The organism is Pseudomonas sp. KBW05, assembly GCF_003852405.1.
In the GTDB taxonomy this organism is placed as follows: Bacteria; Pseudomonadota; Gammaproteobacteria; order Pseudomonadales; family Pseudomonadaceae; genus Aquipseudomonas.
Map to the genome: position 1 here is coordinate 102567 of NZ_QAJM01000008.1, position 83374 is coordinate 185940.

The following is an 83374-nucleotide window of genomic DNA, read 5'->3' on the forward strand; positions in this document are numbered from 1 at the left end:
TCGGTGAGGACGGGGCGAATCTTAATGGCGCTTTGGAAGTGTGTCAAATTTATTTTCAACATTTTCCAAAGTTTTTTGCCGGGATAACAATCACTTACCGGCGAAACCCCGGAAAACCGGGGTTTCGCCGTTGCAGCAGGCTTATTAGGCGATAGCGCCCAACAGCTTTTCCCACTCTTTGTTTTCTTTCTTCGAGACACCACCAAGCAAATCAAGGGCTTGGCGCAGACGGAAACGGGTGAGGTCCGGGCCGAGAATTTCCATCGCATCGAGCACCGACACCGAACTGGCCTGCCCGGTGATCGCGGCAAACATCAGCGGCATGGCATCGCGCAGCTTCAACTCCAGGGATTCCACCACCGCCTGGATCGTCGCGGTGATCGCATCCTTCTCCCACTGGCGCAGGCTTTCCAGCTTCCACAGGATCAACTGCATCAACTGGCGCACCTGGTCGCCCGAGAGTTTCTTGGATTCGAACAGCTTGGCATCCGGGTTCACCCCCCCGGCAAAGAAGAAGCTGGCCAACGGCGCGACCTGGCTGAACGTCTCCACCCTGCCCTGCACCAGCGGCGCGATCTTCATCATGTACTCAGGGTTCAGCGCCCACTGCTGCACACGGCTGGCGAACTCTTCCACCGGCAGGTCACGCAGCCACTGGCCGTTGAGCCACGACAGTTTCTCGATGTCGAAGATCGGCCCACCCAGGGAAACGCGAGACAGGTCGAAGTTGTCGACCATTTCCTGCAACGAGAACTTCTCGCGCTCGTCCGGCATCGACCAACCCATGCGGCCCAGGTAGTTGAGCATCGCTTCCGGCATAAAGCCCATGCGCTCGTAGAACGTCACCGAGGTCGGGTTCTTGCGCTTGGACAGCTTGCTCTTGTCCGGATTACGCAACAGCGGCATGTAGCACAGCTGCGGTTGTTCCCAGCCGAAGTATTCGTAGAGCAGGATCAGCTTCGGCGCCGATGGCAGCCATTCTTCGCCGCGCAGCACGTGGGTGATGCCCATCAGGTGATCGTCGACCACGTTGGCCAGGAAGTACGTCGGCAGGCCGTCGGTCTTCATCAGCACTTGCATGTCCATACGATCCCACGGGATCTCGACGTCACCGCGCAGCATGTCCGGCACCACGCACACGCCTTCGCTCGGCACTTTCATGCGGATCACGTGGGGCTCGCCGGCCGCCAGGCGCTGCGCCACTTCTTCCTTGGACAGCAGCAGCGCGCGGCCATCGTAACGCGGGGTTTCGCCGCGGGCCTGTTGCTCGGCGCGCATCTGGTCCAGTTCTTCAGCAGTGCAGAAGCACGGGAACGCATGGCCCATGTCGACCAGTTGCTGGGTGTACTGCTTGTAGATGTCGCTGCGCTCGCTCTGGCGATACGGGCCGTGTGGGCCGCCGACGTCCGGGCCTTCGGCCCAGGTAATGCCCAACCAGCGCAGGGCATCGAAAATCTGCTGCTCCGACTCGCGGGTCGAGCGCACCTGGTCGGTGTCTTCGATCCGCAAGATGAATTCACCACCGTGCTGCTTGGCAAAGCAGTAGTTGAACAAGGCGATGTAGGCAGTGCCGACGTGGGGATCCCCAGTAGGCGATGGCGCGATGCGCGTGCGGACGGTGGTCATGGCGGGTCTCGAATGGGCGATAAAACTAGAATTGAAACAAGGGGCGAATGGTAACAGCCCTCGGCACTTGGGCTCCAGCACCCACCTTATCGAGCATGGCATTTAGGCCAAGCTTCGGTCTCAACGTCAGTCATGGCTATTGGACAGATGCTTGGGTGGCTATATTCCATTACCTCTTGTTACAGACACTGCCCCCATGCCAGCCCCACTCAAGCGCCGCCTGTTTATCTTCGTGTTTATCGTGATCCTGATCGGCCTGGGTTTCTTCGCCCACTGGTTCTTCAAGGGCCGCTTTTATGAAAGCACCGACAATGCCTACGTGCAGGGCGAAATCACCCGCGTCTCCAGCCAGCTCGGCGCACGCATCGTCGACGTGAAGGTGGGCGACAACGAACACGTACAAAAAGGCCAGCTCCTGGTGCAGCTCGAAGGCGACGACTTCCACCTCGCCGTCGACCGCGCCAACGCCGCCCTGGCCATGCGCGAAGCCGAACGCACCCAGGCCCAGAGCAAGCTCACCCAACAAGCCAGCCTGATCGCCGCCGGCGCGGCCAAAGTGGCGTCGAGCCAGGCCAGCCTGGGCCGCTCGCAGATCGACTTGTCCCGCGCACAAACCCTGCGCAAACCGGGCTATGTCTCGGAAGAACGCGTGACCACCCTGTCCGCCGACAACCACATCGCCCGCTCCCAGGTGACCATGGCCGAGGCCGATTTGCAGGGCCAGCGCCAGCAGGTCAACGCCCTCAACGCCGAAATCAAGCGCCTCGACGCGCTGATTTCCAACGCCAGGACCGACCTGGCCCAGGCCGAACTCAACCTCACCCGCAGCGAAATCCACGCACCCATCAGCGGCCTCGTCGGCCAGCGCGCCGCGCGCAACGGCCAGTACGTGCAGGCCGGCGCCTACCTTCTGTCCATCGTTCCCGACCAGGACATCTGGATCCAGGCCAACTTCAAGGAGACCCAGATCGGCCACATGCAGCCCGGGCAAAAAGCCCAACTGACCTTCGACGCCTACGCCGACACGCCCATCGACGCGCGGGTAGACAGCCTTTTCGCCGCTTCCGGCGCACAGTTCAGCCTGCTGCCACCAGACAATGCCACGGGCAACTTCACCAAAGTCGTACAACGGATTCCGGTAAAACTCACTTTCGCGGCGGATAACCCCCTTCACGGCAAGATCCGTCCCGGCATGTCCGTGACCGTCAAAGTGAACATCCAAGACCAGCCTGATGGCCGGTGATCAACTGCTGCGCCCGGTCGGCGAACCGACCCGGCGCGACTGGATCGCGGTGATGAGCGTGATGCTCGGCGCGTTCATGGCGGTGCTCGACATCCAGATCACCAACTCGTCGCTCAAGGACATCCAGGGCGCGCTGTCAGCCACCCTGGAAGAAGGCTCGTGGATTTCCACCTCCTACCTTGTCGCCGAAATCATCATGATCCCCCTCACCGCCTGGCTGGTGCAGCTGCTCTCGGCGCGGCGGCTGGCGGTGTGGGTGTCGGTGGGGTTCCTGATCGCCTCGCTGATGTGCTCCATGGCCTGGAGCCTGGAAAGCATGATCGTGTTCCGCGCCCTGCAAGGCTTCACCGGCGGCGCGCTGATCCCGCTGGCGTTCACCCTCACCCTGATCAAGCTGCCCGAACACCACCGTGCCAAAGGCATGGCTATGTTCGCCATGACCGCCACCTTCGCCCCGTCCATCGGCCCGACCATCGGCGGTTGGCTCACCGAGAACTGGGGCTGGGAGTACATCTTCTACATCAACGTGCCACCGGGCCTCCTGATGATCGCCGGGCTGCTTTACGGCCTGGAGAAAAAGGCGTCGAACTGGGACCTGCTGAAAAGCACCGACTACCTGGGCATCGTCACCCTCGCGGTGGGCCTTGGCTGCTTGCAGGTGTTTCTCGAAGAAGGCCACCGCAAGGACTGGCTCGAATCCAGCCTGATCGTCAGCCTCGGCAGCATCGCCCTGCTCAGCCTGATCACCTTTGTCATCGTGCAGCTCTCCAAGCCCAACCCGCTGATCAACCTGGGCATCCTGGCCAACCGCAATTTCGGCCTGTCGAGCATCGCCAGCCTGGGCATGGGCGTGGGCCTGTACGGCTCGATCTACCTGTTGCCGCTGTACCTGGCGCAGATCCAGAACTACAACGCGCTGCAGATCGGCGAAGTGATCATGTGGATGGGCGTGCCCCAGCTGTTTCTGATCCCGCTGGTGCCGAAGCTGATGAAGTACGTGTCGCCGAAATGGCTATGCACCGTGGGATTCGGCCTGTTCGGCCTGGCGAGTTTTTCCTCGGGGGTGCTCAACCCGGACTTCGCCGGCAGCCAGTTCAACCAGATCCAGATCATCCGCGCCCTTGGCCAGCCGCTGATCATGGTCACCATCTCGTTGATCGCCACCGCGTACATCCTGCCCCAGGACGCGGGTTCGGCGTCGAGCCTGTTCAACATCCTGCGCAACCTCGGCGGCGCCATCGGCATTGCGCTGCTGGCGACCTTGCTGGATGCGCGCACCAAGACCTACTTCGATTATTTACGCGAGGCGCTGGTACCGACCAACCCGCAGGTGGCGGAACGCTTGGCGACGCTGGCGCAGACGTTCGGCAGCGACACGGCGGCGCTGGGCAAGCTCAGTGAGATCACGCACCAGCAGGCGCAGATCATGGCCTACAACGATGCGTTTCACTTTGTCGGGTTGGCGCTGGGGATCAGTATGGTTGCGGTGTTGCTGACCAAGGCCTTGCCGGCGGGATTGAAGGCTGGGGAGAGTCATTGAGACCGTGGAGCCCCATTCGCGAGCAAGCCCGCTCCCACATTTGACTGCATTTCAAAGTTGGAACACGGTCAAGAGTGGGAGCGGGCTTGCTCGCGAAGAGGCCCGCCCAGTCACTACAAATCAAACAGCCAGCAATCGCTCGCGCAACTTGCCAATCTCATCCCGCGTCTGCGCCGCCGCCTCAAACTCCAGATCCCGCGCCAACTGGTACATCTTCTCTTCCAACTGACGAATCCGCTTGGTGATCTCACTCGGCGAGCGCAGTTCGTTCTCGTACTTGGCGCTTTCCTCGGCGGCCTTGGCCATGCCTTTGCGCTTCTTGCTACGCGAGCCCGGCACGACGGCGCCTTCCATGATGTCAGCGACATCCTTGAACACGCCCTTGGGCGTAATGCCGTTGGCCAGGTTAAAGGCAATCTGCTTGTCGCGACGACGCTCAGTCTCGCCAATCGCGCGCTCCATGGAGCCGGTGATGCGGTCGGCGTAGAGAATCGCCCGGCCATTGAGGTTACGCGCGGCGCGGCCGATGGTCTGGATCAGCGAGCGCTCGGAGCGCAAGAAGCCCTCCTTGTCGGCATCGAGGATCGCCACCAGCGACACTTCCGGCATGTCCAGGCCTTCACGCAGCAGGTTGATCCCCACCAGCACATCAAAGGTGCCCAGGCGCAGGTCGCGGATGATTTCCACACGCTCCACGGTGTCGATGTCCGAGTGCAGGTAGCGCACGCGCACGCCGTGGTCGGCCAGGTAGTCGGTCAAGTCTTCGGACATGCGCTTGGTCAGCGTGGTGACCAGCACCCGCTCTTCCAGGGCCACGCGCTTGTTGATTTCGGAGAGCAAATCGTCGACTTGGGTCAGCGCCGGGCGGATTTCGATCTGCGGGTCCACCAGACCGGTCGGGCGCACCAGCTGCTCGATCACCCGGCCGGCATGCTCGGCCTCGTAGTTGCCCGGCGTGGCGGACACGAAGATGGTCTGCGGGCTGATGCTTTCCCATTCGTCAAAACGCATCGGCCGGTTATCCAGCGCCGAGGGCAGGCGGAAACCGTATTCCACCAGCGTCTCTTTACGCGAACGGTCGCCCTTATACATCGCGCCGACCTGCGGCACGCTGACGTGGGATTCGTCGATCACCAGCAACGCGTCGGCGGGCAGGTAGTCATACAAGGTCGGCGGCGGCGCGCCGGATTCGCGGCCCGAGAGGTAGCGCGAGTAGTTTTCGATGCCGTTGCAGTAACCCAGCTCCAGGATCATCTCCAGGTCGAAACGGGTGCGCTGCTCCAGGCGCTGGGCTTCCACCAGCTTATTGTTGGCGCGCAGGTATTCGAGACGCTCGGCCAGTTCGACCTTGATGTGCTCGATGGCATCCAACAGGGTTTCACGCGGGGTGACGTAGTGGCTTTTCGGATAGAACGTGAAGCGCGGCAACTTGCGGATCACCTCGCCGGTCAACGGGTCGAAGGCCGACAGGCTCTCGACTTCATCGTCGAACAGTTCGATGCGGATCGCTTCCAGGTCGGATTCGGCCGGGTACACATCGATCACATCGCCGCGCACGCGGAAGGTGGCGCGGGCAAAGTCCATGTCATTGCGGGTGTATTGCAAATCCGCCAGGCGGCGCAGCACTTCACGCTGGTCGAGTTTGTCGCCGCGATCAACGTGCAGCACCATCTTCAGATAGCTTTCCGGGCTGCCCAGGCCGTAGATGCACGACACCGTGGTGACGATGATCGCGTCCTTGCGCTCCAGCAGCGCCTTGGTCGCCGACAGCCGCATCTGCTCGATGTGGTCGTTGATCGACGCATCCTTCTCGATAAAGGTATCGGAGGACGGCACATAGGCTTCGGGCTGGTAGTAGTCGTAGTAGGAAACGAAGTACTCGACGGCGTTGTTCGGGAAGAACGACTTGAACTCGCCGTACAACTGCGCGGCCAGGGTCTTGTTCGGCGCCAACACCAGGGTGGGCCGGTTGACCTGGGCGATCACGTTGGCAATGCTGAAGGTCTTGCCCGAACCGGTCACCCCGAGCAGCGTCTGGTGGGCCAGGCCGGCCTCGATGCCTTCGACCATCAGGCGAATCGCCTCGGGTTGGTCGCCGGCGGGTTCAAAGCGGGTGACGAGTTGGAAATCCGACATAACGTACCTCTTGAAGTCACCCCAGACTGTAAACCCGTCGGGAACGAAAAAGACCGCCACCCACGAAAAATCAGAGCGGGCAGCAGGAAAAAACCATGATAGCCGTAGAAGTGGTGGCGAATGTGACGGGTTTCAAGGCAATCGTCTTACACGCCTTGCCCGGCCAATGTTGCAATAAGACTAACGGTCAGCAAATAAACCGAAAAACTTGGCCGAAAAGCCGTTTCGGTTGTCGCCTCAGGCGGTGATGGCCTCTATACTAGCTCCCCGTTTGTGCACCGCTCTAGTGCATTCGGCTGGAGCGCGACACGTCCCTCCATTCCCCCATAGAGCTGCCGCAAAAATGAGCCTGTTCTCCGCTGTCGAAATGGCACCACGCGATCCTATCCTGGGCCTCAACGAAGCATTCAACGCCGATACACGAACCACCAAGGTCAACCTTGGCGTAGGCGTTTACTGCAACGAGGAGGGGAAGATTCCACTCTTGCGTGCCGTTGCCGAAGCGGAAGCCATTCGCGTGGCGCAACATGCCGCCCGTGGCTACTTGCCAATCGACGGCATCGCGGCCTACGACAAGGCCGTACAAACCCTGCTGTTTGGCGCTGAATCGCCGCTGCTGGCCGCTGGCCGCGTCACCACCGTGCAAGCGGTTGGCGGCACCGGCGCGCTGAAAATCGGCGCTGACTTCCTCAAGCAACTGCTGCCAGACGCCGTCGTCGCCATCAGCGACCCAAGCTGGGAAAACCACCGCGCGCTGTTCGAAACCGCCGGTTTCCCGGTGCAGAACTACCGCTACTACGACGCCGCCACCCACGACGTCAACCGTGCCGGCCTGCTCGAAGACCTCAACGCCCTGCCGCCACAGTCCATCGTGGTGCTGCACGCTTGCTGCCACAACCCGACCGGCGTCGACCTGAGCCCGGCCGACTGGCAGAACGTGCTGGACGTGGTCAAGGCCAAGAACCTCGTGCCGTTCCTCGACATGGCCTACCAGGGCTTTGGCGACGGCATCGACGAAGACGCCGCCGCTGTGCGCCTGTTCGCTGAGTCGGGCCTGACCTTCTTTGTGTCCAGCTCGTTCTCCAAGTCGTTCTCGCTGTACGGCGAACGCGTCGGCGCACTGTCCATCGTCGGCGAGTCCAAGGAAGAAAGCGCGCGCATCCTGTCCCAGGTCAAACGCGTGATCCGCACCAACTACTCCAACCCACCGACCCATGGCGCGGCGATTGTAGCCGCTGTGCTGAACAGCCCTGAGCTGCGCGCCCAGTGGGAAGCCGAACTGGCAGAAATGCGCCTGCGCATTCGTGGCATGCGTGAGCAAATGGTGTCGGAATTGGCCAAGGCCGCTCCGGGCCACGACTTCAGCTTCGTCGGGCGCCAGCGTGGGATGTTCTCCTACTCCGGCCTGAGCGTTGAGCAAGTCACCCGCCTGCGCACCGAGTTCGGCATCTACGCCCTCGACACTGGCCGTATCTGTGTGGCGGCGTTGAACCAGTCGAACATCAACGCGGTCACAAAGGCAATCGTTCAGGTGCTGTAAGCCTGTAGCTGTTGCACAGGAGGGGAAGCCAATGGCTTCCCCTTTTTTGTCGCCAGCCCCTAGACTGAACCTTGCCCGCCCCTTTGCTGTGAGATCCTTATGAGAAACGACGACCTGGACCTGCGTGCCGACCGTGACGAGCTGGATGATTACGCGCCGCGTGCGCCGCAGGTCAAGCGGCAGAAAAGCCTGGTGTTGCAGGTGGCGCTGGGTGTGTTCCTCGGTGGACTGGCGTTGTGGCTGGTGCAACTGGGTGCGACGGCGCTGATGACCAAACTTGCGATGGGCACCCTGCAGTTCGGCGGCTGATGAAGATCAAAAATGTGGGAGCGGGCTTGCTCGCGAATGCAGTGTGTCAGACGATACATGTGTAACTGAAACACCGCATTCGCGAGCAAGCCCGCTCCCACATTGGATCTAGGTCGCTACTAGATTGCGTTCCTCCAGCAGCTTTACGAAGCTATTCAAACTCTGCGACACCGTGCCCCGCCGCCAGATCAGCCACGTGTGCAACACCCGAAAGCTGTCCATCAGCGGCCACACGCTCACCGCCGCAAACCCCGGCATGCTTTCCAGCATGCTGCGCGGCATCAGGGCCAGGCCCGCGCCGGCGCTGACGCAGGCGAGCATGCCGTGGTACGACTCGATCTCGAAAATCTTGCCCGGCACCGCGCCGTCCTGGGAGAACCAGCGTTCAAAGTGGTGCCGGTAGGAGCAGTTCGAGCGAAAGGTGTAGATGTTCTCGCCGTTAACATCCTGCCCCCGGGTGATCGGCGCGTGATGCAACGGCGCGATCACCACCATCTCTTCTTCAAACACCGCCACGCCTTCCAGCGTGGCGTGCAACACCGGCCCATCGACAAACGCCGCCGCCAGGCGCCCCGACAGTACGCCTTCGATCATCGTGCCCGACGGCCCGGTGCTCAGGTCCAGTTCGACTTTGGTGTGTTTCTGGTTATACGCCGCCAGCAGCGCCGGGATGCGCACCGCCGCCGTGCTTTCCAGTGACCCGAGGGCAAACGCGCCCTGGGGCTCCTCCCCCGCCACCGTCGCGCGGGCTTCCTGCACCAGGTCGAGGATGCGCCGCGCATAGCCGAGGAAGTTCCAGCCCGCCGGCGACAGGCGCAGGCGGCTCTTCTCGCGGATAAACAATTCCACGCCCAGGTCCTGCTCCAGTTGCTTGATGCGGGTGGTCAAGTTCGACGGCACCCGATGAATCAACTGCGCGGCGGCGCTGATGCTGCCTTGTTCGGCAACGGCCTTGAAAATTTCCAGCTGCACCAAGTCCAAGTCATTCTCCAATCGTGAATGTATTGCTTAATATTATTCAGTTTCCAGAAAACAACCAGCCCCGTAACCTGAACTCAACTTACCCATTCAGCAGGACGGTGCCATGAACGCGACCACTCACGCCCTCTCGATCAACCCGGCCAACGGCGAAACAGTCGGCAGCTACCCGTACGAATCCGAAGCGCAGCTGGACGCCGCCCTCGACCGCGCCACCGCCGCCTTCGGCACCTGGCGCCGCCAGCCGGTCAGCCAGCGCGCCGAGCTGTTGCTGGCCCTGGCCGCCGCCCTGCGTGAGCAAGCCGAAGACATGGCACAGATGATCACCCGGGAAATGGGCAAACCCATCGCCCAGGCCCGTGCCGAAATCGAAAAATGCGCCCTGCTCAGCGAATGGTATGCGGCCCAAGGCCCGGCCATGCTTGCACCGGAACCGACCCTGGTGGACAACGGCAGCGCCCGTATCGAATACCGCCCACTGGGCCCGATCCTCGCCGTGATGCCGTGGAACTTCCCGGTCTGGCAAGTGCTGCGCGGCGCCGTGCCGACTATGCTCGCCGGCAACACCTACGTGCTCAAACACGCACCGAACGTGATGGGCAGCGCCTACCTGATCCAGCAAGCGTTCAAAAAGGCCGGCTTCGCTGACGGCCTGTTCGAAGTGCTCAACGTGACCCCGGACGGCGTGTCCAAAGCCATCGCCGACCCACGTATCGCCGCCGTCACCCTCACCGGCAGCGTACGCGCCGGTATCGCCATCGGCTCCCAGGCCGGGGCCGCGCTGAAAAAATGCGTGCTGGAACTGGGCGGCTCCGACCCGTTCATCGTGCTCAACGACGCCGACCTCGACGCCGCTGTGCAAGCTGCGTTGATCGGTCGCTTCCAGAACAGCGGCCAAGTCTGCGCCGCCGCCAAGCGCCTGATCATCGAAGCCGGCGTGGTAGAGGCGTTTACCGCCAAGTTCCTCGAGGCCAGCCGTGCCTTGGTGATGGGCGACCCGACTTCGACCGCTACCTACATCGGCCCGATGGCCCGCTTCGACCTGCGCGACGAGCTGCACGGCCAAGTCCAGGCCACCCTGGAAGAAGGCGCGACCCTGCTGTTGGGCGGCCATAAAGTCGCAGGCACAGGCAACTACTATGAGCCGACCGTACTGGCCAACGTTACCGACCAGATGACCTCGTTCAAACAGGAACTGTTCGGCCCTGTCGCCTCGATCATTACCGCCCGTGACGCCGACCACGCCGTGGCACTGGCGAATGATAGCGAGTTCGGCCTCACGGCCAGCATCTTCACCACCGATGCGGCGAAAGCGCGCGATATCGCCAACAGGCTGGAAACTGGTGGGATCTTCGTCAACTCGTTCAGTGTTTCCGACCCTCGGGTGGCGTTTGGCGGGATCAAGAAGAGTGGCTTTGGCCGTGAGCTGTCGCACTTTGGCGTGCGGGAATTCTGCAATGCGCAGACCGTGTGGCTGGATCGCAAATAACCCACTGACAGGACGAACGCTGTACCGGTGGCGAGGGAGCTTGCTCCCGTTGGACTGCGCAGCAGTCCCAGCCCTTAAAAGCTGGGGCCGCTTCGCGGCCCAACGGGAGCAAGCTCCCTCGCCACAGGTTGCTTTTTACGCTTGCCAATTCCTGGCTGACTAGCCCCCTTGCACAGTTGATTTCCGGTGTTTTCACGGGCCCGATCGACTACCATGGCGCGCCGGTTCCCGAAGGGGACTAACAGGGAATCCGAAGCGCGGCCCGTCGCGCCAATCGGAACTGCCCCCGCAACTGTAGGTGCCGAGCCTGCTCCCCACTGCCACTGGACACTGTCCGGGAAGGCCGGAGCGAGGCGATGACGCACGAGTCAGGAGACCTGCCGGCCCAGCGTTATCACCAACCGGCGGGGTGTCCGGGAAGGACATCCTTGCGCGGCCCCGGCGGCCGTATCCGTGGGTGTATTTCCACTACCGTACCTCCCCAGTCCACTGTACGGTCCAAACGGAGATTGCCCCATGCTGCCACGCGTTACCGCCCTGCTCACCGGCCTGGGTTTCTGTGCCCTGGCCCACGCCGCGCCGACCCACTACCCGCTGACGCTGGAAAACTGCGGCAGCACCCTCACCTTCCAACAAGCCCCGGCGCGCAGCGTGACCATCGGCCAGGCCGCCACCGAGATGCTCTACGCCTTGGGCGTGGGCGATAAAGTGGTCGGCACGTCGCTGTGGTTCAACAACGTATTGCCGCAGTTCAAGACATTGAACGACGGCATCGAGCGCCTGGCCAATAACGAGCCGAGCTTCGAAGCAGTGATCGCCAAGCGCCCGCAACTGGTGGCCGCCGAACTGGAATGGGTGGTCGGTGCGCAAGGCGTGGTGGGCACCCGCGAGCAGTTTCACGAGCTGAAAATCCCCACCTACCTGCTGCCCTCCGACTGCGAAGGCAAAGACAACCTGGTGGGCGCCGACGGCACGCGGCTGGAGCCGTTCCGCATCGACACCATCTATAAAAGCATCAGCCAGTTGGCGGCGATTTTCGACGTACAGGATCGAGGCCAACAGCTGAACGACGAGCTCAAGGCACGCCTGGCCAAGTCCGTCGCCACCGTGCAGAGCAAAGGCCTCAAGCAGGCCAGCGCGCTGGTGTGGTTCTCCAGCGCCGAGATGGCCAGCGATCCGTACGTGGCCGGGCACAAGGGTATCCCCGAATTCATGCTGCAAACCCTCGGCTTGCACAACGTGGTGCAGTCCGATGAAGAATGGCCCGCCGTTGGCTGGGAAACCATCGCCAAGGCCAACCCGACCTTCCTCGTCATCGCCCGCATGGACCGCCGCCGCTACCCCGCCGACGACCATGAAAAGAAACTCGCCTTCCTGCGCAGCGACCCGGTCACGCGCAATATGGACGCGGTGAAAAACAACCGCATCATCATCCTCGATGCCCTGGCGTTGCAGGCCAGCATCCGCATGTTCGATGGCCTTGAACAACTGGCGACGGCCATCGACGGCTACGATCTGCCGCGATGATGCGTGCCCTCCTCGCCCTGGCCCTGCTCCTGGCCGCCGTGCTCGCCGGCGTGGCCATCGGTGAAACCGCCATCTCGCCGCAGGTCGTGCTTCAGGTGCTGGCCAATAAACTGTGGGGCGCCGGCTACGTGCTGGACCCCATCGACGAAGGCGTGGTGTGGAACTACCGCCTGACCCGCGCCCTGGTCGCCGCCGCGTGCGGTGCCGGGCTGGCGACCTGTGGGGTGATCTTGCAGTCGCTGCTGCGCAACCCATTGGCCGACCCGTACCTGCTGGGCATCAGCGCCGGTGCCTCGACCGGTGCGGTGTTGGTGGCGTTGATCGGCGTGGGTGGTGGTTTGATTTCGTTGTCGGCAGGCGCATTTGTCGGCGCCATGGCCGCGTTCGCCCTGGTGATTTTGCTCGCGCGGGCCAGCGGTTCGTCCAGCGGCACCGGGCAGATCATCCTCGCCGGCATTGCCGGTTCACAGCTATTCAATGCGCTGACCGCGTTCCTCATCACCAAATCCGCCAGCTCCGAACAGGCGCGCGGCATCATGTTCTGGCTGCTGGGTAACCTAAGCGGCGTGCGCTGGCCGTCGGTATGGCTGGCCGTGCCGGTGGCGCTCGTGGGCTTGGCGGTGTGCCTGTGGCACCGTCGCGCGCTGGATGCGTTCACCTTTGGCAGCGACTCGGCGGCGTCCCTCGGCATCCCGGTGCGGCGCGTGCAGTTTGTGCTGGTAGGCTGCGCGGCGCTGGTGACGGCGGTGATGGTGTCGATTGTCGGCTCCATCGGCTTTGTCGGGCTGGTGATTCCCCACGCGGTGCGCCTGTTGCTGGGCACTGGGCATTCGCGCTTGCTGCCAGCCAGTGCGCTGGGCGGTGCGCTGTTTTTGATTGCGGCGGATGTGCTGTCGCGCAGCTTGATCAAGGGCCAGGTGATTCCGGTCGGTGTTGTCACCGCATTGGTCGGCGCGCCGGTGTTTGCGCTGATTCTGATCGGGCGGAGGAACGCACGATGAGCATGCTCAGTTGCCGCGGCCTGGGCTTCAAGGTGCGTGACGCCGAGTTGCTGCGCGATATTCATCTGGACGTCGCGCAGGGAGAAACCCTCGGCATTGTCGGGCCGAACGGCTCCGGCAAATCCACCTTGCTCAAGTTGCTGGCCGGGTTGCGCACACCTGCGACTGGTGAGGTGTGGCTGGGCGGCCAACGCCTGGGGCAGTTATCTCGCCGCGTGATTGCGCAGCAACTGGCGGTGGTGGAGCAACAAGCCGACACCGACGACGCCATCCGCGTGTTCGACGCCGTGGCCTTGGGCCGCACGCCGTGGCTGTCGGCGCTGAGCCCGTGGTCCGTCGACGACGACAGCATCGTGCGCCAGGCCTTGCATGACGTGGACGCCACCCACCTGAGCCAACGCGCGTGGCGCAGCCTCTCCGGCGGCGAGCGCCAACGCGTACACATCGCCCGCGCCTTGGCGCAGCGGCCGCAGATCTTGTTGCTGGATGAACCGACCAACCACCTGGATATCCAGCATCAGCTTGGCATTTTGAAGGGCGTGCAAGCGCTGCCGGTGACGACGTTGATTGCGCTGCATGACCTGAACCAGGCGCTGACCTGTGACCGCTTGGCCGTGCTGGATCGCGGGCGGTTGGTGGCGCTGGGCAAGCCGTTGGACGTGCTGACGCCGCAGCGGTTGCAGGAGACGTTCGGGGTGCAGGCGCATTACCTGACGGACCCGTTTGATGGGGCGCAGATCTTGCGACTGCGCTCGAACTAGAGGCTTAAGCGCGGACGCCCAAACAACACAATTCAACTGTGGGAGCTGGCTTGCCTGCGATAGCGGTCTGTCAGTTGAAGAGATGCAAGCTGACCCGCCGCCATCGCAGGCAAGCCAGCTCCCACATGATCATTTCCACATTAGATCTGCGGTGTTCGCTGCATATGCGTTGTCTGCCACACCGGGTCCGCCTCGACATCAATCACTTCAAACCCCTGCCGAAGCCAAAAATCAATCGCCCCCGGCAAAAACGGATGGGTATGCAGGTACATCACCTCCACCCCATCCGCCTGCGCCGTTGCCTCCAGCGCGCGATACAACGCCCCCGCCAAACCAAAGCGCCGAAACGCCGGCAGCACAAACAAGCGCACCACTTCCACCGTCTTGCGGCCCTGATAACTCAGCTGGGGGAACCGGTTGTCATACGGCAGGTAGCCAATGGCAGCGACGATTTGACCGGCATTGCAGGCGATCAGAAAGCGCCCGTCACCTTGAAGGTAGGTCGCCTCAAATTGCGCCAGATCATTCGGCACACCGGCATCGCTGAGCTTGGGAAACATCTCGGCGCGGGCCTGTTGTACAAAGGCCAGCACCTGTGAAATATCATCCGCAGCAACCAGGCGGATACTGAAAGGGTCTTCAAGGGCCGTCTTGCCCACTATCCACTGGCGGCCATAGGCCAACACCTTACCCGCCATCCCCACCGAAAAATGAATAAACCCATGGGCCGCCCCCGGCACCAAATGCACCTGCGCATCCGGCCATCGCTCTGCGATCAACAGCGTGTCGTCCTTGAGCGGGTCCAGTTCCCCTACAAACATCAACGCCGGCGGCAAGCCGGTGAAGTCGCCATACAGCGGTGACAACGGCGGCTGCCGGCGCTCGTCGTCACTCAGCCCCGGCGTGAGCATTTGTAGCGCTTCAACCATGCCGGGCCCGTCCAGCAGCAACGTGCCTGGGCCTGCGGCGCGTACGCTAGGAGTGCCCGTAAGGTCGTAGACGCCGTAATACAGCAGCGCGCCGCTGACCCGCTTGAGCAGTTCCGGCCATTGCTTCAACGCCAGCAACGTCGCCGCCGCCAAGTGCCCGCCGGCCGATTCGCCAACGATGATCACCGGCAGGCCCGCAAACTCATCGGCGGTCAGCAACCAACGCGCAGCCGTGAGGCAATCGTCCATCAGGCCTTGCACCGGCGTATCGACCGCCAGCCGATAATCCACCGACACCACCGCCACATCGCAGGCATTGACCATGCCCAGGTTGAGGTCGTCATCCATCTGCGCATTACCGATCACCCAGCCGCCGCCGTGGATATCCAGCACCACGCCCTTGGGTTTGCCGCTGGGACGCAGGATGCGCACGGGCACCGAACCGGCGTACCGGGTTTCAGCCGCAGGGGCGCGTTTCAACCGTTGACCGGCACGCAGCAACGCCTGGATCACACGCGGCGTGACGCGATTGCGGATCTTGAAGCGCGGCAACCAGGCGAGCTTCTTGTTGAAGCGGCGCATTTCGGCCAGTTCGGTGTCGCTGGCGGGCCAGAGGTGGTGTGTCATGCGCGGTTATTGCGCAAAATGGAAAAATTCAACGCCGCAGCCACACACAGCCACGCCAGGTACGGGAACAGGATCAACCCGGTGATCAAGTCCAGGCGCACCGCCAACACCACCATCGTCGCCACGGTCAGCCACAGCACCGCCAGAATCACCATCCCCGCGAGGATGCGGTGCGCGCCGAAAAACACCGGCGTCCATAACGTGTTCAAGGCAATCTGCGCCGCCCACAGCGCCAGCACCACTTGGCTGCCCGGGATCAGGCTGAGGCGGTAACCGGCCCAGGCCAGCAGCAGGTAGATCAGCGTCCACGCCACCGGGAACAACCAGTTGGGCGGGGTGAAGCTTGGCTTGACGAGGGATTCATACCAGGCGCCGGGTTTGAAGAGCATACCGGTGCTGGCGGCGGCGGCGCAGGCGAGCAGGAAGATGAAGAAGGTCATGGTCGGTCCTTGGCTGGGCGTTTCAACTTGGACGGGGGGTGGGCGGGTAAAAGTTCACTGCCGATTGGGTCTGGGGCGGGTTGTGATGTTGCCTGGGCTGGCGTCATCGCAGGCAAGCCAGCTCCCACATTTAATGGTGTTCACAAATCAACATGTGGGAGTTGTCGAGCTTTAGCGAGGCTACGAAGGGATCGCCGCGCACTGCCTGCCGCCCCGCCCCATCCGCATCGCCCTCGGTGCTAAGTGGCCCCCACAATCCTGAGCCAAGGCCACCGCTCCTGATAACTCCTGGCCTTGCGCGCAAACAATTCCGGCTCCGGGTGCAGCGGGTTGATGCGCAGCACACCCTGCTCCACATCCGCCAAACCATACGGCGCATACACCTCGCCCGTCGCCACTTCCAGGCCAATACAGGTGCCCGCCACCAGGTAGCGATCAATCCCCTGCCGAGCCGTGTGCAATTGCGGATACGGCCGGCCGAACCGCTGGCCATACCAAAGATGCACCCGCGCTTGGTTCTTCACTTCAACGTTGACGCCCAGGTCCTCGAACAATCCCTCAGCCGCGCGAATCACGGCGTCCTCGGCTTCGTAGGACAGGTCTGTGTCGAAGTAGAAAACGTCGTAGTCCTTTACGCCCTGGGCAGCAGGCAGGTTCGACTGATGATTCCACACCGCCTGGAACAGGCAGCCTGCGGTGAGAAAACACTGGTCCAGGCCGAGGGCCGGCAGACGCGCAGTGATCTCGGCGTTGATCGGGTTGGCCATGGCCAGGTCGAGCAGGGTTTTGACGGTCAATGTCATGTGTACTCCTTGGACACTTTATGTGTTGGAGCCTGCGACGCTACACCACCGTGTGGTGGTTTTCGTTACGGTAGAACGCCGCAGCTTCCCCTGTGGCGAGGGAGCTTGCTCCCGCTGGGGTGCGAAGCGCCCCCATCGGCCACTGAGTTTTACCTGATTCTGCGCGCTGGCAGGTTTTGGGGCTGCTGCGCAGCCCAGCGGGAGCAAGCTCCCTCGCCACAGGTGTTGGTGTATCAGCCCTTCAACTCACTGGCCCGATGCGCCGCCGCATCGTCATACGCCACATACAACGCCTCTGCGATCTGGCTTTTGATGGCCTTGGTCGATTCCAGGCCGAGCACAAACCCTTCGGCCTTGCCGCCCGCGCGGTTGAGTTCTTCATGGGTGGAAGCGCCGGTAATGGCGTCCAGCAGCTTGCTGGCGTGCGGGCCAACACCTTTGGGAAGACTGATTTGCTCGATGGACATGGGCAGTACCTGTAAAAGAAGAATCGGTAGCGCGTGGAACCACTGCCGGGGTGGCATGGTAGACCGATATAGGCCTCAAGGGGCTGTTTTCATGAGATCCCGGCCAAACGCGCCTTTCACAAAATCGACAAAACTGCGCACCTTCGGCGTCAGCCGCCGATCCGCCGCATACAGCAGGTTCATCGGTGAGGCCGGCACGGTGTACTCCGGCAACAACGCCAGCAGCGTGCCTTTGCGCAGCGCGTCATGCACCAGTTCCTGGGGCAACAACACCACACCCAACCCGGCCACCGCCGCCGACAGCAGCGGGTCACCCTGATTAATCGTCAAACGGCTTGTAATCGGCACCTCCACCCGCCCCTGCGGGCCTTCGAAGTGCAGGTGCGAGCGCCCGTCCGAATAGGCAAACGCCAGGCATTCATGCTCCTGCAAATCCCAAGGGCTGCTGATCACTGGGCGACGGGCCAGGTAGGCCGGCGCCGCGCAGAGCACCATCTGATAGGGCTTGAGGGGCAAGGCCTTCAAGCCGCTGTCAGCCAATTCGCCGATGCGGAACACCACGTCATAGCCATCCTCCACCAGGTCGACCAGCTCATTGGACAAGGTCAGGTCCACCGCCACTTGGGGGAACTTGACCATATACTCCAGCAAACGCGGGGCCAACGAACTCACGCCAAATGTCACCGGCGCGTTGATGCGCAAGCGCCCGCTGGGTACGCCACGGGTGACGGCGGCCATTTCTTCGGCGGCGTCCATGTCTGCCAGGATCAGCTTGGCGCGTTGGTAGAACGTGCGGCCAAAGTCGGTCAGGCTCTGCTTGCGCGTGGTGCGGTGCAGCAGCGACACACCCAAGTGCTGCTCCAGCATCTTCACCTGCTTGCCGATCAGTTGCGGCGACAGGTTCAGCTCATCCGCCACCGCACTGAACGAGCCCAGCTCCACGGCTTTGACGAACGTGGCCATCAAGGTAAGACGATCCATTGGAAACCCATTGTTTCTAGTGTTGCGCCATCCTAGGCCTTTATCCCGCGCCGTCCCACGCCTAAATTGAACGCCACATTGATAAACATCGAGGATCAACCCCATGGCCCGTATTGTCAGGATTCACGCCTACGGCGACGCAAGCGTCTTGCAACTGGAAAACATCGACGTCCCGGCACCGGCGGCCGATGAAGTGCAAATCCAGGTCAAGGCCTTCGGCCTCAACCGCGCCGAAGTGATGTTCCGCAACCACGCCTACCTGCAAGAAGCCGAGTTCCCCAGCCGCCTGGGCTATGAAGCGGCTGGCGTGGTGAGCGCCGTCGGCGCCGACGTCCGCGACTTCCTGGTGGGCGATGCCGTCAGCGTCATCCCACCGCTCGATATCGCCCGCTGGGGCACCTACGGCGAAGTGGCCAACGTGCCCGCCTACCTCACCGTCAAACACCCGCAAAACCTCAGCTTCGTCCAGGCCGCCGCATCGTGGATGCAATACGTCACCGCCTGGGGCGCCTTGGTGGAACAAGCCAAACTGACCCAAGGCGACTTCGTGTTGGTCACCGCCGCCTCCAGCAGCGTCGGCCTCGCCGCCTTCCAGATCGCCCGCAGCGTCGGCGCCACCGCCATCGCCGTGACCCGCACCCGCGCGAAAAAACAGGCATTGCTGGAAGCCGGCGCCGCGCACGTGATCGTCAGCGATGAAGAAGACCTGGTGGAACGCGTGATGGCACTCACCAACGGCCAAGGCGCCCGCGTGGTGTTCGACCCCATTGGCGGGCCGGGCTTTGAGGCACTCACCCAGAGCATGGCCCAGGGCGGGATATTGCTGGAGTACGGCGCGTTGAGTTCGGAGCCGACGCCGTTTCCGTTGTTTACGGTGCTAGGCAAATGTTTGACGCTGAAGGGGTATTTGTACGCGGAGATTGTGGCCGACCCGGCTGCGTTGGTGCGGGCCAAGGCGTTTATCTTGGATGGGCTGGCTTCGGGGGCGTTGGCGCCGGTGATTGCCAAGACGTTTGGGTTGGATGAGGTGCAGGAGGCGCATCGGTTTTTGGAGGCGAATCAGCAGATCGGCAAGATTGTGGTGACGGTGTGAGGGCGATGTCCTAGGACGATTCCCAAACTTGGGTAGCGGCTTGCCCGATTGCCTACGCATGCTCCAGAATCCGCCGGCTTGTGTGCTTGGGGTGGTGGAATCTAAGGTTGCGCGGTCGCTGAATTTCTCGGTGATCGGGTTTAGTAGCCCACGGTTTAACCTAACAATTGCACGAGCTTCACCTGTCAGACGTTCCCGTTTGAGCTTGATGGTGGCTGTGCGCAGGGCGCCCTCGGGCGCGCCGGTTTTGTTAGGTTCCACCGGTCTACTAACCTGCGTACAGCTACCGCCCTTTGGTTTAGTAGCGACGGGGTGGTGGCATCAGGTAAGGAACTTAACGATGGTTAACGATTCAACCACGCTCTTCACCGTCTCTACCGACGCCAGCAACGAAACTCTCATCACCAACAGCTATGAGACATTCACGTCAGTCAGCACACTGCTGCTTGATCTATCCGAAGATTTGAACGGAAAACATCGCGACATCGCGCTGGCAATTCACCAATTGAGTGAGTTGGGAGTGCTACTGACAGCCAAGCTCCTAGACCGTGAAGCACCTTGCACTAGCTGATCACTAGCCAGCCAGAACGCGACCCGGCCTGATCGCTGGGTCGTAGTATGGGAAAAGAGGACGGACTGATTTTTATAAAATAAATCCGTCACCTTTTTTCCGCCGCACGAGCTATTGCAGCATGGTCGTGTCGCACACGGTGATAACCTAACAAAATCAGCTAACAATCAAAAATACGGACAATAGATGAACTCAGTTCAGATGTATCACAATCTCATGCAACGGATACGCGCTCGGTTTGACGTAATAGAGCTACTTCATATCTCGGAAGGCGAGTCTTTCACCCGCGCAGAGTCAGCCGCGTTCCAGGGGCGAAAAATAGTCGAAGGGATAGCGTATGCCTGCCTTATCGCAATCGAACATGGCGCTCAGCAGATACCTCGCGATGCAAAAAAGCAGTGGAACGCTGAAAAGATACTCAAGAATCTGAAATCCAAGGGTTTTGAAACTCTTCCAAGTCCAAGCACTATCCGTTCGGCAACCGAACAAGAGCGGGCAGACGGGTACGCCATTGTCGTCGAAGGCATACCTAAAAACCGCCTCACTCATGATCAAATTTCTGAAATTTACCAACGGCTACATGCTTGGCTTCATGAGGCGAATCCGTATGTATACGGCAGCTCTGACGCTTTCGGCACTGATAAGGCCGCAGTATTGTGGAAAGACCTGAGCGATTTAAAAACATTTTTGAAGCAACACTTAATCTCAGTACAAGGCGAAGCCATGTACTGCACATTATGGGACGTAAACGATGATCAAACGAAAATACTACCTCTGAGCAAATTTAATCTTGGTCCCTAACTAGGTATCAGCTCTGGCTCGGGAACGGACAATCATCCATGACAGCTTGTGCCCCCTTCGTGGCAAACAACTAGCCCCCTACCTCCCCAACAACTCCCTAACCCTCCCCCCCAACACCTCCACCGCAAACGGCTTCGTCAACACCCCCATCCCCGCCCCCAACTGCCCATACCCCATCACCGCATTCTCCGCATACCCCGTAATAAACAACGTCTTCAACCCCGGCCGCAGCGCCATCCCCGCCTCCGCCATCTGCCGCCCATTCATCCCGCCCGGCAAGCCCACGTCCGTCACCAGCAAATCAATATGCACATCCGAGCGCAGCAGTTTCAGCCCCGCCGCGCTGTCAGCCGCTTCGATGACGGTGTAGCCCAGTTCCCCGAGCACATCCGCGAGGAGCATGCGCACGGTGGATTCGTCGTCCACCAGCAACACGGTTTCGCCGTGTTGGGCGACTTCAATCGGGGTCTGCCCTGGCGTCAGTTCATCCCCCGGCGCCGCGCCGTGGTGGCGTGGGAGGTAGAGGGACACGCAGGTGCCCTCGCCCACGGCGGACTGGATGTGCACCTGCCCGCCCGATTGTTGGGCAAACCCGTAGATCATGGACAGGCCCAAGCCCGTGCCTTGGCCGATGGGTTTGGTGGTGAAGAAGGGTTCGAACACGTGGGCCATGACGTCTGGCGACATGCCAGTGCCGGTGTCGGTCACGCTCAGGCGCAGGTAGGGGCCTTCGGTGAGGTCGTGGGCGCGGGCGGTGTTTGGGTCGAGCCAGAGGTTGGCGGTTTCCAGTTGGATGCGGCCGCCTTCGGGCATGGCGTCGCGGGCGTTGATGCACAGGTTGAGCAGGGCATTTTCCAGTTGGCTGACGTCGACGAAGGCGGTCCAGGCGTCAACGGCGCCCAGGGTTTCGATCTGGATGCCGGGGCCGGCGGTGCGTTGGATGAGTTCGGCCATGCCGTACATCAGGGTGTTGACGTTGGTGGCGCGCGGTTCCAGGGTTTGCCGGCGGGAGAAGGCCAGCAGGCGTTGGGTGAGGACGGCGGCGCGCTTGGCCGAGCCTTGGGCGGCGACCATGTATTTGTCGACGTCGCTGAGGCGGCCCTGGTGAATACGCCGGTTCATCAGTTCGAGGGCGCCGGAGATGCCGGCGAGCAGGTTGTTGAAGTCGTGGGCCAGGCCGCCGGTGAGTTGGCCGACGGCTTCCATTTTCTGCGATTGGCGCAGTTTTTCTTCGGCCTGCATCAGCATGGCGGTGCGTTCGGCCACGCGCTGCTCAAGGGTTTCGTTGAGGGCGCGCAGTTGGGCTTCGGCGTCGCGCAGGGCCTCGTCGGCGATGGTGCGTTCGAGCAGGTCGGCGGCTTGGCGGGCGAGGATGTCGAGCAGGCGCAGGTCGCGTTCGGACGGTTGGTGCGGCGTGCTCCAGTGGGTGGAGATCATGCCGAGCAGGCGCCCGTCGCGCGAGCGCAAGGGCGTGGTCTGGGCCGAACGGATGCCCGCGCGGCGGAAGGCGATCAGGTCTTCGGTGCCGGCGATGTCGGCCCATTCTTCGAAGTCGGGGATGATGGCGCGCTGGCCCAACTGCAGGGCCATGGTGCAGCTGCTGTAGGCCATTGGACTCACCCATTGCCAGAATCCTACGGCCTCGGGCGGCAAGCCCCGTGAGCACAGCAGTTGCAGTTCGCCGCCATGGCCGGACGGATGGCCTTGAGGGCAGAGCAGCTGCATAGTGCCGAATTGCGAGCCGGTGATGGACACGGCGGCATCGACGATCTTGCCGTAGAGGGCTTCGAGGTCTTGCTCGCCGATCAGGTCCAGGCTGATGCGGTGCAGGAACTCGATGTCCGACAGCGCGGTTTCCGAGTCGCGGGAAGATCCACGGGGGAAGGCGGCCGGGAAGGCGGTGCGTAGGGTTTTCATGGGGGCTCCGGGGAGCTGGCATTGAGCTATTAGCAGGTTATCAGCAAAGCTGTGACCACGCGAAACAGGGAGACGTTCGGTGGTGAAAGCTTTCTTTTACCCCCTGCTCAACTGTGGATCGGCAACGCCAACCCGAACACCACAAAAAACCCACCACACACCTTATTGAACCGCCGCCCAGTCCGCGCCAACCACGGCCGCACCCGATGCGCAGCGCTGGCCACCATGTATTCAACGCAAAACTCCACCACGGCGTAGGTCAGCGCAATCGCCGCCGTCTGCGCGATAAGGTTCCTGTGGGGGTCGAGAAAAGGCGGAATAAACGCCGTAAACAACAGCAGCGCCTTGGGATTTGAAAGGGCCGACACCAACCCTTGGCGGAACAACGACCAGCGCCGCAGGCTTGGCACCCCGGCCATCTCCAGGCTAACGGGCGCAGACCGCCACAGCCCGAACCCCAACCACACCAGATACAGCCCGCCCCCAATCTTCAAGGCCGTGAACCAGCCGGCCGAAGCCTGGATCAGCGCCCCCAACCCCAACGCGCACAGCGACAGCACCAGGGCAAAGCCGAGCACGCCGCCGCTGATGGTGAACAGCGTCCGGCGGCGCCCGTGAATCGCGCCGTGGGTCAGCGCCAACAAGGCATTGGGCCCCGGCACGACCGCGATGCCGCAGCAGGTAATCAGGTACAGCAACCAGGTTTCGAAGGGCATGTTCAGGTCCGGCAGAGGTTGATTGATGGCTGCATCTTGCGAGGGAACAACTATCCTGAAAAGCGCATAATTCACAGCATAGTCATTCGATTAACGAATAGAGGTCAGTGCGATGCCTTCCAGCGATTTGCAGATTGATTGGCTCAAGTGTTTTGTCGCGGTGGTGGACGCCGGTTCGCTGTCGGGCGCGGCTCATGAGGTCAACCGATCGCAGTCGGCCGTGAGCATGCAGATGAAAAAACTCGAAACGGCGCTGGGGCGGCCCTTGTTGAACCGTGGCCCACGCCACCTGCAACTGACCGATGACGGCCAGACGCTGCTGGGCTACGCACGGCGCATGCTGGCGCTGCACGCCGAGACCCAGGCGGCGTTTCACGGGGAGGCGTTGACGGGACGCATACGCCTGGGCGTCGCCGAGGACTACGCCGCCAAATACCTCACGCCGCTGCTCAAACGCTTTGCGCCACGCCACGCAGGGGTGGACATCGAACTGACCTGCGAACAATCGACCGCACTAATCCCTCGGCTACGCAGCGGTGACCTTGACCTGGCGCTGGTATCCAGGGACTCGCCGCAAAGTGGCACGTTTCTGTTTCATGAGCCGATGGTCTGGGTCGGCTCGCCGCAGTTCGAACTGTGGCGGCGCGACCCGCTGCCGATCGCCGTGTACGAAAGCGCCAGCCTGGCGCGGCGTTATGCGGTGAACTCACTGGCCCAGCAGGGCCGCCAGTTCAAGGTGGTGTACAACAGCTCCAGCCTGGCGGGCCAAGTGGCGGCCGTTGAAGGCGGACTGGCGATCGCCGCAATCACGCAGTGCACGGTGCAGCCATCGCTGCAGGTCTTGGGCAGTGAGCACGGCTTGGGAAATATCGAGCCTATGGAGGTATCGATTCTACGCAGCCGGGCCTCGCGGGGGTCCAAGGCGGTCAACAGCCTGCACGCGTTTATCATTAGTGCGCTGAGGCATCAGGCGTGATGTGCAGGCAAATGCGTCAACTCCCCGACGGCTATTCCAAATCCATCTATAGAACTGTCAAACATGACAGTGCCCGCCTTGGCCATTGGCGTTCAGAGTGAATACACGCCAACCGAGGACCTCATCATGTCCAACTCCCAATCACATACGCTGCTTTGCACAGCCCTCATGACGGTGCTGACCAGCCTGGTAGCCTGCACGCCAAGCGTTATTGCTCCAACTGCCGCCAACATGTGCCCAGCCATTGGGAGTATTGAGCAGAGAAAGGAGGCACAAGGTTATAGCTATTTCGCCATTGCACCGGGCAACGGATGGAAAGGTGAAAATCCACTGGCAGAGGAACACTACCTCAAGGGGATGAAGTTCGAGTCAGCTGCAATCCGAACAGGTCAGGCAGGCCCGGGTGAGCGCGAGTATTACTTCGTGGCCTGTGATTATGAGGGGCCGGAGCAATTTGCATTTTTGAGAATGTCTCAGCGGTTTCCTGTGCGCCCTAAAGCACAGGGCTCGAACTGGACCCCGGAAGACTTCTGCCGGGCAAGCTCGGTGGGCGACTGCCCGTTCACCGTGTTCAGCGCGACGCGGTGACAATCAGGCCGCAAGCCCCACACTGGATTTTCGCCACGGCTGAAACTGTGCCCGCACCCTGCTAACCTGCGGCCCTTGCCTTTTACTGGAGCCTCCCGTGGCCCTATCAAAACGCGACAGCGCCCGTATCGAACGCGGCTTGGTCGCCGCGCTCACTGAGGCCTGCGAAACCGCCAAGGCGGAAATCCCGGGCTTCGATTGGCTGACCCACACCGTCAACTACGCCGACTTCCCCCAGAGCCTTGTCATCACCTGGGTGTTCGACACGCGGGCCAATAAGAATCACGCCCTGGCCACAGGTTTGGACGCACGCATCCACGAACTCACCGCCATCGCCCTGCACGCCGCCGATATCCCGCCCGTGCCGTTGAAGCGTTGCGTGCACCTTGACAGTGAAGAAGCGTGCCAAACCCGGCACGGCGGCAACTGGCGCTTGCGCCTGACCCGCGCAGCCAACTAGAGCCCGCCGCCCAACTGCTGGATAATGCCCTGCCCTGTCTCTCGCCTTTTTGATACGGAAATCCCGCCCCATGAAGTTGCCGTTTTCCGCCGCCGCTCTAACCACCGCTCTGCTGCTGCCCACCCTCGCCCACGCCGATGATGCCGCGCTGACCGACACGCTCAAGGCCTTCACCCGCTGCGATGCGAGTTTCTTCAGCAGCCTGAACACCCACCGTGACGCCTGGCAGGCCTACGCGCCGCTCAAGCAGGAAAAAAACTTCACCTGGATCGCGGTTAAAAATCGCATCGACCACAATGCCAACCAGGTACCGGTCAGCGCGCCGCCCATCGCCGGTTTGAAGCTGTTGTCTTACAGCGACGAAGTCACCGACCTCGGGCCGCTGGGGCTGTTTTATTACTGGGGCTTTATTGTCGACGGCGGCGTGGACGAGGTGGCCAAGCGCCTCGCGCCGCTGCTGGAACAACCGGGGGCGCTGCAAAAAGGCGACGGCGAATACACCCGCAGCGAGCTCAAGGTGGGCGACGGCTGGCAGTTCATCAAACCGCAACCGGGCAAGGCGCCGGGCATACGCCAGGTGGAACGTGTGCTGATCGTCGAGCCGGAGGGCAAGCAAGGCACGCAGTCACGGGTGAGTTGTTCGGTACAGGGTGGGGTCAACGCCGGGCTGCTGGCGCGGTTGCGGCCAGACATCGCGCCGGTGGACTACCCGCGCACGCAGGCCGAAATGAACATCAGCGATGTCGAGGTGCCGGCCAACGTGCTCCAGCAGCTTGGCGCACCGCTGTTGCAGCCGAAATTCAAAACGCTGAGCTACACCTACCTGTCGAAGAAAGGCGACGGCAGCAAGGACCTGCCGACGTCGGTCACGTTCAAGGCCGAGGGTGGTTTGCTGGTGAAGAACGAGGTCTACGGCCAGACCTTCAACGTGGACCGCCTGACTCAAGCGGACCTGATCCAGTTGAAATCGAAAATGAACGGCGTCGGCGATGGCCGGGTGCTGCAAACCCGTGAAGCCGAACTGAAGGTGCCGGCCAGCTGGGCGCCGGGCCAGACGCTGACCGCTCGACTGCGCATGGTCAACGTGCCCGCCCGCTCCACCGACAAATCCATCGAGACGTCGTTGACCTGCACCGTCGGCGCGCGCATTCCCGCACGCCAGGTGTTTGCCGCGCTAACGGGCGACGCGATCAAACTGGCCTGCGACCAGGGTGACTACACGACCTCACGCGTGTTCATCGAAGACCTGGGCGTTGCCCTGACCCTGGAATCGACGTCGAGCCAGACGCACTATGTGAACGAATACACGGCGTTTGATGTGGTTCGCTGACGCGCAGCGAATGGGGGCAAATCCTGCCCCCATGAGTCGCCCTATTTGGCGAACGCGTACTCGCCGCCCTGCTCCACCGCCTTGCGGTACGCTGGTCGGGCCTGGAACTTCTGCACCCAGGCGGCCAGGTTCGGATAGGCCGGCAACTTGCCCTGGGCCCCGGCGACTTCGCCGATAAAGCTCATCTGGATATCCGCACCGCTCAACTCATCTCCCACCAGATACGGCGTGCGCCCCAGCACGTCGTTGAGGTAGCCCAGGTAATTGGCCACTTCCGACTCGATCCGCGGATGCAACGGCGCACCCGCCTCGCCCAGGCGGCCGACGTAGAGGTTGAGCATCAACGGCAGCATGGCCGAGCCTTCGGCGAAGTGCAGCCATTGCACGTACTGATCGTACGTGGCAGTGGCCGGATCGGGTTGCAGGCGACCTGCGCCATGGCGGCGGATCAGGTAGTCGATGATCGCGGCGGACTCGATCAGTACCTGGCCACCGTCTTCAATCACCGGGGACTTGCCCAGCGGGTGGATGGCTTTGAGTTCCGGTGGGGCGAGGTTGGTTTTCGGGTCGCGTTGGTAGCGCTTGATCTGGTACGGCAGGCCGAGCTCCTCGAGCAGCCAGAGGATGCGTTGCGAGCGGGAGTTGTTGAGATGATGGACGGTGATCATGGCAGGGCTCCGCAGGGCGAGAGAAATGGAGTGCAGCAGGAGACTACGCTATCTACTGGACATTGAAGATCTAAATGTGGGAGCACGCTTGTGTGGGAGCGGGCTTGCTCGCGAAGGCGGTGGTTCAGTCACCCGATGTATTGACTGACACACCGCATTCGCGAGCAAGCCCGCTCCCACAGGAGATCTCAGCCCAGCCGGAATTTCGCGGTGTGGTCACTCAACGCCCAGCGGCCCTTACTCAAGGTATCCGAACAACGAAGATCAACTGTGGGAGCTGGCTTGCCTGCGATAGCGCCGGGTCAGGCGACATTTTTATCAGCAATGCCGCCGCCATCGCAGGCAAGCCAGCTCCCACAAGGAATCACACCAGCCGGAATCGTGCGGTGTTGTCACTCAAGGCCTGGCTGCCCTTGCTCAGGGTATCCGCCGCACGGTTCACCGCCCGTGCACCATCAAGCAAGCGCCCCGCCGCCTGGTCCACTTGCTGGATATTGCCGCTCACTTCGTCCGCAGTCGCGGCCTGTTCTTCGACCGCCGTGGCGATCTGCGCCAGGGTGTCGGTGACGTTCTGCACCGCGCCGGCGATTTCGCCCAGGCGGGTGCCGAGCCCGGTGACCGACGCCGCATCGGTCAACGCTTGCTCACATGCGACGCCCATCAGGTTGACCGCCTGGCTCACCGTGGCACGCAGGCTGTCCACCGTGCTGGCGATCTGTGCGGTGGAGGCCTGGGTGCGTTGCGACAGGCTGCGCACTTCATCCGCCACCACCGCGAAGCCACGCCCCTGCTCGCCGGCGCGGGCGGCTTCGATGGCCGCGTTGAGCGCCAGCAGGTTGGTCTGCTCGGCGATGCCCCGAATGGTGTCCACCACCGATTGAATCTGCTGGCCCTGGTGGCTGACTTGCTCCAGGGCGTTGGCGGTGTCCGTCAGGCGCTGGTTGAGTTGCTGGATGCTGGCCGTGGTGCGTTGGCTATCACGGCTGCTGTCTTCGGCGATGCGCCGGGTCTGCTGGGCGCTGCCCGACGCTTGTTCGCAGCTACGGGCGACGCCCAGGGAGGTCGCGGCCAGTTGGGTGGCAGCGGCGGCGATCTGGCTGATTTGTTGTTGCTGGTCTTCGACTTCGTTGAGGGTGCTGCCCGATTGCGCATTGAGGGTGACCACCGCCGAGCCCAACTGCTGCGTCTCGTGGTTGACCCCCAGCAAGCTGGTGCGCAACTGCACCACCGCGACGTTCAGCGCAATGCTGATGGCCGCCAGTTCGTCACGCCCCTGCACCGCCACTTCCACGCAGAGGTTGCCGTCACGCAGCGACTCCGCCAGCGTGGTGATGCCACTGGCGCTGCGGCGGATCGAGGCTTGCAGGCACATGAACAGGTACAGCGCCGCCAACGCCAGCAGGCTGAACGTCGCCGCCACCGGCACGATCTGCTGGAGGGAACGATCGTGGTAGTGGCCGAGGCGCGCGTCCAGGGACGTCAGCGACTGGTTGCGCAGGGCGCCCAGGCTGCCGAGCATGACATCGACACTGCCTTCGAAGGCGGAGGTGTCGAGTTTGATGGTGCCACCGAACACGCCATCGTCGAGAATCTTGAGCTGGTTATCGAGGGTTTGCAGGCTGTTGTCATACTGCGCGGTCCACGCCTCCATGCCTGCGTACTGCTTGGCCTTGAGCGACGCGGCGGCCTTGACCAACTGGTCGCGCGCGTCGCCGATGCGGCCGCGCAGGTCGCGCATCTGCAAGCGGCTTTGCAAGGTGAACTGCCCGGACGCGATAGACGATTGCCCCACACTGGCCATGCGCCCGACACGCTCGATCAGGTCAGGGGTGTGCTGGGTGGAAATCTGCATCAGCAGGTAGGTTTCCAGCCAGGGATCGAGGATCAGGCCAGTGTCCAGCGTCACCTGCTCGCGCAGGGTTTGCATGGCGGTCAGGGCCGAGGTGAAGCGGTCATAGCCGTCCGGCCACCAACCTACGGTGCGCAGGGATTGGGAGTCCATGCCTTTGACGGTGGCCTGCAACGCCTCGAAGCGCGCGAGGGTGTCGGCGCTGGCGTGCTGGGCTTTCAGCGACTCGCCCAGGGTTTGCAGGTTTTGCAACAGCAGCGGGTAATTGGCATCGACCTTGTCCATCGCCGCCTTCGCCGCCGGGGTGGGTGCGTGCAGGATGTCGGCGGCTTTCCAGCGCGCGGCCAGGTTGCGCTGGGCGGTCAATTGGCCGTCCAGTGCATCCAGGGCCAGCAGTTGGCGAACGCCGGACTGCTCGCTGGAGATCACCGCCAATTTGGCGCGATAGTCCTGCCCGATCATCCACAGGCTGCCGGCCAAAGGCAGCATGAACAGGAGGAACAGGATCTGGAACTTGCGTGCAAAACCAAAACGGCCGAGCAGGCGGATACCGGGTGATAAAAAGCTGTGCATGTCGGACCACTCCCCAAAAACGACCCATGCGGTGCACCGCTGGGCAAAGCCTTGAAATGACTAACGGCAAAACGCCATGTCATTGATTAGCTTGGCTCTAGCAAGATACGGGCCGATGGCAGGACGCTGGAATCAGGCGGGGTGGCACGCTAAAAGTGCACGCGTCGTGCGCGAAAATGGGGCAAAAGCACTCAGTATCGAGGGCGCATCTGTAACTAATGGCGCAACGCGTACCTGCAGTGGAATCACTTCCTGCTGATCACGCCTTTTGCACCCGCTCAGACTGAAATCTCCTAACACCACTGGAGATTCATCATGCCTCGTCAACTGACCAGCTCCGAAGCAAGAACCTATCGTGCAGCACGCTGGGCTGCACTGCGCTCCCTCAACTACACCATCGGCCAACTGAATGCGGGCAATGCCGCCGTCGCTCAGGTCTGGATGGGTGTCAACCACCCTATGGACCTGCGCGAGCTGGCACGGCGCCTAGGCATTATCCATGCGGCGCTGGCCGGTATTCATCAAGCTCAGATCGTTTTTGACGACAGCACAAACTCACACACCAATTGGTACGCCGAGGTCAATGTGAACCTGCGCGGCGCCGCACACTCCATCACACTGGCACAGCCCTTCTTCGACGCTTCAACGTACGGTAATGACTCGCGCGCCAGCACCTTGATTCATGAAGTCAGTCATTTCCGCGATGTGCTGGACACCGACGACAACGCTGACGGGCGCGCCGCCTGCCTGCGATTGGTGCAGCAGGCGCAGCAACATGACGGTGATCTCAACAGCGTCATCACCAATGCCGATAGCTGGGCGTACCTAGTAGAAGACAGCTATTGAGCTATTACTGATGCTGCAAGGCAAAAAGCCTGTTTTCGAACAGGCTTTTTCATCACCCAGGAAAAGGAGTTGATCATGGACCGTCGTTTTTTGACCGCCGCTTCACTGGCCGCACTTTATTTGTTAGCCACCCCCGCGCACGCATTGAACACTGAAGAAGTTGAACCCCAAACGCTGAAAGACTATGCCATCACATTGAATGCCAGTGCTGGTAACTTTCAGTGGCAGCAATTATGGAAAACCACGCGCACGGCTGGATACTTTAGCGAGCAATCGTCCACTCACTTCACCGCGCCGATGAAGCAAGTTCCCGATCTCGTATCCACCGTACTTAGCAGCGCAACCAGTGTTAAGCCCTTCGCCTCCACTCGCGCAACCTACCGCTATGACTTCGCGGAAAAAGTGGGCCAGGTCAACAAGGTCACCGTCACCGCACTATGCGTCGATGTGGACTGGCGTTCCCTCCCCAACGGAACCGCCGTTGATGATACAGAGAAGATGAAGACGGTCAGTTTATTGCTGGCCAAACCCTGCCCATGATGCAAACAGCCACCCGAGGCAATCTCGGGTGGCTGTATCTTTACCGTTACAACGCACTCGCCAACAAATCCGCTTCCTTGCAACGGCGGGTGGAATAGCGGTCACCAAAATTGCGCAAATTACTTTCTGCGGCCTTCCAGTCCCCCGCCACCACTTGCGCCCAGAACTTTGGAGTGCGAATGGCGAGGTTGCCATATTGGAAGGCAACTGAAGCGATCACCGTCTGCATCGGTGCCGGCAATGCATCAAACGGGCGCCCGGCAGCTTTGCTGTAGTCGCTGCTCAAGCGTGCGATAAAGGGCGCCTTGTAAGCCTCGTCAATCCTGCATGCATCGTCTGCGCTGACGTTCAGCGGCAGCGTTTGCAAGCGCGCTACGGCCTTCGCACCGATCAGGCCAAGGTAAGGTGCAAGTCGCTCAGCAAGGTCTTTGGGCAGCATATCCAGATTTTTCTGCTGCCCCAGATCAAAGCCTGTGCCTATGGTGACCCCGCTCCTGCTGTGTTCCGGGTCCGGCACATAACCGCGTGTGGCCGGCCCACCTTCGAGCCTGGCAATAAATGCCATATCAATCGAATGACTGGACATGGGTAGTTCCCTCTTGGTTTAGGAAACTCAAGTCCATCACTCAGGCGGGATCATCTTCAGAAGGTAAAACTTCCCTACTTTCATAGGTAAAGTTTCCTACTTATTGTCGGCGTTCATTACTTCCTAAGCTCTGACCAGCTCTCACGCCAAGGAGGTAAGACCGATGGAACCGATCGACCTGGGACACATTGATGTCCACCAACTCCCCCACTCCCTTCAGGTGTTGGTTGCCTGTATCGGTTTGGAAGATGCTTTCCGCCTGACGTGCGTGTATGGCGGCCGCCCTAAATACATTCCAAAACAGGTTCAACGCACTTCGTTGGCGCTGATCTTGTCAACGGAATCACTACAAGCGCTGATCAATGATTTCGCGGGTATTGCTTTGGAAATACCGAAGTCCGACCATTTTTTTCGGCAGATCCGTAATCAACATATTCAAATGGGTATTTCCAACGGTGTATCGCGAAGTGTATTGGCCGAAAAGTATGGGTTGAGCCTGCGGCAGATCGCCAATATCCGGCGCCAGGAAACTTGTCTTCATCGGTAATTACTTCCTACTGAATCAGAAAGTTCAGCATGGATAGATTGAAGTTGCGCACTTTCGCGCACTCACGATAAGGAAATTAGACATGGCAGATATTGATAAAGGTCTCATTGGAGGCGTGATAGCCGCCCTTCCTCTGGACAAGATGATCACTGGCCCGCTGATGGCAATGATTCAGGCACAAGTCGCTGCGAGCAAAGCCTATGCGGACTTCCTCATGGGCGTGTGCATCCAGGACGGCAAGGCCGTTTCGGTGCAGTTCGACTACGACGAAACCCTGGTTGATGAACAAGGTGTCTACAAGGGCACAGTCAGCAAGTCCATGCGCATTCCGCTGCTGGCCGCCATCAGCCACCCCAACATCACCATCCAAGAAGGCAGCATCGAGTTCGAGCTGACCATCACCCAGATGGCCGAGGACAAAAGCTCCACTGATGTTTCCGGTGGCTTTGACGCCAAAATGGGCTGGGGCCCGTTCAGCGTGACCGTGAAAGGCTCCGCCAGCCACAAGTCCAGCCAGACCCGCAAGACCGACACCCGCGCACGCTACGAAATCAAGACCAAAATCGTGCGTCAGGACCCACCGGAAGCGCTGATGCGCGTCATCGACTTCCTCACCGATGCAGCGACCAAACCGGTCATGCTGCCAAACGCCACTGCAACCAGCCCGACGGAACTGCCAAAAGCAGGGGTACTGCCTTTGCCTGACGCCAAGCCTGCGGAAAAAACCAAGTAACGCCAACCGCCCCGCCTCACGGCGGGGCAACCCACTCGACCTGAAAGGAATCCACCATGGCATTTTTCTCACGCCCCAAGGAACCCATGTCGGCCAGTGACTTGAGCCACATCACCCGCGGGTTGCACCAGGCAGCAGCGGCCACGCACAACCTGATCGCCCAGCAATACATCGCCTTGTTCGACCAATTCTTCGATTACAACGTTGAAGACCTGGGCACGCCGATGAAGGCCAAGATGGTCGATATCGCCCTGACCGAGGGCCATACCATCACCGTACCGCTGATCGCACTGGTGGCCCCCAAGGGTTTGGCGCTGCACAAAATGGATGTAGACCTGTCGGTAAAGATGCACAGCACCGAAGTGCAGAAGGCCAGCCACGACTTGGAAAATGGCGACCTGCAGAGTGAGAAGTTTTTTGTGACCTTCGGCACCACCAAGCGCGAAGGCCAGGAGCGTGATCCCGACGAAGTGCAGATCCGCATCGAATTCAAGGCCTGCGAACCACCGGAGGCGATCAACCGCATCATCGAGGAATACACCAACCTGATCAGCCCACTGGCTCACGCCCCCGCCAAACCGCCCACTGCCGAACAGGAGCCTTCAGACTTCGCGCCCTGACGGCAATCCTGAGGGCTTATTTGCCCATCTTGTACCGGTCAAAATTGTTGATGTGATCATCCAGATTATCCTCAAGCATCATCCGGTACTGATCGCAGAAATACTTCAACATCGCCTCCCGCGCCTCGGCCATTTCCGCGCCGGACTTGAAGTTGCGCGCACTGGCCCAGGCATTGAAGCGGGTGGTGCCAAACATCATCGAGGCGCTGACCTGGCCGAGGTTTTCCTCAGCCTTGAGCTGCTCGTTGGACAGTTCGATGTGCGCATCTGCGCGGTCGTAAAAAGCTTGGTCGGTGGCATCTGCCATTGCGGGAATCCTTATTGAATAACGGTCTGTCAGGCCAGCAGCGCGGTGATCCAGCGGGCCTGTTGGGCGATCTCTTGTAGCGTCGCCTCGGGCACCGCCTGGCGCGCCTGTTCAAGGCTGGCAAGGGTCTTCTGTTTCTGGCGCAGCATGCGTTGCCACTTGGCCAAAAATGCCGGGCTGCGCGCCTGCATTTGCAGTGGGCCAAAGTACAGTTGCTCGGCACTGTACTGCACCGGCTCGCTGCGCTCAGCGACGATGATTTCGTAGTAGAAACGGTTTTCGTGCAGCAACTCTTCAGTGAGGATGGCGTAGCCGTTGTCCATCAACCATTGGCGCAACGGTTGCTCGCCGCCGTTGGGTTGCAGGATCAGGCGCTCCTGGCCACTGAGGTACGCCTTGCCGCTGTCGAGGATATCGCGGATGGTCTCGCCGCCCATGCCGCAGATGCTGATTGCACTGATGCGGTCTTGCGCTTCGATGGCCGCCAAGCCGTTGGCCAGGCGCACCGTGACGTGCTGCTCCAGGCCGTTGTCACGCACCGTGCGTAGGGCCGCATGAAACGGCGTGGTCGCCACCTCACCGGCCACCGCCGCGCTGATCGCGCCCCGGCGCAGCAAGGCCACCGGCAAGTAGCCGTGATCGGAGCCAATATCGGCCAGGCGCGCGCCCAGAGGCACGTTTGCCGCCACGCGCTCCAGGCGCGCGGATAAAGTGTGTTCGTTCAACTGCCCTACTCTCCCGAAAAACGATCGCGGCTATTGGTCAAGTGCAGCACCATCGCGGCGCGTGCAGCGTCCGGGTCCTGGCGCTTGATCGCGTTGAAGATCGCCTCATGCTCCAGGTGCGCCAGTTGCCCCAATTGGGCGAAGTCCGCGCCACCCCGTTCGGCGGCCTTGACCTGAGTGCGCGGAATCATCGCAGTTCCCAGGTGCAGCATGATTTCGCTGAAGAAAGTATTGCCGGTGGCTTCGGCGATCAATTGGTGGAAGCGTTTGTCTGCTTCCACGCAACTGTCGTTGTTGGCCAGGGAGGCCTGGTAGTCGCTCAGCACTTCGCGCATTCGCGCCAATTGCGCGTCGCTGCGGCGTTGGGCGGCCAGCGCCACGGCCTGCACCTCCAGGCCCAGGCGCAACTCCAGCATGCTGCGCACGCTGGCGAGCGTGTCCACATGCAGGCGCAGCCCGGACTGCGCTTGCGGCGCCAGCACAAAGGTGCCGATGCCGTGGCGCGTCTCCACCAACCCCGACGCCTGCAACTTGGACAGTGCCTCGCGCACCACGGTGCGGCTGACACCATGCTCGGCCACGATGGTGGATTCGGACGGCAATTTTTCACCGGGCTGCAACTGCCCGAGCAGGATGCGCTGGGTCAGCACTTCAACCACACCTTGGGCGAGGTTGCTGGAGCGTTTACGCACAGGAGGCGCGCTTTCAATGGGCATCGTGACGGGTCCACGGGGTTGGGCTGGGAGGGAGCTTAACACCCTGCCCGGAGGTGACGCTGGGTTGATTGAAAAAGCGACCTACTTGTATGACAACCAACCTTAAAACCTGTCATGCCGATTTTCAGACCCATCACTTACTCGCGAATCGCCAACCTGCTGAAAATCAAAAAAACCCAGTAAAAACAACGTAAATAACCAAAACAAGCAATCATCTTCTGGCCTTATAAGAACAAATCGCCTACCACCGCATTGCAGACCGCAGAAAACCACTTGTATGATGTCTATCAACAAGGCACCCAAACCCGCATAAAAATAATCAGGGGGAGTTTTGAATTGTGAACAATTCAAACCATGCATCTGCCGCACCAGACAATGATTCCACCCTCACGCGTGCCGTGAGCAAAGTGAAGAGCCATGTGCTCCCACTGTTCGTGATCATGTTCATCCTCAACTACATCGACCGGGTCAATATCGGCTTTGTGCGCACGCACATGGAACACGACCTGGGCATCGGCGCGGCGGCGTACGGTTTCGGCGCCGGGCTATTCTTCATTGGCTACGCGCTCTTCGAAGTGCCTTCCAATATGCTGCTGCAAAAGGTCGGTGCACGGATCTGGCTGACCCGCATCATGTTCACCTGGGGCATCGTCGCCACGCTGATGGCGTTCATCCAGAACGAAACCCACTTCTACATCCTGCGCTTCCTGCTGGGCGTGGCCGAGGCGGGTTTCTTCCCCGGCGTGATCTATTACTTCACCCGCTGGCTGCCCGCTGCCGAGCGCGGCAAGGCCATCGCGATTTTCCTCAGCGGCTCGGCGGTTGCGTCGCTGATTTCCGGGCCGTTGTCGGGGGCGCTGTTGCAGATCGAGGGCTTCGGCTTTCACGGCTGGCAGTGGATGTTTGCCATCGAAGGTTTGGCCTCTGTGGCGCTGGGGTTCTTTGTGTGGTTCTGGCTGGACTCCAAGCCCCACGACGCCAAATGGATGACCCGCGAGGAACAGGACGCGCTGGTCAACGCCATCGACCGCGAACAACGCGAGCGTGAGGCGCTGATCACGGTCAAACCGACCATCGGCAAGCTGCTCAAGGATCGCCAGATCCTGCTGTTCTGCGCCCTGTACTTCTGCATCCAACTGACGATCTACGCCGCCACGTTCTGGCTGCCGAGCATCATCAAGAAGATGGGCGACTTGAGTGATGTGCAGGTGGGGTTCTTCAACTCGATCCCGTGGCTGATCTCGATCATCGCCATGTACGCCTTCGCATCGCTGTCGGGCAAGTTCAAGTTCCAGCAGGCCTGGGTTGCGGCGGCGTTGTTGATTGCGGCGGCAGGCATGTTCATGTCCACCACTGGCGGGCCGGTGTTTGCCTTTGTGGCGATCTGCTTTGCGGCCATCGGTTTCAAGTCGGCGTCGTCGCTGTTCTGGCCGATCCCCCAGGGCTACCTGGATGTGCGCATCGCGGCGGCGGTGATCGCGCTGATCAATTCCATCGGCAACCTCGGCGGTTTTGTCGCGCCGACCACCTTTGGTTTCCTGGAACAAACCACCGGCTCGATCCAGGGCGGCCTCTACGGCCTGGCCGGCACTTCGGTGCTTGCCGCGATCCTGGTGTTTTTTGCCAAGACTTCGCCCTCTGCCGTGCTGGCGGCGCCAAGCGCCGTGCCCACCGGCGCTGCCATCAGCAAACCTCTCTGAGCCCAATTAGGAACCTGCCATGAACACGCCAGTAGTCACACACTTTCAAGTCATTCCCGTCGCCGGCCACGACAGCATGCTGCTCAATCTCAGCGGCGCCCACGGCCCGTATTTCACGCGCAATATCGTCATTCTCAAGGACAGCAGCGGCCACACCGGCGTCGGCGAAGTGCCCGGCGGCGAACGTATCCGCGAAACCCTGGAAGACGCGCGCAGCCTGGTGATCGGCCAACCCATCGGCCAGTACCAGCGCATCCTCAACCAGATGCGCAGCACCTTTGCCTCGCGGGACTCGGCCGGGCGCGGCCTGCAGACCTTTGACCTGCGCATCACCATTCATGCCGTCACCGCCATGGAGGCGGCGTTGCTCGACCTGCTGGGGCAGTTCCTCGAAGTGCCCGTGGCCGCTTTGCTCGGCGAAGGGCAGCAGCGCGATGCGGTCAAAATGCTCGGCTACCTGTTCTACGTCGGCGACCGCAACGCCACCGACCTGGCCTACCGCAACGAAGCGGATGCCGATGACGACTGGTTCCGCCTGCGCCACGAACAGGCGCTGACCAGCGACGCCGTGGTGCGCCTGGCCGAAGCCGCCAAGGCCAAGTACGGCTTCAACGACTTCAAACTCAAAGGGGGTGTATTGAGCGGCGACGCCGAAATCGAAGCCGTCACCGCCCTGGCCGAACGCTTCCCCGATGCGCGCATCACCCTCGACCCGAACGGTGCCTGGTCATTGAAAGAAGCCATCCGCCTGTGCCGCGATCAGCACCATGTACTCGCTTACGCCGAAGACCCATGCGGTGCGGAGAACGGTTATTCCGGCCGCGAAGTCATGGCCGAATTCCGCCGTGCCACCGGCCTGAAAACCGCCACCAACATGATCGCCACCGACTGGCGCGAGATGGGCCACGCGATCCAACTGCAATCGGTGGACATCCCACTGGCTGACCCACACTTTTGGACGATGCAGGGCTCGGTACGCGTCGCGCAGATGTGCCATGAGTGGGGCCTGACCTGGGGCTCGCACTCCAACAACCATTTCGATATTTCCCTGGCGATGTTCACCCAGGTCGCCGCCGCCGCGCCGGGCGACATCACCGCCATCGACACCCACTGGATCTGGCAGGACGGCCAGCGCCTGACCCGCGAACCGTTGAAAATCGAAGGGGGTTACGTGCAGATGCCGAGCAAGCCCGGGCTGGGGGTCGACATCGACATGGACGCCGTGGCCAAGGCGCACGAGCTGTACAAAGGCATGGGCCTCGGTGCGCGAGATGACAGCGTGGCGATGCAGTTTCTGATTCCGGGGTGGACGTTCAACAACAAGCAGCCGTGCCTGGTGCGATGAGCTAGAGAACAGAGATCAAAAATGTGGGAGCGGGCTTGCTCGCGAATGCGGTGGGCCAGTCACCTGATGAGTTGGCTGATCCAGCGCCTTCGCGAGCAAGCCCGCTCCCACATTTCGATCGCGTCGCTCTGAAGTCAGGGCTTGCGGGTGACGACGGGCGCTTTCTTGATCGCAATCGGCTGCACGGTAAGCTCAACGCCCAACGCCAACATCAGCTTCTGGATCGTCTCATAGCGCGTTTTCGAGCCGCCTTTGAGCGTCTTGTACAGGCTCTCCCGATTAACTCCCGCCGCCTCGGCCACCTTGTTCACCCCCTGGGCCTTGGCGACTTCGGCGAGTGCCTTCATCAGTATCTGCGGGTCCTGGGACTTCATGCTTTGTGCCAGATAAGCACTGATCACTTCCGGGCTGTCCAGGAAGCGCGAGGCTTCGTAGACGCTGGTGCCGGAGGTATCCAGATCGAGGATCGGCATGTCCTCGGGTTTGAATGTCGATTCGCTCATTTCATTGACCTCTCAGGGCATCGAGGATCTCTTTTGCCCGTTTGATTCCTCGTTTTTGGTCGGTTTTATCGCTGCCCCACACCATCAGGTAGGCCGTGATTCCCGTGCGCACAAAGTAGATTCTGTAGCCGGGCCCGACAAACACGCGCATCTCACTCAGCCCTTCGCCTGCCGGCTCGCAATCGCCGAAGTTGTTTTCTTCGGCGCGGTCCAGCCGGGTGAGCACCGCCGTTTTTCCGCAAACATCCCGCATACCGTCGAGCCATGTATCAAACTCCGGCGTCCTGCCGATCAGGTTAGTCACACAATCACCTGTAGCCTACTGGCTACTCCTTGCCAATGCTAGTGGATTTTTAAGTCTGGTGCGCTCCAGATAAAAAACCCTAGTCCAGCGCCCGCAGGAGCGGCCTGGCAATTCTATGAGCGCGTGTTTCTCTGGTGAATCAGGTGACATCTCCCACCATTGATCTTCACACCCGCGCGCCCCTCGCTTTGCGTAGAATGCGACGCCTCGTCATCAGGACCGTCTCAACCCAGGAGGGGTAACGCATGCAACCCGACACCACGATCAAAAAACTCCAGCTCAAGGACCAACTGCGCAGCGAGCCTTCCAAGGCCTGGGCGCCGGTAGAACAAGCCCTCGCTTATCTTGCGCTGATGACCCCCATACTGCTGCTTGCCGAGTACTTTGGTATCACCGACACGTTCAAGATGAACTTGCTCGTTGGCGGGGCCATAGGTGCAGTCATAGGCTCGACTTTCAACTTCTTCAGCAGCATGGCACTGTCCCAATGGACCGTGCCCGGCCAGGTCGATCCAGAGGCCGTACGCAGCGCCATGCTCGCCCTGAAATACGTCGAACCACAGCCCGGCGTGTACCAGCCGAAAAGGCCGCTGTTCAGCCTGTTTCATCGCTACCAGTCCGAGCGCATCACCCTGCAAGCCATGGGCGGTAATACGCTCATCAGCGGCCCTTACAAACAGCTGAAACTGCTCTCGGCCTTCATGCTCCCCGACGCGCAATCCCCAGCATCCGATCACACGCCGCCCACAGTGCAAGGCTGATAGGTTGTCGGAGATCAACAGCGCTCAGGACATGAAATTTCGCATCAACTTGAACAAGTTGCCGGGCATGAGCCAGCGCGTGCCTGGCTGGTCAGGGCGGTCCGCGCTGTAGTCCATGACGGTATGATTGGGCGACTCGCGACCAAAGGTCGCCGGCGCCTGATCGTCAGGACGAGCGGCTGGCTCGATCAGCCGGCCGGTTGCTTTGTCCAGCACATAGCCCGCGGCTTTGCCTTCTTCGGTAAGCGTCCAAACGCCATCGACGTTCGTGACATGCGCTTTGAAAGGGGGAAGTTTCACGTTCTTGTGGGTGGTAACCACAACATTGTCGTTGATGCTGATTGACTTGTAGGACGCGAACTTGCGGTCAAGTGAGGTTTGCGTAGTGCCTTCGGCTGAGAACTTGATCACCATCTGCTCAAGAAAAGCCAGATCACTGGTGTTTTGCAGCGCACCGTAACCAGGATCGAGAAAGTGGCGTAGAAAGCCCCGGTCGATAAGCGTGCTGTTGATCGCCGTGCCGTTCAAGATGCGTGAAGCGGTGGCTGCATCCTCTGCCTGGAAGTCTACCGTAACCATGTACCCCTCCAGGTCGTAACCCTTGCCGTTGTTGGCATTCAGGAGCTGGCGGCCATCGTTGTGATGGCGATAGTCAGCCAGTAAACCGGCCACGTTATCGACATTGCGCAAATCTGCACCTTGCTCCTGCGCATACGCGTACATTTGCGACAGTAATTCACGATCATCTCGGGTGAGAAAGTCATAAGCACTTTGACTCATGTTGAGCATGGTCATTGGAGCTTTGGCAACTGGGGGCTCGATGCCGAGAAACAAGCGGGAGACCATGATCTCCCGCCCACTGGCAGATACATCGGCAGTATTTGCAGTGCCAGACGCGGCGGAAGCCTGCAACTCCTTCCACGCGGCGCACCGCTCGTTGATGGTAAAGGAGCCCCCCTCATCGTGGGCAATCAGATTCAACTGGTCGCGCGCGAGGCCTTTGAACGGATTGCTATCAGCGCCGTCGATGAAGCAGGTAGCTTGCCGAGCCCGAGCTAGAAGCTCCGCCCCCTCGGAATCAGATTGTGCTTTGTTGGCGAGATAGGCTTCTGCGGCAAGTGTGTCGCGCCCGTCCTTATGAGTGTCGCGGGCTTTAGCCCGTTCTGCCGCCTCGCTAAGTTGGCGGGCCAGCGTTGACAACGTGCTGATCGTACCAGTGTCGCCCTCGGTGTTTGAGGTATTGCTTTCACCGTCCACAGGCATAACCGATGGCGCGTGGACAGCGCTAGAGGGAACGCTTGCCAAGCGACTGTCCGCTAAAGAAAACCGCGTCACAATAGTATTCATGACCATCCTCCATACCCCACACACACGAGAATTTAAAGCAACTAACTAATAGCTATAGTGATAAGTCACCGAGTCAGTACCGGCGGGATAAGCAAGTCGTGCACCACCATCTTTTACATGATGTTTTATTGTGACCGATGCGCCCCTGCCGAATGGCAGATCATCAAAATCATGCAACGTACCCGACATACTCGGCCAGATTGGCCTGCAATTGTTTTCCAACCCCTGGAAGGGCCGGAAATAGCAAAGTTCTACTTTTTCGTCGAGCGTTTGAGGGTACGACGTTGTTCGCCACTCAATACCCCGCAACTTCATCGATCGCCCGACTGTCGCATCCGGAAAATCCGTATTGCTCAGACCAAAAAAAGATAAACCCGTACCACCAATTGATATCACGGTAATAACATCCGGCGCATCGGTCTTAGTGATCGTCGCGTCCACCGCGTAAACGGCACCGCTGAAGGATAGCAACGCAGCAACCAGAAAACCGACCCGATAGTTACATGGAAAAAACATTAGCCTCTTCATAATTATCACCCTAGCGTCAGGAGTTAATACAAAAGAATCAAACCAATCAACCTGTAAGAACCACGCCACCACTCTTGCACGAATTAACAATCACCAACATCCACCCACTTCCTAAAATAATGAACGACAACTCCGTCATACTTAAAAGTAGGATCACGCCAGAAACTTCCTAGTCCCCTGCCCCCTCTACCAAAACCGCCGATTTCCAGTCATGATCCGCGCCTCACTTTCAAGGACGATAACAACAGTGAAAAACGCCCTCCGCGCCTTGCTCTTGATTGGCCTCACCACACCCGCATTCGCCGACAACGCCCCTATCGGTTTCCAGAACACCACCCTCCCCGACGCGCAGAACAACCGCCCGTTGCAGATGGTCGTCTGGTACCCCGCCAACACCAAAGCCAAACCGGAATTGATCCGCGACGATGCCGTGTTCTACGGCGCCCTCGCCGTACCCGACGCGCCGCCTGCCAGTGGTAAACATCCGCTGGTGGTGATGTCCCATGGCAACGGCGGCAATTGGGGCAACCAGCTGTGGCTGGCCAGTGCGCTGGCCCACAAGGGCTACATCGTTGCGGCGGTCAACCACCCCGGCACCACCAGCAAAGACCGCAGCCCGGAAGCCGCCGCGCAATTGTGGCAGCGGCCCAAGGACCTGAGCCGGGCCATCGATGCGGTGCTCGCGCAGCCGCAGCAGTTTGGCGCAGTCGCCCCGCAGCGGATTGCCGCCATCGGGCACTCCCTCGGTGGCTGGACCGTGCTGGAGCTCGCCGGCGCGCGCTTCGACCCCGCGCTGTTCGCCAAGGATTGCGCGGCCCACGTGCAGCTGTCCGGCTGCATCGCCTATCAGAAGACGAACCCCGACAGCACCCAGATGGCGGCCGACTTGCGCGACAAGCGCGTCACCGCCGTGGTGTCCCTGGACCTGGGCCTGTCACGCGGCATGACCGACGCCAGCCTCGCCGCACTGCCGGTGCCGGTATTGGTGCTGGCGGCAGCGGCGAACGGGCCGGATCTGCCCGCTGAATTGGAGTCTACGGACCTGGCCAAGCGTCTGCCCAAGGCAACGGCACAGTATTTGAAGATCGACGACGCCACCCACTTCAGCTTTATGGCGATCTGCAAACCCACGGGCGAGGCGCTGATCGAAGAAAGCTCGCCCGGTGACGGGATGATTTGTCACGATGCCAAGGGCGCGCGGCCACGGGAAGTGATCCAGCAGCAGGTGGTAGGATTGATCACCGATTTCCTGGCGCGGCCTGCAGCCAAGTAGCAGCGGTTCGGCTTGATCGGCAGGAGGATCCATGGACAAGACCACCACCACGCCCTTCGCCTACCAAGCCGTCTACCGTTACCTCGTCGAGTTGATCGAGACCGCCCCGGCGCAAGGCGTGCACAAGCTGCCATCTCTGCGCCAACTGGCCCAGCGCCTGGGGGTGTCGGTCTCGACCACCAAGTACGCCTATGCATTGCTCGAAGATGAAGGACGCATCTGCGCCAGACCCAAGCAGGGTTATTTCACTCGGTTGATGCCAGTTGTTGCAGTGAATGAACGCTTACCCAACCTGCTTGACCAGGTTTTCGCCAGCGCCCGCCAACCGGGCATGCTGGCCCTGAGCAGCGACGCACCGGCCATGTTGCTGTCGCTGGAAAACCCATTGCTGATGATCGAGCGCGAACTGGCTCGCCACTACCCACGCTCGCCCACCCCGCTCTTCCTGCCGTTCGGTGAAGCCGAATTACGCGCGGCACTGGCCGAACGCTACACCCGTTCCACTGACGACTATTGGCAGGCGGATCAGGTGTACATCGGCGCGGACCTGCACAGTGTACTGGCGTTGTCGTTGCGCGCACTGGACCTGGAAGGCAGCGTGGCGCTGGTGGAATCACCCTGTTCGTGGGCGATCCTGCGCCAGTTGCAGGCGGCCCGGATCCGCGTGATCGAAGTGCCGCTCGACGCCGACGGGCGCTTTGACCTCGGTGCACTGAATGACGTGCTCAACCACGAACCCATCCGCCTGGCCGTACTGTCCTCGACGGTGAACACGCCCCACGGCAGCGTGACACCGGCCCAGGACAAGCAACAGATCTGTCAGTGGCTGGCGCAAAGGGCGATCTGGCTGTTCGAAAACGACACGTACGGCGAGCTGTACTTCGCCGCGCAACCGGCCCGTTACCGCGACTTTGCCGACCCACAGAAGCTGCTGGTGTTCTCCACCTTCGACAAGGTCATCGGTGCGGAAGCGCCCTACGGTTACGTGCTGTGTCGCGGCCACGCGGCGCAGTTGCAGCAGCAGTTCCGGGAGCGGGCATTCCGCCTCTCGCCGAGCCGCCAGAAAGCCATCGCCAAACTGTTCGGCACCCGGCGTTTCGACCTGCATCTACAGGCCCTGCGCGCCCTGCTGATGGAGCACATGACGCGCCTGCGCAGCCTGCTGGATGAACACGGCGCAGGCCAGTTCCACGTGACCTCCCCGCAAGGTGGTGCGTGCTTCTGGCTGGCGGCCACGCACCCAACCGACATGCGCCAAGTGTTCGAACGCCTGCTGGCCCAGCGAATCGTCATCGCCCCGGGGGAGCTGTTCAGCCAGCAAGGTGCCTGGAAACATCACCTGCGCCTGAGCTTCACCCTCGACTGGAGCAAGGATATTGCCCAAGCCGTGCAGCAACTGGCCCAGGCCATCCGTCACAGCCCATAGCAATGCCGCGCCTCGGGGAAACGACCGTGGCGCACGTCGTCGGCATACCGCGCGCAGGCATCGCGGATCACTGCGCCCACGTCGGCGTACTGTTTGACGAAGCGCGGCAAATGCGCACCGCCCAGGCCCAGCACATCTTCAGTGACCAGCACCTGGCCGTCGCAAGCCGGTGAAGCGCCAATGCCAATGGTGGGCATTTTCGAGTCCAGGGTGATCTGCCGGGCCACGCCTTCGGCAACCCCTTCCAGCAGCAGGCTGAAGGCCCCGGCTTGCAGATTTGCGCGCGCATCCTCGGCAATCACCGCGCCGGTCTCGGCCGTGAGGCCCTGGGCCTTGAACCCGCCCATCACGTTGACGAACTGCGGCATCAACCCCACATGCGCCATCACCGGAATGCCGCGTGCCACCAGAAACTCGACGGTGCCCGCCAACGCCTGGTTGGCTTCCAGCTTGACCGCATCGCAACCCGTACGCGCCAGCACCTGGGCGCAATTGCGAAAAGCTTGCTCGTTGGACTCCTGGTAACTGCCAAACGGCATGTCAGCAATGACACAGGCCAGCCGCGTGCTATCGACCACCGCACGGGTGTGGCCGATGATTTCTTCGAGCTGCATGCTCAGGGTCGATGGCCGGCCGTAACCGACCATGGCCGTGGAGTCGCCGATCAGGATGAAGTCCACCAGTGGGTCGATCAGCGTGGCAATGGCGCTGGAATAGGCGGTCAGGGAGACGATTTTCTGCTGGCCCTTCATCGCCACCAGTTGCGGGACGGTCATGCGTTTGGTGCGGGTGTGGATGCTCATCAATGTCTTCCGTTAGCGCTGGATGCTCGGGTATTGCACGGCCCGATTATTGGCGAAACGCGAGGCGATTCAATGCACAGATCGGCGCTAAAAAGCGACCCAGGGAAACGGTCACGGTTTTTTAAACTGGTATCATTCACCCATTCACCCGTCGGATAAAAACCCATGAATCGCCAGAAAAAACTGCAGCAACTGTTCAAGGCCAAAGCAAAGAAGGCCAACGCCAAACTGGCGCCCAAACCCAAAGACAAATACATCAGCAAAGCCGACCGCCTGAAGCTGGCTGAAGAAGCCGCCCCGGCTGCGGAACAGGAGTGACCCAAGCCGCTTGGCACCGCGCCTTGTTATAGGGGGGCGGGGTATGCAATGATCGCCCCCATCATAGGTAGGGGGGGTATATCCATGGGCCACGTATCCGCAAACAAAGACAGCTTGATCAAACGCGTAAAACGCATCGCCGGGCAGATCCAGGCCCTTGAGCGCGAGCTGGAAGCGGACGCCGACTGCGCCAAGACCCTGCACCTGGTCGCCGCCACACGCGGCGCGATCAACGGCCTGATGGAAGAAATCATCGAAGACCATGCCAGGGCGCACGTGGCCGACCCGACCCTCTCCGAGGAAGCGCGCAGCAGGGGCGTCGAAGAGCTGCTTGAAGCCATCCGGCGCTACTCCAAATGAGCCTCGCCAATAGCCATACCCACGAACACGTGTTCCTCGGCTCATCCCACGATGAAAACGCCCGGCGCACCTTGTGGGTCGTGTTGCTGACGGTGGCGATGATGGTGGTGGAAATCGCCGCCGGCGCAATCACCGGCTCCATGGCCCTGCTCGCTGACGGCTTTCACATGGCCACCCATGCGGGTGCGTTGGGTATTGCTGCCGCTGCGTACGCCTATGCCAAACGGCATGCGAACAGTCCGCGCTACAGCTTTGGCACAGGCAAGGTCGGCGACCTCGGTGGCTTTGCCTCGGCGTTGATCCTGGCGTTGGTGTCGCTGGGGATTGGCGTGGAGTCGGTGATGCGCCTGCTCGACCCTGCCGAGGTGCAATTCGGCACCGCCACCTTGATCGCCGTGGTTGGCCTGGTCGTCAATATCGTCAGTGCGCTGCTCTTGGGCCACGGTCATAGCCACGATCACGACCATCACCACGGCCATGACAACAACCTGCGCTCTGCCTACGTCCACGTCATCGCCGACGCACTGACCTCCGTGCTCGCCATTGCCGCGTTGCTGGCCGGGCGCTACTTGGGCTGGGTGTGGCTGGACCCGGTGATGGGCATTGTCGGCGCCATCGTCATTGCGCGCTGGGCCTGGAGCTTGATGGGGGTGACCGCTGGCGTGCTGCTGGACCGCACTGACGAGCACGTCGCCGCCGAGATCCGCGAGCGGGTTGAACAACCTGGCGATGCACGGATCACCGACTTGCACGTCTGGCGTGTCGGGCCAGACGCCCATGCGGCGATTGTCAGCGTGGTGGGCAGTGCGACGACGGATGCCGAGGGCATTCGCGAGCGCCTCAAGCCGGTTCACGAAGTGAGCCACCTCACCGTCGAGTTTCGTGCCGTGTAACCACGGCCACTTCTTCCAACCCCGGGTGAACCCTTGGCTAAAGATATCGAGAATCCCTGCATCTCCACCTGTCAGCTCAGCGGCGATCTTTGCGTCAGCTGCGGGCGCAACAAGGACGACATCCGTAAATGGAAAAAGATGAAACGCCCGGAGAAAATGGCCGCCGTGCAACGGGCGACCCAGCGTTTGAAGGCGCTGAAAAAGGCCAAGTAGCCGTCAGGTACGTCCCACCGAGCCCGACACGGGAAGGTTGCCGAGCAACTTGAGCCCGGTACTTTTCACAAAGGTGTCGTAGTCCATCGGCTTCTGGATGCGGGTTTCGGTGTTGGGCAACACGTATGCCCAGGCGCGCTTGGACGAGGCGTCATACACCAACTTGAACAGCCGTGTCGGCACCCACACCCGGTTGTCGCCGATGGTGCTGTAGCCGGCGTCGAACAGCGGGCCGGTGAACACATACACATCGCCGCCGGCACGCACGGCAAACTTGCGCACATCCGCCTCGACCTTGCTCCAGATCTTGCGGTTGTTGGTAGGGTCTTGCGGCACCATGTTCGACAACGCAAACGACTGGGCCATGGCATTGGCGTTGGGCGCGTCGGCGGCTGGGGATTGGTGGCCACGGTCCACGGCCGGGTGCTGGCTGCGGTAGTCGCTCAACTCGGCGCGGCCACTTTTAGGAATGCGCGGGTCGGCGTAGAACTGGTTGGTACGCTCCTCGCCCTTGGCGTCTTTCAATTGCGCGGCATTCAGGCGTTCAACTACCACCAGCGGGGTCTTGCTGGTTTGCGAATAGAGCACTGCAAAGTGATCGGAGCACAGCGCCAGGGGTTTCATGGCGGCAGGCACCGTGGCGGTGTTGATCGGTTTTGCGGTGGGAAACAGCTCGGCGCAACTGTCGAATGACAGCTGTTTTTGTTGCTGGGTATAGAGGTCTGACTGACTGCGGGCATTCGCCCCGGCGGAAAGCAAAACAAGGGCTGACAGCCCAACGGCAATTTTGCGTAGGTACATGGGTTAAATCTTCAGAAGAGAGTCAAGCGACAGGCTCCGGCGAGCGGAGCCAAGTGGATGATATTGCAGGGATTACTGACTACAGGATGTCAGATTAGTGCCCGACGGCTGCAGGTTTTCCCGCACCCCGCGCTCCCGGCTTGAACCCATGGCTGCGAGCGCCCCAGGCCAGCGCAAATGACAGCGCGATCAGCACCAGCATCGCCCACGGAAACGACGCCGCTCCCCAGGTCTCCAGCAACACCCCGCCGGCCACGCCGCTGGCGGCAATCGCGCTATTCCACGCCACCACATTCAGCGACAGCGCGACGTCAGCGCCCTCTCCCGCCGCGTCGGCCAGGGCGGTTTGCAACAGTGTCGCGGCGCCGCCGAAGCTCAGGCCCCACACGGCGACACCGAGGTAAATCACCAGGGGCAAGTTTCCGACAAAACCAAACACCACGCTGACCCCCGCGAACGTCGCGAGGCTGACTAAAACGGTTTGGCGCAGTAACGGCTCGACCAATCTGGCCGTCAGCCAAATCCCCGCCAACGCGGCCACCCCAAACACCAGCAGCACCCCATCCACTCGCGCCGCCAGGCCTGCTTGCGCCACAAACGGGGCGATGTAGGTGTACAGAATGTTGTGCGCCAGCATCCAACTGATCACCACCGCCAGCACCGGCCGCACGCCCGGCGTGGTCAGCACCTGGCCCAGGGACACACGCTGATGCGCGGCCTGCGGTGGATAGTCCGGGACCTTCACCAACACCCAGACGATCAGCCCCAACGTCAGCGCCGACATCAGGCCGAACGTGGTGCGCCAACCCATCAACCCGCCCAGCCACGTGCCCAGCGGCACACCCAGCGACAATGCGATCGGCGTGCCGACCATCGCCAATGCCAGCGCCCTACCCTGCTGGTGCGGCGCGACCATGCGCCGGGCGTAACCGGCCAACAGGCTCCAGGCCAATCCGGCTGCGACACCGGCAAAAAAACGCGCGACCAGGGTCACGCCAAAGTGGGACGACAGCGCCGTAATGGAGTTGAACAACAGGAAGCCGACGATGGTGAGCAGCAGCACATTACGTCGGCGCCAACCACGGGTCGCAATGGTCATGGGGATCACCGCGAGCACCGAGCCCAGCGCATACGCGGTGACCATCTGCCCAGCCATCGACGGCGAGATCGCCAGGCCCTCGCTGATCAATGGCAGCAGGCCCGCAGGCAAGGTTTCGGTGACGATGCAGATAAAACCGGTCATGGCCAGGGCGAGCAAGGCGCCGATGGGCAGGCGTTCGGATGACGCGGATAAGCTGAGTGAGGGGGTCACGGGAAACTCCTTGGAGGCACTTAAATACTGATCGATACAAATGTTGCAGGCGCCGACAGCACGTTGTCAACGACTTATGTATCGACTAGTATTTATCTCGCTTCCCCACCGGAGACCACAGATGGCACAAATGGGCCGCCCCCGTAACTTCGACCGCGACCACGCCGTGGAACAGGCCATGCACCTGTTCTGGCAACACGGCTACGACGCCACTTCCCTCGCCCAGCTCAAAACCGGCCTGGGTGGCGGCATCTCCGCGCCGAGTTTTTACGCCGCGTTCGGCTCCAAAGAAGCCTTGTTCAACGAATGCGTGCAGCGCTACCTGGCGACCTACGCCCAAGTCACCGAATGCCTGTGGGACGAAACCCTGCTGCCGCGCCAAGCCATCGAGACCGCACTGCGCCAGTCGGCGCGCATGCAGTGTGAAGACGGGCATCCCAAGGGCTGCATGGTGGCGCTTGGTGTCATGAGTGCACCGAGCCCCGAGAATGCGCGGGTGGCGGATGCGCTGACGCAATCCCGGGTGCGCACGCGGGCGGGAATCGTGGCCTGTGTCGAGCGGGCGATCCGCGCAGGGCAATTGCCCGATATGCCGAGCGGCGCAGCGATGGCCGCGGTGTTCGACAGCTTTTTGCAGGGCGTTTCGATCCTCGCGCGCGATAACGTGCCCCATGCCGTCATCGACGCGGCGATTACCCAACTGCTGCTGACGTGGGACGTCGCTGCCTCGGTTGTAGCGCCACGTATCAAGCACTACTGATGGGCTGACAATCCATAAAAAGCCAGCAGGCCCTTTGCCACCTCTATATAGTAACGCTTCGCATTAGCGGATTACCCAAGGAGCGCGCACCCTCTTGAAGACGGTGCGCGTCATCGTTCAGAAGGATCTTTATGCAAGGCTTTACTCTCCTCCCGGCACGCCTGTTCGGCGTGCTGGCCGTGGTCGTTTGCGGGCTGTTCACTGCACACGTGCAGGCCGATGACACCGACCACTCACTCACCATTGAAAAAAACACCCAGTCTTATGTGGTCAACGCCGACGGCAGCTTTGTGCTCGACGTGGAAATGATCGCCAAGGTCAATGAAGAGCGCGCAATCAAATTGCACGCCCAGCGTCCCCTGGCCTTCAACCGCACACTGGAAACCCTGAAGGTCGTCGAGGCCTACACCCAGAAAGCCAGCGGCCGCAAAATCCGCGTGCAACCCAAGCAGATCAAGGAACAGCAGGAGCAGGCTTCGGCGGATGCGCCGATGTTCCAGGATTCGCGGGTCAAAGTGGTGATCTTCCCGGATGTGGCCGTGGGCGACCGCCTGGTCCTGCGGTATCAGCGTCAGCGCAACAAGCCGTTGTTTCCCCAGCAGTTCGAAGACATGAACGCGCCGGACTTCTACCACACCGAGCAGACCAGCTATTCCTACGATATGCCGGCGAACATGCCGCTGTACGCGGACGCCAAAGGCTACAAGGCGTCCACGCCTGCGGCGGCGCCCGGCCGCAAGATCTATCGCTGGGACCTGCAACCCACCGAGAAATCCCGCATAGAGAACGGCGCTGTCGCCTACACCGACTACGGGCAATTCATGGCCGTCTCGACGTTCGCCGACTACACGCAATTTGCCCAAGCCTACGCTGCCCGGGCCCAGGTTGAAGTGACACCCGCCATCACGCAGCTGGCCAAGGAACTCACCGCCCAGCTCGACACGCCCCACAGCAAAGCCCTGGCGCTAAGTGACTGGGTGCGCAAGAACATTCGCTACGTCGCCGTGTACGTCGGCGCCGGCGGCGTGGTGCCACACCCGGCACAGGCCGTACTGGACAACCGCTACGGCGACTGCAAAGACCATGTCGCCCTGCTCGAAGCCCTGCTCAAGGCCGTGGCCATCGAAAGCTCGCCCGCGCTGATCAACTTCGGCAACGCCTACGCCCTGCCAACCGTGCCAACGCTGGGGCTGCTCAACCATGCCATCACCTACGTGCCAAGCCTGGACCTGTACCTGGACTCCACCGCCACACCGCTTGCGGCCGGCTACCTGCCGATCCCGGAACTGGGCAAACCGGTGCTGCTGACCCAGACCGGCGTACTGGAACGCACGCCGATCAGCCAACTGAACAAGGTCGATAACACACTGACATTCAACGTCGCAGACAGCGGTGCCGCCGACTTCAACAACATCTCCACCGTGGAAGGCTGGAGCGCAGAGTTCAATCGTTTCGTATTCAAATCGCTGCCCCCTGCCGACATGAAACAACTGACGCAGAAAATCCTCAGCCTGTACGGCCAGTCCGGTGGTGGCGAGGTCGAAAGCGACTCGCTGGAAGGCAACGCGCCGACCTTCAAGTCTGTGATCAAGGGCCACACCGACAACCTGGTCAACCTCCCTGGACCCACCGGCGTACCGACCCTCTCCAGCCTCGCCGGCGGCATCTCCCAGAACGTGTTTGCGTTTATGGCCGAGAAGGAACGCACCCAGAACTTCACCTGCCTCTCTGGCGAAATCTCGGAGCAGGCCCGCTTCGACTTCCCCAAGACGGTAAACATTCTGGCAGTGCCCAAGGCGGTGTCGCTCAAACAAGGCGGCTTCGATTACCAGGCCACCTACGCCCAGGATGGCAACGGCGTGGTGGTCACCCGCCACTACCAGTTCAACCACACCGACGCGCAATGCAGCCCGCAGGATTTCATTGCGATGAAGCCGGCGATTGAAGGGATGGTCAATGATCTGAAAAGTCAGGTGATTGTGCAGACGTTGTAAGGGCAAGGTTCACGCGCGATAGACGTCGCGCGTGAACGGCCGGGCCAAATCCAAGGCAAAAAAAAGCCTGCATCTCTGCAGGCTTTTCTCTATCTGGCTCCACGACCTGGACTCGAACCAGGGACCCAATGATTAACAGTCATTTGCTCTACCAACTGAGCTATCGCGGAATTCGCCGTATGTTACTGATTAAAAAGAAGAAGTCAAGCTTCTTAAGCCATTAAAGCGGATGAGCGGTCAGAAGTGCCTGCTCTTTGGCCAGATCCAACCAGGCCCGTGCTGCTGGCGGCAGGTGGGCGCTGCCGCGCCAGGCCAGGGCGATGTGCCAGTCGGTGTGGGGCTCGTCCAGGGGGATCAGGGCGATGCCGGCGTGTTGGTGCTTGTGCGCCAACATGCGCGGCAGGAAGGCGACGCCCAGACCTGCAGAGACCAGATCGACGATAAAGTCGATCTGTCCGCTGCGGGCGGCGACGCGTGGGGTCACGCCTTTGCGCTCGCAGGCGGCGAGGATCTTGGCATTCAGGGCGAAGCCGGCCTCGAACAGGATGAACGGTGAGTCGGCAAGATCAGTGAAATCGATGCGGGTGCGTTGTGCCAACGGATGGTCCACCGGCAACACGGCCATCAAGGGTTCGTTGCGCACCGGCTGGTAATCAAAGTCTTCATCCACCGGTAACAGCAGGGCTGCCAGGTCCACCTCCCCCGCTTCCAGGCATTCGCGCAGTTTTTTGCTGCCGTATTCGGTGAGTTCGATTTCGATGTCGGGATAGCGGCGGCGGTAGGTCGCAAACATCGCGGCGAACAGCACGCCGCACCCTACCGGTGGCAAGCCGATGCGCAGCACGCCGCGCTTGAGGCCGCGCAAGTCGTTGATCTCGGCCACCAGGTCGTTGTGTTCGGCGAGCAGCACCAGGGCACGCCGGTAGGTCATTTCACCGGCGGCGGTCAGTTCGTTGCGGTGCCCGAGACGATTGAGCAACGGCATGCCCAGCTCGTCCTCCAGAGTCTTGACCGCCTTACTGACCGTGGATTGGGTCAGGGACACCACCTCAGCCGCCTGGGAGAAACCGCCCTGGCGCACCACTTCGACAAAGGTACGCAGCGTTCTGAGGTTCATCGGTATTCCTTTAGCGACTGGGTTCTAGTTGAAAAAGTTGTTTTTATCATGCCAGAGCTTTGCTTATCGTGAACCCCCTTTGACCTGTGGAGTTTACGCTGATGATCATTTCGTCCGCTTCCGATTACCGTGAAGCCGCCCGACGCAAGCTGCCGCGCTTTCTGTTCGATTACATCGACGGTGGTGCCAACGCTGAGCACACGATGCGCGCCAACGGTTCGGACTTGGCGAATATCAGCCTGCGTCAACGCATTCTGCGCAATGTCGACAACCTGAGCCTCAAGACCACGCTGTTTGGCCAGGAGCTGGCGCTGCCGGTGATCCTCAGCCCTGTCGGCCTGACGGGCATGTATGCGCGTCGCGGTGAGGTGCAAGCGGCCAAGGCGGCGGCGAACAAGGGCATTCCCTTCTGCCTGTCCACGGTGTCGGTGTGCCCGATTGAAGAGGTCGCGTCACAAAGCCCGCAGGCGATCTGGTTCCAACTCTATGTGCTCAAGGACCGCGGCTTCATGCGCAACGCCCTGGAGCGTGCGCAAGCTGCCGGGGTCACCACGCTGGTGTTCACCGTGGACATGCCCACCCCTGGGTCACGCTACCGGGATGCGCATTCGGGCATGTCCGGCCCCTTCGCCGCGTCGCGGCGCATGCTGCAGGCGGTCACCAAGCCACAGTGGGCCTTGGATGTCGGGTTGCTGGGCCGCCCCCATGACTTGGGCAACATCTCCAGGTACCTGGGCAAACCCACCCATCTGGAAGACTACATCGGCTGGCTGGCCAACAACTTCGACCCGTCGATCAGCTGGAACGACTTGGAGTGGATCCGCGATTTCTGGAAGGGCCCGATGATCATCAAGGGCATCCTCGACCCACAGGACGCCAAGGACGCCGTGAGTTTCGGCGCGGATGGCATCGTGGTCTCCAACCATGGCGGCCGGCAACTGGACGGCGTGCTGTCCACCGCCAAGGCGTTGCCGCCGATTGCCGAGGCCGTCGGTGATGACCTGACGGTATTGGTAGACTCGGGCGTACGCTCCGGGCTCGACGTGGTGCGCATGCTCGCCCTCGGGGCCAAGGCGTGCCTGCTGGGACGTTCCACCGTCTACGCACTGGCCGCCGACGGCCAGCACGGGGTGGAAAACCTGCTGGATATCTTCGCCAAGGAAATGCGCGTGGCCATGACATTGACCGGCGTGACCTCAATCGACCAGATCGACCACACGACGTTGGTGGGCCAATAGCCAAATAACCGGCGCCACTCTTTACATTCGCACGGGCGTGCCAATTACAGTCGATTGATTTAAAAGAAGTTTTATAAAAACAAACTATTTGGCATGAATCTCGCTCTAACTCTTTTCAAGCAGGTTAGGCGATGACAAGACGTGTGGCAGTGCCCAGGGGTTATAACCCACTGCAAAGCGGTTTAAACTGTTTCCAATGTTTTACGGAACTGAGGGAACAGTACTACGCATGGCACTCGCCACTCTTATCGAGCCTGTAAGACAGTTAAGTGCTTAGAGGCTGATAGTTTATGAAAACACCGACCCAGACCCACGCAATCGACTTCGACAGTGCCAAGTTGCAACGCCTGGGTTTCGGTCAACCGTCCGTTCTGGCACGCCGCCCCACCACGGTCGCCCAGCTGCGTCAGCAGTTGAGCATGCACTTGCAGACCAGCCTGGAGCCCGAACGCATCCTCGGCCTGTTCTTCCGCGAGATCCAGCGCCTGGTCCCCCTCGACGCCCTCCAGTACCGCCACGAAGCCAGCGACCTGCGCCTGGAGTTCGGCCATCGCGGTCATCATTCGGTGAGCTACGCGTTGAGCCATGAAGGTGAGCACCTGGGTGAGCTGGTGTTCCGCCGCAACCAGCGCTTGCAGGAAGAAGAACTGAGCCAGCTCGAATCCCTGCTGGCCACCCTGCTCTACCCAATGCGCAACGCCCTGCTCTATCGCGCAGCGACCCGCAGCGCCCTGCTCGATCCCCTGACAGAAACCGGTAACCGCATTGCCATGGACCAGACCCTGCAACGGGAAATCGACATGGCACGCCGGCACCTGACCCCGCTGTCACTGCTGATGCTGGACATCGATCACTTCAAGGTCATCAACGATACCCACGGCCATACCGCCGGCGACAGCGTGCTGCGCGCCGTGGCCCAGGCCATCAAGAACCAGTTGCGCAACGTCGATATGGTGTTCAGGTTTGGCGGGGAAGAGTTTCTGATCCTGCTGTCCAACACCGGCCGGGATGCGGCGGCGATGGTCGGCGAGCGCCTGCGCCAGGCGACACAAGCCCAGGATTATTGGGCGGACGGTGAAAGAATCGAATTGACCGTCAGCCTTGGCTGCTCGACCCTGCTGGCCGCAGAATCGGCCGAAAGCCTGTTGCGCCGGGCCGACAGCGCCTTGTACGTGGCCAAGCGCGAAGGTCGCAACCGCTTGGCAATGGCGGGGTAGACCCCGCCATCACGGGTCACATCACGCTTCGCTGGCGACGCGCACCTGGCGCTCACGCACTGGCGCTTTCTCTTTCTCCAGGCGCATGCAGCTTTCCAGGAACAGGTACATGTAGTCGTAGCTCTTGCACACGGCCTGGCGCAGCTCTGCCTGCAAAGCCTTGGTCGGGTTCATGCCGGCCAGGGTGCAGATGATTTCCAGCGCTTCCCACGGGTGGGCGTCATCGTACTGGGCATGCATCTTCAGCCACTTCATGGCGCGCTTGCGCTCTTCCTCGGGGAAGGCGGCCGCGTAGACACCGGTAGAACACACCACGGCGGACCACTCCCCCGTCGCCCCCTCAATGGCGTAGTTGGTCGCGGCCACGGCCACGATCAGCGAGTCGGCTGAGCTGGTGTGCCAGCACCAGTGGCTCAAGGCGTGCAGTTCCGGCGGGACGTTCTGCGCCTGCAACTCCTCGAGGCTGACGCCATGGGCACGGGCCCAATGCACCCAATAATCGGCGTGGTTCAACTCCACGCGAATATTGCGCATCAGCCAACGCCGCGCCATATCCTCCCCAGGATGGCGGGCAAACTTGGTCTTGGTGAGGTTCTGTGCCATGTACAAGGCAAACTGTTCAACCACGGGCCAGCCACCGATCAGGTAGTGACGCAGGGTCTTGGCGCTGAGCGTGTTATCGCGCATGCGCTGGTACAGTTCGTGTTCGACAACGCGACGCTTGCTCTCGCTACAGTCCTGGATCAATTGCTGCGCCCAGGCGGGGTAACTCGAGGCTTCCATTAGCGGGCCGGTTCTGTTGAATGTGTCGATCACTATAAGGCTCCTTTTTAAGTGTGATAGTACAGACCAGCAGAGGTTTCAGCGGAATGTGCCGGGCGCCTTGAACAGCAGAGGCTGCGGCCGCACAGGTCGACACTGCAAGCTGTCAAAGGTAAACAATTGCGGGCGCTCGATCAGATAGCCCTGAGCGTAGTCAACACCTATCTCAAGTAGAGCCTGTTCGATATGGGGTGTTTCAACAAATTCGGCAATTGTGCGCTTACCCATGACGTGGCCGATGTGGTTGATCACTTCGACCATGGCGCGGTTAATCGGGTCGTCCAGCATATCCTTTACGAAACTTCCATCGATCTTCAGGAAGTCTACAGGTAAATGTTTGAGATAAGCGAATGAGGACATTCCGGCACAAAAGTCGTCGAGCGAGAAGTGACAACCTAACGCTTTGAGTTCATTAATAAAGCGAATAGCGCTGCCCAGATTGGCAATGGCGCTGGTTTCAGTTATTTCAAAACAGATCATCGCTGGCGGAATACTGTAAGCCGCGAATTTCTCACGTAAAAAACCAAGAAAGTCGTCATCGCCAATCGTAATACCTGACAGATTGATCGCACACATCGCCATCGGCCGGCCCGGCCGCTCACGCATGCAGTTGGCGATGATCTTGAACACGTTCTCCACCACCCAACGGTCCAGCGACGTCATCAGGCCGTAACGCTCAGCGGCCGGAATAAAGCTGTCGGGCAGAATAATGCGGCCCGCCTCATCGTGCAGGCGCAGGAGGATTTCAACATGGCCAGTGCCCCCATCGGTATGCCCCAAGGGTGAGATTTCCTGGGCGTACAGGCAGAAGCGGTTTTCTTCCAGGGCCATGTGCAAGCGTTGCACCCAAGCCATCTCGCCAAAACGCAGGGACAGCTCCGAGTCATCGGCATGGTAGACCTGCACCCGGTTGCGCCCCTTCTCCTTGGCCATGTAGCAGGCCATGTCCGCCGCACGCAGCGAGGTTTCGAGGGTGGTCGGCACGTGCGAAATATGCACCAGGCCAATGCTCACGGTGGTCATGAACGGCCGGCCCTTCCACACAAAATGCAGGCTTTGCACGGTATGGCGCAGGCTCTCGGCGATTTTTTCCGCCACGGGCGCCGGGCAGTTTTCCAGCAGGATGCCGAACTCATCGCCCCCCAACCGGGCCAAGGTGTCGCCTTCGCGCAGGTCCGATTGCAACAGCGCACAGATATGGCGCAGCAACTCATCGCCGGCCGCATGCCCGCAGGTGTCGTTGACCAGCTTGAATTGGTCCAGGTCGAGGAACATCAACGCGTGCCGTGGGTTTTGCTGACGGCCAACGTGGTGCAACACCTGCTCCAGGCGGAACTCGAACTCACGGCGGTTGGCCAGGCCAGTCAAGGCGTCGTGGGTGGCCTGCCATGAGAGGTTGGCGATGTACTGGCGTTCCTGCGTCATGTCGTGCAGCACCAGCACCGCACCGCTGACCTTGCCGGCGCTGCGGATCGGCGCTCCGACCAGCGTCACCGAGACCGTGCTGCCATCCAGGCGCTGGATCAGCTTGGAATGCTCGCTGCCGCCACTGAGCTGGCCCTTGATGATGTGTTCGATCAGGGTAAAACCGTCGGGCTCGGCGTTTTCATCGAGCAGATTGAACAGCGCAGCCAGGGGCAGGCCTTGGGCCTGGGCGGACTTCCAGTGGGTCAACGCCTCGGCGGCCGGGTTCATGTAGGCGATGGCGCCGTCAACGTCGGTAGTAATGACGCCATCGCCAATCGACTCCAGCGTAATCTGCGCACGCTCCTTTTCCGCCTGCAACGCGTCGGCGAAGGCATGGCGCTGGGTCAGCAGTTTGCGCGTACGCAACAGGGCCAGCGCGATCAGGCCCAGGGCGGTGGCCAGGTTGGTGGTCAACAGCAGCCGCAGGATCATCCGCGAGCCTTCGCCCAAGGCATCGCTGAAGGCCTTGGCGGCCGGGGTCACGCCGTCATTGATGGCAATGATGCGCGCCTTCCACTGCCGCACGTCGTTGGCGCTGACGTGATCCGAGCGGATAGCGCGGTGCATCTCCTGGGCCAGGTCATCCAATTGCACCAGGTAACCGTCGCCTACCGTCCACAGTTCGATGGCTTTTTCCAGATAGCTGAAATGACGGAAGTTGAGGTACAGCCAGATCAGGCTGGAGACATCATCGGGATGGTTGCCGCCCTTGAGGATGCCCTGGCGGGCCGCGGCGATATCCGGGGTGGAATGGTCGAGGGCGATGCGCAATTCATGCCCGCCCTGGGGCACGGCGATGGCCTGCTGGTACTTGAGGAACGTGGCTTCGTCGCGGTTATCGGCGTAGAGGGTGAGGTAGTAGATGGCGTCCTTCTGGCCCTTGGACCACAAGCTTTCGCCTGCTACGTAGCCGCGCACTGCTGAAAGCACGTAGAGACTGACACAGCCCAACAATGCCTGGAACAGCACGACGGCGATAAAGGGCCACACAATGCCCAACAGCCGAGGCGTTCCGAGAGTCCGCTTTTGCTTCATGAAGTCCCTTGCACATGCACTGCTTGATACGCACGCGAACATCCGCTTCCGTTAGCACAGCCCAGTTCAAATCAACGTACTTGTTGCAAATGCCCATAGAGCTTGGCGTACAACCCACCCTCGGCAATCAGCTGCTGATGGTCGCCGTCCTCGGCAATGTGACCGCCGTCAAACACTAAAACTCGATCTGCCTGCTTAACCGCCGACAAGCGGTGGGCGATGATCAGTGTAGTACGCCCACTGAGAAACCGCGCCAGCGCCTGGTGCAGGTTGTACTCAGTGGCCGCATCGAGGGCCGAGGTCGCCTCATCGAGGATCACCACTTTCGGCTCCGCCAACACCATGCGCGCAATCGCCAGGCGTTGCCGCTGCCCACCGGAAAAACGCACCCCGGAACGCCCCACCACACTGTCCAAACCCATCGGCAGAGCCTTGACGGTAGCATCCAGCTGGGCAATTTCCAGTGCCTGCCAGCAGGCTTGATCGCTGCGGGTACGGCCCATCGTGAGGTTGGCGCGCACGGTGTCGTTGAACAAGGCAGGATGTTGCAGCACCACGGCGACGTTCTCGCGGATGGTCTCCAGGCCGATTTCCTGCTGGGTTGCACCGCCAAAACGGATGCTGCCGGCCTGCGGCGTGTAAAGCCCGAGCAACAGTTGCACCAGGGTACTTTTGCCGCCGCCGCTGGCACCGACAATCGCGACCTTTTCCCCCGGCGCAATGGCCAGGTTCAACTGGTCGAGCACCAGGTCTTCGCCGTAGCCGAAATCAAGGCCGCGCACTTCAATACCGACGGTTTCATGCCCGACAAATGGGTCTTCGCCACCGGCGTATTGCGGCTCGTCAGCCCGCGCCAGCAGCTCGTTGATCCGCGTCAGCGCACCGCCCGCCGCGTAGTAGGCGTATTGCAGGTTGAGCAGCTGCTCCACCGGGCCGATCATGAACCACAGGTAGCTGAACACCGCGAGCATCTGGCCGATGGACAGGTCGGAAAACAACACCGTGAGCATCGCCGCCGCGCGGAAGATGTCGATGCCGAACTGGAACAGCAAGCCACTGGCACGGCTGGAGGCGTCGGTTTTCCACTGCGAATGGATCGCGTAGTCACGCACTTCCTGGGCACGCTGGCCCAGGCGCCCAAGGAAAAAGCCCTGGCGGTTGCCGGCGCGCACTTCCTGGATGGCATCGAGGGTTTCGGTCAGCGCCTGGGTAAACCGCGAGGTGCTGTCGTTTTCCAGTTTTTTCAGGTGTTTGACGCGCTTGCCCAACTGCACCGTGGCGTAGATCACCAACGGGTTGAACAACAGGATCAGCAACGCCAGCTGCCAATGCATCCACACCAGGATCGCCGAGGTGCCGACCAGGGTGAGCATGGCCACCAGGAAGCGGCTGAGGGTTTCACCGACGAACTTGTCGAGGGTGTCCAGGTCGGTGACCAGGTGCGTGGTGACTGTGCCGCTGCCCAGGCTTTCGTATTCACCGAGGGAAATGCGCTTGAGCCGTTCGATCAGCCGCACGCGGATGCGATACACGATGTCCTTGGCCAACCGCGCAAACAACCGCGCCTGCACCACGTTGAACACCAGCGCGCCGCAGCGCAACAGCAGGGTCACCAACAGCATCAGGCCGATGTAACCGGCGGCTTTCTGCCAGCCCAGGGGCAGCGCGTGGTTCATCACCTTGAGCGCGGCATCGCCGTGGCCCAGGAGGACTTCGTCCACCAGCAAGGGCAATAACAGCGGAATGGGCACGCTGCACAGCGTCGCCAGCACGGCAACGCCATTGGCGATCCACAGGGATTTCTTGTGACGCAGGGCCAGGCGGCGAATTTCCGCCCAGGTCAGTCGATCAGTGCGTTGAGCGGGTTCATGCACAGGCTGCTCGCTCCAGCCATCGACCCAACAGCGGCGAGAGCTCGGCCAGCGGCTGATAACCGTTGGTCAGCAAGGCCAGTTGACCATTGCGCTCAGCCAGCAGCGTCGGGAAACCGGCGATGCCCAAGTCCTGCACCCAGGTAAAATCGGCGGCGGTTGCGGCGTGCTGCTCGGCACGGTCGAACGCGCCGGCAAACTCGATACGCGGGATGCCCGCCTGCTCGGCCAGCTCCACCAGCACGCTGGCGAGGGTCACGTCACGGCCCTCGACATAAAACGCGCGCTGGATCAGCCCCAGCAAGGTCCACGCACAATCCGGCGCCAGGCTGCGCGCGGTGACGATGGCACGGCACGCAGGCTCGGTGTCGTAGACAAAACCGTCGGGCAATGCACCCTCGCGCTTGAACGGCTGGCCAGTGGCGTCGGTGACGGCCTGCCAGTGTTCAAGGATGTAGCGCCGGGTCGTCGGCTCCAGTGCCGCACCGCTGCCGGTGCGCAAGCCGCCCACCACCAGGTGCACTTCCACACCGGTAGCGCGGGCCTGCTCCACCAGCGCTTCGGCCACCGGGGCAAACCCCCAGCACCAGGAACACATCGGGTCCATTACATAGAGCAGGCGCGCGGACATGGCTCAGGCCTCGGAAGGTGATTGCTTATAGTTGAAGCCAATCGGGTGCGGCATATTGCGGGCCTTGGCCAGTTCAATCTGCTTCTGCCGGTCGATTGCGCTACGGCGGGTCTTCTCCGGCAGCTTATCCCAGCAATGTGGACAGCTGATGCCAGCCGCGTAGTGTTCGGATGCGCGGTCTTCGGCGCTGATCGGTGTGCGGCAGGCATGACATTGATCGTAGTCGCCTTCGCTCAAGTCGTGGCGCACGGTCACGCGATTGTCGAAAACAAAGCAGTCGCCCTGCCACTTGGTTTCTTCCTGCGGCACCTCTTCGAGGTACTTCAGGATGCCGCCCTTGAGGTGGTAGACCTCGTCGAAGCCTTCGCTGAGCATGTAGCTCGACGCTTTCTCGCAACGAATGCCGCCGGTGCAGAACATGGCGACTTTCTTGTGCTTGGCCGGGTCGAAGTTAGCTTTGATATAGTCAGGAAATTCGCGAAAACTGGTGGTTTTCGGGTCGATCGCACCTTCAAACGTACCGATCGACACTTCGTAGTCGTTGCGGGTGTCGATCAACAGCACTTCCGGGTCGCTGATCAACGCGTTCCAATCCTGCGGATCAACGTAGGTGCCGACTTTTTTGTTCGGATCGACGCCTTCGACGCCCAGGGTCACGATCTCTTTCTTCAGCTTGACCTTGGTGCGGTAGAACGGCTGGTCGTCGCAGTACGACTCTTTGTGGTCGATATCGACCATGCGTGGGTCGTTTTTCAGCCAGGCCATCAGGCCATCAATGCCTTCGCGGCTGCCGGAAACGGTGCCATTGATGCCTTCTTCGGCGATCAGCAAGGTGCCTTTGATGCCGTTGTCGACCATCGCCTGCAGCAGGGGCTCGCGCAGGGCGACGTAATCTTCGAGGGTGACGAACTTATACAGTGCCGCCACGACAATCGGTTGAGTCATGGGTGTTCTCTCCAGGTGGCTACCCTCGTAAAGGGTGAACCGGATGCAAAAAAAACGCGCCGGCTAAGCGGCGCGTTGCGGATTCTATCAGGGATAACCCGTCAATGTCCGCCAGCGCAGGTCGGCGAGGCCGGGGCTGCGTCGATTTTCGCCCATTCTTCAGGCGTGTAGGTATGCAGCGCCAGCGCATGAAACTCGCTCATCAGGTCACCCAGGGTGGCGTAGACCGTCTGGTGGCGCTTGACGCAGTTAAGCCCTTCGAACTGCGGGCTGACCAGCACGGCCTTGAAGTGGGTCTGCAACCCACGGCTGTGCATGTGGCTTTCGTCCAGCACGCTCAAGTGCTCCGGGCTCAAGGCGGCGAGCGCCGTTTCGATACGCTGTTGCATGGTCATTCCTGCTTACTTCTTCTTGGCCGGTGCGGCGGCTTTGGGTGCCAGCTCGTTGGTCATGTCGTCCAACAGCTTGTTCACCACCGGCACGGCGCTTTCCAGCTTTTGCTGGGTCATCTGGGCCGATTGCTGGGTCAGTTGCGGCATTTTTTCCAGGACTTTCTTGCCCAGTGGCGACTGGTAGAAGGCAACCAGGTCCTTGAGTTCGGATTCGCTGAAGTTGGTGGTGTAGAGCTTGACCATGTCCGGCTTCAGCTTCGGCCAGCCGATCGCCTGGTCCAGGGCAGCGTTGGCCTTGGCCTGGTAGCTGTCCAGTACGGATTGCTTGGCGGCGGGCGCCTTGGTTTGTTCGAAACGCTGGGCGAACATTTGCTGCACTTGCATGTACACCGGGGTACCCAGCTTGTCGGCATGGGCCAGGGTAAGGAAGGCTTCGGCACTGGCGTTGTGGCTGGCGGTATCGGCAAGAACCTGGCCGCTGGCGCAAACCAGAGCAACCGCGGTACAGATGGCACGAAGACGAGTCATCGAGTTTCCTTTTCTAGCAGGCGAGGTAAGACCCCAAGGGCGCCCATTCTGCGCCTAAAAAACCTCGCGGCTCAACCCCGAGCCTTGCCGGGCAAGGATTCTCGAGGGATGAACCCGATGAAACGTCTTTTGGGGAACCCCACAGGCCAATCACGGCCTAAACTGCGCAAACCGCTATCAAGGAGAGTGCCCGATGAGCCGTATCGAAACCGACAGCCTGGGAGAAGTCCAAGTCCCGGATGACGCTTACTGGGGCGCGCAGACCCAACGCTCGCTGGTGAATTTCGCCATCGGCGAGCAACGCATGCCCCTGGCGGTATTGCACGCCCTGGCCCTGATCAAAAAGGCCGCCGCCCGGGTCAACAGCCGCAACGGCGACTTGCCCGCCGATATCGCCCGCCTGATCGAGCAGGCTGCCAACGAAGTGCTCGCAGGCCAGCATGACGACCAGTTCCCCCTGGTGGTGTGGCAGACCGGCAGCGGCACCCAGAGCAACATGAACGCCAATGAAGTGATTGCCGGCCGCGCCAACGAACTGTCGGGCAAACCCCGTGGCGGCAAGAGCCCGGTGCATCCCAATGACCATGTGAACCGCTCCCAGAGTTCCAACGACTGCTTTCCCACCGCCATGAGCATTGCCGCCGTGCAAGCGGTGCACCAGCGCCTGTTGCCGGCGATTGCCACACTCTCCGGCGGCCTCGCCGAACAGGCAGCGCAGCACATGAAGCTGGTGAAGACCGGCCGCACCCATATGATGGACGCCACGCCGATCACCTTCGGCCAGGAACTCTCGGCCTTCATCGCCCAGCTTGACTACGCCGAACGCGCCGTGCGCAGCGCCCTGCCCGCCGTGTACGAGCTGGCCCAGGGCGGCACCGCGGTGGGCACCGGCCTTAACGCGCCCCATGGCTTCAGCGAGGCGATTGCCTCCGAGCTGGCGGCGTTGTCCGGCCTTCCTTTCGTCACCGCGCCGAATAAATTTGCCGCCCTCTCCGGCCATGAGCCGCTGGTGACGCTGCACGGCGCGCTGAAAACCCTGGCGGTGGCGCTGATGAAAATCGCCAACGACCTGCGCCTGCTGGGCTCCGGCCCGCGGGCCGGGTTCGCCGAGGTCAAGTTGCCGGCCAACGAGCCCGGCAGTTCGATCATGCCGGGCAAGGTCAACCCGACCCAATGCGAAGCTCTGTCGATGCTGGCCTGCCAGGTGCTGGGCAATGACGTGACCATCGGCATTGCCGCCAGCCAGGGGCACTTGCAGTTGAACGTGTACAAGCCGGTGATCATCCACAACCTGCTGGAATCGATCCGCTTGTTGGCCGACGGCTGCAATAACTTCCAGGAACACTGCGTGGCCGGGCTTGAGCCCGACGCCGTGCAGATGGCCGAGCACCTGGAGCGCGGGCTGATGCTGGTGACGGCGCTCAACCCGCATATCGGCTACGACAAATCCGCCGAGATCGCCAAGAAGGCCTACGCCGAAGGGCTGACGCTACGGGAAGCGGCGCTGGCGCTGGGCTACCTCACCGATGCCGAGTTCGACCAGTGGGTACGCCCGGAAGACATGCTGGGCGCTTAAGACGCCATGCGTAACCGCCGGGCCTTGAGCCCGGCAATCAACGACGGCGCCAGCGCCACGGTCGCCGACCCCAGCACCACCACCAACGCCCCGGCATAGCCCAGGGCGTTGATGTCTTCGGCCTGCACAAAGTCTGGCCACCACCACGCCGCCAAGGCCACCGCGACAAAAGTCACCAACGGCGTGAGCGCCAGGGTCGCGCTGACCCGCGAGGCTTCCCAATGCGCCAGCGCTTCGGCAAACGCGCCGTAGGCCACCAGGGTGTTCATGCAACATGCCAGCAACAGCCAGCCTTGCAGCGGGCTCAAGTCCAGGGCTTCCAGCGGATGTGCCCACGGCGTAAGCAACACCGCGCAACACAGGTAGATCACCATCATCACTTGCAGCGAATTCCACACCGTCAGCAACTGCTTCTGGCCCAAGGCGTAGAACACCCAAATGGTCGTGGCCAGGAGGATGGTCAGCACGCCGGCGGTGTAAGCGCCCAGGGACGTCAGCAACTCCTCCAAACGTTGATTGAAGAACAAGCCAAAGCCGCAGATCAGCACGATCAGGCCGACAACCTGCCCCAGGCTGAAACGCTCCTTGAACACGAACACGCTGGCGATCATCAGAAAGATCGGGCCCATCTGCACCACCAGTTGTGCGGTGCCGGGGCTGAGCATTTTCAGGCCCACCAGGTACAGCACATAGTTGCCCACCAGGCCGCACACGGCCATGCCCACCAGCCAGCCGCCCTTGGGCCCGAGCACGTTGAGACGGGGCAAGCGTTTGCTCAACGCCAGGTAAATGAACAGGCAACCGCCGGCGACGGTCAGGCGAAACCAGGTGACGGTGATCGGGTCCATCACCTGCAGCACCTGCTTGAGTTTGATCGGCAGGATGCCCCAGAGCAGCGCGGTCAACAGGGTCAGGAGAAAACCATAGACCCAGCGGCCGGAAGAGATGTGCATGAGTGCCCCAGAAGCCAGAGGAAGTGGAGCGGGCATTCTAGGGGCAAGTGAGCGGATTGGGATACGACACAGTTCAAATGTGGGAGCTGGCTTGCCTGCGATGCAGACACCTCGGTGAGTCAGATGTACCGAGGTGATGCTATCGCAGGCAAGCCAGCTCCCACACAAGCCCGCTCCCACAGTTTGATCCGGTTTCTTCAGTGGGGTTTAGCGTACGGCTTCGAACAGGCCCGTGGCGCCCATGCCGCCACCGACGCACATGGTGACAATGCCGTAACGCAACTTGCGCCGCTGCAACTCCCGCACCAAATGCCCCACCTGCCGCGAACCGGTCATGCCGAACGGATGCCCGATGGAGATCGAGCCACCGTTGACGTTGTACTTCGCGTTATCGATCTCCAACCGATTGCGCGCATACAGGCACTGCGACGCAAACGCTTCATTCAACTCCCACAAATCAATGTCCGCCACCTGCAAGCCCTTGGCCTTGAGCAGCTTGGGCACCGAGAACACCGGGCCGATGCCCATCTCGTCAGGCTCGCAACCGGCCACGGTAAAGCCACGGAAAAACGCCTTCGGCTTGAGCCCCAGTTCCAGGGCTTTCTCCAGGCTCATCACCAGGGTCATCGAGGCGCCGTCGGACAGTTGCGACGAGTTACCCGCCGTCACCGAACCGTCTTCGGCGAACACCGGCTTCAAGCCTTGCAGGCTGGCCAAGGTCGTGTCCGGGCGGTTGCAGTCATCACGATCCACCACCCCATCGAGGATCTGCACCGCGCCGGTATTCTTGTCCTCGACCTTGTACTTGACCGTCATCGGCACGATTTCATCGTTGAACAAGCCATCAGCCTGGGCCTGGGCCGTGCGTTGCTGGCTTTGCAGGGCGTACAGGTCCTGTTCTTCGCGGCTGACGTGGTAGCGCCGCGCAACGATTTCGGCGGTCTGGCCCATGGGGAAATAGATGCCCGGCACCTGCTCCTTGAGCAGCGGGTTGATCAGGTTATCGGTGTTGACGCTTTTCATGGTCAGGCTGATGGACTCGACACCGCCAGCCACGATGATGTCGCTGCATCCCGAGGCAATCTGGTTGGCCGCAATCGCGATCGCCTGCAAGCCCGACGAACAGAAACGGTTAAGCGTCATGCCTGCCGTGCCAGTACCCAACTGCGACAACACCGCCACATTGCGCCCAATGTTGTAGCCCTGGGCGCCCTCGTTGGAACCGGCGCCGACAATGCAATCCTCCACCGTCGCCGGGTCGATGCCGTTACGGCTGAGCAGCGCGTTGACGCAATGGGCCGCCATGTCATCCGGGCGGGTCTGGTTGAACTTGCCGCGAAAGGATTTGGCCAGGCCGGTTCGCACGCTGTCGACGATCACTACTTCACGCATGGGCTACCTCGATCTTGTCGTTGTTGGGAGATGGATCGAGCATAGATCCAGCTGATTCCAACCGCGACGATCATTCACCCCATAGATAGGCCTACTTCTTCTTGCCTTTCTTATCGTGTTTGTCGGACTTCTCGAACGCCTCCTCCAGCGCCAGGTTGATGGTGCGCAACACCTTGACCCGTGCCCAACGCTTGTCGTTGGCCTCCACCAACGTCCACGGCGCGATCTCAGTGCTGGTGCGGTCAACCATATCGCCGACCGCCGCACGGTAGTCGTCCCACTTGTCGCGGTTGCGCCAGTCGTCTTCGGTGATCTTGAAACGCTTGAACGGGATTTCCTCACGGGCCTGGAAGCGTTCCAGTTGGGTCTGCTTGTCGATGGCCAGCCAGAACTTGACCACGATCACGCCGGCGTCGCGCAGTTGCTCTTCGAAGTCATTGATCTCGCCATAGGCGCGCATCCAGTCGGCCGGCGTGCAGAAGCCTTCAATGCGTTCCACCAGCACGCGGCCGTACCAGGAGCGGTCGAACACGGTGAACATGCCGCGCGCCGGGATCTTCTGCCAGAAGCGCCACAGGTACGGCTGGGCGCGCTCGTCTTCACTGGGCGCGGCAATCGGCACGATGTGGTACTGACGCGGGTCCAGCGCCGCCGCCACCCGGCGGATCGCACCGCCCTTGCCCGCCGCATCGTTGCCTTCAAACACCGTGACCAGCGCGTGTTTGCGCATGCGTTTGTCGCGCATCAGGCCGGACAGCCGCGCCTGCTCGGTGATCAGCTGTTCTTCGTAATCGTCCTTCTCCAGGCGCTGGCTCAAGTCGAGGCTGTCGAGCAGGCTTTTCTTGTCCACCGACGCAATCAGCGGCGCCGGGTTCATGCCGCTGGCCTTGCCCTTGGGCAGTTTCAGGGCATTTTGGATGCCTTCCAGCAGCAGCTTGCCCACGGTGAGGCTGCGGTAATGCGCATCCACGCCTTCGATCACATGCCACGGTGCATAGTCGCGGCTGGTGCGGCGCAGGATGCGCTCGCCGAAATGCACGAACTTGTCGTAGGTCTCGGACTGCTGCCAGTCCAGCGGGCTGATGCGCCAGCTGTGCAGCGGGTCGTCGGCCAAGGCCTTGAGCCGCGCCTTCATCTGCTTCTTGGAGAGGTGGAACCAGAACTTGAAGATCAGCGCGCCTTCATCGCAGAGCATCTTTTCCAGGCGCTCGGCACCGGCGATGGCCTGGTCCAGGCGGGCGTCCTTGATCTGCCCATGCACGCGGCTTTGCAGCATCTGGCTGTACCAGTTGCCGAAGAACACCCCCATGCGGCCCTTGGCGGGCAACTGGCGCCAGTAACGCCAGGCCGGTGGCCGGGCCAGTTCTTCGTCGGTCTGCTGGTCGAAGGTGCGCACTTCGATCAGGCGCGGGTCCATCCACTCGTTCAACAGCTTGACGGTCTCGCCCTTGCCGGCGCCTTCGATGCCGTTGATCAGGATAATCACCGGGAAACGCTTCTGCTGTTGCAGCTCGTACTGCACTTCCAGCAGGGCTTCGCGCAGGGCGGGCACTTCGGCGTCGTAGGTGTCTTTGTCGATGGCGTGACCGATTTCGGCGGATTCGAACATGGGCAGCTCCGTTTCAAGATGGCTCAAGACTAGCGGATTGGGCAGCAACACGCGGGAGGAAATTCCACCGGCGCTTGCCATGGGTCAATTCATTGCCCATTGATCGGCTAGAATGGCGGCCTTGTCTTTACCTGCTTCAAACTATGAGCCGCCCATGACCCCCATCACCCACGCCCAGCTCGACTGGGACGAACAAGGTCGCCCGCACTCGCGGGTCTTCGACGACGTGTATTTCTCCGACCAGTCGGGCCTTGAAGAAACCCGCTACGTGTTCCTCGAACAGAACCGCCTGCAGGAACGCTTTGCGGCCCTGCCGGTGGGTGGGCGGCTGGTGATTGGCGAGACCGGCTTCGGCACGGGCCTGAATTTCCTGTGCGCCTGGCAGTTGTTCGAACAGCACGCGGTGGCCGGGGCGCGGCTGCATTTTGTCAGCGTGGAAAAATACCCGCTGAGCCATGCCGACCTGCAACGCGCCCTCGCCCTCTGGCCCGAGCTGGCAGCATTGACTGAGCAACTGCTGGCCCAGTACATCGCCATCCACCAAGGCTTTCAACGCATCGTGCTGGACAACGGCCGCGTGACCCTGACTCTGTTGATCGGCGACGTGCTGGAGCAACTTCCCCAGCTCGATGCACAGATCGACGCATGGTTTCTCGACGGCTTCGCGCCGGCGAAAAACCCTGAGATGTGGACCGCTGAGCTGTTCGCCGAACTGGCCCGGTTGGCAGCGCCAGGCTCGACCATCAGCACGTTCACCAGCACCGGTTGGGTAAGGCGGCTGATCAACGCCGCCGGGTTCAAAATGAAGCGCACGCCGGGCATCGGCCATAAATGGGAAATTTTGCGCGGCGAGTTCCTCGGTTGGCCCGAAGAGGCGACGCCGCCAACCGTTGCGAAGCCCTGGTTCGCCCGGCCTCCAGAGCCCAGGGGCGAGCGTCGGGCCTTGGTGATCGGGGGCGGCCTGGCTGGCTGCGCAACGGCGGCCAGCCTGGCAACACGAGGTTGGCAGGTCAGTTTACTGGAGCGCCACACCGCCCTCGCCCAGGAAGCATCAGGTAACCCCCAAGGCGTGCTGTACCTCAAGCTTTCGGCCCATGGCACGGCGTTGTCGCAGATGATCGTCGCCGGTTTCGGCCACACGCGGCGCCTGCTCGAACACTTGCACCGCGGCGTCGACTGGGACGGCTGCGGCGTACTGCAATTGGCTTTCGACGCGAAGGAGGCACAGCGCCAGGCGCAGCTCACAGAGGCCTTTGCCCCCCAACTGCTGCACCTGCTGGACCGCGACCACGCCCAGTTAAAAGCCGGTATTGCCCTTGAACACGGTGGGCTGTTTTTCCCCGAGGGCGGCTGGGTGCATCCACCCGCATTGTGCCAATGGCAAGCCAGCCACCCCGGGATCACCGTGCTGCCCCATCACAACGTACTCGATCTGCGCAAAACCGATGATCGCTGGCAGGCCTGGGACGGCGAGCGCCTGCTCGCCAGCGCGCCGGTGGTGATACTGGCAGGCGCCGCCGAGGTCCAGCGTTTCGCCGACCTGCCCCTCAAGCGCATTCGTGGGCAAATTACCCGGCTGCCACAGACTGCGCAAAGCCAGGCCCTGGCCACCGTGGTGTGCGCCGAAGGCTACGTCGCCCCACCGCGCCTGGGCGAACACACCCTTGGGGCCAGCTTTGATTTCAAGAACGAAGACCTCACGCCCACCACCGCTGACCATGCCGGCAACCTGGCCATGCTCCGGGACATCTCGCCAGACCTTTCCCAACGCCTGCATGCCGACACCGTCGACCCCGCCACCCTGCAAGGTCGCGCCGCGTTCCGCTGCACCAGCCCGGACTACTTGCCGATTGTGGGCCCGCTGGCCGACAGTGCGGCCTTTACCCAAACCTATGCCGCGCTGAGCAAGGATGCACGCTGCGTTCCGGACACGCCGTGCCCCTGGCAGGACGGACTGTATGTCAACAGCGGCCATGGCTCCCGGGGCCTGATCACCGCGCCGCTGTCTGCCGAACTGCTGGCGGCCTGGCTCGACAACGAGCCCTTGCCGGTGCCGCGCAGTGTGGCCGAAGCCTGCCACCCTAACCGATTCGCGGTGCGCAAACTGGTGCGCAGCACGGCCAAAAAAACCTAGGGCATCAAGCACCCACCCAGGTCTTGCTGTCTCAACGCCTCCTGGGTCAGGCGCTCCAGCTCTCTGTTTTCAGCCGTCACCTGTTCTTGAAGAATGGCCCCCATCTGTTCACGGTAGGCCGTGTCGTCCAGCGTCAGGCTCTGGTCGAACACCGCACTCATGCGCTCGTCGAATGGCTCATTCAAAGCCTCGAAACTGGCAGAGTGCCTGCGCTTGAGGTATTGCTGCCAGAACGGCAACTCCACCAGGTATCGCAATAAGCGTGGCGAAAGCTCCGCCGCCTTGATCTGGAACTCCGCTTCATTCAAGTCGCTGGCTGTCACCCCACCGAGTGCCGCGAAGCGCATGTGCCGAGGCTGCCCAGGCAAATGAAAGCGGTCCACCAGCCCAGTGCGAAACGCCAGGTGGACCTCCAATGGATCGGCCAGCGGGTGTTCAAGGCTATGGTTATGCGCAAGCCGTTCCAGTTGATCGAGGCGAAACAGGCCACGGGCCAGCTTCAATAATGGCGTGGCCGTCAATTGCCCTGTGGCGGCAAGCTGCTCGGCCTGGCGAATTTGCGTCAATACCTCCAGCGCACCGAAACTGACTGCCGCCGCATCATCGCAATTGAGCGGAGTGGCCGCTCGCTGGAACACCCCTTCACGCAATTCACTGTCGCCAGCAGTCGCTTCCAGCACAGTCCAGACGCGGCGGTCCATGTCTTCGTGCACTTGGGAGGTGTCTGCCGCGCCACCGAGCTCGGCCAGCAGATTGAACAAGCCATCGGAGCCCGGCTCGTCCCTGAGGCCGGCCCAGATGCGGCCTTTCTCGGCAAACCCTTCAACTCGGTCATCGGCCAACCACAAATCGCGGGCCTTTTGTTCGGTCAAACGGGCAATATCATCCTCCAGATACCCCATGCCTACCCCGTGGTTGCGGCGGTAATCGCGCAGCAGCAACTGGCTGGGCACATCCAGCGGGTTATGCCGCAAATTAACGGCCTGGGCGTAGCTGCGAGGCACCTGGAACAACCACTCGGGCAGAGTGGTGATGTCATTCTCCCGCAGGTCGAGATTCTCCAGATATGGCAAGCGGGCCACGCCCTTGGGAAACTCCTTGAGTCGGCAATTGCGCAGGTTCAGCTCGCGCAAGACAAACATGCGGCCCACATCCGGCGGGTCCAGCAGCAGGTTATTGCTCAGATTCAGCATCTGAAGGCTGCGCAGCCCGGCCAGCGTCGCCCGCGTGTGCTCGGTCAATTGCAGGGCGTTATTGGCCAGGCACAGGTATTCCAACTGCTTCATGTGCGAGAGCACCTCCGGGAACCGCGTGATCTTGTTGTCTCCCAGATTCAAAAACATCACGTTCTTGAAGTGCTTGAGGAAATACGCGACGGCGTCGTCCAGGCCCATGTTCCCCAATGACAACAGTTTCACATGATCAAAACCAACCTGCGCCGGCAGGATCGGCAAAGGATCGTGAAGCATGCCATCGAGGGACAGACTTTCCACGCTTCGATGGTGATGATCAAGCCGTTGGGTCATGCGCCTCCACCCCTGCTCGATGGTCTTGAGCACTTGGTGTCGACTCAAGCGATAGCCCCAGAGCGGCGAACCCTGAGATGTGTAGGTGGAGCGGTCACTGCGCCAGGTTTTCAACGTGCGGTGCAATGTCTCAAACTGCTGCTGCAACACTTCGATGGCTTTGGCCCGACTCAGATGATCGACACCCGCATCCTGGATAATGTTGGCCAGCTCGCTGTCATCGAGCCGTGGGTAGAGCTTTCGCACCTTGCGCAACAGCGCGGGCTCCGTCGCCCCTGCCCTGGCAGGCGCGGCCTGAACGCAGGACAAGGCTGGCGCCTCGATATCCTCAGCCTCCCCGCGCAGATACGCCGCTACGCGCGGCCGATGCTCCTGCGTGTGCTGGCGAATCCGGCTGAGCAGGCGCTGTGACGCCCGCTCTTCAAGGAGCTCAAGGGGGATGCGGGAACGCTGGGGCAAGGCATCCACCAATGCCTGATAAAAACCCAGGGAGCCGCCGGCCACTGTATCCAGTGGCTGAGAGGCCTCATCAAACGCCTGGAAACCATCAGCCGTCTGCACCAGCGTGCGGCGTAAACTGGCCTGGGGGTCACCCATCGCGCCAAGCACTTCGCCACGTAGCGTGCCTTCGCGCAATTGCATGAACAGGTCGCGAGGCCAGCCCGGTACATCCCGCAACACGCCCAAGGCAAGACGTCGAGTGTCCGGCACGGCCTGCTCTGGCCAGTACAGGCCGGCAATCGCGATGTCTTCACGCTGGCGCGCCAAGGCGCCTGATGCGCGCTCTGCCAAGCTCAGGGGCACACGTCCGGTCAGGTCCAGGGCGCGGCGCTGACTGTCGGTGGCCTGACTTAGCAACTCCCAGGCGACGCGGTTGGACAGCTGCGGATAAGCGTTCCTGAATGCAACCAGCGCCCCCTGAGCGTCGCCCTCCTGCTCTTCGTAGAGCTTCTGCGTCAGTGATTGCCGGCGGTTTTTGAGCGTCGCCAGCAATCGACGCTGCAACACCGCCGCAGCCTTGTCCAAGGCGACCGTTTCGCCCAGTAGCCCTTTGCGTTCCTCGGCGGTGAGTGCCTGCAACACCGTCTCCATGACTTGACCCTCCTGGAGATGACGCTGCGTAAGATGAACGCTAAGGTCCTCATAATCGAAGGGACTCACATCCGGATAACTTTCCAGCAAATAATCTTCGTCATCGAGCAGTTCGATAAACCGCCCCTTGGGCCACCCCGACATCAACGGAATCGCCAGCATCTGCGTGCGTGCGGTGTCGGCTGTGGGCGTTTCACCAAGCTCTAGCTGACCAATCAAGCGGGCGACTTTTTGATGCTGCCTGAAGCGCACCCACACATCCTCGAACCGTTGCGACAAAGCACCCTGCTCCATCGCCAGGCGTTGCGCCTGGGTGTGGCTTGTATCGCTGATCGCGGCTATCGCCCGTGTGTCTTCCGGCACCAGAGAGCCCAATTCAGGGTCGAGTCGAGTCAAGGCATAGCGCAGGTCTCGCCAGTGCTCGGGCTGCTCGAACACATGTTGCCACCCGCCCCGGCTGTTGTGCCTCAGCGCCGGGCGATAAGCCTGCGCACGTGTCGGATGGTTGATACGCCACTGACCAATGCCCGGGTCGTAGCCAATTGAATAGACCGAACCGTCGATTTTGATCCACGACTGGCCCTTCGCCTGGCAAATGCCCTTGCTGTTGGTTGCCCACGGCGTGTCGATGGGCAACGTTTGACGGTAAGGCGCCAACCGCGGTCGCCACAGTGCCGGGCGGTGATCGGAACGGGCAATCGCCTCAACCTTGCCGAAAAAATCTGCCGACGTCAGCCTGGCCTTGAGCGTCCCCACCACCCGGCCCGCTGCTGCGAACGCCACCATGGCGGCCAGGCTGTCGCCAATATTGACCAGGTGCCGCAACGCCTCTGCGTTGTCATCGTGCAGCCAGTCTTCGACGCCGTCGAACACCTCCCCCAGCAGTTGCCCGACGGCGACGCCCAACATCAATTCGCCCAGTACCGGCACCACAAAGGACGCCACGTTGAGCAGGTCCAGCCCTGCGTCGAAGTAAGCCTGCCAGCGCGCCTGGTCGGCATCCTCATCGACCTGCGCCGTGGGCACCGCAAGGGCCAGGGCGTCACGCTGGATCTTCCCGGTGAAGGCATTGAAAAAGAACTCGGAAAAACTGCTCGTGACCGGCACGGGCTCCAGTTGACCCAATGTGCGCCCCTTGTCGAAGCGCTGGAAAAAACCCAGGCGTTCGTGCTCATCCAGGTAGCGGGCAAACGCGGTGCGGTAGGAAGTGACTTGCAGTTTCAAGGTCAGGTAGCGCTTGAAATCTTCCAGCGTCTCATACTCGTACCAGGGCCGGACGGGCTCGTTGGGCATATACACCAGGATCGTCCCCCCGCCCAACTGGCCGGGCTCATCGTCGCAGACCACCAACACCCCCCAGAGGCAGGCATCGTCGATGTTCATCCCCTGCCAGATCAGCGGTTTTTCCAGCGGGCTCAAATACGCCAGGTCGTTGGCGGGGCGATCGGCCTTGATCAACTTGAGCAACCGTTTACCCAGCGCTTCGTTGACGTGTCCCTGCGCACAGGCGATGTGCAGGTCCATCTGCATGTCGAGCATTTTCGCGTGCCCTATCTGCACGCACGTGGCGTTGTACCCCAACCCCGCCTGGGGGGCTTCTCCCCAAGGGGTAGGCAAGTCAAAGACCTGCCGTATATGGCGCTGGTAGGCCTCTCCCAGGTCCAGTTCACGGCAATATTCGACAAACTGCGCGGCGCTCAGCCCCGTTACCTCTTTGCGCGTGGCCGCCGAACGAACGACGGTTCCCGCAGCCATCCCTCCACCGCGGGCCTTGGCAGCATCGAAGTTGTGCATGGCCGCTAGCACCAGGCTGGTTTTTTCCCAGCTCACCGTTTCGATCAAGGGGCCGGTCAGCGGTGGCATCAAGCCAGTGAGTTGACGCGTGGTCACCTCCAGCTGATCGCGCTCCACATCAACAGTGGCAACTCCCTTGCTGAGCAAAAATGTGTGCAGGCGCTCCACACAGAACTGATGCAGAGGTTGCAGGCGCGACAGCAACGCCTTGACCTGTTTGCGCGGTTGCTCACTGTCGCGATGGGCTTGTTCGAGGGCCGCAAGCGTGGCGGGCTCGGCCTCGACCAACCAGGTGGGCAAGGTCTTTCGCAGCACCCGGGCTTTGTCCAGGTCACCGGTCATGTCCAGCAGTACGGCCAGCAGTTCATCTTCAGTCACAGGCTCTGTGACTGCACTCAAATCACGTTTATCCGTCATCGAAAAGCGTCCTTGTCGCGTAGCTAAACAAAGGTCCACCCTAAGGCCACGGACAGAAAATACGCATCCGAATATCGGCGCGATCAGCCTCATGATCGACCAGCGTTTTGCATGCATCCTGCATCTATATAACGCCCCCTGTGGCCAGCCCACGCGGCGCCTGAAGCTCCCCTGAAGAGGTTAAGGCCAACTGCCTTATAACTTATTGTTCTAAAACTCCCACTATAGCCCCGTGTCAGTTTCTGGGTACGCGCCCTTTGGGCGTATTGAGTGTTCCCCCTCCCCAACGGAAAAACCGGTAAGGAATTTATGTGCGGATTAGCTGGCGAGTTACGTTTTGATCAACAACCTGCCGACCTGGCAGCGATAGAACGAATTACCCATCATCTGGCCCCCCGTGGCCCGGACGCCTGGGGCTTCCATGCCCAGGGCCCAATTGCCCTGGGCCACCGTCGCCTGAAAATCATGGACTTGTCGGACGGCTCGGCCCAACCGATGGTTGACGCCCAACTGGGCCTGTCCCTGGCCTTCAATGGCGCCATCTACAATTTCCCGGAACTGCGTGAAGAGCTGGAAGCCTTGGGCTACGCCTTCTATTCCGGCGGTGACACTGAGGTGCTGCTCAAGGGTTATCACGCCTGGGGTGAAGCATTGCTGCCCAAGCTCAACGGCATGTTTGCGTTTGCCATCTGGGAGCGCGACGCCCAGCGCCTGTTTATCGCCCGCGACCGTCTCGGCGTGAAGCCGCTGTACCTGTCGCGCACCGGCCAGCGCCTGCGCTTTGCCTCGGCGCTACCAGCGCTGCTCAAAGGTGGCGACATCAACCCGATTCTCGATCCGGTCGCCCTCAACCACTATCTGAACTTCCACGCCGTGGTCCCGGCGCCGCGCACCTTGCTGGCGGGCATTGAAAAACTGCCACCGGCGAGCTGGATGCGCATCGACGCCAGCGGCAAGACCGAGCAGAAAACCTGGTGGACCCTGCCCTACGGCCCACATGAGGATGAAAAAAACCTCACGCTGGAAGACTGGACCGACCGCGTCCTCGACAGCACCCGCGAAGCCGTGGCCATCCGCCAACGTGCCGCGGTGGATGTAGGCGTATTGCTCTCCGGTGGCGTCGATTCGAGCATGCTCGTCGGCCTGCTCCGTGAAGCCGGGGTAAAGGACTTGTCGACCTTCTCCATCGGCTTTGAAGACGCCGGCGGCGAGGCCGGCAACGAGTTCCAGTACTCGGACCTGATCGCCAAGCATTACGGCACCCGTCACCACCAACTGCGCATCGCCGAAAGCGAGATCATCGAGCAGCTGCCAGCAGCGTTCCGCGCCATGAGCGAGCCGATGGTCAGCCACGACTGCATCGCCTTCTACTTGCTGTCGCGGGAAGTGGCCAAGCATTGCAAGGTGGTACAAAGCGGCCAAGGCGCCGACGAGTTGTTCGCCGGTTACCACTGGTATCCGCAGGTGGACGGCGCAAGTGACCCTTACGCCGCCTATCGAGAGGCGTTTTTCGACCGCAGCTACGCCGACTATGCAGCCACTGTCGCACCGCAATGGCTGACCGCCAATGACGCCGCCGGCGACTTCGTGCGCGAACACTTCGCCATGCCCGGCGCCACTGCCGCCGTGGACAAGGCCTTGCGCCTGGACAGCACGGTGATGCTGGTGGATGACCCGGTCAAACGCGTCGACAACATGACCATGGCCTGGGGCCTGGAAGCGCGGACGCCGTTCCTCGACTATCGACTGGTGGAACTTTCGGCCCGGGTGCCGGGCAAATTCAAACTGCCCGACGGCGGCAAGCAAGTGCTCAAGGAAGCCGCGCGCCGGGTGATTCCAAGTGAAGTCATCGACCGCAAGAAAGGCTACTTCCCAGTTCCCGGCCTCAAGCACTTGCAGGGCGACACCTTGAACTGGGTGCGCGACCTGCTGCTGGACCCGAGCCAGGATCGTGGCCTGTTCAACCCGGCCATGCTCGACCGCCTGCTCACCGACCCGCAGGGCCAACTGACCCCGTTGCGCGGCTCCAAGCTGTGGCAACTGGCGGCGCTGAACCTGTGGCTCAGTGAACAAGGAATCTGATTGATGAAACCTCATGCAGCGGCTTACAGCCAACGCCTACTGAGGGGCCAGGCGCCATCCTACGAGCGCCTGCAAGCCCGACTGGCGGAAGATGGTAGCCCGCAGAGCCCTGGCCCCATCGTCGTGCATTGCGGCTGGGGACGCCTGTTGATCGGGCACACCTTCGCCGACCCGTCGAGCCTGGCCCTGGAGTTGCTCAATGAGCAGGCCGGTGAACGGGACATCGCCCTGTACGTGGCCGCGCCCCAGCAGATCCTCGGGATCGACCCGCAGCAGCTGTTCCTCGACCCGTCTGACACCCTGCGCCTGTGGTTCACCGACTATCGCCCGGCGACCCGTGTGTTTCGCGGCTTTCGCATCCGCCGCGTGCAGACCGAGGCCGATTGGCTGGCGGTCAACCAGCTCTATCAAGGGCGCGGCATGCTGCCCGTCGATGCCGACCGCCTGACGCCGCGCCATCAAGGTGGCCCGGTGTATTGGCTGGCGGAGGATGAAGACAGCGGCGCGGTGATCGGCAGCGTGATGGGCCTGAATCACCAGAAGGCGTTTCACGACCCGGAGAACGGCAGCAGCCTGTGGTGCCTGGCAGTCGACCCGCACTGCACGCGCCCCGGCGTCGGCGAAGTGCTGGTGCGCCACTTGATCGAGCATTTCATGAGCCGTGGCCTGAGTTACCTGGACCTGTCGGTGTTGCACGACAACCGCCAGGCCAAAAACCTCTACGCCAAGCTGGGGTTTCGCGCGCTGACCACCTTTGCGATCAAGCGCAAGAACGGCATCAACCAACCGCTGTTCCTCGGCCCTGGCCCGCAGGCAGGGTTCAATCCCTACGCGCGGATCATTGTCGAGGAAGCCCACCGGCGCGGCATTGATGTGCAGGTGGATGATGCCGACGCGGGCCTGTTCACCCTCAGCCACGGCGGGCGCCGCGTGCGCTGTCGCGAGTCGTTGAGCGACCTGACCAGCGCCATCAGCATGACCTTGTGCCAGGACAAGAGCCTGACCCACAAAACGCTCAAGGCTGCCGGTTTGAAACTGCCGTCGCAGCAATTGGCCGGCAGTGCCGATGACAACCTGGAGTTCCTCGACGAACACCAGCGCATCGTCGTCAAGCCGCTGGATGGCGAGCAAGGCCAGGGCGTCGCGGTGGATTTGCAGAGCATCGAGGAGGTGCAGCAGGCGATTGAAGCGGCACGCCAGTTCGACAGCCGCGTGCTGCTGGAGAGCTTTCACGAGGGGCTGGACCTGCGCATCCTGGTGATCGGCTTTGAAGTGGTCGCCGCGGCGATCCGACGCCCCGCTGAAGTGACCGGTGACGGTCATCACAGCGTCGGCGCGCTGATCGAAGCCCAGAGCCGTCGCCGTCAGGCAGCGACCGATGGTGAAAGCAAAATCCCTCTGGACGCCGAAACCGAGCGCACCCTGCACGCGGCGGGCTACGACTACAGCAGCATCCTGCCCCGCGGCCAGACCCTGGCTGTGCGCCGCACCGCCAACCTGCATACCGGCGGCTGCCTGGAAGACGTCACCGCGATCCTGCACCCCACGCTGGTGGACGCCGCCGTGCGTGCGGCCCGCGCCCTGGACATCCCCATGGTGGGCCTGGACCTGATGGTGCCCGCCGCCGACCAACCCGAGTATGTCTTTATCGAAGCCAACGAACGGGCCGGACTGGCCAATCATGAACCGCAGCCGACGGCTGAGCGGTTTGTGGATTTGTTGTTTCCTCACAGTTAGCTGACGGTTTGAGAGATGTGTTGCCTGACCCGGCGCCTTCGCGAGCAAGCCCGCTCCCACATTTAGAACGCATTCCAATGTGGGAGCGGGCTTGCTCGCGAAGGCGTCAGTACTGGCGACATCTACCCTTGAACCAACAGGAGTCTTTATGAGCCAAACCATCCCCGAACCCGACCTCAACTACCTGCAAAAAGTCCTCCTGGAAATGCTCGCCATTCCCAGCCCCACCGGGTTTACCGACACCATCGTGCGTTACGTCGCCGAGCGCCTGGAGGAGCTGGGTATCCCCTTTGAGATGACCCGGCGCGGCACCATTCGCGCCACCCTCAAGGGCCAGAAAAACAGCCCCGACCGCGCCGTGTCCGCCCACCTCGACACCATCGGTGCCGCCGTGCGGGCGATCAAGGACAACGGCCGCCTGACCCTGGCGCCGGTGGGCTGCTGGTCGAGCCGTTTTGCCGAAGGCAGCCGCGTCAGCCTGTTTACCGACAACGGCGTGATCCGTGGCAGCGTGCTGCCGCTGATGGCCTCCGGGCACGCGTTCAACACCGCTGTAGATGAAATGCCGGTGAGTTGGGACCACGTGGAGCTGCGCCTGGACGCCTACTGCGCGACCCGCGCCGATTGCGATTCCCTGGGGATCAGCGTCGGTGACTATGTGGCCTTCGACCCGCTGCCCGAGTTCACTGAAAGCGGGCACATCAGCGCCCGTCACCTCGACGACAAGGCCGGCGTGGCCGCCCTGCTCGCGGCGCTCAAAGCCATCGTCGACAGCGGCGCGCCATTGCTGATCGACTGCCACCCGCTGTTCACCATCACCGAAGAAACCGGCAGTGGCGCAGCGGCCGCCCTGCCCTGGGATGTCAGCGAGTTTGTCGGCATTGATATCGCCCCGGTTGCCCCCGGCCAGCACTCCAGTGAGCATGCGGTGAGCGTGGCGATGCAGGATTCCGGTGGGCCGTATGACTATCACCTGTCCCGGCACCTGCTGCGCCTGGCGGCGGACAACGAACTGCCGGTGCGCCGCGACCTGTTCCGTTACTACTTCAGTGACGCGCACTCGGCCGTGACCGCCGGCCACGATATCCGCACGGCACTGCTGGCGTTTGGTTGTGATGCGACCCACGGCTACGAGCGCACCCATATCGATAGCCTCGCGGCCTTGAGCCGCCTGTTGGGGGCGTACATTCTCAGCCCGCCGGTGTTCGCCAGCGATGCGCAACCGGCCCAGGGTTCACTGGACCGCTTCAGTCATCAGCTGGAACACGAGACGCAGATGGAGAGCGACACACGGGTGCCGTCCGTGGACAGCCTGGTCGGCCAGAAAACCTGAGGCTGGCAACTGCTGGTAACAAAGGCCCCGGCGCAGTAGCATCGCCGGGATTCTAAAGCCGAGGCTTGTATGCTGATTCCCTACGACGCACTTGAAGTCGACACCCTGACCCGCCTCATTGAAGATTTCGTCACCCGCGACGGCACCGACAATGGCGACGACACGCCCCTGGAAACCCGCGTATTGCGCGTACGCCAGGCGCTGACCAAGGGCCAGGCACTGATCGTGTTCGACCCCGAAAGCGAGCAATGCCAGTTGATGCTCAAGCACGACGTGCCCAAGCATCTGTTCGACTGAGGGTTTACGGGTTAGCGGCGGCCGGGGTTTCTGCGGCTTGGCGCTCGAGGATTTTCTGATACACCTCGGCGCGGTGCACATTGACCCCCACCGGCGCCTCGACCCCGAACTTCACCTGGGAGCCGTTCAGCTCGATGATGTGCAAGGCGATGTCATCGCCGATGGAAATGCTTTCGCCTACAGCACGGCTAAGTACCAGCATGGCGGTAGTCCTTTAAGAGTGACAGGACCTTGACCATGCGCGATTGCGCGGGAGTACAGCAATGGCTTGCGGCAAAATCAGGCCTGACCTACATCCACCGGTAATTTCCCTGACAGACCACACCCCAAACTGTGGGAGCGGGCTTGCTCGCGAAAGCGGTGTTCCAGTCGCCTAATATATTGGCTGACACACTGTCTTCGCGAGCAAGCCCGCTCCCACATTAGTACCGGTGTGCAACCTGAGATTGTGCTCAGGCTTTGCTCGCCTGCGCCTTGGCCCGCATCTTATCGGCCATGGTGGTCATTTCGTCATACAGCAGCTGCGGATTCTTCTGCTTCAACGCCCACGCCATCCGCCCCTGTTCGTGGGGCAAAATCATAAATTCGCCTGCAGCCACACGCTGGTAGATGTAGTCGGCAATATCCGCCGCCGAAATTGGCGAGCTTTCCAGCAATTTGCCGACCTGCGCTTTCATCGCGGGCGTCGGCCCGCGGAACGAATCCAGCAGGTTGGTCTGGAAAAACGACGGGCACACCACGTGTACGCCGACTTCCTGTTGCTTGAGCTCCACCAGCAGGCTTTCCGACAAGGCCACCACGCCGGCCTTGGCCACGTTGTAGTTGCTCATGGCCGGCCCTTGCATCAGCGCGGCCATCGAGGCGATGTTGATGATGCGGCCCTTGCTCTTTTCCAGCAGCGGCAGGAACGCTTTGCAGCCCTTGACCACGCCCATCAGGTTGATCGCGATCTGCCAGTCCCAATCCTCCAGGGACAGTTCAGCGAAGAAACCGCCCGAGGCCACGCCGGCATTGTTAACGATCACATCGATACCGCCGAGCTTCACTTCGCAGGCCTGGGCAAACGCGGTGAGCTGGCTGTAGTCGCGCACGTCGCAACGCTGGACGAAACCATCGCCACCCGCCTCGCGCACGAGCTTGAGGGTTTCTTGCAGGCCCGGCTCGCTGACGTCCGACAAGGCCAACTGCCAACCCTCGCGGGCCCAGCGCAGAGCGATTTCGCGACCCAGGCCGGACCCGGCGCCAGTGATCATCATGCGATTTTGCATAGGAAGTTGCCTTGTGGTTCACGGAAGAAGTGATCGGCAGTGTAGCGAAGGTTTTTCCCACACCCACGCCCCATAAAGTTGCTGAATGCCCCAGGCAAACCCGCGGCCGGGTCGGAGCATGGCGCACTGCACAAGTTCAATAACTTTCAACTAAGGCTGCGTATTAAAAGAAATAAGCCGGTGTGCAAAATGCTTTAAAAAAACTTGGAATTTTCCACGCAGGGCACCAGTCGGAGTTATTAAGCCGTCTGTGATTAAACCTGCAGACCTATTGCTCAATAACCAGAAGGTACAAAACCATGAGCCTCATTCTGATCATTATCCTGATCCTCCTGCTGGTCGGTGGCCTGCCCGTATTCCCACACTCACGCAATTGGGGTTATGGCCCGTCGGGTATCCTTGGTGTGGTTCTGGTGGTGTTGCTGGTGTTGTTGTTGCTCGGCCGGATATAAACGGCAGGCAAAAAAAGAGGCCCTCTAGAGGGCCTCTTTTTTATGGCCGGTTAGTTAGTCCGGCTTACCATCAACCACACCTGCGGTGTTATCCAGCAGGCTCTTGGTGGCGGTCTGCAGGAACGACTCAAGCTTCTGCTTCAGTGCAGCCTCGTCCGGCGATTCCGGGATGACTTTACCGCTTGGGTTGGCACCCAGTTCGAATTCCCACAACTTCGGTGGCATTTCCTTAGGGATGCTCCGATCAAC

General features: G+C 61.3%; 78 protein-coding genes, 1 tRNA gene, 1 pseudogene and 1 riboswitch. Of the genes and pseudogenes, 40 read left to right on the forward strand and 40 right to left on the reverse strand.

Going from position 1 to position 83374, the window contains the following annotated elements; translation table 11 throughout:
- Positions 1-144: 144 nt before the first annotated feature.
- The gene (gltX, locus tag DBR46_RS08185; RefSeq protein WP_017737872.1) at positions 145-1626 is read right to left on the reverse strand and encodes a glutamate--tRNA ligase; all 1482 of its coding nucleotides are present in this window, start codon (positions 1624-1626) and stop codon (positions 145-147) included.
- Positions 1627-1822: 196 nt separating this feature from the next.
- On the opposite strand from gltX, the gene DBR46_RS08190 reads away from it, so the two are divergent.
- Together DBR46_RS08190 and DBR46_RS08195 are read left to right on the forward strand one after the other, a co-directional pair.
- Positions 1823-2869 (forward strand): HlyD family secretion protein, encoded by a 1047-nt coding sequence (locus DBR46_RS08190; protein ID WP_124525741.1) that lies wholly within the window; start codon positions 1823-1825, stop codon positions 2867-2869.
- A gap of 49 nt (positions 2870-2918) precedes the next feature.
- The gene (locus DBR46_RS08195; RefSeq protein WP_177414018.1) at positions 2919-4409 is read left to right on the forward strand and encodes an MDR family MFS transporter; all 1491 of its coding nucleotides are present in this window, start codon (positions 2919-2921) and stop codon (positions 4407-4409) included.
- A 120-nt stretch (positions 4410-4529) separates the two neighbouring features.
- Here the strand turns inward: DBR46_RS08195 and uvrB are convergent, their stop codons facing one another.
- Complete coding sequence (uvrB, locus tag DBR46_RS08205; protein ID WP_124525744.1) at positions 4530-6545, reverse strand: excinuclease ABC subunit UvrB; 2016 nt, start codon at positions 6543-6545, stop codon at positions 4530-4532.
- Between the two features lie 343 nt (positions 6546-6888).
- Here uvrB and DBR46_RS08210 point away from each other — a divergent pair, with 343 nt between their 5' ends.
- Complete coding sequence (locus tag DBR46_RS08210; RefSeq protein ID WP_124525745.1) at positions 6889-8085, forward strand: amino acid aminotransferase; 1197 nt, start codon at positions 6889-6891, stop codon at positions 8083-8085.
- Between the two features lie 99 nt (positions 8086-8184).
- On the forward strand, positions 8185-8394 hold the full coding sequence (locus DBR46_RS08215; protein WP_124525746.1) for a hypothetical protein: 210 nt from the start codon (positions 8185-8187) through the stop codon (positions 8392-8394).
- Between the two features lie 108 nt (positions 8395-8502).
- On the opposite strand, the gene DBR46_RS08220 is transcribed toward DBR46_RS08215, so the two are convergent.
- Complete coding sequence (locus DBR46_RS08220; protein WP_124525747.1) at positions 8503-9375, reverse strand: LysR family transcriptional regulator; 873 nt, start codon at positions 9373-9375, stop codon at positions 8503-8505.
- Between the two features lie 103 nt (positions 9376-9478).
- Here DBR46_RS08220 and DBR46_RS08225 point away from each other — a divergent pair, with 103 nt between their 5' ends.
- The 4 genes from DBR46_RS08225 (at position 9479) to DBR46_RS08240 (ending at position 14150) form a co-directional block, all read left to right on the forward strand.
- On the forward strand, positions 9479-10861 hold the full coding sequence (locus tag DBR46_RS08225) for an aldehyde dehydrogenase family protein (RefSeq protein ID WP_124525748.1): 1383 nt from the start codon (positions 9479-9481) through the stop codon (positions 10859-10861).
- 205 nt (positions 10862-11066) lie between these two features.
- A riboswitch (cobalamin riboswitch) is annotated at positions 11067-11261 on the forward strand.
- A 116-nt stretch (positions 11262-11377) separates the two neighbouring features.
- Entirely contained in the window at positions 11378-12388 is a 1011-nt protein-coding gene (locus tag DBR46_RS08230) for an ABC transporter substrate-binding protein (RefSeq protein WP_124525749.1), read from the forward strand.
- On the forward strand, positions 12385-13389 hold the full coding sequence (locus DBR46_RS08235; RefSeq protein WP_124525750.1) for an iron ABC transporter permease: 1005 nt from the start codon (positions 12385-12387) through the stop codon (positions 13387-13389). Before DBR46_RS08230 ends, DBR46_RS08235 begins: the two co-directional genes overlap by 4 nt.
- Positions 13386-14150, forward strand: a complete 765-nt coding sequence (locus DBR46_RS08240; RefSeq protein WP_124525751.1) for an ABC transporter ATP-binding protein — start codon at positions 13386-13388, stop codon at positions 14148-14150. The genes DBR46_RS08235 and DBR46_RS08240 overlap by 4 nt, the downstream gene beginning before the upstream one ends.
- A 140-nt stretch (positions 14151-14290) precedes the next feature.
- Here DBR46_RS08240 and DBR46_RS30495 read toward each other — a convergent pair whose 3' ends face one another.
- The 6 genes and pseudogenes from DBR46_RS30495 to DBR46_RS08265 all read right to left on the reverse strand — a co-directional run bounded on the left by DBR46_RS30495 (position 14291) and on the right by DBR46_RS08265 (position 18397).
- On the reverse strand, positions 14291-14710 hold the full coding sequence (locus DBR46_RS30495) for a GNAT family N-acetyltransferase (RefSeq protein WP_368666068.1): 420 nt from the start codon (positions 14708-14710) through the stop codon (positions 14291-14293).
- 99 nt (positions 14711-14809) lie between these two features.
- A pseudogene (locus DBR46_RS08245) lies at positions 14810-15706 on the reverse strand (alpha/beta hydrolase fold domain-containing protein); the annotation flags it as partial.
- The gene (locus tag DBR46_RS08250; protein ID WP_124525752.1) at positions 15703-16146 is read right to left on the reverse strand and encodes a TspO/MBR family protein; all 444 of its coding nucleotides are present in this window, start codon (positions 16144-16146) and stop codon (positions 15703-15705) included. The pseudogene DBR46_RS08245 and the gene DBR46_RS08250, both read right to left, overlap by 4 nt.
- Positions 16147-16385: 239 nt before the next feature.
- Positions 16386-16949 (reverse strand): nucleotidyltransferase family protein, encoded by a 564-nt coding sequence (locus tag DBR46_RS08255; protein ID WP_124525753.1) that lies wholly within the window; start codon positions 16947-16949, stop codon positions 16386-16388.
- A gap of 233 nt (positions 16950-17182) precedes the next feature.
- Positions 17183-17416 carry a hypothetical protein gene (locus DBR46_RS08260; RefSeq protein WP_124525754.1) on the reverse strand — a complete coding sequence of 78 codons (234 nt, stop codon included), beginning with the start codon at positions 17414-17416 and terminating at the stop codon, positions 17183-17185.
- A 75-nt stretch (positions 17417-17491) separates the two neighbouring features.
- Positions 17492-18397, reverse strand: a complete 906-nt coding sequence (locus tag DBR46_RS08265; RefSeq protein WP_124525755.1) for a LysR family transcriptional regulator — start codon at positions 18395-18397, stop codon at positions 17492-17494.
- Positions 18398-18500: 103 nt separating this feature from the next.
- Here DBR46_RS08265 and DBR46_RS08270 point away from each other — a divergent pair, with 103 nt between their 5' ends.
- From DBR46_RS08270 to DBR46_RS08280, 3 genes are all read left to right on the forward strand, one after another.
- The gene (locus tag DBR46_RS08270) at positions 18501-19490 is read left to right on the forward strand and encodes a zinc-dependent alcohol dehydrogenase family protein (RefSeq protein WP_124525756.1); all 990 of its coding nucleotides are present in this window, start codon (positions 18501-18503) and stop codon (positions 19488-19490) included.
- Between the two features lie 340 nt (positions 19491-19830).
- The gene (locus DBR46_RS08275) at positions 19831-20061 is read left to right on the forward strand and encodes a DUF6124 family protein (RefSeq protein WP_124525757.1); all 231 of its coding nucleotides are present in this window, start codon (positions 19831-19833) and stop codon (positions 20059-20061) included.
- Between the two features lie 186 nt (positions 20062-20247).
- A complete protein-coding gene (locus DBR46_RS08280; protein ID WP_124525758.1) occupies positions 20248-20862 on the forward strand; it encodes a hypothetical protein in 615 nt (204 codons plus the stop codon).
- Positions 20863-20940: 78 nt separating this feature from the next.
- Here DBR46_RS08280 and DBR46_RS08285 read toward each other — a convergent pair whose 3' ends face one another.
- Positions 20941-22779, reverse strand: a complete 1839-nt coding sequence (locus DBR46_RS08285) for an ATP-binding protein (RefSeq protein WP_124525759.1) — start codon at positions 22777-22779, stop codon at positions 20941-20943.
- 107 nt (positions 22780-22886) lie between these two features.
- Positions 22887-23495: a LysE family translocator gene (locus DBR46_RS08290; RefSeq protein WP_124525760.1), complete on the reverse strand. Its 609-nt coding sequence runs from the start codon at positions 23493-23495 to the stop codon at positions 22887-22889.
- A gap of 112 nt (positions 23496-23607) precedes the next feature.
- Between DBR46_RS08290 and DBR46_RS08295 the strand changes: the two genes are divergently transcribed.
- From DBR46_RS08295 to DBR46_RS08310, 4 genes are all read left to right on the forward strand, one after another.
- Positions 23608-24471: a LysR family transcriptional regulator gene (locus tag DBR46_RS08295; RefSeq protein WP_124525761.1), complete on the forward strand. Its 864-nt coding sequence runs from the start codon at positions 23608-23610 to the stop codon at positions 24469-24471.
- Positions 24472-24597: 126 nt separating this feature from the next.
- Positions 24598-25059, forward strand: a complete 462-nt coding sequence (locus DBR46_RS08300; protein ID WP_158619149.1) for a hypothetical protein — start codon at positions 24598-24600, stop codon at positions 25057-25059.
- Positions 25060-25156: 97 nt separating this feature from the next.
- The gene (locus DBR46_RS08305; protein ID WP_124525763.1) at positions 25157-25519 is read left to right on the forward strand and encodes a hypothetical protein; all 363 of its coding nucleotides are present in this window, start codon (positions 25157-25159) and stop codon (positions 25517-25519) included.
- Positions 25520-25589: 70 nt separating this feature from the next.
- Complete coding sequence (locus DBR46_RS08310) at positions 25590-26849, forward strand: hypothetical protein (RefSeq protein WP_124525764.1); 1260 nt, start codon at positions 25590-25592, stop codon at positions 26847-26849.
- Positions 26850-26890: 41 nt separating this feature from the next.
- On the opposite strand, the gene DBR46_RS08315 is transcribed toward DBR46_RS08310, so the two are convergent.
- The gene (locus DBR46_RS08315) at positions 26891-27517 is read right to left on the reverse strand and encodes a glutathione S-transferase family protein (protein WP_124525765.1); all 627 of its coding nucleotides are present in this window, start codon (positions 27515-27517) and stop codon (positions 26891-26893) included.
- A 364-nt stretch (positions 27518-27881) separates the two neighbouring features.
- Positions 27882-29939: a methyl-accepting chemotaxis protein gene (locus tag DBR46_RS08320; RefSeq protein WP_124525766.1), complete on the reverse strand. Its 2058-nt coding sequence runs from the start codon at positions 29937-29939 to the stop codon at positions 27882-27884.
- A gap of 315 nt (positions 29940-30254) precedes the next feature.
- Between DBR46_RS08320 and DBR46_RS08325 the strand changes: the two genes are divergently transcribed.
- A complete protein-coding gene (locus DBR46_RS08325) occupies positions 30255-30785 on the forward strand; it encodes a M35 family metallo-endopeptidase (RefSeq protein WP_124525767.1) in 531 nt (176 codons plus the stop codon).
- 75 nt (positions 30786-30860) lie between these two features.
- Positions 30861-31325, forward strand: coding sequence for a hypothetical protein (locus DBR46_RS08330; RefSeq protein ID WP_124525768.1), 465 nt, complete (start codon positions 30861-30863; stop codon positions 31323-31325).
- 46 nt (positions 31326-31371) lie between these two features.
- Here the strand turns inward: DBR46_RS08330 and DBR46_RS08335 are convergent, their stop codons facing one another.
- Entirely contained in the window at positions 31372-31911 is a 540-nt protein-coding gene (locus DBR46_RS08335; protein WP_124525769.1) for a pesticin C-terminus-like muramidase, read from the reverse strand.
- A gap of 163 nt (positions 31912-32074) precedes the next feature.
- Here DBR46_RS08335 and DBR46_RS08340 point away from each other — a divergent pair, with 163 nt between their 5' ends.
- From DBR46_RS08340 to DBR46_RS08350, 3 genes are all read left to right on the forward strand, one after another.
- Positions 32075-32458 carry a transcriptional regulator gene (locus DBR46_RS08340; RefSeq protein WP_124525770.1) on the forward strand — a complete coding sequence of 128 codons (384 nt, stop codon included), beginning with the start codon at positions 32075-32077 and terminating at the stop codon, positions 32456-32458.
- A gap of 82 nt (positions 32459-32540) precedes the next feature.
- Positions 32541-33191, forward strand: a complete 651-nt coding sequence (locus tag DBR46_RS08345; RefSeq protein WP_124525771.1) for a DUF2589 domain-containing protein — start codon at positions 32541-32543, stop codon at positions 33189-33191.
- A 56-nt stretch (positions 33192-33247) separates the two neighbouring features.
- On the forward strand, positions 33248-33811 hold the full coding sequence (locus tag DBR46_RS08350; RefSeq protein ID WP_124525772.1) for a DUF2589 domain-containing protein: 564 nt from the start codon (positions 33248-33250) through the stop codon (positions 33809-33811).
- Between the two features lie 16 nt (positions 33812-33827).
- Here DBR46_RS08350 and DBR46_RS08355 read toward each other — a convergent pair whose 3' ends face one another.
- From DBR46_RS08355 to DBR46_RS08365, 3 genes are read right to left on the reverse strand one after another with little or no spacing between them, the layout of a single operon-like run.
- Positions 33828-34118, reverse strand: a complete 291-nt coding sequence (locus tag DBR46_RS08355) for a DUF3144 domain-containing protein (protein WP_124525773.1) — start codon at positions 34116-34118, stop codon at positions 33828-33830.
- 29 nt (positions 34119-34147) lie between these two features.
- Positions 34148-34843, reverse strand: a complete 696-nt coding sequence (locus DBR46_RS08360) for a tRNA (adenine(22)-N(1))-methyltransferase TrmK (RefSeq protein WP_124525774.1) — start codon at positions 34841-34843, stop codon at positions 34148-34150.
- Between the two features lie 5 nt (positions 34844-34848).
- A complete protein-coding gene (locus DBR46_RS08365; protein WP_124525775.1) occupies positions 34849-35559 on the reverse strand; it encodes a FadR/GntR family transcriptional regulator in 711 nt (236 codons plus the stop codon).
- 338 nt (positions 35560-35897) lie between these two features.
- On the opposite strand from DBR46_RS08365, the gene DBR46_RS08370 reads away from it, so the two are divergent.
- The gene (locus DBR46_RS08370; RefSeq protein ID WP_124525776.1) at positions 35898-37259 is read left to right on the forward strand and encodes an MFS transporter; all 1362 of its coding nucleotides are present in this window, start codon (positions 35898-35900) and stop codon (positions 37257-37259) included.
- A 19-nt stretch (positions 37260-37278) separates the two neighbouring features.
- Positions 37279-38604 carry a glucarate dehydratase gene (gudD, locus tag DBR46_RS08375; RefSeq protein ID WP_124525777.1) on the forward strand — a complete coding sequence of 442 codons (1326 nt, stop codon included), beginning with the start codon at positions 37279-37281 and terminating at the stop codon, positions 38602-38604.
- 134 nt (positions 38605-38738) lie between these two features.
- On the opposite strand, the gene DBR46_RS08385 is transcribed toward gudD, so the two are convergent.
- Together DBR46_RS08385 and DBR46_RS08390 are read right to left on the reverse strand one after the other, a co-directional pair.
- Positions 38739-39107 (reverse strand): addiction module antidote protein, encoded by a 369-nt coding sequence (locus DBR46_RS08385; protein ID WP_124525778.1) that lies wholly within the window; start codon positions 39105-39107, stop codon positions 38739-38741.
- Between the two features lies 1 nt (position 39108).
- Positions 39109-39411 carry a type II toxin-antitoxin system RelE/ParE family toxin gene (locus tag DBR46_RS08390; RefSeq protein WP_124525779.1) on the reverse strand — a complete coding sequence of 101 codons (303 nt, stop codon included), beginning with the start codon at positions 39409-39411 and terminating at the stop codon, positions 39109-39111.
- 245 nt (positions 39412-39656) lie between these two features.
- Between DBR46_RS08390 and DBR46_RS08395 the strand changes: the two genes are divergently transcribed.
- Positions 39657-40172 carry a hypothetical protein gene (locus DBR46_RS08395; RefSeq protein WP_124525780.1) on the forward strand — a complete coding sequence of 172 codons (516 nt, stop codon included), beginning with the start codon at positions 39657-39659 and terminating at the stop codon, positions 40170-40172.
- Positions 40173-40196: 24 nt separating this feature from the next.
- Here DBR46_RS08395 and DBR46_RS08400 read toward each other — a convergent pair whose 3' ends face one another.
- On the reverse strand, positions 40197-41519 hold the full coding sequence (locus tag DBR46_RS08400) for a hypothetical protein (protein ID WP_124525781.1): 1323 nt from the start codon (positions 41517-41519) through the stop codon (positions 40197-40199).
- 45 nt (positions 41520-41564) lie between these two features.
- The gene (locus DBR46_RS08405) at positions 41565-42137 is read right to left on the reverse strand and encodes a hypothetical protein (protein ID WP_124525782.1); all 573 of its coding nucleotides are present in this window, start codon (positions 42135-42137) and stop codon (positions 41565-41567) included.
- Between the two features lie 157 nt (positions 42138-42294).
- On the opposite strand from DBR46_RS08405, the gene DBR46_RS08410 reads away from it, so the two are divergent.
- Positions 42295-43320 (forward strand): alpha/beta fold hydrolase, encoded by a 1026-nt coding sequence (locus tag DBR46_RS08410; RefSeq protein ID WP_124525783.1) that lies wholly within the window; start codon positions 42295-42297, stop codon positions 43318-43320.
- 31 nt (positions 43321-43351) lie between these two features.
- Positions 43352-44746: a PLP-dependent aminotransferase family protein gene (locus DBR46_RS08415; protein WP_124525784.1), complete on the forward strand. Its 1395-nt coding sequence runs from the start codon at positions 43352-43354 to the stop codon at positions 44744-44746.
- Here the strand turns inward: DBR46_RS08415 and panB are convergent.
- Positions 44734-45549, reverse strand: a complete 816-nt coding sequence (gene panB / locus DBR46_RS08420) for a 3-methyl-2-oxobutanoate hydroxymethyltransferase (protein ID WP_124525785.1) — start codon at positions 45547-45549, stop codon at positions 44734-44736. The genes DBR46_RS08415 and panB overlap by 13 nt on opposite strands.
- A 165-nt stretch (positions 45550-45714) precedes the next feature.
- Here panB and DBR46_RS08425 point away from each other — a divergent pair, with 165 nt between their 5' ends.
- The 4 genes from DBR46_RS08425 to DBR46_RS08440 all read left to right on the forward strand — a co-directional run bounded on the left by DBR46_RS08425 (position 45715) and on the right by DBR46_RS08440 (position 47333).
- The gene (locus DBR46_RS08425; protein WP_124525786.1) at positions 45715-45867 is read left to right on the forward strand and encodes a DUF2986 domain-containing protein; all 153 of its coding nucleotides are present in this window, start codon (positions 45715-45717) and stop codon (positions 45865-45867) included.
- A gap of 84 nt (positions 45868-45951) precedes the next feature.
- A complete protein-coding gene (locus DBR46_RS08430) occupies positions 45952-46227 on the forward strand; it encodes a metal/formaldehyde-sensitive transcriptional repressor (RefSeq protein ID WP_124525787.1) in 276 nt (91 codons plus the stop codon).
- Positions 46224-47120 carry a CDF family Co(II)/Ni(II) efflux transporter DmeF gene (gene dmeF / locus DBR46_RS08435; protein WP_124525788.1) on the forward strand — a complete coding sequence of 299 codons (897 nt, stop codon included), beginning with the start codon at positions 46224-46226 and terminating at the stop codon, positions 47118-47120. Before DBR46_RS08430 ends, dmeF begins: the two co-directional genes overlap by 4 nt.
- A 33-nt stretch (positions 47121-47153) precedes the next feature.
- On the forward strand, positions 47154-47333 hold the full coding sequence (locus tag DBR46_RS08440; RefSeq protein ID WP_124525789.1) for a DUF1289 domain-containing protein: 180 nt from the start codon (positions 47154-47156) through the stop codon (positions 47331-47333).
- Positions 47334-47336: 3 nt separating this feature from the next.
- Here the strand turns inward: DBR46_RS08440 and DBR46_RS08445 are convergent, their stop codons facing one another.
- Entirely contained in the window at positions 47337-48134 is a 798-nt protein-coding gene (locus DBR46_RS08445) for a DNA/RNA non-specific endonuclease (protein WP_124525790.1), read from the reverse strand.
- 94 nt (positions 48135-48228) lie between these two features.
- On the reverse strand, positions 48229-49446 hold the full coding sequence (locus tag DBR46_RS08450; protein WP_124525791.1) for an MFS transporter: 1218 nt from the start codon (positions 49444-49446) through the stop codon (positions 48229-48231).
- A gap of 121 nt (positions 49447-49567) precedes the next feature.
- Here DBR46_RS08450 and DBR46_RS08455 point away from each other — a divergent pair, with 121 nt between their 5' ends.
- Together DBR46_RS08455 and DBR46_RS08460 are read left to right on the forward strand one after the other, a co-directional pair.
- Positions 49568-50206, forward strand: a complete 639-nt coding sequence (locus DBR46_RS08455; protein WP_124525792.1) for a TetR/AcrR family transcriptional regulator — start codon at positions 49568-49570, stop codon at positions 50204-50206.
- A gap of 131 nt (positions 50207-50337) precedes the next feature.
- On the forward strand, positions 50338-52200 hold the full coding sequence (locus tag DBR46_RS08460; protein WP_124525793.1) for a DUF3857 and transglutaminase domain-containing protein: 1863 nt from the start codon (positions 50338-50340) through the stop codon (positions 52198-52200).
- A 94-nt stretch (positions 52201-52294) separates the two neighbouring features.
- Here DBR46_RS08460 and DBR46_RS08465 read toward each other — a convergent pair.
- Together DBR46_RS08465 and DBR46_RS08470 are read right to left on the reverse strand one after the other, a co-directional pair.
- Positions 52295-52370 (reverse strand) — tRNA-Asn (locus DBR46_RS08465).
- A 50-nt stretch (positions 52371-52420) separates the two neighbouring features.
- Entirely contained in the window at positions 52421-53317 is an 897-nt protein-coding gene (locus DBR46_RS08470; protein ID WP_124525794.1) for a LysR family transcriptional regulator, read from the reverse strand.
- Between the two features lie 101 nt (positions 53318-53418).
- Here DBR46_RS08470 and lldD point away from each other — a divergent pair, with 101 nt between their 5' ends.
- Together lldD and DBR46_RS08480 are read left to right on the forward strand one after the other, a co-directional pair.
- Complete coding sequence (gene lldD / locus DBR46_RS08475) at positions 53419-54555, forward strand: FMN-dependent L-lactate dehydrogenase LldD (RefSeq protein ID WP_124525795.1); 1137 nt, start codon at positions 53419-53421, stop codon at positions 54553-54555.
- 290 nt (positions 54556-54845) lie between these two features.
- Positions 54846-55772, forward strand: a complete 927-nt coding sequence (locus tag DBR46_RS08480) for a GGDEF domain-containing protein (protein ID WP_124525796.1) — start codon at positions 54846-54848, stop codon at positions 55770-55772.
- A 21-nt stretch (positions 55773-55793) separates the two neighbouring features.
- Here DBR46_RS08480 and DBR46_RS08485 read toward each other — a convergent pair whose 3' ends face one another.
- From DBR46_RS08485 to DBR46_RS08515, 7 genes are all read right to left on the reverse strand, one after another.
- Positions 55794-56588 (reverse strand): TenA family transcriptional regulator, encoded by a 795-nt coding sequence (locus DBR46_RS08485; protein WP_124525797.1) that lies wholly within the window; start codon positions 56586-56588, stop codon positions 55794-55796.
- 45 nt (positions 56589-56633) lie between these two features.
- Complete coding sequence (locus DBR46_RS08490) at positions 56634-59096, reverse strand: EAL domain-containing protein (RefSeq protein ID WP_124525798.1); 2463 nt, start codon at positions 59094-59096, stop codon at positions 56634-56636.
- A gap of 71 nt (positions 59097-59167) precedes the next feature.
- Positions 59168-60970, reverse strand: coding sequence for an ABC transporter ATP-binding protein (locus DBR46_RS08495; protein ID WP_124525799.1), 1803 nt, complete (start codon positions 60968-60970; stop codon positions 59168-59170).
- A complete protein-coding gene (locus tag DBR46_RS08500; protein ID WP_177414019.1) occupies positions 60963-61565 on the reverse strand; it encodes a DsbA family protein in 603 nt (200 codons plus the stop codon). Before DBR46_RS08500 ends, DBR46_RS08495 begins: the two co-directional genes overlap by 8 nt.
- Positions 61566-61601: 36 nt before the next feature.
- A complete protein-coding gene (locus DBR46_RS08505; protein WP_124525801.1) occupies positions 61602-62543 on the reverse strand; it encodes a rhodanese-related sulfurtransferase in 942 nt (313 codons plus the stop codon).
- A gap of 101 nt (positions 62544-62644) precedes the next feature.
- Positions 62645-62938: a BolA family transcriptional regulator gene (locus tag DBR46_RS08510; RefSeq protein ID WP_124525802.1), complete on the reverse strand. Its 294-nt coding sequence runs from the start codon at positions 62936-62938 to the stop codon at positions 62645-62647.
- Positions 62939-62944: 6 nt separating this feature from the next.
- A complete protein-coding gene (locus tag DBR46_RS08515) occupies positions 62945-63463 on the reverse strand; it encodes a DUF2059 domain-containing protein (RefSeq protein WP_124525803.1) in 519 nt (172 codons plus the stop codon).
- A 193-nt stretch (positions 63464-63656) separates the two neighbouring features.
- Between DBR46_RS08515 and DBR46_RS08520 the strand changes: the two genes are divergently transcribed.
- On the forward strand, positions 63657-65039 hold the full coding sequence (locus tag DBR46_RS08520) for a class II fumarate hydratase (protein ID WP_124525804.1): 1383 nt from the start codon (positions 63657-63659) through the stop codon (positions 65037-65039).
- Here DBR46_RS08520 and DBR46_RS08525 read toward each other — a convergent pair.
- The 3 genes from DBR46_RS08525 to pap all read right to left on the reverse strand — a co-directional run bounded on the left by DBR46_RS08525 (position 65036) and on the right by pap (position 68993).
- Positions 65036-65992, reverse strand: a complete 957-nt coding sequence (locus DBR46_RS08525) for a DMT family transporter (protein ID WP_124525805.1) — start codon at positions 65990-65992, stop codon at positions 65036-65038. The genes DBR46_RS08520 and DBR46_RS08525 overlap by 4 nt on opposite strands.
- A gap of 207 nt (positions 65993-66199) precedes the next feature.
- A complete protein-coding gene (locus DBR46_RS08530; RefSeq protein ID WP_124525806.1) occupies positions 66200-67384 on the reverse strand; it encodes a thiolase family protein in 1185 nt (394 codons plus the stop codon).
- Positions 67385-67475: 91 nt separating this feature from the next.
- A complete protein-coding gene (pap, locus tag DBR46_RS08535; RefSeq protein WP_124525807.1) occupies positions 67476-68993 on the reverse strand; it encodes a polyphosphate:AMP phosphotransferase in 1518 nt (505 codons plus the stop codon).
- Between the two features lie 154 nt (positions 68994-69147).
- Here pap and mnmC point away from each other — a divergent pair, with 154 nt between their 5' ends.
- Positions 69148-71127: a bifunctional tRNA (5-methylaminomethyl-2-thiouridine)(34)-methyltransferase MnmD/FAD-dependent 5-carboxymethylaminomethyl-2-thiouridine(34) oxidoreductase MnmC gene (mnmC, locus tag DBR46_RS08540; protein ID WP_124525808.1), complete on the forward strand. Its 1980-nt coding sequence runs from the start codon at positions 69148-69150 to the stop codon at positions 71125-71127.
- On the opposite strand, the gene DBR46_RS08545 is transcribed toward mnmC, so the two are convergent.
- Positions 71124-75956 (reverse strand): NEL-type E3 ubiquitin ligase domain-containing protein, encoded by a 4833-nt coding sequence (locus DBR46_RS08545; RefSeq protein ID WP_124525809.1) that lies wholly within the window; start codon positions 75954-75956, stop codon positions 71124-71126. The genes mnmC and DBR46_RS08545 overlap by 4 nt on opposite strands.
- Before the next feature lie 309 nt (positions 75957-76265).
- On the opposite strand from DBR46_RS08545, the gene DBR46_RS08550 reads away from it, so the two are divergent.
- The 4 genes from DBR46_RS08550 to DBR46_RS08565 all read left to right on the forward strand — a co-directional run bounded on the left by DBR46_RS08550 (position 76266) and on the right by DBR46_RS08565 (position 81405).
- Entirely contained in the window at positions 76266-78038 is a 1773-nt protein-coding gene (locus tag DBR46_RS08550) for an N-acetylglutaminylglutamine amidotransferase (protein ID WP_124525810.1), read from the forward strand.
- A gap of 3 nt (positions 78039-78041) precedes the next feature.
- Complete coding sequence (gene ngg, locus DBR46_RS08555; RefSeq protein ID WP_124525811.1) at positions 78042-79775, forward strand: N-acetylglutaminylglutamine synthetase; 1734 nt, start codon at positions 78042-78044, stop codon at positions 79773-79775.
- Positions 79776-79923: 148 nt separating this feature from the next.
- Positions 79924-81108, forward strand: a complete 1185-nt coding sequence (locus DBR46_RS08560; protein WP_124525812.1) for an osmoprotectant NAGGN system M42 family peptidase — start codon at positions 79924-79926, stop codon at positions 81106-81108.
- Positions 81109-81177: 69 nt separating this feature from the next.
- A complete protein-coding gene (locus DBR46_RS08565) occupies positions 81178-81405 on the forward strand; it encodes a YheU family protein (RefSeq protein WP_003192759.1) in 228 nt (75 codons plus the stop codon).
- 4 nt (positions 81406-81409) lie between these two features.
- Here the strand turns inward: DBR46_RS08565 and csrA are convergent, their stop codons facing one another.
- Together csrA and DBR46_RS08575 are read right to left on the reverse strand one after the other, a co-directional pair.
- On the reverse strand, positions 81410-81607 hold the full coding sequence (gene csrA, locus DBR46_RS08570) for a carbon storage regulator CsrA (RefSeq protein ID WP_124525813.1): 198 nt from the start codon (positions 81605-81607) through the stop codon (positions 81410-81412).
- 250 nt (positions 81608-81857) lie between these two features.
- Complete coding sequence (locus tag DBR46_RS08575; RefSeq protein WP_124525814.1) at positions 81858-82673, reverse strand: SDR family oxidoreductase; 816 nt, start codon at positions 82671-82673, stop codon at positions 81858-81860.
- A gap of 299 nt (positions 82674-82972) precedes the next feature.
- Here DBR46_RS08575 and DBR46_RS08580 point away from each other — a divergent pair, with 299 nt between their 5' ends.
- Positions 82973-83125, forward strand: a complete 153-nt coding sequence (locus DBR46_RS08580; RefSeq protein WP_015885095.1) for a DUF3309 family protein — start codon at positions 82973-82975, stop codon at positions 83123-83125.
- A 54-nt stretch (positions 83126-83179) separates the two neighbouring features.
- Here the strand turns inward: DBR46_RS08580 and DBR46_RS08585 are convergent.
- Positions 83180-83374: hypothetical protein (locus DBR46_RS08585; protein WP_148090397.1), on the reverse strand; the 195-nt coding region annotated here is incomplete at its 5' end.

Bases quoted from the DNA above. Each gene is read 5' to 3' on its own strand.
- gltX (WP_017737872.1), bottom strand. From the start codon at position 1,626: ATGACCACCGTCCGCACGCGCATCGCGCCATCGCCTACTGGGGATCCC.
- DBR46_RS08190 (WP_124525741.1), top strand. From the start codon at position 1,823: ATGCCAGCCCCACTCAAGCGCCGCCTGTTTATCTTCGTGTTTATCGTG.
- uvrB (WP_124525744.1), bottom strand. From the start codon at position 6,545: ATGTCGGATTTCCAACTCGTCACCCGCTTTGAACCCGCCGGCGACCAA.
- DBR46_RS08210 (WP_124525745.1), top strand. From the start codon at position 6,889: ATGAGCCTGTTCTCCGCTGTCGAAATGGCACCACGCGATCCTATCCTG.
- DBR46_RS08215 (WP_124525746.1), top strand. From the start codon at position 8,185: ATGAGAAACGACGACCTGGACCTGCGTGCCGACCGTGACGAGCTGGAT.
- DBR46_RS08225 (WP_124525748.1), top strand. From the start codon at position 9,479: ATGAACGCGACCACTCACGCCCTCTCGATCAACCCGGCCAACGGCGAA.
- DBR46_RS08230 (WP_124525749.1), top strand. From the start codon at position 11,378: ATGCTGCCACGCGTTACCGCCCTGCTCACCGGCCTGGGTTTCTGTGCC.
- DBR46_RS08235 (WP_124525750.1), top strand. From the start codon at position 12,385: ATGATGCGTGCCCTCCTCGCCCTGGCCCTGCTCCTGGCCGCCGTGCTC.
- DBR46_RS08240 (WP_124525751.1), top strand. From the start codon at position 13,386: ATGAGCATGCTCAGTTGCCGCGGCCTGGGCTTCAAGGTGCGTGACGCC.
- DBR46_RS30495 (WP_368666068.1), bottom strand. From the start codon at position 14,710: ATGTTTCCCAAGCTCAGCGATGCCGGTGTGCCGAATGATCTGGCGCAA.
- DBR46_RS08250 (WP_124525752.1), bottom strand. From the start codon at position 16,146: ATGACCTTCTTCATCTTCCTGCTCGCCTGCGCCGCCGCCGCCAGCACC.
- DBR46_RS08255 (WP_124525753.1), bottom strand. From the start codon at position 16,949: ATGACATTGACCGTCAAAACCCTGCTCGACCTGGCCATGGCCAACCCG.
- DBR46_RS08260 (WP_124525754.1), bottom strand. From the start codon at position 17,416: ATGTCCATCGAGCAAATCAGTCTTCCCAAAGGTGTTGGCCCGCACGCC.
- DBR46_RS08265 (WP_124525755.1), bottom strand. From the start codon at position 18,397: ATGGATCGTCTTACCTTGATGGCCACGTTCGTCAAAGCCGTGGAGCTG.
- DBR46_RS08270 (WP_124525756.1), top strand. From the start codon at position 18,501: ATGGCCCGTATTGTCAGGATTCACGCCTACGGCGACGCAAGCGTCTTG.
- DBR46_RS08275 (WP_124525757.1), top strand. From the start codon at position 19,831: ATGGTTAACGATTCAACCACGCTCTTCACCGTCTCTACCGACGCCAGC.
- DBR46_RS08280 (WP_124525758.1), top strand. From the start codon at position 20,248: ATGAACTCAGTTCAGATGTATCACAATCTCATGCAACGGATACGCGCT.
- DBR46_RS08285 (WP_124525759.1), bottom strand. From the start codon at position 22,779: ATGAAAACCCTACGCACCGCCTTCCCGGCCGCCTTCCCCCGTGGATCT.
- DBR46_RS08290 (WP_124525760.1), bottom strand. From the start codon at position 23,495: ATGCCCTTCGAAACCTGGTTGCTGTACCTGATTACCTGCTGCGGCATC.
- DBR46_RS08295 (WP_124525761.1), top strand. From the start codon at position 23,608: ATGCCTTCCAGCGATTTGCAGATTGATTGGCTCAAGTGTTTTGTCGCG.
- DBR46_RS08300 (WP_158619149.1), top strand. From the start codon at position 24,598: ATGTCCAACTCCCAATCACATACGCTGCTTTGCACAGCCCTCATGACG.
- DBR46_RS08310 (WP_124525764.1), top strand. From the start codon at position 25,590: ATGAAGTTGCCGTTTTCCGCCGCCGCTCTAACCACCGCTCTGCTGCTG.
- DBR46_RS08315 (WP_124525765.1), bottom strand. From the start codon at position 27,517: ATGATCACCGTCCATCATCTCAACAACTCCCGCTCGCAACGCATCCTC.
- DBR46_RS08320 (WP_124525766.1), bottom strand. From the start codon at position 29,939: ATGCACAGCTTTTTATCACCCGGTATCCGCCTGCTCGGCCGTTTTGGT.
- DBR46_RS08325 (WP_124525767.1), top strand. From the start codon at position 30,255: ATGCCTCGTCAACTGACCAGCTCCGAAGCAAGAACCTATCGTGCAGCA.
- DBR46_RS08330 (WP_124525768.1), top strand. From the start codon at position 30,861: ATGGACCGTCGTTTTTTGACCGCCGCTTCACTGGCCGCACTTTATTTG.
- DBR46_RS08335 (WP_124525769.1), bottom strand. From the start codon at position 31,911: ATGTCCAGTCATTCGATTGATATGGCATTTATTGCCAGGCTCGAAGGT.
- DBR46_RS08340 (WP_124525770.1), top strand. From the start codon at position 32,075: ATGGAACCGATCGACCTGGGACACATTGATGTCCACCAACTCCCCCAC.
- DBR46_RS08345 (WP_124525771.1), top strand. From the start codon at position 32,541: ATGGCAGATATTGATAAAGGTCTCATTGGAGGCGTGATAGCCGCCCTT.
- DBR46_RS08350 (WP_124525772.1), top strand. From the start codon at position 33,248: ATGGCATTTTTCTCACGCCCCAAGGAACCCATGTCGGCCAGTGACTTG.
- DBR46_RS08355 (WP_124525773.1), bottom strand. From the start codon at position 34,118: ATGGCAGATGCCACCGACCAAGCTTTTTACGACCGCGCAGATGCGCAC.
- DBR46_RS08365 (WP_124525775.1), bottom strand. From the start codon at position 35,559: ATGCCCATTGAAAGCGCGCCTCCTGTGCGTAAACGCTCCAGCAACCTC.
- gudD (WP_124525777.1), top strand. From the start codon at position 37,279: ATGAACACGCCAGTAGTCACACACTTTCAAGTCATTCCCGTCGCCGGC.
- DBR46_RS08385 (WP_124525778.1), bottom strand. From the start codon at position 39,107: ATGAGCGAATCGACATTCAAACCCGAGGACATGCCGATCCTCGATCTG.
- DBR46_RS08395 (WP_124525780.1), top strand. From the start codon at position 39,657: ATGCAACCCGACACCACGATCAAAAAACTCCAGCTCAAGGACCAACTG.
- DBR46_RS08400 (WP_124525781.1), bottom strand. From the start codon at position 41,519: ATGAATACTATTGTGACGCGGTTTTCTTTAGCGGACAGTCGCTTGGCA.
- DBR46_RS08415 (WP_124525784.1), top strand. From the start codon at position 43,352: ATGGACAAGACCACCACCACGCCCTTCGCCTACCAAGCCGTCTACCGT.
- panB (WP_124525785.1), bottom strand. From the start codon at position 45,549: ATGAGCATCCACACCCGCACCAAACGCATGACCGTCCCGCAACTGGTG.
- DBR46_RS08425 (WP_124525786.1), top strand. From the start codon at position 45,715: ATGAATCGCCAGAAAAAACTGCAGCAACTGTTCAAGGCCAAAGCAAAG.
- DBR46_RS08430 (WP_124525787.1), top strand. From the start codon at position 45,952: ATGGGCCACGTATCCGCAAACAAAGACAGCTTGATCAAACGCGTAAAA.
- dmeF (WP_124525788.1), top strand. From the start codon at position 46,224: ATGAGCCTCGCCAATAGCCATACCCACGAACACGTGTTCCTCGGCTCA.
- DBR46_RS08445 (WP_124525790.1), bottom strand. From the start codon at position 48,134: ATGTACCTACGCAAAATTGCCGTTGGGCTGTCAGCCCTTGTTTTGCTT.
- DBR46_RS08455 (WP_124525792.1), top strand. From the start codon at position 49,568: ATGGCACAAATGGGCCGCCCCCGTAACTTCGACCGCGACCACGCCGTG.
- DBR46_RS08460 (WP_124525793.1), top strand. From the start codon at position 50,338: ATGCAAGGCTTTACTCTCCTCCCGGCACGCCTGTTCGGCGTGCTGGCC.
- DBR46_RS08470 (WP_124525794.1), bottom strand. From the start codon at position 53,317: ATGAACCTCAGAACGCTGCGTACCTTTGTCGAAGTGGTGCGCCAGGGC.
- lldD (WP_124525795.1), top strand. From the start codon at position 53,419: ATGATCATTTCGTCCGCTTCCGATTACCGTGAAGCCGCCCGACGCAAG.
- DBR46_RS08480 (WP_124525796.1), top strand. From the start codon at position 54,846: ATGAAAACACCGACCCAGACCCACGCAATCGACTTCGACAGTGCCAAG.
- DBR46_RS08490 (WP_124525798.1), bottom strand. From the start codon at position 59,096: ATGAAGCAAAAGCGGACTCTCGGAACGCCTCGGCTGTTGGGCATTGTG.
- DBR46_RS08500 (WP_177414019.1), bottom strand. From the start codon at position 61,565: ATGTGTTCCTGGTGCTGGGGGTTTGCCCCGGTGGCCGAAGCGCTGGTG.
- DBR46_RS08505 (WP_124525801.1), bottom strand. From the start codon at position 62,543: ATGACTCAACCGATTGTCGTGGCGGCACTGTATAAGTTCGTCACCCTC.
- DBR46_RS08510 (WP_124525802.1), bottom strand. From the start codon at position 62,938: ATGACCATGCAACAGCGTATCGAAACGGCGCTCGCCGCCTTGAGCCCG.
- DBR46_RS08515 (WP_124525803.1), bottom strand. From the start codon at position 63,463: ATGACTCGTCTTCGTGCCATCTGTACCGCGGTTGCTCTGGTTTGCGCC.
- DBR46_RS08520 (WP_124525804.1), top strand. From the start codon at position 63,657: ATGAGCCGTATCGAAACCGACAGCCTGGGAGAAGTCCAAGTCCCGGAT.
- DBR46_RS08525 (WP_124525805.1), bottom strand. From the start codon at position 65,992: ATGCACATCTCTTCCGGCCGCTGGGTCTATGGTTTTCTCCTGACCCTG.
- DBR46_RS08530 (WP_124525806.1), bottom strand. From the start codon at position 67,384: ATGCGTGAAGTAGTGATCGTCGACAGCGTGCGAACCGGCCTGGCCAAA.
- pap (WP_124525807.1), bottom strand. From the start codon at position 68,993: ATGTTCGAATCCGCCGAAATCGGTCACGCCATCGACAAAGACACCTAC.
- mnmC (WP_124525808.1), top strand. From the start codon at position 69,148: ATGACCCCCATCACCCACGCCCAGCTCGACTGGGACGAACAAGGTCGC.
- DBR46_RS08545 (WP_124525809.1), bottom strand. From the start codon at position 75,956: ATGACGGATAAACGTGATTTGAGTGCAGTCACAGAGCCTGTGACTGAA.
- DBR46_RS08550 (WP_124525810.1), top strand. From the start codon at position 76,266: ATGTGCGGATTAGCTGGCGAGTTACGTTTTGATCAACAACCTGCCGAC.
- ngg (WP_124525811.1), top strand. From the start codon at position 78,042: ATGAAACCTCATGCAGCGGCTTACAGCCAACGCCTACTGAGGGGCCAG.
- DBR46_RS08560 (WP_124525812.1), top strand. From the start codon at position 79,924: ATGAGCCAAACCATCCCCGAACCCGACCTCAACTACCTGCAAAAAGTC.
- DBR46_RS08565 (WP_003192759.1), top strand. From the start codon at position 81,178: ATGCTGATTCCCTACGACGCACTTGAAGTCGACACCCTGACCCGCCTC.
- csrA (WP_124525813.1), bottom strand. From the start codon at position 81,607: ATGCTGGTACTTAGCCGTGCTGTAGGCGAAAGCATTTCCATCGGCGAT.
- DBR46_RS08575 (WP_124525814.1), bottom strand. From the start codon at position 82,673: ATGCAAAATCGCATGATGATCACTGGCGCCGGGTCCGGCCTGGGTCGC.
- DBR46_RS08580 (WP_015885095.1), top strand. From the start codon at position 82,973: ATGAGCCTCATTCTGATCATTATCCTGATCCTCCTGCTGGTCGGTGGC.